This is a genomic window from Pseudomonas sp. P106(2024), from assembly GCF_057480815.1.
Window position 1 is genome coordinate 1 of sequence record NZ_JBLIYU010000007.1, and the last position, 115343, is coordinate 115343.

Annotated in this window: 104 protein-coding genes (1 of these 104 running past the window's edge); 50 read left to right on the forward strand and 54 right to left on the reverse strand. The window is 64.2% G+C overall.

Annotation, left to right across the window (positions count from 1 at the left end):
• Window positions 1-222 precede the first annotated feature (222 nt).
• From AC25M7_RS13295 to colR, 5 genes are all read right to left on the reverse strand, one after another.
• Window positions 223-453 carry a hypothetical protein gene (locus AC25M7_RS13295; RefSeq protein WP_028689699.1) on the reverse strand — a complete coding sequence of 77 codons (231 nt, stop codon included), beginning with the start codon at window positions 451-453 and terminating at the stop codon, window positions 223-225.
• Entirely contained in the window at window positions 450-1151 is a 702-nt protein-coding gene (locus AC25M7_RS13300) for a lipopolysaccharide kinase InaA family protein (protein WP_062364489.1), read from the reverse strand. Before AC25M7_RS13300 ends, AC25M7_RS13295 begins: the two co-directional genes overlap by 4 nt.
• Window positions 1152-1157: 6 nt before the next feature.
• Window positions 1158-1838, reverse strand: a complete 681-nt coding sequence (locus AC25M7_RS13305) for a class I SAM-dependent methyltransferase (RefSeq protein WP_028689697.1) — start codon at window positions 1836-1838, stop codon at window positions 1158-1160.
• A 107-nt stretch (window positions 1839-1945) separates the two neighbouring features.
• Window positions 1946-3274 carry a sensor histidine kinase gene (locus AC25M7_RS13310; protein ID WP_028689696.1) on the reverse strand — a complete coding sequence of 443 codons (1329 nt, stop codon included), beginning with the start codon at window positions 3272-3274 and terminating at the stop codon, window positions 1946-1948.
• Window positions 3264-3947, reverse strand: a complete 684-nt coding sequence (gene colR / locus AC25M7_RS13315; protein WP_028689695.1) for a two-component system response regulator ColR — start codon at window positions 3945-3947, stop codon at window positions 3264-3266. Before colR ends, AC25M7_RS13310 begins: the two co-directional genes overlap by 11 nt.
• Before the next feature lie 179 nt (window positions 3948-4126).
• Here colR and AC25M7_RS13320 point away from each other — a divergent pair, with 179 nt between their 5' ends.
• Complete coding sequence (locus AC25M7_RS13320) at window positions 4127-4858, forward strand: phosphatase PAP2 family protein (protein ID WP_028689694.1); 732 nt, start codon at window positions 4127-4129, stop codon at window positions 4856-4858.
• 99 nt (window positions 4859-4957) lie between these two features.
• Here the strand turns inward: AC25M7_RS13320 and groL are convergent, their stop codons facing one another.
• The 5 genes from groL to AC25M7_RS13345 form a co-directional block, all read right to left on the reverse strand.
• A complete protein-coding gene (gene groL, locus AC25M7_RS13325) occupies window positions 4958-6598 on the reverse strand; it encodes a chaperonin GroEL (RefSeq protein ID WP_028689693.1) in 1641 nt (546 codons plus the stop codon).
• Between the two features lie 48 nt (window positions 6599-6646).
• Window positions 6647-6940, reverse strand: coding sequence for a co-chaperone GroES (locus tag AC25M7_RS13330; RefSeq protein WP_028689692.1), 294 nt, complete (start codon window positions 6938-6940; stop codon window positions 6647-6649).
• 284 nt (window positions 6941-7224) lie between these two features.
• Complete coding sequence (locus AC25M7_RS13335) at window positions 7225-7686, reverse strand: FxsA family protein (protein ID WP_028689691.1); 462 nt, start codon at window positions 7684-7686, stop codon at window positions 7225-7227.
• 66 nt (window positions 7687-7752) lie between these two features.
• A complete protein-coding gene (locus AC25M7_RS13340; RefSeq protein ID WP_247283571.1) occupies window positions 7753-8484 on the reverse strand; it encodes a HugZ family pyridoxamine 5'-phosphate oxidase in 732 nt (243 codons plus the stop codon).
• A gap of 231 nt (window positions 8485-8715) precedes the next feature.
• A complete protein-coding gene (locus AC25M7_RS13345; RefSeq protein ID WP_062364493.1) occupies window positions 8716-9723 on the reverse strand; it encodes a DUF481 domain-containing protein in 1008 nt (335 codons plus the stop codon).
• A 200-nt stretch (window positions 9724-9923) separates the two neighbouring features.
• Here AC25M7_RS13345 and AC25M7_RS13350 point away from each other — a divergent pair, with 200 nt between their 5' ends.
• Both AC25M7_RS13350 and AC25M7_RS13355 read left to right on the forward strand, forming a co-directional pair.
• A complete protein-coding gene (locus AC25M7_RS13350; RefSeq protein ID WP_050703864.1) occupies window positions 9924-10229 on the forward strand; it encodes an MGMT family protein in 306 nt (101 codons plus the stop codon).
• A gap of 44 nt (window positions 10230-10273) precedes the next feature.
• A complete protein-coding gene (locus tag AC25M7_RS13355) occupies window positions 10274-11821 on the forward strand; it encodes an AmpG family muropeptide MFS transporter (protein ID WP_028689687.1) in 1548 nt (515 codons plus the stop codon).
• A 92-nt stretch (window positions 11822-11913) separates the two neighbouring features.
• Here the strand turns inward: AC25M7_RS13355 and AC25M7_RS13360 are convergent, their stop codons facing one another.
• The gene (locus AC25M7_RS13360; protein ID WP_241411738.1) at window positions 11914-13158 is read right to left on the reverse strand and encodes an MFS transporter; all 1245 of its coding nucleotides are present in this window, start codon (window positions 13156-13158) and stop codon (window positions 11914-11916) included.
• 332 nt (window positions 13159-13490) lie between these two features.
• Here AC25M7_RS13360 and AC25M7_RS13365 point away from each other — a divergent pair, with 332 nt between their 5' ends.
• The 8 genes from AC25M7_RS13365 to AC25M7_RS13400 all read left to right on the forward strand — a co-directional run bounded on the left by AC25M7_RS13365 (window position 13491) and on the right by AC25M7_RS13400 (window position 26176).
• Window positions 13491-14087 (forward strand): superoxide dismutase, encoded by a 597-nt coding sequence (locus tag AC25M7_RS13365; protein ID WP_028689685.1) that lies wholly within the window; start codon window positions 13491-13493, stop codon window positions 14085-14087.
• A 321-nt stretch (window positions 14088-14408) separates the two neighbouring features.
• On the forward strand, window positions 14409-16460 hold the full coding sequence (locus AC25M7_RS13370) for a putative bifunctional diguanylate cyclase/phosphodiesterase (RefSeq protein WP_062364497.1): 2052 nt from the start codon (window positions 14409-14411) through the stop codon (window positions 16458-16460).
• 148 nt (window positions 16461-16608) lie between these two features.
• On the forward strand, window positions 16609-17946 hold the full coding sequence (locus AC25M7_RS13375; RefSeq protein ID WP_028689675.1) for an imelysin family protein: 1338 nt from the start codon (window positions 16609-16611) through the stop codon (window positions 17944-17946).
• A gap of 200 nt (window positions 17947-18146) precedes the next feature.
• On the forward strand, window positions 18147-19568 hold the full coding sequence (locus AC25M7_RS13380; RefSeq protein ID WP_028689674.1) for a di-heme oxidoreductase family protein: 1422 nt from the start codon (window positions 18147-18149) through the stop codon (window positions 19566-19568).
• Window positions 19569-19587: 19 nt separating this feature from the next.
• A complete protein-coding gene (locus AC25M7_RS13385) occupies window positions 19588-20652 on the forward strand; it encodes an imelysin family protein (protein WP_028689673.1) in 1065 nt (354 codons plus the stop codon).
• A 2-nt stretch (window positions 20653-20654) separates the two neighbouring features.
• Entirely contained in the window at window positions 20655-21752 is a 1098-nt protein-coding gene (locus AC25M7_RS13390; RefSeq protein ID WP_486971135.1) for a DUF1513 domain-containing protein, read from the forward strand.
• 220 nt (window positions 21753-21972) lie between these two features.
• Window positions 21973-23115 (forward strand): efflux RND transporter periplasmic adaptor subunit, encoded by a 1143-nt coding sequence (locus tag AC25M7_RS13395; RefSeq protein ID WP_028689671.1) that lies wholly within the window; start codon window positions 21973-21975, stop codon window positions 23113-23115.
• Window positions 23116-23128: 13 nt separating this feature from the next.
• The gene (locus AC25M7_RS13400; RefSeq protein ID WP_486971136.1) at window positions 23129-26176 is read left to right on the forward strand and encodes a multidrug efflux RND transporter permease subunit; all 3048 of its coding nucleotides are present in this window, start codon (window positions 23129-23131) and stop codon (window positions 26174-26176) included.
• A 701-nt stretch (window positions 26177-26877) separates the two neighbouring features.
• On the opposite strand, the gene hisC is transcribed toward AC25M7_RS13400, so the two are convergent.
• The 10 genes from hisC to AC25M7_RS13450 all read right to left on the reverse strand — a co-directional run bounded on the left by hisC (window position 26878) and on the right by AC25M7_RS13450 (window position 34800).
• Window positions 26878-27927, reverse strand: coding sequence for a histidinol-phosphate transaminase (gene hisC, locus AC25M7_RS13405; protein ID WP_486971137.1), 1050 nt, complete (start codon window positions 27925-27927; stop codon window positions 26878-26880).
• Between the two features lie 2 nt (window positions 27928-27929).
• Complete coding sequence (gene hisD / locus AC25M7_RS13410) at window positions 27930-29252, reverse strand: histidinol dehydrogenase (protein ID WP_486971138.1); 1323 nt, start codon at window positions 29250-29252, stop codon at window positions 27930-27932.
• Window positions 29253-29378: 126 nt separating this feature from the next.
• Window positions 29379-30014, reverse strand: a complete 636-nt coding sequence (hisG, locus tag AC25M7_RS13415; RefSeq protein ID WP_011532429.1) for an ATP phosphoribosyltransferase — start codon at window positions 30012-30014, stop codon at window positions 29379-29381.
• Window positions 30015-30099: 85 nt separating this feature from the next.
• The gene (murA, locus tag AC25M7_RS13420; protein WP_028689667.1) at window positions 30100-31365 is read right to left on the reverse strand and encodes a UDP-N-acetylglucosamine 1-carboxyvinyltransferase; all 1266 of its coding nucleotides are present in this window, start codon (window positions 31363-31365) and stop codon (window positions 30100-30102) included.
• 23 nt (window positions 31366-31388) lie between these two features.
• Window positions 31389-31628, reverse strand: a complete 240-nt coding sequence (locus AC25M7_RS13425; RefSeq protein WP_028689666.1) for a BolA family protein — start codon at window positions 31626-31628, stop codon at window positions 31389-31391.
• Window positions 31629-31746: 118 nt separating this feature from the next.
• Window positions 31747-32049: an STAS domain-containing protein gene (locus AC25M7_RS13430; RefSeq protein ID WP_028689665.1), complete on the reverse strand. Its 303-nt coding sequence runs from the start codon at window positions 32047-32049 to the stop codon at window positions 31747-31749.
• Window positions 32046-32699 carry an MlaC/ttg2D family ABC transporter substrate-binding protein gene (locus AC25M7_RS13435; protein ID WP_028689664.1) on the reverse strand — a complete coding sequence of 218 codons (654 nt, stop codon included), beginning with the start codon at window positions 32697-32699 and terminating at the stop codon, window positions 32046-32048. The genes AC25M7_RS13430 and AC25M7_RS13435 overlap by 4 nt, the downstream gene beginning before the upstream one ends.
• A gap of 9 nt (window positions 32700-32708) precedes the next feature.
• A complete protein-coding gene (gene mlaD, locus AC25M7_RS13440) occupies window positions 32709-33194 on the reverse strand; it encodes an outer membrane lipid asymmetry maintenance protein MlaD (protein ID WP_486971139.1) in 486 nt (161 codons plus the stop codon).
• Window positions 33194-33991 (reverse strand): lipid asymmetry maintenance ABC transporter permease subunit MlaE, encoded by a 798-nt coding sequence (gene mlaE / locus AC25M7_RS13445; protein ID WP_028689662.1) that lies wholly within the window; start codon window positions 33989-33991, stop codon window positions 33194-33196. Before mlaE ends, mlaD begins: the two co-directional genes overlap by 1 nt.
• Entirely contained in the window at window positions 33991-34800 is an 810-nt protein-coding gene (locus AC25M7_RS13450; protein WP_028689661.1) for an ATP-binding cassette domain-containing protein, read from the reverse strand. Before AC25M7_RS13450 ends, mlaE begins: the two co-directional genes overlap by 1 nt.
• 244 nt (window positions 34801-35044) lie before the next feature.
• Between AC25M7_RS13450 and AC25M7_RS13455 the strand changes: the two genes are divergently transcribed.
• The 10 genes from AC25M7_RS13455 to AC25M7_RS13500 all read left to right on the forward strand — a co-directional run bounded on the left by AC25M7_RS13455 (window position 35045) and on the right by AC25M7_RS13500 (window position 42049).
• Window positions 35045-36019, forward strand: a complete 975-nt coding sequence (locus AC25M7_RS13455) for a KpsF/GutQ family sugar-phosphate isomerase (protein ID WP_028689660.1) — start codon at window positions 35045-35047, stop codon at window positions 36017-36019.
• Entirely contained in the window at window positions 36020-36544 is a 525-nt protein-coding gene (locus AC25M7_RS13460; protein ID WP_028689659.1) for a KdsC family phosphatase, read from the forward strand. It abuts the gene before it with no gap.
• A gap of 8 nt (window positions 36545-36552) precedes the next feature.
• Entirely contained in the window at window positions 36553-37125 is a 573-nt protein-coding gene (gene lptC / locus AC25M7_RS13465; protein WP_028689658.1) for an LPS export ABC transporter periplasmic protein LptC, read from the forward strand.
• Window positions 37112-37636 (forward strand): lipopolysaccharide transport periplasmic protein LptA, encoded by a 525-nt coding sequence (gene lptA / locus AC25M7_RS13470; protein ID WP_011532418.1) that lies wholly within the window; start codon window positions 37112-37114, stop codon window positions 37634-37636. Before lptC ends, lptA begins: the two co-directional genes overlap by 14 nt.
• Window positions 37637-38362: an LPS export ABC transporter ATP-binding protein gene (gene lptB / locus AC25M7_RS13475; RefSeq protein WP_011532417.1), complete on the forward strand. Its 726-nt coding sequence runs from the start codon at window positions 37637-37639 to the stop codon at window positions 38360-38362.
• A 173-nt stretch (window positions 38363-38535) separates the two neighbouring features.
• Complete coding sequence (locus AC25M7_RS13480; protein ID WP_028689657.1) at window positions 38536-40035, forward strand: RNA polymerase factor sigma-54; 1500 nt, start codon at window positions 38536-38538, stop codon at window positions 40033-40035.
• A 78-nt stretch (window positions 40036-40113) separates the two neighbouring features.
• Complete coding sequence (gene hpf, locus AC25M7_RS13485) at window positions 40114-40422, forward strand: ribosome hibernation-promoting factor, HPF/YfiA family (protein ID WP_011532415.1); 309 nt, start codon at window positions 40114-40116, stop codon at window positions 40420-40422.
• 12 nt (window positions 40423-40434) lie between these two features.
• Complete coding sequence (gene ptsN / locus AC25M7_RS13490; protein ID WP_028689656.1) at window positions 40435-40899, forward strand: PTS IIA-like nitrogen regulatory protein PtsN; 465 nt, start codon at window positions 40435-40437, stop codon at window positions 40897-40899.
• Between the two features lie 2 nt (window positions 40900-40901).
• Window positions 40902-41756: an RNase adapter RapZ gene (gene rapZ, locus AC25M7_RS13495; RefSeq protein WP_028689655.1), complete on the forward strand. Its 855-nt coding sequence runs from the start codon at window positions 40902-40904 to the stop codon at window positions 41754-41756.
• 20 nt (window positions 41757-41776) lie between these two features.
• Window positions 41777-42049 carry an HPr family phosphocarrier protein gene (locus tag AC25M7_RS13500; protein ID WP_028689654.1) on the forward strand — a complete coding sequence of 91 codons (273 nt, stop codon included), beginning with the start codon at window positions 41777-41779 and terminating at the stop codon, window positions 42047-42049.
• A 45-nt stretch (window positions 42050-42094) separates the two neighbouring features.
• Here AC25M7_RS13500 and AC25M7_RS13505 read toward each other — a convergent pair whose 3' ends face one another.
• The 6 genes from AC25M7_RS13505 to pmbA all read right to left on the reverse strand — a co-directional run bounded on the left by AC25M7_RS13505 (window position 42095) and on the right by pmbA (window position 47436).
• Window positions 42095-42988 carry a ZIP family metal transporter gene (locus AC25M7_RS13505; protein WP_088852393.1) on the reverse strand — a complete coding sequence of 298 codons (894 nt, stop codon included), beginning with the start codon at window positions 42986-42988 and terminating at the stop codon, window positions 42095-42097.
• A gap of 11 nt (window positions 42989-42999) precedes the next feature.
• Window positions 43000-43611, reverse strand: coding sequence for a superoxide dismutase (locus AC25M7_RS13510; protein ID WP_307942705.1), 612 nt, complete (start codon window positions 43609-43611; stop codon window positions 43000-43002).
• A gap of 1 nt (window position 43612) precedes the next feature.
• Window positions 43613-44074, reverse strand: a complete 462-nt coding sequence (locus AC25M7_RS13515) for a DUF2753 family protein (RefSeq protein WP_028689651.1) — start codon at window positions 44072-44074, stop codon at window positions 43613-43615.
• Window positions 44075-44099: 25 nt separating this feature from the next.
• Complete coding sequence (locus AC25M7_RS13520) at window positions 44100-45476, reverse strand: class II fumarate hydratase (protein ID WP_182322516.1); 1377 nt, start codon at window positions 45474-45476, stop codon at window positions 44100-44102.
• Window positions 45469-45870, reverse strand: a complete 402-nt coding sequence (locus AC25M7_RS13525; protein WP_028689649.1) for a hypothetical protein — start codon at window positions 45868-45870, stop codon at window positions 45469-45471. The genes AC25M7_RS13520 and AC25M7_RS13525 overlap by 8 nt, the downstream gene beginning before the upstream one ends.
• Before the next feature lie 219 nt (window positions 45871-46089).
• Window positions 46090-47436, reverse strand: coding sequence for a metalloprotease PmbA (pmbA, locus tag AC25M7_RS13530; protein ID WP_028689648.1), 1347 nt, complete (start codon window positions 47434-47436; stop codon window positions 46090-46092).
• Between the two features lie 109 nt (window positions 47437-47545).
• Here pmbA and yjgA point away from each other — a divergent pair, with 109 nt between their 5' ends.
• Complete coding sequence (gene yjgA / locus AC25M7_RS13535; protein WP_028689647.1) at window positions 47546-48067, forward strand: ribosome biogenesis factor YjgA; 522 nt, start codon at window positions 47546-47548, stop codon at window positions 48065-48067.
• A 77-nt stretch (window positions 48068-48144) separates the two neighbouring features.
• Here yjgA and tldD read toward each other — a convergent pair whose 3' ends face one another.
• The 8 genes from tldD to mreB form a co-directional block, all read right to left on the reverse strand.
• Window positions 48145-49584, reverse strand: a complete 1440-nt coding sequence (gene tldD, locus AC25M7_RS13540) for a metalloprotease TldD (protein ID WP_486971140.1) — start codon at window positions 49582-49584, stop codon at window positions 48145-48147.
• A 2-nt stretch (window positions 49585-49586) separates the two neighbouring features.
• On the reverse strand, window positions 49587-50438 hold the full coding sequence (locus AC25M7_RS13545; RefSeq protein ID WP_028689645.1) for a carbon-nitrogen hydrolase family protein: 852 nt from the start codon (window positions 50436-50438) through the stop codon (window positions 49587-49589).
• 12 nt (window positions 50439-50450) lie between these two features.
• Window positions 50451-54266 (reverse strand): YhdP family protein, encoded by a 3816-nt coding sequence (locus tag AC25M7_RS13550; protein WP_486971141.1) that lies wholly within the window; start codon window positions 54264-54266, stop codon window positions 50451-50453.
• 82 nt (window positions 54267-54348) lie between these two features.
• Window positions 54349-55806: a ribonuclease G gene (gene rng, locus AC25M7_RS13555; protein WP_028689643.1), complete on the reverse strand. Its 1458-nt coding sequence runs from the start codon at window positions 55804-55806 to the stop codon at window positions 54349-54351.
• Window positions 55807-55887: 81 nt separating this feature from the next.
• A complete protein-coding gene (locus AC25M7_RS13560) occupies window positions 55888-56487 on the reverse strand; it encodes a Maf family protein (protein ID WP_028689642.1) in 600 nt (199 codons plus the stop codon).
• A gap of 32 nt (window positions 56488-56519) precedes the next feature.
• A complete protein-coding gene (mreD, locus tag AC25M7_RS13565; RefSeq protein ID WP_028689641.1) occupies window positions 56520-57008 on the reverse strand; it encodes a rod shape-determining protein MreD in 489 nt (162 codons plus the stop codon).
• On the reverse strand, window positions 57008-57985 hold the full coding sequence (gene mreC, locus AC25M7_RS13570) for a rod shape-determining protein MreC (protein WP_028689640.1): 978 nt from the start codon (window positions 57983-57985) through the stop codon (window positions 57008-57010). Before mreC ends, mreD begins: the two co-directional genes overlap by 1 nt.
• Before the next feature lie 221 nt (window positions 57986-58206).
• Window positions 58207-59244 (reverse strand): rod shape-determining protein MreB, encoded by a 1038-nt coding sequence (mreB, locus tag AC25M7_RS13575; RefSeq protein ID WP_003255163.1) that lies wholly within the window; start codon window positions 59242-59244, stop codon window positions 58207-58209.
• Window positions 59245-59447: 203 nt separating this feature from the next.
• On the opposite strand from mreB, the gene gatC reads away from it, so the two are divergent.
• The 6 genes from gatC to AC25M7_RS13605 all read left to right on the forward strand — a co-directional run bounded on the left by gatC (window position 59448) and on the right by AC25M7_RS13605 (window position 64621).
• A complete protein-coding gene (gene gatC, locus AC25M7_RS13580; protein WP_028689639.1) occupies window positions 59448-59735 on the forward strand; it encodes an Asp-tRNA(Asn)/Glu-tRNA(Gln) amidotransferase subunit GatC in 288 nt (95 codons plus the stop codon).
• Window positions 59736-59750: 15 nt separating this feature from the next.
• Window positions 59751-61202 carry an Asp-tRNA(Asn)/Glu-tRNA(Gln) amidotransferase subunit GatA gene (gene gatA, locus AC25M7_RS13585; RefSeq protein ID WP_232853557.1) on the forward strand — a complete coding sequence of 484 codons (1452 nt, stop codon included), beginning with the start codon at window positions 59751-59753 and terminating at the stop codon, window positions 61200-61202.
• Between the two features lie 11 nt (window positions 61203-61213).
• The gene (gene gatB, locus AC25M7_RS13590; protein WP_028689637.1) at window positions 61214-62659 is read left to right on the forward strand and encodes an Asp-tRNA(Asn)/Glu-tRNA(Gln) amidotransferase subunit GatB; all 1446 of its coding nucleotides are present in this window, start codon (window positions 61214-61216) and stop codon (window positions 62657-62659) included.
• Between the two features lie 55 nt (window positions 62660-62714).
• Entirely contained in the window at window positions 62715-63119 is a 405-nt protein-coding gene (locus tag AC25M7_RS13595; RefSeq protein ID WP_428480923.1) for a septal ring lytic transglycosylase RlpA family protein, read from the forward strand.
• Window positions 63120-63180: 61 nt separating this feature from the next.
• Complete coding sequence (locus tag AC25M7_RS13600) at window positions 63181-64224, forward strand: calcium/sodium antiporter (RefSeq protein ID WP_062364517.1); 1044 nt, start codon at window positions 63181-63183, stop codon at window positions 64222-64224.
• Between the two features lie 10 nt (window positions 64225-64234).
• Window positions 64235-64621 (forward strand): carboxymuconolactone decarboxylase family protein, encoded by a 387-nt coding sequence (locus AC25M7_RS13605; RefSeq protein ID WP_486971142.1) that lies wholly within the window; start codon window positions 64235-64237, stop codon window positions 64619-64621.
• A gap of 393 nt (window positions 64622-65014) precedes the next feature.
• Here the strand turns inward: AC25M7_RS13605 and AC25M7_RS13610 are convergent, their stop codons facing one another.
• Both AC25M7_RS13610 and AC25M7_RS13615 read right to left on the reverse strand, forming a co-directional pair.
• A complete protein-coding gene (locus tag AC25M7_RS13610; RefSeq protein WP_028689633.1) occupies window positions 65015-66370 on the reverse strand; it encodes an amino acid permease in 1356 nt (451 codons plus the stop codon).
• Between the two features lie 48 nt (window positions 66371-66418).
• The gene (locus AC25M7_RS13615) at window positions 66419-67360 is read right to left on the reverse strand and encodes an AEC family transporter (protein ID WP_028689632.1); all 942 of its coding nucleotides are present in this window, start codon (window positions 67358-67360) and stop codon (window positions 66419-66421) included.
• Window positions 67361-67549: 189 nt separating this feature from the next.
• Between AC25M7_RS13615 and AC25M7_RS13620 the strand changes: the two genes are divergently transcribed.
• Window positions 67550-69184, forward strand: a complete 1635-nt coding sequence (locus AC25M7_RS13620; RefSeq protein WP_486971143.1) for a phospholipase — start codon at window positions 67550-67552, stop codon at window positions 69182-69184.
• Window positions 69185-69198: 14 nt separating this feature from the next.
• Window positions 69199-69387 (forward strand): hypothetical protein, encoded by a 189-nt coding sequence (locus AC25M7_RS13625; protein WP_062364522.1) that lies wholly within the window; start codon window positions 69199-69201, stop codon window positions 69385-69387.
• A gap of 119 nt (window positions 69388-69506) precedes the next feature.
• On the opposite strand, the gene AC25M7_RS13630 is transcribed toward AC25M7_RS13625, so the two are convergent.
• Complete coding sequence (locus tag AC25M7_RS13630) at window positions 69507-70067, reverse strand: response regulator transcription factor (protein ID WP_028689629.1); 561 nt, start codon at window positions 70065-70067, stop codon at window positions 69507-69509.
• The gene (locus AC25M7_RS13635; RefSeq protein WP_182322507.1) at window positions 70067-71323 is read right to left on the reverse strand and encodes an ATP-binding protein; all 1257 of its coding nucleotides are present in this window, start codon (window positions 71321-71323) and stop codon (window positions 70067-70069) included. The genes AC25M7_RS13630 and AC25M7_RS13635 overlap by 1 nt, the downstream gene beginning before the upstream one ends.
• Before the next feature lie 201 nt (window positions 71324-71524).
• Here AC25M7_RS13635 and AC25M7_RS13640 point away from each other — a divergent pair, with 201 nt between their 5' ends.
• The 9 genes from AC25M7_RS13640 (at window position 71525) to AC25M7_RS13680 (ending at window position 83165) form a co-directional block, all read left to right on the forward strand.
• Window positions 71525-72247: an SIMPL domain-containing protein gene (locus AC25M7_RS13640; protein ID WP_207851170.1), complete on the forward strand. Its 723-nt coding sequence runs from the start codon at window positions 71525-71527 to the stop codon at window positions 72245-72247.
• Between the two features lie 311 nt (window positions 72248-72558).
• Entirely contained in the window at window positions 72559-74184 is a 1626-nt protein-coding gene (locus AC25M7_RS13645; RefSeq protein ID WP_062364524.1) for an ABC transporter substrate-binding protein, read from the forward strand.
• Window positions 74185-74397: 213 nt separating this feature from the next.
• Entirely contained in the window at window positions 74398-75990 is a 1593-nt protein-coding gene (locus AC25M7_RS13650) for an ABC transporter substrate-binding protein (protein WP_486971144.1), read from the forward strand.
• Window positions 75991-76146: 156 nt separating this feature from the next.
• Window positions 76147-77526, forward strand: a complete 1380-nt coding sequence (locus AC25M7_RS13655; protein WP_036985906.1) for an OprD family porin — start codon at window positions 76147-76149, stop codon at window positions 77524-77526.
• A gap of 72 nt (window positions 77527-77598) precedes the next feature.
• Complete coding sequence (locus AC25M7_RS13660) at window positions 77599-79194, forward strand: ABC transporter substrate-binding protein (RefSeq protein WP_028689624.1); 1596 nt, start codon at window positions 77599-77601, stop codon at window positions 79192-79194.
• A 76-nt stretch (window positions 79195-79270) separates the two neighbouring features.
• Complete coding sequence (locus AC25M7_RS13665; RefSeq protein WP_028689623.1) at window positions 79271-80281, forward strand: ABC transporter permease subunit; 1011 nt, start codon at window positions 79271-79273, stop codon at window positions 80279-80281.
• Window positions 80282-80291: 10 nt separating this feature from the next.
• On the forward strand, window positions 80292-81218 hold the full coding sequence (locus AC25M7_RS13670) for an ABC transporter permease subunit (RefSeq protein WP_028689622.1): 927 nt from the start codon (window positions 80292-80294) through the stop codon (window positions 81216-81218).
• Between the two features lie 10 nt (window positions 81219-81228).
• Window positions 81229-82197: an ABC transporter ATP-binding protein gene (locus AC25M7_RS13675; RefSeq protein WP_028689621.1), complete on the forward strand. Its 969-nt coding sequence runs from the start codon at window positions 81229-81231 to the stop codon at window positions 82195-82197.
• Entirely contained in the window at window positions 82197-83165 is a 969-nt protein-coding gene (locus tag AC25M7_RS13680; RefSeq protein WP_288522311.1) for a peptide ABC transporter ATP-binding protein, read from the forward strand. The genes AC25M7_RS13675 and AC25M7_RS13680 overlap by 1 nt, the downstream gene beginning before the upstream one ends.
• A 145-nt stretch (window positions 83166-83310) precedes the next feature.
• Here AC25M7_RS13680 and AC25M7_RS13685 read toward each other — a convergent pair whose 3' ends face one another.
• The gene (locus AC25M7_RS13685) at window positions 83311-84222 is read right to left on the reverse strand and encodes a hypothetical protein (RefSeq protein WP_028689619.1); all 912 of its coding nucleotides are present in this window, start codon (window positions 84220-84222) and stop codon (window positions 83311-83313) included.
• 228 nt (window positions 84223-84450) lie between these two features.
• Here AC25M7_RS13685 and AC25M7_RS13690 point away from each other — a divergent pair, with 228 nt between their 5' ends.
• From AC25M7_RS13690 to AC25M7_RS13705, 4 genes are all read left to right on the forward strand, one after another.
• The gene (locus AC25M7_RS13690; protein ID WP_247283581.1) at window positions 84451-85260 is read left to right on the forward strand and encodes an AraC family transcriptional regulator; all 810 of its coding nucleotides are present in this window, start codon (window positions 84451-84453) and stop codon (window positions 85258-85260) included.
• Window positions 85261-85325: 65 nt separating this feature from the next.
• On the forward strand, window positions 85326-86732 hold the full coding sequence (locus AC25M7_RS13695) for an NAD(P)/FAD-dependent oxidoreductase (protein ID WP_062364533.1): 1407 nt from the start codon (window positions 85326-85328) through the stop codon (window positions 86730-86732).
• 33 nt (window positions 86733-86765) lie between these two features.
• Window positions 86766-87107 carry a cupin domain-containing protein gene (locus AC25M7_RS13700; protein ID WP_028689616.1) on the forward strand — a complete coding sequence of 114 codons (342 nt, stop codon included), beginning with the start codon at window positions 86766-86768 and terminating at the stop codon, window positions 87105-87107.
• Between the two features lie 52 nt (window positions 87108-87159).
• Window positions 87160-88239 carry a polyamine ABC transporter substrate-binding protein gene (locus AC25M7_RS13705; protein ID WP_062364535.1) on the forward strand — a complete coding sequence of 360 codons (1080 nt, stop codon included), beginning with the start codon at window positions 87160-87162 and terminating at the stop codon, window positions 88237-88239.
• 88 nt (window positions 88240-88327) lie between these two features.
• On the opposite strand, the gene AC25M7_RS13710 is transcribed toward AC25M7_RS13705, so the two are convergent.
• Complete coding sequence (locus tag AC25M7_RS13710; RefSeq protein WP_028689614.1) at window positions 88328-89911, reverse strand: peptide chain release factor 3; 1584 nt, start codon at window positions 89909-89911, stop codon at window positions 88328-88330.
• 494 nt (window positions 89912-90405) lie between these two features.
• Between AC25M7_RS13710 and AC25M7_RS13715 the strand changes: the two genes are divergently transcribed.
• The 4 genes from AC25M7_RS13715 to AC25M7_RS13730 are packed head-to-tail and all read left to right on the forward strand — an operon-like array spanning window position 90406 to window position 93848.
• The gene (locus AC25M7_RS13715; RefSeq protein ID WP_028689613.1) at window positions 90406-91119 is read left to right on the forward strand and encodes an ABC transporter permease; all 714 of its coding nucleotides are present in this window, start codon (window positions 90406-90408) and stop codon (window positions 91117-91119) included.
• Window positions 91120-91132: 13 nt separating this feature from the next.
• A complete protein-coding gene (locus tag AC25M7_RS13720; protein ID WP_088852381.1) occupies window positions 91133-92044 on the forward strand; it encodes a glycine betaine ABC transporter substrate-binding protein in 912 nt (303 codons plus the stop codon).
• The gene (locus tag AC25M7_RS13725) at window positions 92041-92694 is read left to right on the forward strand and encodes an ABC transporter permease (protein ID WP_011532365.1); all 654 of its coding nucleotides are present in this window, start codon (window positions 92041-92043) and stop codon (window positions 92692-92694) included. The genes AC25M7_RS13720 and AC25M7_RS13725 overlap by 4 nt, the downstream gene beginning before the upstream one ends.
• Window positions 92691-93848, forward strand: a complete 1158-nt coding sequence (locus AC25M7_RS13730) for an osmoprotectant ABC transporter ATP-binding protein OsmV (RefSeq protein ID WP_236247768.1) — start codon at window positions 92691-92693, stop codon at window positions 93846-93848. The genes AC25M7_RS13725 and AC25M7_RS13730 overlap by 4 nt, the downstream gene beginning before the upstream one ends.
• 141 nt (window positions 93849-93989) lie before the next feature.
• Here the strand turns inward: AC25M7_RS13730 and AC25M7_RS13735 are convergent, their stop codons facing one another.
• The 3 genes from AC25M7_RS13735 to AC25M7_RS13745 form a co-directional block, all read right to left on the reverse strand.
• Complete coding sequence (locus AC25M7_RS13735) at window positions 93990-96404, reverse strand: TonB-dependent siderophore receptor (RefSeq protein ID WP_197866781.1); 2415 nt, start codon at window positions 96402-96404, stop codon at window positions 93990-93992.
• A gap of 108 nt (window positions 96405-96512) precedes the next feature.
• Entirely contained in the window at window positions 96513-97496 is a 984-nt protein-coding gene (locus tag AC25M7_RS13740; protein ID WP_069015836.1) for a FecR family protein, read from the reverse strand.
• A complete protein-coding gene (locus AC25M7_RS13745; protein WP_332108688.1) occupies window positions 97444-97974 on the reverse strand; it encodes a sigma-70 family RNA polymerase sigma factor in 531 nt (176 codons plus the stop codon). Before AC25M7_RS13745 ends, AC25M7_RS13740 begins: the two co-directional genes overlap by 53 nt.
• A 656-nt stretch (window positions 97975-98630) precedes the next feature.
• On the opposite strand from AC25M7_RS13745, the gene AC25M7_RS13750 reads away from it, so the two are divergent.
• On the forward strand, window positions 98631-99794 hold the full coding sequence (locus tag AC25M7_RS13750) for a type III PLP-dependent enzyme (protein WP_028689608.1): 1164 nt from the start codon (window positions 98631-98633) through the stop codon (window positions 99792-99794).
• Window positions 99795-99914: 120 nt separating this feature from the next.
• On the opposite strand, the gene AC25M7_RS13755 is transcribed toward AC25M7_RS13750, so the two are convergent.
• Window positions 99915-100664 (reverse strand): tetratricopeptide repeat protein, encoded by a 750-nt coding sequence (locus AC25M7_RS13755; protein ID WP_486971145.1) that lies wholly within the window; start codon window positions 100662-100664, stop codon window positions 99915-99917.
• Between the two features lie 3 nt (window positions 100665-100667).
• Window positions 100668-101348: a Fe2+-dependent dioxygenase gene (locus AC25M7_RS13760; protein ID WP_028689606.1), complete on the reverse strand. Its 681-nt coding sequence runs from the start codon at window positions 101346-101348 to the stop codon at window positions 100668-100670.
• Window positions 101349-101571: 223 nt separating this feature from the next.
• Between AC25M7_RS13760 and AC25M7_RS13765 the strand changes: the two genes are divergently transcribed.
• Window positions 101572-103809 (forward strand): TonB-dependent receptor, encoded by a 2238-nt coding sequence (locus AC25M7_RS13765; protein WP_028689605.1) that lies wholly within the window; start codon window positions 101572-101574, stop codon window positions 103807-103809.
• Window positions 103810-103911: 102 nt separating this feature from the next.
• Window positions 103912-106467, forward strand: coding sequence for a PepSY domain-containing protein (locus AC25M7_RS13770; protein WP_486971146.1), 2556 nt, complete (start codon window positions 103912-103914; stop codon window positions 106465-106467).
• A gap of 71 nt (window positions 106468-106538) precedes the next feature.
• Here the strand turns inward: AC25M7_RS13770 and AC25M7_RS13775 are convergent, their stop codons facing one another.
• The 8 genes from AC25M7_RS13775 to AC25M7_RS13810 all read right to left on the reverse strand — a co-directional run.
• Entirely contained in the window at window positions 106539-107330 is a 792-nt protein-coding gene (locus AC25M7_RS13775) for an amidohydrolase (RefSeq protein ID WP_182322494.1), read from the reverse strand.
• Window positions 107318-108466, reverse strand: coding sequence for a pyridoxal phosphate-dependent aminotransferase (locus AC25M7_RS13780; RefSeq protein WP_486971147.1), 1149 nt, complete (start codon window positions 108464-108466; stop codon window positions 107318-107320). Before AC25M7_RS13780 ends, AC25M7_RS13775 begins: the two co-directional genes overlap by 13 nt.
• Before the next feature lie 253 nt (window positions 108467-108719).
• A complete protein-coding gene (gene der / locus AC25M7_RS13785; protein ID WP_028689601.1) occupies window positions 108720-110183 on the reverse strand; it encodes a ribosome biogenesis GTPase Der in 1464 nt (487 codons plus the stop codon).
• 117 nt (window positions 110184-110300) lie between these two features.
• Window positions 110301-111470 carry an outer membrane protein assembly factor BamB gene (gene bamB / locus AC25M7_RS13790; RefSeq protein WP_088852385.1) on the reverse strand — a complete coding sequence of 390 codons (1170 nt, stop codon included), beginning with the start codon at window positions 111468-111470 and terminating at the stop codon, window positions 110301-110303.
• A complete protein-coding gene (locus AC25M7_RS13795) occupies window positions 111445-112086 on the reverse strand; it encodes a tetratricopeptide repeat protein (protein ID WP_069015832.1) in 642 nt (213 codons plus the stop codon). Before AC25M7_RS13795 ends, bamB begins: the two co-directional genes overlap by 26 nt.
• Window positions 112087-112124: 38 nt before the next feature.
• Entirely contained in the window at window positions 112125-113414 is a 1290-nt protein-coding gene (gene hisS / locus AC25M7_RS13800) for a histidine--tRNA ligase (protein WP_028689598.1), read from the reverse strand.
• Window positions 113415-113438: 24 nt separating this feature from the next.
• A complete protein-coding gene (gene ispG / locus AC25M7_RS13805) occupies window positions 113439-114548 on the reverse strand; it encodes a flavodoxin-dependent (E)-4-hydroxy-3-methylbut-2-enyl-diphosphate synthase (protein ID WP_028689597.1) in 1110 nt (369 codons plus the stop codon).
• Between the two features lie 3 nt (window positions 114549-114551).
• A protein-coding gene (locus AC25M7_RS13810) for a RodZ domain-containing protein (RefSeq protein WP_028689596.1) crosses the window boundary here: on the reverse strand, window positions 114552-115343 show its 3' portion. It continues 216 nt past the right edge of the window; the window shows 792 of its 1008 coding nt (coding positions 217-1008); the start codon falls outside the window, past its right edge; the stop codon is at window positions 114552-114554.

Here is a 115343-nt window from a genome sequence, read left to right on the forward strand (position 1 = left end):
GAAGTAAAAGCACCCTGCGAAAGCGTACGCCTCGCAGGGTGCCGGGGTGACCATCTCATTAAGTAACCCGCCGTAAGGGCGGAAAGGTGAATAAGCGTCGACATCGCAAATGAATGCGCATAAAACTTCAAAAACAAACACCAACCAAACAACTATAAACCCCAAATAAACAAACGCCAGAGATTCATAAAGAAACCCTTGGCACCCAACACATAACCCACGTCAACCAAACGGCCGCAACCCCTGCCTCATCCCAAACAGGAACAACAGCAGATCATGATCCGGCTCAGCCCGCCCCTGCTCTACCTTGGCCACCCGTGGCAACGGACACACCCCACCGACCTCAGCCTTGCTGAAGACCGTGGGCCGCGGCTGCTCCCAGGCCGCCGCCGCCGCCGTGGTCACTGCCAACGCCGCGACCAAGAATAAAGCTCGAGCGATTTCTAGTTTCATTGCTCTAAACCTTTGACCGCGCTGCCAAACGCCATTTGGTAAAAGTAGAGCAAGGTCTGCCATTCCGCCTCGTTGAACGACGAGTGGCGTCGCAACTGCCGCAGGTCGTTATAGGCCGCCCGCTGGCAACTGATCCGCCGCCGGCACTTCTCCAGGTCCAGCAAGGCCACTTCCACCCGTGCCTGCTCGCTCTCGCCCAGCACCTTGACGAACACGTGCTTGCCGTACAGGCAGCCATGCTGCCAATGCCCCAGGTGCATGCGCGCCAGGTTGTCCGCGAGGTCCTTGAGCATGCGCTCATGCACGGCCTGCGGGTAATGCTCACGGGCCCCGGAGGCATGCCAGGCATCGAGGTCGACGAAACCCTCAAGCGCCTCGCTGACCAGCAAGGCCCGCCACTGATGATCAGCGTCCCGCTCGGCCCCGGCATAGACGATCCGCGGTACCCTGACGCCCAGTTGCTCGAAACTGTTCAGTGCATCGAGTTCGCGCAACACCGTGGGGCGCCCGAACGGATGCAGCAGGCTGCGGTAGATGTGCCCGACCTGGCGTTTGGCATACAGCAGATGCCCCTCGCCGTCGCTCAGGCGCTGCACGCCACTCTCGCCGCCACGCCGCTGGTTGGGTTCCTCGACCCACTCTCCCTGCTGCTGCCAGTAAAAATCAAACTGCCTGGACTGATTCTGCGCTACCGCCATCACTCGTTACCCCTTGCGCAATACGTAAACTCGCCACATGGCATAGAACGGCAGAAAGTCGAGTCGTTCCTGAATTCTGAATCCTGCTGACACAAATTCTTCTTCAACTGTAGCCGCCGGTAACACGAAGCGGTTCTGATAGCCGTCCTGCGTCGTCCGCGCACTGCGCCTGGCTTCGAGCTTGCGGCGGCGCCAGGCCTTGAAATTGCCATCCACCCACAGCGAAAGGATCACGCTGTCTCGGCTAACCCTTTGAAATTCCGAAAGAATTTTCTTCCGATGGAGCGGATCGCCAATATGGTGGAACAAGCGCATGCAAAAAATGCTGTCGACCGCGTTATCCGGAAGGTCGATGGCGAACGCGGAAGTCTGCAAGGGGCGTACCCGCGCAACCACCTCTGGCGGTTGTGACGCACAGGCTGTCTCGATCATCGCCGCTGAATTGTCCGCACCGATGATCACGCGGTTGGCCTTTTCCGCCAGCAGCGGCCAGAACCTTCCGGCGCCGCAGGGCAGGTCGAGCACCAGGCCAGGCTCACCGGCCAGCGCCAGGGCACGGCGGGCCAACTGCTCGTCACGCTGGTGGGACAAGCGCCGAGCCAGGCCATCCTGGTGCTTGAGGAAGTACTCCCGGGCGTGATTGCGGTCGTACTTGTCCGAGAATTCGAGTTTGATGGGGCTACGCATTGGACATCTCCTGACTCCAGTGCGCTCACCATAGGTACGCAAGCGTTGGAATCAGGTCATGTCGATGTGAAAAATCTGTCAGCACCAAATGCAGGTGTTACAGGAGGTTAATCGGGATCCAATAGCCCATCCTGGCTTTCACCGTCCTGCACCACTTTCGTACCCTGGCTCAGGTCGACCTGGAAGCGGCAACCATGGGGCAAGGTCGCGGTCAAGGTGACGCGCCAACCCTGATCGTCACAGATGCGCTGCACCAGCGACAGGCCCAGGCCCAGGCCCTCGCCGCGGCGCTCGTCGCCACGCACGAACGGCCGGAACATCGCCTCGCGCTGCTCCTCCGGAATCCCCACGCCACTGTCCTCGACACAGAAGCCATTGGCCTCGAGACTCAGGCGAATGTAGCCACTGTCAGTGTAGTGCGCCGCGTTGCGCAGCAAGTTACCCATCACCGATTGCAGGAAGGTGGCGTTGTACAGCACCGGGCTGGCACTGACCCGCCCCTCGTAGTAAAGCGCCAAGCCCTTCTGTTCGATGGTGTCGCGCCATACACCGATCAGGTCGTCGCCCACCTCACGCAAGGTTGCCCGCGATGCGATGGCGCCTTCATCGCGCTGTGCACGGGCCAACATCAGGAACGTCTTCACCAGTTCGCGCATTTCCTCGGTCGCCCGGGCGATGCGTTCAACCTGGCTGCGCGCGCGCCCATCAAGGCCGGGGTTCTCCATCAGCAACTCGCACGAGGTCGCCAGGACCATCAGCGGCGTGCGCAGCTCATGGCTGACGTCGCTGGTGAACAGCCGCTCACGGGTCAAGGCATCGCGCAGGCGCCCCAGGGTATCGTCGAAGGCGACTGCCAGCTGGCCGACCTCGTCCGCCGCGTAGTCCGGCGCCAACGGCGGCGCAAGGCCCAGCAACTGGTCACGGTGGCGGACCTGGCGCGCCAAGCGGATCACCGGCGCCATCACGCGCCGCGCCAGCAACCAACCAAGGATCACCGCAAGGGCCAGGCTGAGCACGAAGCCGACCACGACCACGGCGAACAACACCCGCTCGCGCTCCTCGAAATCGCTCTGGTCCTGCAGCAGCACATAACGCCGACCGTCGACGATCTCGACCATGGCATGATACGAGAGCTGGTCGCGAAACACCTCGTGGAAGCCGGCATCCAGGTGGCGCAGGTCCTTGGGCAACTCGAAGTCATCGCGCCCGCCGCTGAAATAGAACAACTGGTCGGGGCGTGGCCGATGGCTCCAGTCGCTGACGCTGTCCATGCGCAGCAGGCGTTGCAGATCACCGCCAAGCACCGACGAGATCAGGCGTTCCTCGACCAGGTGCACCGTGGCGACGATGCCGAAGGCGAAGGCCCCGGCCACCAGCGCGCTCATCAGCGCGAAAGCGATGATGATGCGCTGGGCAAGGCTCTGTTTAAACTCCATCGCGGCCCTCGGCGAGGCGATAGCCGACGCCATGGACGGTATGCAGCAGGGGTTTGTCGAACGGTTTGTCGATCACCTGGCGCAACTGGTGGACGTGACTGCGCAGGCTGTCGCTGTCCGGACAGTCGTCGCCCCACAAGGCTTCCTCCAGCACCTCGCGGCGCAATACATGGGGGCTCTTCTGCATCAACACGGCCAGCAGTTTCAGGCCGACCGGGTTGAGCTTGAGCAGGCGCCCCTGACGAGTCACCTCCAGGGTATCGAGGTCGTAGCTCAGGTCGGCGACCTGCAGGGTACGCCGACCACCACCCTGGGCGCGACGCAGCACCGCCTCGATGCGCGCCGCCAGCTCGGACAGCGCGAACGGCTTGAGCAGGTAGTCGTCCGCGCCCGAGCGGAAGCCTTGCAGGCGGTCGTCCAGCTGGTCGCGGGCGGTGAGCATGATCACCGGCGTGTCGCGCCGGGCATCCTCGCGCAGGCGCTTGCACAGCGTATAGCCATCGATGCCCGGCAACATGATGTCGAGCACGATCAGGTCGTAGTGTTCGGTCGCGGCCAGGTGCAACCCGGACAGGCCATCCTGGGCACAGTCGACGGTGTAGCCCTTCATGCCAAGGTAGTCGGCCAGGTTGGCCAGAATATCGCGGTTGTCTTCAACCAAAAGAATGCGCATCGAGGTCTCCTGTGCGGCGCTTCGCCGGGCGCGGCAGGCGCAGCTTACGTCCAATGCCCGCATGGTGCCATGCCCTGGCTAGAAATCACCGAACTTGACAGTTTTTTCACCGATCATTCACGCACACAGGATAGCGGGCAGCCGACAATGCACGGTCTTTTCCACCCTCTGGAGTCATCATGCAGTCATCCGTGCGCCCTCGCCCGATCAACCCGTGGCTGTACCTGGGCATCCCTTTCGTTACCGCCATGGCCTTGATCCTGCTCGAATGGACGCCGCTGGACATGGATGTGGCCAACCTGTTCTACGACCCGGCTGCCGGCCAGTTCATCGGTCGCCACAGCTACCTGCTGGAAAACATCCTGCATGACCGGGTCAAGCAAGGCGTAATCGTCTTCGGACTGCTGGCCGTGGTCGGTTTCGCCCTGAGCTTCGTCTGGCAACGACTGGCGGGCTGGCGCCGTGAACTCGGCTGCCTGGTATTGGCGTTGGGGCTGTCGACGGCCTTCGTCACGCCGCTGAAGAAAGTTACCCAAGTGCAATGCCCGTGGAGCCTGACCCAATTCGGCGGCAAGGAGACCTACAGCAAGCTGCTGGAGCCACGCCCTGCGACCGACAAGCCCGGACTGTGCTGGCCAGGCGGGCATGCCGCGACCGGATTCTGCCTGTTCGGCCTGTTCTTCATGCTGCGCGATCGCCGTCCGCGCCTGGCACGGGTGGCGCTCGCGGTAGCCCTCGTGGCTGGCGCGGGACTGTCGGTCGGACGGATGATGCAGGGCGCGCACTTCCTGTCACACAACGTATGGACGGCGGTGTTCTGCTGGTTGATCGGGCTGGGGTCGTATTACCTGGTGCTGTATCGCAGCGGGGCCGCCAGGGCCCCCGTGGCAGAACACAGCGCCGTTCGATGAACAATCGCGGGGCAAACCCATCCTTGCGATGACGCCAGAACAAACGAAAAAGCCCCGCACTAGGCGGGGCTTTTTCTGGGTACAGGGGGTAAGGCTGGCTTACATCATGCCGCCCATGCCACCCATGCCGCCCATGTCAGGCATGCCAGCAGCTGGCTTGTCTTCCGGCAGGTCGGCAACCATGGCTTCGGTGGTGATCATCAGACCGCCGATCGAAGCTGCGGCTTGCAGGGCCGAACGGGTGACCTTGGCTGGGTCCAGGATGCCCATCTCGATCATGTCGCCGTATTCACCGGTAGCGGCGTTGTAGCCGAAGTTGCCCGAACCTTGCTTGACCTTGTCAGCGACAACGCTTGGCTCGTCGCCGGCGTTGGCAGTGATCTGGCGCAGCGGGGCTTCGACGGCGCGACGCAGCAGGGCGATACCGACGTTCTGGTCTTCGTTGTCGCCTTTGAGGTTGGCAATGGCAGCCAGGGCGCGAACCAGGGCAACACCACCGCCAGGCACCACGCCTTCTTCGACGGCTGCACGGGTAGCGTGCAGGGCGTCTTCGACGCGGGCTTTCTTCTCTTTCATTTCGACTTCGGTGCCGGCACCGACCTTGATCACGGCAACACCGCCAGCCAGCTTGGCCAGACGCTCTTGCAGCTTCTCACGGTCGTAGTCCGAAGTGGTGTCGGCAACCTGGGCACGGATCTGGGTGACGCGGGCCTGGATGTCGGCTTCTTCGCCAGCACCGTCGATGATGGTGGTGTTTTCCTTGGACAGGATCACGCGCTTGGCGTTACCCAGGTGCTCCAGGGTGGCGGTTTCCAGGGACAGACCAATCTCTTCGGAGATCACGGTACCGCCGGTCAGGACGGCGATGTCCTGCAGCATGGCCTTGCGGCGGTCGCCGAAGCCCGGGGCCTTGACCGCGGCAACCTTGACGATGCCACGCATGTTGTTGACCACCAGGGTGGCCAGGGCCTCGCCCTCGACGTCCTCGGCAACGATCAGCAGCGGACGACCGGCCTTGGCAACGGCTTCCAGTACTGGCAGCAGCTCACGGATGTTGGAGATCTTCTTGTCGACCAGCAGCAGCAGCGCGCCTTCCAGCTCGGCAACCATGGTGTCCGGCTTGTTGACGAAGTACGGCGACAGGTAGCCACGGTCGAACTGCATGCCTTCTACGACAGACAGTTCGTTTTCCAGGCCCGAACCTTCTTCGACGGTGATCACGCCTTCTTTACCGACTTTTTCCATGGCTTCGGCGATGATTTCACCGATGGAGTTGTCGGAGTTGGCGGAGATGGTGCCGACCTGGGCGATGGCCTTGGAATCGGCGCATGGCTTGGACAGGTTCTTCAGCTCGGCGACGACGGCGGCGGTGGCCTTGTCGATACCGCGCTTGAGGTCCATCGGGTTCATGCCGGCGGCAACGGCCTTCAGGCCTTCGTTGACGATGGCCTGGGCCAGGACGGTGGCGGTGGTGGTGCCGTCACCGGCGGCGTCGTTGGCCTTGGAAGCGACTTCCTTGACCAGCTGGGCGCCCATGTTCTCGAAGGCGTCCTTGAGCTCGATCTCTTTGGCGACGGAAACGCCGTCCTTGGTGATGGTCGGCGCGCCGAAGCTCTTGGCCAGGACCACGTTGCGGCCTTTCGGGCCCAGGGTCGCTTTTACCGCGTCAGCCAGAACGTTGACACCAACCAGCATTTTCTTACGGGCGGAATCGCCGAATTTTACGTCTTTAGCAGCCATGATCGTTTAATCCTTGAAATTCTTTGGAGTAACGGGAAGTCGGGGAAATCAGGCTTCGATAACGGCCAGGATTTCGTTCTCGGCCATGACCAGCAGGTCTTCGCCGTCGACTTTCACGGTGTTGCTGCCCGAGTAAGGGCCGAAAACCACTTTGTCACCCACTTTCACGGCCAGCGCGCGTACTTCGCCGTTGTCCAGGATACGACCGGTGCCGACGGCAACGACTTCGCCGCGGTTTGGTTTTTCAGCGGCCGAACCCGGCAGGACGATACCGCCAGCGGTTTTCGATTCTTCTTCGCTGCGACGGATGACGACGCGGTCATGCAGAGGACGAAGCTTCATTGTCGATCTCTCCCAAATTGTGGTTTTCATCGGCCGGTGTCGACACCGGCGGGTTGGTTCGATCCGGCGTTGCCGGGGGTGGTCCGCACAGGGCGAACCACCTATGTCATGTCTGGTGTCGCCACCAGAAACCTTGCGGTGACACATACATGAGGCCGCTAAAAACAATTACAAGGCTTGCGCGGAAAATTTTTCAAAACGTCATCGTGGAAGCGGGCCTGTCCCGCGATGAGCCCAACCCAGAGGCCATCGCGGGACAAGCCCGCGCCCACGAAAAATCGGTGTTATTTGTCGCGACGCTCGTACTCGCCCTCGATCACGTTCGGACGATGGCCGCCATCGCGGGGCTGCGCCTGGAACGGATCATCCTGGAACGCGCGCTGGCGCAGAGCCTGTTCCTCGGCGCGGCGACGCAGCCGACCGGCCACCAGGCGACGGGTGAACGGCAGCAGGCAGAGCAGGCCCAGCACATCGCTGATGAAGCCCGGCAGCAGCAACAGGCCGCCACCAACGGTGAGCATCAGGCCCTGGAACATGTCCTCAGCCGGCAACTCGCCGCGCTGCAGGCTTTCCCGGGCACGCAGGGCAGTGGCCAGGCCGGCAACGCGCATCACCAACACACCCAGGGCGGAACCGGCGATGATCAGCAGCAGCGCCGGGAAGAAACCGATGGCCGCGCTGACCTTGACGAAGACGAACAGCTCCAGCACGGGGAAAAGCAGTAACAGCAGTAGAAAAGCACGCATCAAGGGTTCCTCGACGGAAGAGAATCTTCCTGTAAGACCATCAAATGGATGCCTCGACGCCTGTTTTCAACCCTCGACGCTTTCCGCAACCGGCCACTGGTCAGCGCGGGCCAGAAAAACCAAGGCTTCACGGACATGTGTCGGCGTGTTGCAGGTGCTCGGGAACGCCAGCCAGTATACCGCCTGGCCGATACGCAGATGCATGCCTTCGCTGTCGATACCAACCATTTCGGCCGGCGCCGTGCGCGGCAGGTCGGTCAGTTCGACGTAATGGGCGATGGCATTGGCGTGGTCGCTGTTCATGTGCTCGATCATGCTGGCCTCGGCCTTGCCCGCAAAGGGATTGCTCAGGGTCACCTGGTCGAGCCAGTGGATCGCGCCGAAGCCACCGATGTAGCGGTGGCGTACCGGCTCGAGCACCCAGAAATCGAAGTCGTGGGCCTTGTGGTAGTTGGCCGATTCAGGGAAGTACCGGTAGTAGCGGGCCGCGGCAGCCTCAATGGCCGCTTCGTCGGTCAGCTTGCGCGCCTCGGCCATCACCGTCAGGCGCCCGACCGCCTGCACGTCCTCGGCGTCGCGCTCGCCCACCAGCAGTGAACACTTTGGATCTTTCTGCAGGTTATGGGTGTGCTGGGCGATACGGCTGATGAGGATCAGCGGATGGCCCTCGGCGTCCAGGCAGTAAGGCACCACCGAACCGAAGGGATAGCCGGGCATGGACTTGGAGTGAGTCGAGAGGACGCCGCGGTACTCCTTGAGCAGCAGTTCCCGGGCGGGGCGAAGGGCGTTGATACTCACTGGAAAGGCTCCTGACGACGGACTGGATGGGTGACAAGATAAGCATTATCACCCGCCGCTGCCACTGGGCCTGCTGCCGTGTAGATCTACGCATATCCCTGAGCGGCCTTGTGTCGCGATAGGGCCGCAACGCGGCCCCGGCAATGTCTGCCTAGTCGCTGAGATCCTGGGGCCGCTGCGCAGCCCTATCGCGACACAAGGCCGCTCCTACACCAAAAGCACGCTGCCGACTTACCAGGTAACGCCGAACCCTGCGGTATAGCGAGTCTTGTCCAGGTCGCTGTCGCTCGTGCCCTTGATCAGGTCCTTCTCCGCCTTGAGGTTGAGCGAAGCCCACTCGGTCACCTTGTAGCGCAGCCCCATCTCGGCATCCAGCGAGTAGTCGGCCACGCCGCCCAGCGGCTTGCCGAATTCGCCATTGGTGAAGAACTCCACTTTCTTGCCGATCAGGTAGCGGTTGTAGTCCCACTTCACGGCGGCGGAATAGAAGTTGTCCTTGCCACCGTCGCGGTACTCGAAATCGGTGCGGTTGATCAGCGAACCCAGCGAGAACGCACCCAGTTCGTCATCCCAGAACTGATAGCCCGGGCCGGTACCGATGGTGCGCTGGCGCGCCAGGTCCTCGATATGATCGCGCTTGTACTCCAGGCGCCCCTGCCAGAACCACTTCTCGGTAATGAAGCGGTCCAGGGCGTACTCGGCGCTCCAGTTGTTGGTGGTGGTGACGTCGTCCTTGGTCTCGCGGTTGTACTCGCCCTCGGCGTTGTGCCGCCAACGGCCATGGCGGGCGGTGGTCTTGAAGCTGACGTCGTAGTCGTCGCTGTCGGTCTCGGCACGCTTGTAGTCCATCGCCACATCGACATTACCCTTCCACAGGAAGTCCTCGACCAGCGGTCGCGGCTTCATGATCTGCTCGATGCTGGCCAGCTCGACGGTCTTCGGCGCATCGCCGTTGGCCAGAGTCACCTTGCCCGGCTCGGCGGCCTTGAGCGACTTGGCCTTCTCGCCGGAGTAGGCGTCCTGCTTGACCAGCAGTTCCCGGTCGCTCTCCAGTGTCTGCACCTGTTTCCAGTCCAGAGCGATCGAGCCGCCATAGGGCGTCTCCAGCAACAGCTTGCCGCCGTCGAAGACCTTAATCTTGCCGCTCAGGCGGTCACCGTTCTTCATCCACACGGTGTCGGCGAGCACAGGGGTACAGAGCGACGCGGCGATGAGGCAAAGCAGGGTTCTAGAAGACATAAGCGCAATTTGGGTTCGATTCGACGAAAAAGCCGGGCATTATCCAGATACCGACAACCTGAGCAAGGACAGACCCAGACCATGCCGATGAGTTCCACTCGCATTTGCCCGGACCGCCTGTCCGGTTTCATTCACAGGCCAAATACCCCGTGACCTCGACGCCACCGCCCGCTGTGCCGGAGGATGCCGAGGCCCGACGAATGGCACTGTACTCGGTGCTGGGCCAGGTCCCCGCCGGCAAGGTGGTCAGCTATGGGCAATTGGCCGAACTGGCCGGCCTCGGCCGCGCGGCGCGCTGGGTCGGACGCACCCTAGGGCAGCTGCCGGCGGACACCCGCCTGCCCTGGCACCGGGTGCTGGGTGCCGGTGGCCGACTGAGCCTTGCCCTGGGCACGCCATCGGGCGACGAACAACGCGCCCGCTTGCGCGCAGAAGGCGTGAATGTGGCCAATAATCGTGTGGATATGGCACGCCATGGCTGGCGTCCAATGGAGCACAGCGGTTAGAGTGCGCGCTTTGTTTTCGCAAACCTTGAGGCAGATGTTGGCCCATGCCCCGTAAAACCTGGCGCGCTGCGCTCGCTGCCTATGCCAGCCCGTCAACTTTGGTGCTTTTGCTGCTCGGATTCGCCGCCGGCCTGCCGTATATGCTGGTGTTCTCGACGCTTTCGGTCTGGCTGCGCGAGGCGGGTGTGGCGCGTGAGACCATCGGCTATGCCAGCCTGATCGGCCTGGCCTACGCCTTCAAGTGGGTCTGGTCGCCGCTGCTCGACCAATGGCGCCTGCCGCTGCTCGGTGGCATGGGCCGTCGTCGTTCGTGGCTGCTGCTGTCCCAGGTGCTGGTGGTGCTCGGGCTGGTCGGCATGGGCTTCTGCGACCCGCAGAAACACCTTTCGTGGCTGATCGCCCTGGCGGTGCTGGTGGCCTTCGCCTCGGCCACTCAGGACATCGCCGTCGACGCCTACCGCCTGGAGATCGCCGACGACCAGCGCCAGGCCGCCCTGGCCGCCAGCTACATGGCCGGCTACCGGGTCGCCGCCCTGCTCGCCACCGCCGGTGCACTGTTCTTCGCCGAGTGGTTCGGTTCCACCGGGTTCAGCTACCTGCACGAGGCCTGGACCGGTACCTACGTGCTGTTCGGCGTGCTGATGCTGCCCGCGCTGTTCACCACCTTGGTGATGCGCGAACCGCCGGTGCCCCTGCGCACCCAGCTGTCGGCGGCCCGCTACGGGTTGATGCACCAACTGGCCTCGGTGTTCGTGCTGATCATCCTGCTGGTCTCGGTGCCGGCCAGCTTCACCCAGCTGTTCAACACCGACTGGGCCAGCGTGGTGTTCGGCGACTCGTCCATGCTCGACCTGTTGCTCGAAGACCGTGCTTTCCTGCGCCTGATCCTCTATGTGCTGCTGACCTGGGCATGCCTGTCGTCCCTGGGCCGCCGCGGCCTGGCGCCGGTGCTCACGCCGGTCAACGACTTCATCACGCGCTACCGCTGGCAGGCCCTGCTGCTACTCGGGCTGATTGCCACCTACCGCATGTCCGATACGGTGATGGGCGTGATGGCCAACGTGTTCTACATCGACATGGGTTTCACCAAGGACCAGATCGCCAGCGTCAGCAAAATCTTCGGCCTGATCATGACCCTGGTGGGCGCCGGTGCCGGTGGCCTGCTGATCGTGCGCTTCGGCATCCTGCCGATCCTGTTCATCGGCGGCGCGGCCTCGGCGGCGACCAACATCCTGTTCCTGATGCTGGCCGACATGGGCCCGAACCTGGAAATGCTGGTGGTGACCATTTCGCTGGACAACTTCAGTTCGGGGCTGGCCACATCGGCCTTCGTCGCCTACCTGTCAAGCCTCACCAACCTGAAGTTCTCGGCCACCCAGTACGCACTGCTGAGCTCGATCATGCTGTTGCTGCCGCGTTTGATCGGTGGCTATTCCGGGGTGATGGTGGAGAAGTTTGGCTACCACGACTTCTTCTTGATCACCGCGCTGCTTGGCGTGCCGACGCTTGTGCTGATCGCTCTGCACTGGCGGCAGGAGGTGGGTCGGGGAAAGCCGGTGCCGGTGGAGAGTCCGGCGGCTGAACAAAACTAGGCCTTCACCGGCCTTATCGCGGGGCAAACTCGCTCCCACATATTCAGCCTGAATGACTGACTGCGTGGGAGCGGACTTGCCCCGAGATGTTTCTACTGGGTCACAGCCCCTTTCCCCGAACGTCCGCCTACCACGAACCACAGCGGCCACAGCGCCAGCGCGCCCGCCACGCCTGCGGCCAGGGCGAAGTGCATCAGGCTCGCACCCGCGCCGAGCATCGCCAACACCGCGCCGCCCAGCCCCAGCAAGGCGATGGTGATCATCCCCAGCATCGCCGATACCAGCCCCTTGCTCTGTTCGCTGGAGAACAGCGTCATGCGGTACAGCACGGCGTTGGCCACGCCCAATCCCAGCGCATACAGCGACATGCCGGCCACCACGCTGGGCACCGTCGGCCGATACCAGGTCGCCGCAACCATCAGCGACAGCCCTGCCAGGTATGGCCACAGGGCCCCGCGCACCAGTGACGGCAGCGGATAGCGATCAGCGATTCGATTGATGATCAGGTTGCCCAGGATCAGCCCGCCGAACACCGGCAGCTGCCATAGCGCGTATTCCAGGGTGCTCAGGCCCTCGTCATGGATCAGCAGCACCGGAGACAGGCCGATCCAGCCGATCAGCGGCAGCCCCACCAACCCCAGCGCCGCACTGCCGGCCACAAAGCGCCGATTGCCCAGCAACTGACCATAGCCTGCCAGCAATGGCAGCAGGTGGATGGGCGTGAACGGCAGGCGCGAACCGTCGCGACGCTCCACCCCCAGGGTTTCGGGCATCAGCCGGTAGAGCAGCAGCCAGCACAGCACCGCGCCCGCGGCAAACGCCACGAACAGCCAGCGCCAGTCCAGCCACTGCAGCATCAGGGTGCCCACCAGCGGGCCGAGCAGTGGCGACAACAGGGCGATATTGGCCAGCAGGGCCATCATGCGCACCGCGTCGGCCTCGCTGAAAGCCTCGTTGAGCGCCGGGTAACTGACTGTGACCACAAAACCCAGGCCGATGCCCTGCAACAGGCGCAACAGGTTGAACAAGCCGATGTCCTGCACCCAGAAGGTCGCCAGGCACGCCAGGCCGAAGAAGATGCAGCCGCCCAGCAGCAACGGGCGCCGGCCGTAGCGATCCGCCAGCGGGCCGATCAGCCATTGCAGCAGCACTCCGCCCAGCAGATAGAGGTTAAGGGCGTGGGGAATGTACTCGGTGCTGGCCTGAAGGTCGCCGACCACCACCGGCATGGCGGGCATGACCGCGTCGCTGGCGAGGTAGGTCAGCAATTCGAACAGCGCCAGGGTCAGACCGAACAGCAAGGCGCGCAAGGGGGAGATATACAGCAAAGGTTTCATGGCGGACATCGGGGTTTAAGGCAGGATCAGGGTGTATGCCAGATATGGCAGCGCCTGGCTGTGAACAAGTGTAAAAGAACGGGGCCGCTTCGCGCCCATCGCCGGCAAGCCGGCTCCCACAGGGATTGCACATCACCTGAAAGGGTCCGCCTGTCGGCCCCCGCCAACCGCTCTGGAACCTCTATTCCCCACAGATGTTGCGTGGTTAAGCGCCCGGGCCGGTGCTATGATCCTGCCCTCGCGTCGCAAAGAGTACAAACTCGCCGACGCTCATCAGGCCACCCGTGAGGCCTGGCGCAAACCGCAAACAGACCTGAATCAGGAGATCCACCATGGCTTTTGAATTGCCGCCGCTGCCGTACGCCCACGATGCCCTGCAGCCGCACATCTCCAAGGAAACCCTGGAGTTTCACCACGACAAGCACCACAACACCTATGTCGTGAACCTGAACAACCTGGTCCCAGGCACCGAATTCGAAGGCAAGACCCTGGAAGAGATCGTCAAGAGCTCTTCGGGCGGCATCTTCAACAACGCAGCCCAGGTCTGGAACCACACCTTCTACTGGAACTGCCTGTCGCCAAACGGCGGCGGCCAGCCAACCGGCGCCCTGGCTGACGCCATCACCGCCGCGTTCGGTTCGTTCGACAAGTTCAAGGAAGAGTTCACCAAGACTTCGGTCGGCACCTTCGGCTCCGGCTGGGGCTGGCTGGTGAAGAAGGCCGACGGTTCCCTGGCCCTGGCCAGCACCATCGGCGCCGGCTGCCCGCTGACCAGCGGCGACACCCCGCTGCTGACCTGCGACGTCTGGGAACATGCCTACTACATCGACTACCGCAACCTGCGTCCGAAGTACGTCGAGGCCTTCTGGAATCTGGTCAACTGGGCCTTCGTTGCCGAGCAGTTCGAAGGCAAGACCTTCAAGGCCTGATTGTTCGCCTTGAATGCAAAAGACCCGGCCTGAGTGCCGGGTTTTTTGTTGCCCGGCAGGATGCCGTCGAATTCGGCAACGACATACCTGACAGAAATATTTGCAACCGATCCGCGCGCTCTTGCTCAGACCGCATAGCGCGCTAACATCAACCATCTGGAAAGTTGACGCAGCGCACTCAAGTCGCATGACCGCTCGACCGATACAGAGCCAAGGGCATTTCCATCAACGGACGGATTGCCTGACGGGGTCTCGGGCCGATAGTCTCTCGCCATGATTGATGGCAAAATAATGGCATGCGCATGGATTAAGGAAACCCCATTGAAGCTGGAATTTCGAAACAGCTTATCGGTCAAGCTGCTGAGGGTCGTACTGCTCTCGGCGCTGGCTGTCGGCGTCGTACTCAGCTGTGCGCAAATCGTCTATGACGCCTACAAGACCCGCCAGGCGGTGAACAACGATGCCCAGCGCATCCTCGACATGTTCCGCGACCCATCGACCCAGGCGGTGTACAGCCTCGACCGGGAAATGGGCATGCAGGTGATGGAAGGCCTGTTCCAGGACGAGTCGGTGCGCATGGCCTCCATCGGCCACCCCAACGAAACCATGCTGGCGGAAAAGTCACGGCCGCTGCAGGACATGTCCATGCGCTGGCTGACCGACCTGATCCTCGGCCAGGAGCGCACCTACACCACGCAACTGGTCGGCCGTGGCCCTTACAGCGAGTATTATGGCGACCTGAGCATCACCCTCGACACCTCCTCCTACGGCGAGGACTTCCTGATCAATGCCGTGATCATCTTCATCTCCGGCGTGCTGCGCGCCCTGGCCATGGGCCTGGTGTTGTACCTGGTGTACCACTGGCTGCTGACCAAGCCGCTGTCGAAGATCATCGACCACCTGACCCAGATAAACCCCGACCGCCCCAGCCAGCACCAGATTCCGCAACTCAAGGGCCACGAGCGCAATGAGCTGGGCCTGTGGGTCAACACCGCCAACCAACTGCTGGCCTCCATCGAGCGCAACACCCACCTGCGCCACGAGGCCGAGAACAGCCTGCAGCGCATGGCCCAATACGACTTCCTCACCGGCCTGCCCAACCGCCAGCAGTTACAGCAGCAGCTGGACAAGATCCTGGTGGACGGCGGCCGCCTGCAGCGCCGTGTCGCCGTGCTGTGCGTGGGCCTGGACGACTTCAAGGGCATCAACGAGCAGTTCAGCTACCAGGTCGGCGACCAGTTGCTGCTGGCCCTGGCCGACCGCCTGCGCGCCCACAGCGGGCGGCTCGGCGCCCTGGCTCGCCTGGGCGGCGACCAGTTCGCCCTGGTCCAGGCCAACATCGAGCAACCCTATGAAGCCGCCGAGCTGGCCCAGAGCATCCTCGACGACCTCGAAGCGCCCTTCGACCTCGACCAACAGCAGATCCGCCTGCGCGCCACCATCGGTATCACCCTGTTCCCCGAGGACGGCGACAGCACCGAGAAGCTCCTGCAGAAGGCCGAGCAGACCATGACCCTGGCCAAGGCCCGCTCGCGCAACCGCTATCAGTTCTACATTGCCAGCGTCGACAGCGAGATGCGCCGCCGTCGCGAATTGGAAAAAGACCTGCGCGAGGCCCTGTCACGCAACCAGCTGTACCTGGTGTACCAGCCGCAGATCAGCTACCGAGACCACCGTGTGGTCGGCGTAGAAGCGCTGCTACGCTGGCAGCATCCGGAGCTGGGCATGGTCCCGCCCGACCAGTTCATCCCGCTGGCCGAGCAGAACGGCAGCATCATCGGCATCGGTGAATGGGTGCTCGACCAGGCCTGCCGGCAGCTGCGCGAATGGCACGACCAGGGCTTCAGCGAGCTGCGCATGGCGGTCAACCTGTCCACGGTGCAACTGCACCACAACGAACTGCCGCGGGTGGTCAACAACCTGCTGCAGGCCTACCGTCTGCCACCGCGCAGCCTGGAGCTGGAAGTCACCGAGACCGGCCTGATGGAAGACATCAGCACCGCCGCCCAGCACCTGCTGAGCCTGCGCCGTTCGGGCGCCTTGATCGCCATTGACGACTTCGGCACCGGCTATTCCTCGCTCAGCTACCTGAAGTCGCTGCCGCTGGACAAGATCAAGATCGACAAGAGCTTCGTTCAGGACCTGCTTGACGATGACGACGACGCCACCATCGTTCGCGCCATCATCCAACTGGGCAAGAGCCTGGGCATGCAGGTGATCGCCGAAGGCGTGGAAACCGTCGAACAGGAGAGCTACATCATCGCCCAGGGCTGCCACGAGGGTCAGGGCTACCATTACAGCAAGCCGTTGTCGGCACGCGAACTGACCAGCTTCCTCAAACAGGCACAACGCAACCAGGTTTCCGCCCTTTAAGCCCTGCCAGCCTTGGCGGTGCACCTTGAACGGGCGTTTGCATGAAATGCACGCCCGCCCCTTTACAGCAAATGCAAATCTTTCGCATGATGTATTGGTTTCGCGTGCCACGGCGCACGGTCCAACCACACCACGCAGGAAACCAACAATGATTCGAATGCCTCTGGCCTCCGCCAGTCTGCTGGCCATCGCCATCGCTCTCGCCGGTTGCGGCGAAGGCAAGGACGACAAGGCCGCCGCACCGCAAGCCCAGGCACCTGCCGCCGCCAGCACCACCGCCGCGGCGCCGGGGGCTGTCGATGAGGCGGCCGCCAAGGCTGTGGTCAAGCACTATGCCGAAATGGTCCATGCCGTGTACAGCGACTCGCTGAGCACCGCCAAACAACTGCAGACCGCCGTCGACGCGTTCCTGGCCAAGCCCGACGAGCAGACCCTGAAAGCCGCCCGTGATGCCTGGGTCGCCTCGCGCGTGCCGTACCTGCAGAGCGAAGTGTTTCGCTTCGGCAACACCATCATCGACGACTGGGAAGGCCAGGTGAACGCCTGGCCCCTGGACGAAGGCCTGATCGACTACGTCGACAAGAGCTACGAGCACGCCCTGGGCAACCCGGCGGCCAACGCCAACATCATCGCCAACACCGAGATCCAGGTCGGCGAAGACAAGATCGATGTCAAGGACATCACCCCCGAGAAACTCGCCACCCTCAACGAACTGGGCGGCTCCGAAGCCAACGTCGCCACCGGCTACCACGCCATCGAGTTCCTGCTCTGGGGCCAGGACCTCAATGGCACCGGCCCTGGCGCGGGCAACCGTCCGGCGTCCGACTACCTGGAAGGCAAGGGCGCCACGGGCGGTCACAACGACCGTCGCCGCGCCTACCTGAAAGCGGTCACCGACCTGCTGGTCAAGGACCTCGAAGAGATGGTCGGCAACTGGGCGCCGAACGTCGCCGACAATTACCGCGCCACCCTCGAAGGCGAGCCGGCCAACGACGGCCTGCGCAAGATGCTGTTCGGCATGGGCAGCCTGTCGCTGGGCGAACTGGCCGGCGAGCGCATGAAGGTCTCGCTGGAAGCCAACTCGCCGGAAGACGAGCACGATTGCTTCAGCGACAACACCCACTACTCGCACTTCTACGACGCCAAGGGCATCCGCAACGTCTACCTGGGCGAGTACACCCGTGTCGACGGCACCAAGCTGAGCGGCCCGAGTCTGTCGTCACTGGTGGCCAAGGCCGACCCGGCCACCGACGCCACCCTCAAGGCCGACTTGGAAGCCACCGAGGCCAAGATCCAGGTGATCGTCGACCACGCCCTCAAGGGCGAGCACTACGACCAGCTGATCGCCGCCGACAACGCCGCCGGCAACCAGATTGTGCGTGATGCCATCGCCTCGCTGGTCAAACAGACCGGCGCGATCGAACAGGCCGCTGGCAAGCTGGGCATCGACAACCTGAACCCGGATACCGCCGATCACGAGTTCTGATCAGCGTCGCGGTTCAGCAGAGGCGGCCTTCGGGCCGCCTTTTTGTTTTCCAGCAGCACCACTGCTCCTACAGGTACGGAACTCGCCGATAACGGCCAACTGACAGTGATTTCATCCAGCAATTGCAAATTGCTCTTATTCAAACACCCCCAGCCTGATAAGCTTGCACGCCGGTTTTTCGCCCATGCCCAGGATCTTCGATGTCCTTGCTCCGCCTAAGCCCCCTGCTCTTGGCCTTCGCCCTCGCCGCCTGTGACGACGCCCCGCGCTTCACCCAGGCCGAGCCCGGCGAAGCCCTCTCCGGCGGCAAGGCCACGGTGCAACGCAGCGACCGCAACGCCTATTCGCTGCCCTCGGCCAACCTGACGCCCGAGCGGCGCCTGGATTTCGCCGTGGGCAACAGCTTTTTCCGCAATCCCTGGGTAATCGCCCCCTCCACCACCACCGCCCGCGATGGCCTCGGCCCATTGTTCAACACCAACGCCTGCCAGAACTGCCACGTGCGCGACGGTCGAGGCCATCCGCCGGAGCCGGGCGACAGCAACGCGGTGTCGATGCTGGTGCGCCTGTCGATCCCCGACCAGCCCTACTACGCCCGCGAAATCGAACGCCTGGGTGTGGTTCCCGAGCCGGTCTACGGCACCCAGCTGCAGGACATGGCCATCCCCGGCGTGGCCCCGGAAGGCAAGGTGCGGGTGAGCTACGACAAGCACAGCGTCACCTTCAAGGATGGCCACCAGGTCGAACTGCGCCGCCCGACGCTGCAGATCACCCAGCTCGGCTATGGCCCGCTGCACCCGGACACTCGCTTTTCGGCCCGGGTCGCCCCGCCGATGATCGGCCTGGGGCTGCTCGAGGCCATCCCCGAAGCCGACCTGCTGGCCAACGAAGATCCGGACGACCTCAACCGCGATGGCATCCGCGGCCGCGCCAACCGGGTATGGGACGACGCCCAGGGCAAGACCGTGGTCGGCCGCTTCGGCTGGAAGGCCGGGCAGCCCAACGTCAACCAGCAGAACGTGCACGCATTTGCCGGCGACATGGGCCTGACCACCACCCTGATGCCGAAGGACGATTGCACCGCCGCGCAGGTCGATTGCCTGGCCGCGCCGAACGGTGACGGTCAGGACGGCGAGAAGGAAGTCAGCGACAACATCCTGCGCCTGGTCACCTTCTACACCCGCAACCTCGCCGTGCCGGCCCGACGCAAAGTGGATACGCCCGAAGTGCTGGCGGGCAAGAACCTGTTCTATCAGGCCGGCTGCCAGGGCTGCCACACCCCGCAGTTCACCACCGCCGCCGATGCGTCCGAACCGGAACTGGCCGGCCAGGTGATCCGTCCCTACAGCGACCTGCTGCTTCACGACATGGGCCCGGGCCTGAGCGATGAACGCACCGAGTTCGCCGCCAATGGCCAGGACTGGCGCACCCCGCCACTGTGGGGCATCGGCCTGAGCGAGACCGTCAGCGGCCACAGCCAGTTCCTCCACGACGGCCGCGCCCGCAACCTGCTTGAAGCCGTGCTCTGGCACGGTGGCGAGGCCCAGGCGGCGCGCGATCACGTGTTGACCTTCAATGCCGAGCAGCGCGCCGCGCTGCTGGCGTTCCTGAATTCCCTTTAAACCGCACAAGGAGCCGGGCATGTTCCGACCCAAACTGTTGTTCACCAGCCTCGCCGCACTTGCCCTCGGCGCCTGCTCGCCGCAAGATCCGCAGGCGGTGACCTCCGCTGCCATCGCCAAGCAAGTGATCCTGCCGACCTACAGCCGCTGGGTCGAGGCCGACCGGCAGTTGGCCGCCAGCGCCTTGGCCTACTGCGAAGGCAAACAGTCCCTGGAGACCGCCCGCACCGACTTCCTCCACGCCCAGAAGGCCTGGGCCGAACTGCAGCCATTGCTGGTCGGCCCGCTGGCCGAGGGCAACCGCCCGTGGCAGGTGCAGTTCTGGCCGGACAAGAAGAACCTGGTCGGCCGCCAGGTCGAGCAGTTGGTCAACGGCGAACAGGCGGTCACCGCCGAGTCGCTGGGCAAGGCCAGCGTGGTGGTGCGTGGCCTGTCGGCCTACGAATACATCTTGTTCGACAGCAAGCCGGACATCGCCAGCGCCGAGCAGAAAGCCCGCTACTGCCCGCTGCTGGTGGCCATCGGCGAACACCAGAAGGCCCTGGCCGAGGAAATCCTCAAGGGCTGGAACAGCACCGACGGCATGCTGTCGCAGATGACCAAGTTCCCCAACCAGCGCTACGCCGACTCCCACGAGGCGATCGCCGACCTGCTGCGGGCCCAGGTCACCGCCCTGGACACCCTGAAGAAGAAACTCGGCGCGCCGATGGGCCGCCAGAGCAAGGGGATCGCGCAGCCGCTGCAGGCCGAGGCCTGGCGCAGCCACTCGTCGATCAAGAGCCTGGAAGCCTCGCTAAAGGCCGCCCAGACGGTCTGGGTCGGGGTCGACAACCAGGGCCTGCGCGGCCTGCTGGGCAAGGATCAGGCGGCACTGGCGCAAAAGATCGACGACGCCTACGCTGCGGCGATCAAGCTGCTGGCCGACAACCAGAAGACCTTGGGCGAACTGCTGGCCGACGACGCCGGCAAGCAGACCCTCAACCAGATCTACGACGCACTCAACGTCGTCCACCGCCTGCACGAAGGCGAGCTGGCCAAGGCGTTGAACATCCAGCTGGGCTTCAATGCCAACGACGGTGACTGATCATGCTGCGACGCCAGGCCCTGAAACTCGGTAGCGTGTTGCTCAGCGCCCTGACCCTGGGCGGCTGGAGCCTGTTCCGCGGCAAAGGCAGCGAACCGTTGCTGCTGTCGGCGCGCGACGACGGCGACGGCAAGCACTACGCCGTGGGCTTTCGCCTGGACGGCACCCAGGTGTTCAGCACCCAGGTGGCCCAGCGTTGCCATGCGATCATCAACCACCCGACGCTGCCGATCGCCTTGTTCGTCGCGCGCCGCCCCGGTACCGAGAGCTACCTGGTCGACCTGCGCGACGGCCGGCTGCTGCAGACCCTCGCCTCGCAACCGCAGCGGCACTTCTACGGCCATGCGGTGATCCACAAGGACGGCGAGTGGCTGTACACCACCGAGAACGACACCACCGACCCCGGTCGCGGCGTGCTGGGCGTCTATCGGTTCGAAGGCGAACGTCTGGTGCACAGCGGCGAGGTTTCCACCCACGGCATCGGCCCCCATGAGGTGGCCTGGCTGCCCGATGGCGAAACCCTGGTGGTGGCCAATGGCGGTATCCGCACCGAGGCCGAAAGCCGGGTGGAGATGAACCTCGACGCCATGGAGCCGAGCCTGGTGCTGATGCAGCGCGACGGCACCCTGTTGAGCAAGGAGACCCTGGCCCAGCAGATGAACAGCGTGCGCCACCTGGCGGTGGGCGACGATGGCACCATCGCCGCCTGCCAGCAGTTCATGGGCGGCTCCGAGGAGACCGCCGAGCTACTGGCGATCAAGCGTCCGGGCGAGCCGTTCAAGGCCTTCCCGGTGCCGGAGCGCCAGCTGCAGTCGATGGCCCAATACACCGCCAGCGTCGCCATCCACAGCGACCTGCGCCTGGTGGCCTTGACCGCGCCACGGGCCAATCGCCTGTTCATCTGGGATCTGGACAGCGGCGCGGTGAAGCTCGATGCACCGATGCCCGATTGCGCCGGGGTCGGGGCGGTGAAGGATGGCTTCGTCGTTACCTCCGGGCAGGGGCGTTGCCGGTTCTACGATTGCCGCAAGGCAGAGCTGATCGGCCAGCCGATGAACCTGCCTTCAGGCTTCTGGGATAACCACCTGCATCTGGTCTGATTTGTCGTAAAAGCTATCGCGGTACAAGTCGCACCGCCGCTCCCACGTCCTGACGCGTGAGCGGCGGTGCGCCGATGCGACTTGCACCGCGATTTGGCCGGCACACGTTTGTCCCTCCTCTTTTCCAGAAAACCGACAATACTTTCCCTCACCGCACGTGGGCCGGATCGCCCGAGGTCGTGCCCGATAAATAACAAACCCACCTCCAGGGAACCGGACCATGTTGCGCCGCCGCATGCTGATCATGTTGGCCGTCGTCCTGCTGATCGTATTGATCCTGGGGGGCATCAAGGCCTTTTCCATCTACAAGCAGGTGCAGATGTTCTCGCAGCCCCGGCCGCCGGTCAGCGTGGCCGCGGCCCAAGCCGAGCGGCGCCAATGGCAGGAGCGCCTGCCAGCGGTTGGCAGCCTCAAGGCCTATCAGGGCGTGGAACTGAGTCTGGAAGTTGCCGGTACCGTGAAGTCGCTGCACTTCGAATCCGGGCAACAAGTGAAAGCCGGCCAGTTGCTGCTGCAACTGGACAGCGACCAGGAAACCGCCCTGCTCGGCACTGCGCAGGCCGACCTGGGGCTGGCCAAGGTCGACTTCGGCCGAGGTAGCCAGCTGGTCGGCGATTCGGCCATCTCCCGCGGCGAGTTCGACCGCCTGACCGCCCAGTACCGGCGTAACCAGGCAGTGGTCGAACAGCTCAAGGCCTCGCTGGCGAAAAAGAGCATCAGCGCCCCGTTCAGCGGCACCATCGGCATTCGTCAGGTGGACGTCGGCGCCTACCTGGCCAGCGGTACGGTGATCGCCACCCTGCAGGACCTGTCCAGCCTCTATGTCGACTTCAATGTGCCCGAGCAGGCGCTGCCGCACCTGAGCCTGGGCCAGCGAGTACTGGCACAAGTGGCCGCCTACCCCGACCAGACCTTCTCCGCCAGCCTCAGTGCAATCAACCCCAAGGTCGAGGAAAGCACCCGCAACCTGCTGGTCCGCGCCACCCTGGCCAACCCCGAAGGCAAGCTCCTGCCGGGCATGTTCGCGAGCCTTCAAGTGCTGTTGCCCGACCCGCAGCCGCTGGTGGTGGTGCCGGAGAACGCCATCACCTATACCCTCTACGGTAATTCGGTGTACCGGGTCAGCGAGAAAAAGGGCGAGGACGGCCAGCCCCAGCGTGACGCCAACGGCCAGCCAAAGCTGATTGCCGAACAGCTCACCGTGCAGACGGGCGAGCGCCGTGAAGGCTGGGTCGTGGTGCTCAAGGGGCTGCAGGCCGGCGATCAGGTGGTCACTGCCGGCCAGCTCAAACTGAGCCCCGGCGCGGCGATCCGCATCAGCGCCGACAACGCCCTCAAGCCCGCCGCGCCCGGCGCGAAGTGAACGGGAGGCGGCCATGGCGTTCACCGACCCGTTCATCCGCCGCCCGGTGCTGGCCTGCGTGGTCAGCCTGCTGATCCTGCTGCTCGGCCTGCAGGCTTGGAACAAGCTGCAGATCCGCCAGTACCCGCAGATGGAAAACGCACTGATTACCGTCACCACCGCCTACCCCGGGGCCAATGCCGAAACCATCCAGGGCTATATCACCCAACCCTTGCAGCAGAGCCTGGCCAGCGCCGACGGCATCGACTACATGACCTCGGTGAGCCGGCAGAACTTTTCGGTGATCTCGGTCTATGCGCGAATCGGCGCCGACACCGACCGTCTGTTCACCCAGTTGCTGGCCAAGGCCAACGAGGTGCGCAACAAGCTGCCCCAGGACTCCGAGGACCCGGTGCTGAGCAAGGAGGCCGCCGATGCCTCAGCGCTGATGTACATCAGCTTCTACAGCGACGAAATGAGCAACCCGCAGATCACCGACTACCTGTCCCGGGTCATCCAGCCCAAGCTGGCCACGCTGCCCGGCATGGCCGAGGCCGAGATCCTTGGCAACCAGGTGTTCGCCATGCGCATCTGGATCGACCCGGTGAAGCTGGCCGGCTTCGGCCTGTCGGCGGTGGACGTGACCAACGCCGTGCGCCGCTACAACTTCCTCTCCGCCGCCGGTGAGGTGAAGGGCCAGTACGTGGCCACCAGCATCAACGCCACCACCGAGCTGAAATCCGCCGAGGCCTTTGCCGCCCTGCCGGTCAAGACCAGTGGCGACAGCCGGGTGTTGCTGGGCGATGTGGCGCGGGTGGAAATGGGCGCGGAAAACTACGACACGGTTAGTTCGTTCGACGGCACGCCGTCGGTGTACATCGGCATCAAGGCCACGCCGGCAGCCAACCCGCTGGAGGTGATCAAGGAGGTGCGGCGGATCATGCCGCAGCTCGAAGAGGCGCTGCCCGCCAGCCTCAAGGTGTCCATCGCCTACGACGCCACCCTGTTCATCCAGGCGTCCATCGACGAAGTGATCAAGACCCTCGGTGAAGCGGTGCTGATCGTCATCGTCGTGGTGTTCCTGTTCCTCGGCGCCCTGCGTTCGGTGGTGATCCCGGTGGTGACCATCCCGCTATCGATGATCGGCGTGCTGTTTTTCATGCAGATGATGGGCTACTCGCTGAACCTGCTGACGCTGCTGGCCATGGTGTTGGCCATCGGCCTGGTGGTGGACGACGCGATCGTCGTGGTGGAGAACATCCACCGTCATATCGAGGAGGGCAAGTCGCCCTTCGACGCAGCCCTGGAAGGTGCCCGCGAGATCGCCCTGCCGGTGGTGTCGATGACCATCACCTTGGCCGCGGTGTACGCGCCCATCGGTTTTCTCACCGGGTTGACCGGTGCCCTGTTCAAGGAGTTTGCCCTGACCCTGGCCGGGGCGGTGGTCATTTCCGGCATCGTCGCCCTCACACTGTCACCGATGATGTGCGCCCTGCTGCTGCGCCACGAGCAGAACCCCAGCGGCCTGGCCCATCGCCTGGACCTGATCTTCGACGCGCTCAAGGTGCGCTACCAGCGCCTGCTGCACGGCACCCTGAACAGCCGCCCGGTGGTGCTGGTGTTCGCCGTGCTGATTCTGTGCCTGATCCCGGCCTTGCTGATGTTCACCCGCACCGAACTGGCGCCGGAGGAAGACCAGGGGGTGATCTTCATGATAAGCAGCTCGCCGCAGACCGCCAACCTGGACTACCTCAACGCCTACACCGACCAGTTCACGCCGATCTTCAAGCGCTTCCCCGAGTACTACTCGTCGTTCCAGATCAACGGTTTCAACGGTGTGCAGAGCGGGATCGGTGGCTTCCTGCTCAAGCCCTGGAACGAGCGCGAGCGCACGCAGATGCAGTTGTTGCCGCTGGTGCAGGCCGAGCTTGAGCAGATTGGCGGGCTGCAGATCTTCGGCTTCAACCTGCCGTCGCTGCCCGGCACCGGCGAGGGCCTGCCGTTCCAACTGGTGATCAACACCGCCGGTGACTACCCAGCCCTGCTGGAGGTGGCCCAGCGGGTCAAGGAACGCGCCCAGGCGTCGGGCAAGTTCGCTTTCCTCGACATCGACCTGGCCTTCGATAAACCCGAGGTGGTGATCGACATCGACCGCGCCAAGGCGGCGCAGATGGGGGTGGCGATGGACACCCTGGGCAGCACCCTGGCGACCCTGCTGGGCGAGGCCGAGATCAACCGCTTCACCTTGGAGGGGCGCAGCTACAAGGTCATCGCCCAGGTCGAGCGCCCTTACCGGGCCAATCCTGGCTGGCTGAACAACTACTACGTGAAGAACGAGCAGGGCCAGCTGCTGCCGCTCGCGACCCTGATCACCCTCAGCGACCGTGCCCGGCCGCGCCAGCTCAACCAGTTCCAGCAGTTGAACTCGGCGATCATCCAAGGGGTGCCGCTGGTGAGCATGGGCGAGGCCCTGGAAACCGTGCGCGCCATCGCTCGCGAGGAGGCGCCCGAGGGCTTCTCGCTGGACTATGCCGGGACGGCGCGGCAGTTCGTCCAGGAGGGCAGTGCGTTGTGGGTGACCTTCGGCCTGGCGCTGGCGATCATCTTCCTGGTGCTGGCGGCGCAGTTCGAGAGTTTCCGGGATCCGCTGGTGATTCTGGTAACGGTGCCGTTGTCGATCTGCGGGGCGTTGTTGCCGTTGTTCCTGGGGGTTTCGAGCATGAACATCTATACCCAGGTGGGGTTGGTGACCCTGATCGGGCTGATCACCAAGCACGGGATTCTTATTGTCGAGTTTGCCAATCAGCTACGGGACGAGCGAGGGCTTGGGGTGCGGGAGGCGATCGAGAAGGCCGCCGCGATTCGCCTGCGGCCTGTGCTGATGACCACGGCGGCCATGGTGTTTGGCATGGTGCCCCTGATTTTGGCCTCCGGGGCCGGGGCGGTCAGCCGGTTTGATATCGGGATGGTGATTGCTACCGGGATGTCGGTTGGGACGCTGTTTACGCTGTTTGTTTTGCCTTGCATTTATAGTGTTTTGGCGCATAAGGGGGGGCACGGTATTGTTGATGTTCGCGGGTGATTTGCTTTGGTTTTTTATGCGCATTCGTAGAATATACCGACATTTAGTCACCTTTTCGCCTTTACGGCGACCTACTTTTCTCTAGGGAAAAGTAGGCAAAACCGTTCCGCTCCGTTCATCCGGCCCTGCGCTTCGCTCCGGGGTTCCCTCGCTCCTGAAGTCGCAATTGGCGGTGCCTGAACTGTCGCGCGCTTAGAAGCAAGAGCAAGAACAGGAAAATGCGAAGTTTACTGTTTGAAAATTAGTTATATATTGGCTGTTCCGGCCTATCGCGGGCTTGCCCCGCGAAACAATCGAGAGATTAATTCCGCTTCAACTAGCGACAGCTGCGCCAGTCCAGTCGCCGCCCGTAACTTCGCGACTTCAGGAGGCCGAACGCAGGTCTTGCGAAGGGAGGTGACGGGCATGGATGCCCGTCAAGCGCTGCGCCCCAGGATGGGGCGTTCAGCGCGGTCCTCCCGGGAGCAAGGCCGGAGTGAGGGAACCCGGAGCGAAGCGCAGGGCCGGATGAATGGAGCGAGGATTTTTTGGTTCCTTTTTGATCCTTCAAAAAGGGACCCGCCGTAAGGGCGGAAAGGTAAATAAGCGTCGACATCAAAAATGAATGCGCATACAACTTCCAAAACCACCAAACAACAACAAGGGGCGAATCAGAAGTCAAAATAACCAACCCCAATCCGCCCCCAGTCAAACCCCTGAAATCAATTCAAAGCATCAAGCAAAGCCTGGTTCATCTCCGGCGTCCCAACGGTAATCCGCAGGAACTGCGCAATCCGCTCATGTTTGAAGTGCCGAACAATCACCCCCTGCTCACGAAGGCGCGCCGCGATCCCGGCAGCATCCTGCCCGGGATGGCGGGCAAAGATGAAGTTCGCCGCCGAAGGCAACACCTCGAACCCACGCGCCACCAACTCGGCAACCAGCACGTCCCGGCTTTCGATAACCTTGCGGCAGGTCTCATCGAAATACTCACGGTCGTCGAACGCAGCCGCCGCCCCGACAATCGCCATGCGATCCAACGGATAGGAGTTGAAGCTGTTCTTGATCCGCTCCAACGCCTCGATCAGGTCAGGATGTCCCACCGCCAGGCCAACCCTGAGCCCCGCCAGCGACCGTGACTTGGACAAGGTCTGGGTCACCAGCAGGTTGTCGTAGCGATCGACCAGGCTGATAGCCGTCTCGCCACCGAAATCGATATAGGCCTCATCGACCACCACCACCGAATCCCGGTTGGCCTGCAGCAGTTGCTCGACCGCCTCAAGCGGCAACAGGCAACCGGTCGGCGCATTGGGGTTGGGGAAGATGACCCCGGCATTGGGCTTGCTGTAATCAGAAACCCGAATCTGGAACTGCTCATCCAGCGCCACCTGCTCGAACGCGATACCGTACAGGCCGCAATACACCGGGTAGAAGCTGTAGCTCACGTCCGGGAACAGCAGCGGCCCACGGTCATGCTGGAACAGGCCGTGGAAGATGTGCGCCAGCACCTCGTCCGATCCATTGCCAACGAACACCTGCGCCGGCGTCACGCCGTAATACTCGGCCACCGCCTGCTTGAGGCGGTCACCGTTCGGGTCCGGATACAGCCGCAGGTTGTCGTTAAGCTCGCCGCGCATGGCCTCCAGCGCCTTGGGCGACGGTCCATAAGGGTTCTCGTTGGTGTTCAGCTTGACCAGCCGCGCAAGCTTGGGCTGCTCGCCCGGCACGTAAGGCACCAAGTCCTTGACGAAGGGACTCCAGAAACGACTCATGCTCAGTTCCCCTTCTCGTTGAGGATGCGGTATTCGGCGCTGCGCGCATGAGCGGTCAGCGATTCGCCCCGGGCCAGCACCGAAGCGGTGTGACCCAGCTCGGACGCGCCCTGCTCGGAGCAGAAGATGATCGACGAACGCTTCTGGAAGTCATACACGCCCAGTGGCGAAGAGAAGCGCGCAGTGCCGGAAGTCGGCAGCACGTGGTTGGGGCCGGCGCAGTAGTCGCCTAGCGCCTCGCTGGTGTGGCGGCCCATGAAGATCGCGCCGGCGTGGCGGATCTGCGGCAACCAGGCCTGTGGATCAGCCACCGACAGCTCCAGGTGCTCGGGGGCGATGCGGTTTGCCACCTCGATGGCCTGCTGCATGTCACGCACCTGGATCAGCGCGCCTCGGCCGTTGATCGACTTCTCGATGATCTCGGCGCGCTCCATGGTCGGCAGCAGCTTGTCGATGCTGGCGGCCACCCGATCGAGGAACTCGGCATCCGGGCTAACCAGGATGGCCTGGGCGTCCTCGTCGTGCTCGGCCTGGGAGAACAGGTCCATGGCGATCCAGTCCGGATCGGTCTGGCCGTCGCACACCACCAGGATCTCCGAAGGGCCGGCGATCATGTCGATGCCGACCTGGCCGAACACATGGCGCTTGGCGGTGGCCACGTAGATATTGCCCGGACCGACGATCTTGTCGACTTGCGGCACGCTTTCGGTGCCGTAGGCCAAGGCCGCGACCGCCTGGGCGCCACCGAGGGTGAACACCCGGTCGACCCCGGCGATGCAGGCCGCGGCCAGCACCAGCTCGTTGACCTCGCCACGCGGGGTCGGCACGACCATCACCACCTCGGCCACACCGGCGACCTTGGCCGGAATCGCGTTCATCAGCACCGACGACGGGTACGATGCTTTTCCGCCCGGCACGTACAGGCCGGCGCGGTCAAGCGGGGTAACTTTCTGGCCGAGCACAGTGCCGTCGGCCTCGGTGTACTGCCAGGAATCCTGCTTTTGCCGTTCGTGGTAGCTACGCACACGGTTGGCGGCTTTTTCCAGGGCTTCGCGCTGCACCGGGGTAATGCGGGTCAGGGCCAGCTCCAGGCGTGCGCGGTCCAGGATCAGATCATTGATCGATGTGGCATCGACACCGTCGAAACGCTGGGTGAACTCCACCAACGCCGCGTCGCCGCGCTCGCGCACGGCCTTGATGATGTCGAGCACGCGCTGGTTGACCGCGTCATCGGACACGCTTTCCCAGCTCAGCAGATGATCCAGATGTCGGGCGAAATCCTGGTCAGCGGCGTTGAGACGGGCAATTGCAGTGGACACGGTCATGGCGAGGGCCTCGTTATTAGCGGATGTTCAGGCGCCCTAAAGCTACCACTCCATCCGCGCGGGCACCTGAGAAAATTGGCTATGACGCGGATAGACGGGCGCGACAGCGGAGGTCGCGCGCAGAGGTCAGCCGCGGTGTCGCGATTCGACGGCGTTGCGCAGGGTGTCGATCAGGCTCTGGATACGGGCGTGCTGCATTTTCATGGAAGCCTTGTTGACCACCAGGCGCGAGCTGATCGTGGCGATCAGTTCCTGGGGCTCGAGGCCGTTGGCGCGCAGGGTGTTGCCGGTGTCGACCACGTCGATGATCTTATCGGCGAGGTTGATCAGCGGGGCCAGCTCCATGGAGCCGTACAGCTTGATGATGTCGACCTGGCGGCCCTGCTCGGCGTAGTAGCGCTTGGCTACGTTGACGAACTTGGTGGCCACGCGCAGGCGGCCCTTGGGCTCGGGCGCGCCGGTCACGCCGGCGGTCATCAGCTTGCACTGGGCGATCTGCAGGTCCAGGGGCTCGTACAGGCCCTGGCCGCCGTATTCCATCAGCACATCCTTGCCGGCCACACCGAGGTCGGCGGCGCCATGCTCGACATAGGTCGGCACGTCGGTGGCACGCACGATGAGCAGGCGGACATCATCCTGGGTGGTCGGGATGATCAGCTTGCGGCTCTTGTCCGGATTCTCGGTCGGTACAATACCGGCTTCGGCCAGCAGTGGCAGGGTATCGTCGAGAATCCGGCCTTTGGATAGCGCGATGGTCAACATTGGAACGTCGGTCCTTAAGCAGCTATAGCCAGCCGGGCACTGCCCGGCCGCATAAAATTCGGGGCGCGTCCCTGCGCCATGCAGACTAGCCCGGTACGCGACGGATCTTCGCGCCCAGCATCTGCAGTTTTTCCTCAATGCACTCGTAGCCACGGTCAATGTGGTAGATGCGGTCGATCAGGGTGTCGCCTTCAGCGACCAGCGCCGACAGTACCAGGCTGGCGGAAGCGCGCAAGTCGGTGGCCATCACCGGAGCACCTTTGAGCGCCTTGACGCCAGTGACGATGGCGGTGTTGCCCTCGACCTGGATCTGCGCGCCCATGCGGTGCATCTCGTAGACGTGCATGAAGCGGTTTTCGAAGATGGTCTCGATCACCGCGCCGGTGCCTTCGGCGATGGCATTGAGCGAGATGAACTGCGCCTGCATGTCGGTCGGGAACGCTGGGTACGGGGCGGTACGCAGGTTCACGGCCTTCGGACGCTTGCCGTGCATGTCCAGCTCGATCCAATCTTCACCGGTGGTGATATCGGCGCCGGCTTCCTTGAGTTTCTCGAGGACGGCTTCGAGGATGGTCGGATCGGTGTCCTTGACCTTGACGCGGCCGCCGGTCACGGCAGCGGCGACCAGGTAGGTGCCGGTTTCGATACGGTCAGGCATGACCCGGTAGTTGGCCGAGTGCAGGCGCTCGACGCCATCGATGGTGATGGTGTCGGTGCCAGCGCCCTGAATCTTCGCACCCATGGCGATCAGGAAGTTGGCCAGGTCGACCACCTCCGGCTCGCGGGCGGCGTTCTGCAGCACGCTGCGGCCCTTGGCCAGGGCGGCGGCCATCATGATGTTCTCGGTACCGGTGACGCTGACGGTGTCGAAGAAGAAGTGTGCGCCGCGCAGGCCGCCCTCGGGTGCCTTGGCTTTGATGTAGCCGCCTTCAACATCGATTTTCGCACCCATGGCCTCCAGGCCACGGATGTGCAGGTCCACCGGACGCGAACCGATGGCGCAACCGCCCGGCAGCGCCACTTCGGCCTCACCGAAGCGGGCGACCATCGGACCGAGCACCAGGATCGAGGCGCGCATGGTCTTGACCAGCTCATAGGGCGCGACGAGGGTCTTGATGGTGCGCGGATCGATTTCCACCGAGAGCTTCTCGTCGATCACAGGCTCGATGCCCATGCGACCGAACAGCTCGATCATGGTGGTGATGTCGTGCAGGTGCGGCAGGTTGCCGACCGTAACCGGACCATCGGCCAGCAGGGTGGCCGAGAGAATCGGCAGGGCAGCGTTCTTCGCGCCGGAAATGCGGATCTCGCCGTCGAGGCGCGGGCCGCCAGTGATAATCAGTTTGTCCATACGTATCTCGCCGCCAAGTTGGCTCAGGTGCGCTCAGCCCAGGCTGCGCTGCTGAAGAATTTCATGGTTACCGCGTGAATGCTGCCGTTGGCGATCCACGGATTGAGGTGAGCATAGATCGCCTGCTGGCGCTTGACCGGGCTCTGGCCGGCCAGCTCATCGCTGATCACGTTCAACTGGAAGTTGCAGCCTTCGCCTTCAACTTCGACCCGGGTTCCCGGCAATTTCTCTTCCAGAAAGCTTTTGACTTCTACGGCCTGCATGCTCAACCTCGATCGGCGCCCAACGCGCGCGGGTCGGCCATCATACAAAAAAGCCCCTCGCCTGCGAAGCCCATGAGTGGGCGCGCTGACCGAGGGGCCTTTCGCGAACGGCAGGGCATCAGCCTGCCAGCACTTCATCAAGGTCATAGACCCCGGCGATTTCCCGCATATCCTCGGGGATACCGCGCAGTTCCCAGGTCTTGCCGGCCGCCTGCGCATCGCGCATGAAGCCCAGCAGCAACGACAGGCCGACGCTGCTGGACTTCTCCACCGCGGAGCAGTCGAGCACCAGGCGTGGTTCGCGGCACGCCGTGACCAGCGCCTTGCCCTGCTTGCGCAGGGCCGGACCGCTGCGATAGTCCAGCACGCCTGCCAGGGAGAGGACGCCCGGCTCGGCCATGCTCACGGCGGCGTCACTCATTTGACTTCCTTATCCGGCGAGCTGTCCGCCGCTTCCTTGGCCTTGGCCACTTCGCCGGCCCAGCCGTCGATGGTCTTGTCCAGGTTGTTGCCGTTGCGCTGCATGGCGTCCTGGAACTGGTCGCGGAACAGCTTGCCGATGTTGATGCCGTTGACGATGACGTTACGCACCTTCCACTCGCCGTCCAGCTTGACCATGGTGTATTGCACCGGATAGACCGCGCCGTTGGTGCCGGTGATCTTCATGCCGACGCTGGTGCGATCATCACCCTCGGCCTTGGCCGGATCGACGGTGATGCCCTGGTTGTTGTACTCCAGCAAGGCGTTGCCGTAGAACTGCATCAGGCTGCGCTTGAAGTTCTCCTGGAAGCGCTGCATCTGCGCAGGGGTCGCCTTGCGCGAGTACTTGACGGTCATGATGCTCTTGGAAATACCGTCGGCATCGACCACCGGGCCAAGGTTGCTGTTAAGCGCGCTGTAAAAGGCCTCGGGGTTGGCCTTGTACTGCTCCTTGTTGGCCTTCAGGTCGCTGAGCAACTGCGTGGTGGTGCCCTGGATCACATCACGGGCGGATTGCCCCGGCGCCGCCAGGGCCAGCAGGGGGAAGGCCGCCAGCAGAACCAGCAAGCCACGTCGCAGGATCGAAATCATGGAAACTCCTTAATTAGCCGGTTGCGCTTCTTTCGGTTCCTTGCCCACCGAGTTGAGCAGGAACTTGCCGATCAGGTCTTCCAGCACCAGTGCCGACTGGGTGTCGTGGATGGTGCTGCCATCCTTGAGTACCGCGTCCTCGCCGCCCACGCTGATACCGATGTACTTCTCGCCCAGCAGGCCTGCGGTCAGGACCGAGGCAGTGGAGTCGGTCGGCAGGTTGTCGACATGCTTGTCCAGCTGCAGCGTAACCCGGCCAGTGTAGGAATCGCGGTCCAGATCGATGGCCGTGACCTTGCCGATGGTCACACCGGCCATGGTCACCTTAGCTCTGACCGTCAAACCGGCGATATTGTCAAAATAAGCATAAACTTTATACGTGTCGCTGCTCGGGCTGGCCGACAGCCCGCTGACACGCAGGGCCAGCAGCAGCAGCGCCAGGATCCCGGCCAGGAGGAACAGGCCGACACCGATTTCCAGGGTGCGGTTTTGCATCAGAAATCTCCAAACATCAAGGCGGTCAGAATAAAGTCCAGACCCAGGACTGCCAGCGAGGCATAGACCACGGTCTTGGTGGTGGCACGGCTGATCCCTTCTGAGGTGGGCTCACAGTCGTACCCCTGGAATACGGCGATCCAGGTGACGACGAAAGCGAACACCAGGCTCTTGATCAGCCCGTTGATCACGTCGTCGCTGAACGAAACGCTGTTCTGCATGTTGGCCCAGAACGAACCTTCATAGACGCCCAGCCAGTCCACGGCGACCCACGAGCCACCCCAGATGCCGACCACGCTGAAGATAAGCGCCAGCAGCGGCAGCGAGATGAAACCGGCCCACAGCCTGGGGGCGACGATGTACTTGAGCGGGTCGACGCCGATCATCTCCAGGCTCGACAGTTGCTCGGTGGACTTCATGTTGCCGATCTCGGCGGTCAGCGCGGAGCCCGCGCGGCCGGCGAACAGCAAGGCGGTGACCACCGGCCCCAGCTCGCGCAGCAGGGTCAGGGCGACCATTTGCCCCACAGCCTGCTCCGAGCCGTACTTGGTGAGGATGCTGTAGCCCTGCAGGGCCAGTACCATGCCGATGAACACGCCGGACACGACGATGATTGCCAACGACAATACGCCCACCGAGTACAGTTGCTTGACCAGCAGCTGGAAACCGCCGCCGATGCCGCTGCGTCCACCCAGCGAATGGCCGAGGAACAGGCACGAGCGTCCCAGCACGGCCAGTACATCGATGGCCGAACGGCCGAACAGACGGATACGTTCGAGTAAGGATTTTCTGCGCATCAACGCGTCCCCAACAGATCGGCGCGGTAGTCAGGCGCAGGGAAGTGGAAAGGTACCGGGCCGTCCGGGTCGCCTTTCATGAACTGGCGGATGCGCGGGTTGTCCGAGCCCATCAGTTCGTCCGGCGTGCCCTGCCCCAGCACCTGGCCGTCGCCAACCACATAGATGTAGTCGGCGATGCTCGCGGTTTCCGCGAGATCGTGGGAAACCACGATACTAGTGATGCCCAGGGCGTCGTTGAGCAGGCGGATAAGGCGCACCAACACGCCCATGGCGATGGGGTCCTGCCCGACGAACGGCTCGTCGTACATGAGGATCTGCGGATCGAGGGCGATCGCCCGTGCCAGCGCCACGCGGCGCTTCATGCCGCCGGACAACTCGTCGGGCATCAGGTCGATGGCGCCGCGCAAGCCCACGGCCTGCAACTTCATCAACACGATGTCACGGATCATCTCGTCCGACAGCTGCGTATGAACCCGCAGCGGGAAGGCCACGTTCTCGAACACATCCAGGTCGGTGAACAGCGCACCACTCTGAAAGAGCACGCCCATCTGCTTACGCGCGTCGAACAGGTCGCTGCGCGACAGCGCGGGAAGGTTCTGCCCGTTGACCCAGACCTCGCCACCGGACGGGCGCAACTGCGCGCCCATCAGGCGCAGCAAGGTGGTCTTGCCGCATCCCGAAGGCCCCATGATGCCGGTGACCTTGCCGCGGGGAATGCGTATGTCCACGTTGCTGAAAATGCTGCGCGAACCGCGCTTGAAGGTGACACCCTTCAACTCGACCGCGTAGGCGCTATCCACACTCATCTAGACTCCTTGCTAGTGCAGCCTCGTCATGTGGACGCCTGCCTTCATCTTGAAGGCACACAGGTCCCCTGCGGGCCGAATAGCGGCGAACTATAGCACCGCTGATAGGCCCGCCCCAAGGGCGTCCCCCCACTCGTTCAGGCCGCAGACAGGCTGGTGTGGCATCCATATGACATTCGAAGGATGAGCCTTTCACACATTACGGCTATAATCGCCGCCTTTTCATCAGGCATTGCGTTTCAACATGACCCAATCCAGCGAGCTGATCCAATCCGCCCAGCGCACCCTGCGCCTCGAACTCGAGGCCGTGGAGGCCCTGCTGGCCCGCATCGACGGTGACTTCGTCAAGGCCTGCGAGCTGATCCTGGCCAGCAAGGGACGGGTCGTGGTGGTGGGCATGGGCAAGTCGGGGCATATCGGCAACAAGATCGCCGCCACCCTGGCCAGCACGGGCACCCCGGCGTTCTTCGTGCACCCGGCCGAGGCCAGCCACGGCGACATGGGCATGATCACCCGGGACGATGTCATTCTTGCCCTGTCCAACTCCGGCAGCACCGCCGAGATCGTCACCCTGCTGCCGCTGATCAAGCGCCTGGGCATCCAGATGATCAGCCTGACCGGCAACCCGGGCTCGCCCCTGGCCCAGGCCGCCGAGGTCAATCTCGACGCCAGCGTCGCCCAGGAAGCCTGCCCGCTCAACCTGGCGCCGACCTCCTCAACCACCGCCGCGCTGGCGCTGGGCGACGCCCTGGCCATTGCCCTGCTCGAGGCCCGCGGCTTCACCGCCGAGGATTTCGCCTTCTCCCACCCCGGTGGCGCGTTGGGTCGTCGCCTGCTGCTGAAGGTCGAGAACGTCATGCATGCCGGCGAGGAGCTGCCCCTGGTGAAGCGCGGCACCCTGCTCAAGGACGCGCTGCTTGAAATGTCTCGTAAGGGTCTGGGCATGACCGTGGTCCTGGGTGACGACGGCAAGCTCGCCGGCGTGTTCACCGACGGTGACCTGCGCCGCAGCCTGGACCGCAACATCGACGTGCACAAGACCCTCATCGACGAGGTCATGACCGTGCACGGCAAGACCGCCCGCGCCGAGATGCTCGCCGCCGAGGCGCTGAAGATCATGGAAGACCACAAGATCAGCGCGCTGGTGGTCGTCGATCAGGAAGACCGCCCGACCGGCGCCCTGAACATGCACGACCTGCTGCGCGCCGGAGTGATGTAAATGAACCAGGACCTGATGCAACGCGCCAAGGCCATCAAGCTGGCGGTGTTCGACGTCGACGGCGTGCTCACCGACGGCCGCCTGTACTTCCTCGAGGACGGCAGCGAGTTCAAGACCTTCAACACCCTCGACGGCCACGGCATCAAGATGCTCATGGCCGCGGGCGTGACCACCGCGATCATCAGCGGGCGCAAGACCCCGGTGGTCGAGCGCCGGGCGAAGAACCTCGGCATCCCGCACCTGTTCCAGGGCCGCGAGGACAAACTGGTGGTGCTCGACGGCCTGCTCGCCGAACTCAATCTAAGCTATGAACAGGTCGCCTACCTCGGCGACGACCTGCCCGACCTGCCGGTTATCCGCCGCGTCGGCCTGGGCATGGCGGTGCACAACGCCGCGGCATTCGTTCGCCAGCACGCCCATGGCGTTACCCAGGCTCGCGGCGGCGAAGGCGCCGCCCGCGAGTTCTGCGAACTGATCATGCAGGCCCAGGGCACCCTGGACGCTGCCAACGCCCATTACCTGTAAGGCTGCCCATGCTCAGCAAGAAGATCAGAAATGTCGCGCTGCTAGGCGGGATCGCCGCCGTGCTCGTTGCAGTAGGCTATTGGAATATCAGCCCGGAGAGCTTCCTCGACCAGCCGCAGGCCCAGGTCGACCAGAGCGCCATCGACTACTATGCGATCAACGCCCACAGCCTGCAGTTCCTGCCCGACGGCAAGCTGCAGTACGAGATGACCGCCGCCAAGGTCGAGCATTTGAAGGCCAGCGAGGTCACCCTAGTGACCACGCCCGACCTTCACATGTACCGTGGCACCGAGTATCCCTGGCACGTGCAGAGCAAGCGCGCCGAGGTCAATCCGGACGGCACCGAGGTCGAGCTGATCGACGATGTGCGCGTGGCGCGCACCGACGAGAAGCAACGTGAAACCATCATCACCAGCACACGCATGACCGTGTTCCCGCAGAAGCAATATGCGCAGACCGAGCAAGCCGTTAGAATCGACGGCGCCGGTGGCACGACTACGGGCAAAGGAATGAAAGCGTATTTGAAAGAAGGCAGGATGGACCTGCTCTCTAACGTAAGAGGACAGTATGAGGCTCGTTAAAACCATCCCCCTTCTGCTCAGCCTGGGCGTAGCACTGGGAAGCGCGAGCGCCTTCGCCCTGCCGAACGACCGTGACCAGCCGATCCGCATCCAGGCGGACAACGCCCACCTGGACGACAAGCAGGGCGTTGCCACCTATACCGGCGACGTGATCATCACCCAGGGTTCGATGATGATCAAAGGCAACACCGTGACCATGACCCGCGCCGCCTCCGGCGACATCGACGTGGTCACCTCGGTGGGCAACCTGGCCTACTTCGAGCAACAGCAGAGCGCCGCCAAGCCCGACAAGATGAAAGGCTGGGCCGTGACCATCCAGTACCAGGCGCAGAAAGACATGGTGATCCTCACCGATCGCGCCAAGGTCGAGAACGAAGGCAACACCACCGAAGGCGAGAAGATCGTCTACAACACCAAGACCCAGGTGGCTACCGCCGGTCGCGGTGGCAACGTGACTGCACCACGTCAGCGCATCGACATGGTCATTCAACCGAAGAAAAAGGCCGAGTAAATGGCAACCCTCAAAGCCCAGCACCTGGCCAAGAGCTACAAGGGCCGGCAGGTCGTTCGCGACGTCAGCCTGTCCATCGACAGCGGCCAGATCGTCGGCCTGCTAGGCCCCAACGGCGCCGGCAAGACCACCTGTTTCTACATGATCGTCGGCCTGGTCCAGGCCGACCAAGGTCGCGTGCTGATCGACAGCCTCGACGTCAGCCACCAACCCATGCACGGGCGCGCCCAGGCCGGTATCGGCTACCTGCCGCAGGAAGCCTCGATCTTCCGCAAGCTGTCGGTGGCCGACAACATCATGGCCATCCTCGAGACACGCAAGGACCTCGACCGTGACGGTCGGCGCAAGGAGCTGGAAAGCCTGCTGCAGGAGTTCCACATCAGCCATATCCGGGACAACCTCGGCATGAGCCTCTCCGGCGGCGAACGCCGCCGCGTCGAGATCGCCCGTGCCCTGGCCACCGCGCCCAAGTTCATCCTGCTGGACGAACCCTTTGCCGGTGTCGACCCGATCTCTGTCGGCGACATCAAGCAGATTATCCACCACCTCAAGAACAAGGGTATCGGCGTACTGATCACCGACCACAACGTTCGCGAGACCCTGGACATCTGCGAGACCGCCTACATCGTCAACGATGGCCAGCTGATCGCCGAAGGCGACGCCGAGACCATCCTGGCCAACCAGCTGGTCAAGGAAGTATACCTGGGGCACGAGTTCCGACTCTGACCCTGGCCTGCCCGGAGCACTGGCGCAGGCGCCTGTTCGAGGCTTAAGTTGTTACAGTGCTCTAGGCAAACGCTGCAATTTCAGGCATATAACTTGCTTAAAATCGGCGCCCAGGCGCCCTCCGTGTAGTGGATGGCGCATGCGCGCCGGCAACAAGGTATCAAGCCCCAGCCATGAAACCATCGCTCGTCCTAAAAATGGGCCAGCAACTGACGATGACCCCGCAGTTGCAACAGGCCATCCGTCTGCTTCAGCTCTCCACCCTGGACCTCCAGCAGGAAATCCAGGAAGCGCTGGAGTCCAATCCGATGCTCGAACGTCAGGAAGACGGCGAGGACTTCGACAACAGCGACCCGATGGCGGACAACGCCGAGAACAAGCCGGCCGCCGAAGTCCAGGACAACAGCTTCCAGGAAACCAGTACCAGCAGCACCGCGGAAAACCTCGAAGACGGCGAATGGGCCGAGCGCATTCCCAACGAACTGCCGGTCGACACCGCCTGGGAGGACATCTACCAGACCAGCGCCAGTAGCCTGCCGAGCAATGATGACGACGAGTGGGACTTCACCACCCGCACCTCGGTCGGCGAGAGCCTGCAGAGTCACCTGCTGTGGCAGCTCAACCTGGCGCCGATGTCCGACACCGACCGCCTGATCGCCGTCACCCTGATCGACAGCATCAACGGCCAGGGCTACCTGGAGGACTCCCTCGAGGAAATCTGCGCAGGCTTCGACCCGGAACTCGACATCGAGTTGGACGAGGTCGAGGCGGTGCTGCACCGCATCCAGCAGTTCGAACCCGCCGGCATCGGCGCCCGCTCCCTGGGCGAATGCCTGCTGCTGCAACTGCGCCAACTGCCGGCCTCGACGCCTTGGATGGGTGAGGCCCAGCGCCTGGTCACCGACTTCATCGACCTGCTCGGCAGCCGCGACTACAGCCAGCTGATGCGCCGCATGAAGCTCAAGGAAGACGAGCTGCGCCAGGTCATCGAACTGGTGCAGACCCTCAACCCGCGCCCCGGCTCGCAGATCGAGTCCAGCGAGCCCGAGTACGTCGTGCCCGACGTCATCGTGCGCAAGGACAGCGAGCGCTGGCTGGTCGAGCTCAACCAGGAAGCGGTACCGCGCCTGCGGGTCAACCCGCAGTACGCCGGCTTCGTTCGCCGCGCCGACACCAGCGCCGACAACACCTTCATGCGCAACCAGCTGCAGGAAGCGCGCTGGTTCATCAAGAGCCTGCAGAGCCGCAACGAGACGCTGATGAAGGTGGCGACACAGATCGTCGAGCACCAGCGCGGCTTCCTCGACCATGGCGACGAGGCCATGAAGCCGCTGGTGCTGCACGATATCGCCGAGGCGGTGGGCATGCACGAGTCGACCATTTCCCGGGTGACCACACAGAAATACATGCACACCCCGCGCGGCATCTACGAACTGAAATACTTTTTCTCCAGCCACGTGAGCACCGCCGAAGGCGGCGAATGCTCGTCCACGGCGATTCGCGCAATCATCAAGAAACTGGTGGCGGCGGAAAATCAGAAAAAGCCATTGAGTGACAGCAAGATCGCTGGTTTACTGGAGGCACAAGGCATCCAGGTAGCCCGTCGCACCGTCGCCAAGTACCGCGAATCGTTGGGCATCGCCCCATCAAGCGAGCGCAAGCGACTGATGTAGCCCCAGGATGTGCCACAGCGTTTCAGTGGCAGGTGCAAGACCTGCCTCTTTATGCACGGGCAACAAAGGAGAAGCTGTATGCAAGTCAACATCAGTGGACAGCATGTAGAAGTCACCCAACCACTGCGCGATTACGTGCTCGAGAAGCTCGCCCGCGTGGAGGGTCATTTCGACAAGATCACCAATGCGACGGTGATCATGAAGGTCGAGAAGCTGCAGCAGAAGGTGGAAGCCACACTCCAGATTCCCGGTGGCGAAGTCGTCGCCAACGCCGAACACCAAGACATGTACGCGGCGATCGACGCCCTGGCCGACAAACTCGATCGCCAACTGAAAAAACACAAGGAAAAACAGCAAAGCCTGCTGCAAGGCGCAGCCGCCCGCTGATCCCCCTCATCCATGATCCGACTTGAAACCATCCTGACCCCCGGCCGTTCACTCGTGAACGTGCCGGGCGGCAGCAAGAAGCGCGCCCTGGAAAAGGTCGCCACCCTGATCGCCGAGCAAGTACCCGAGCTGGAGATGCAAGATGTCTTCGACAAGCTCATCGCTCGGGAAAAACTCGGCTCCACCGGTTTTGGCAATGGCATCGCCATTCCGCACTGCCGGCTTGTGGGTTGCAGCGCGCCAGTAAGCGCCCTGCTGCACCTGGATGCCCCCATTGATTATGACGCCATCGATGGTGCCCCGGTCGACCTGCTGTTCGTCCTGCTGGTCCCGGAAGCTGCCACCGATGCCCACCTTGAACTGCTGCGCCAGATCGCCAGCATGCTAGATCGCAAGGAGGTCCGCGATCGCCTGCGTGCCGCCGACAGCAGCGAGACCCTTTACCAGGTCGTCCTGGACGTACAGAACGAGCACTGAACATGCGCCTGATCATCGTCAGCGGCCGCTCCGGCTCCGGTAAGAGTACCGCCCTCGACGTGCTGGAAGACAACGGCTACTACTGCATCGACAACCTGCCCGCCGGGCTGCTGCCGCAGCTGGCGGAAAACGCGCTGCTCAACACCGAGCTGCTGCAACCGAAGGTCGCTGTGTCCATTGATGCGCGCAACCTGCCCAGCCACCTGTCACGCTTCCCCGAACTGCTGACAGATGCACGTTCGCGCCATATCCAGTGCGACGTGCTGTACCTGGACGCCGACGAAGACACCCTGCTCAAGCGCTTCTCGGAAACCCGCCGCCGCCACCCGCTGACCAACGACAGCCGTTCGCTGGCCGAGGCGATCCGCGTGGAAAGCGAGCTGCTCGGCCCGATCGCCGACCTCGCCGACCTGAAGATCGACACCACCAGCCTGAACCTCTATCAACTGCGCGATTCGATCAAGCTGCGCCTGCTCAACCAGCCCGAGCCAGGCACCGCGTTCCTGGTCGAGTCATTCGGTTTCAAGCGTGGCATGCCGGTGGACGCCGACCTGGTGTTCGACGTGCGCTGCCTACCCAATCCGTACTGGAAGCCGGAACTTCGTGAGCATTCCGGCCTCGAACAGCCGGTAATTGATTACCTGGCCGCCCAGCCGGACGTCGAGGAAATGTTCCAGGACATCTCCGGCTACCTGCTCAAGTGGCTGCCGCGCTTCGCCGCCAGCAACCGCGCTTACGTCACCATCGCCATCGGCTGTACCGGCGGCCACCACCGCTCGGTGTACATCACCGAACGGCTTGGCCAACTGCTCCAGCAATCCCTGAAAAACGTCCAGGTCCGCCACCGCGACCTCTAGCCCACAGGATCCGCCCCACGATGCCCGCCCGCGAAATCACCATCATCAACAAGCTGGGCCTGCATGCGCGGGCGGCCGCCAAGTTCGTCGGCGTGGCCGGTCGCTTTCCCTGCCAGGTACGGGTCGGCCGCGCACCGGACAAGCTGGTGGACGGCAAGAGCATCATGGCGGTGATGATGCTCGCCGCCGGCAAGGGCACGCCGGTGCACCTGCACACCGAGGGCGAACAGGACGGTGAGGCCATGGATGCACTGGTCGCGTTGATCGAGAACTTCTTCGACGAAGGCGAGTAAGCGCCGTTAACGACTGCGCACGCTCCTACAGGGAATGTGCCGGGCTCAAGACAGCGCCGTGTCCATCACCATCATCAGGCAGAACCCGGCACACAGCCCCAGGCTCGCCAGGCGGTGATGCCCGTTGCTGCGCGATTCGGGAATGATCTCCTGGGTCACCACCAGCAGCATCGCCCCCGCCGCACAGGCCAAGCCCAGCGGTAGCAACAGTTCGGCGATGTTCACCAGCCAGGCGCAGATCACCGCGGCCAGCGGTTCGACCAACCCGGACGCCGCGCCGATCAGGAACGCCTTGAACCGCGACATGCCGGCCCCGGCCAGCACCAGCGCGATTACCAGACCCTCCGGCACATCCTGAAGCGCGATGCCCATGGCCAGGCTGTCGGCATCGGGCATGCCACCGCCAGCAGACACGCCAATGGCCATGCCTTCGGGGATGTTATGGGCAATGATGGCGATGACGAACAACCAGATTCGCGCCGCGATCACCGGTTGCTGATCGCTGCCGACCAAGGCCTCTGGCGAAGCACCAGAGACCTTGAGGTCGACCAGGAACAGGCACAGCGCGCCGAACAGCAGGCCGCCGCTGATCAGGCCACCGGCGCCCCACGGGCTGAAACCAATGGATTGGGCCGCATCCAGCCCGGGCATGATCAGCGAGAACGCGGTGGCCGCCAGCATCACGCCGGCACCGAAGCCAAGCAAGGTATCGGCCACGGCCACCGGCATGTTGCGGATCACCAGCACCGGTACCGCGCCCAACGCCGTCCCCAGTGCGCACAATGCGCCGCCCTCAAGGGCACGCAACATGCGCGGTTCCAGGTCCAGCCAGGCGATGCCGCGTGCCACCAACAATGCGGTGCCAACCAGCAACAGCATGGTCCCAAGCGCCAGGCGGAACAGGCGCACACTGCTGACAGACATCACCTCGGCACGCATACCGGTCAGGCTCACTTCAGGGCTTCAAGGTAGCGACGTTCCACTTCGGCCCAGTCGACCACGTTGTAGAAAGCGCCAATGTATTCCGGACGACGGTTCTGATACTTCAGGTAGTAGGCGTGCTCCCACACGTCCAGGCCAAGGATCGGCGTGTTGCCGTGCATCAGCGGGCTGTCCTGGTTGCCGCTGCTCTCAACTACCAGCGTGTTCTGCGGGGTCACGCTCAACCAGGCCCAGCCGCTGCCGAAACGGGTCAGCGCGGCCTTGGTGAAGGCCTCCTTGAACGCCTCGAAGCCGCCGAGCTGCGCATCGATGGCCTTGGCCACCTGCACTGCCGGCTGGCCGCCGCCCTTGGGCGACATGACGGTCCAGAACAGGGTGTGGTTGGCATGCCCACCGCCCTGGTTGATCACCGCGCCCTGGAGCTTCTCGGGCAGTTGCCTGACCGCGCCCACCAACTGCTCCACGGGCCACTCGGCCCACTCGGTGCCCTCGATGGCGGCGTTGAGATTGTTGATATAGGTCTGGTGATGCTTGCTGTGGTGAATCTCCATGGTCTGGGTGTCGATGTGCGGCTCCAGCGCATCGTAGGCATAGGGCAACGCAGGCAAGGTATGCGGCATGTCAGTGGATTCCGTAGGCAGGTGTGCGATCAGTGATATCCGTATATACGACCAGCTCGCTGGTCACCGGAGCCTGCCGATTGAGCAGGCGCTCGGTACGCGGGTATTGGCCGTATTCGGCGATGAAGCTCAGCAACTCGGTGTAGGTGCGCCCGCTATGGCGTAACGCGGCGTCGCGCAGGGCCTGGGGCAGGCGCGGGTCCTGACTGGCCTGGAGCAGCCGCTGGTGCGCCGCGCACAGGTAGTCGGCGCTTTCCTGCGGCTGGTTCAGGCGCAGGTGCAGGTCGGCCAGGTTGTGATGGGCGATGACCAGTGCGGCCACCGCCTCGTCGACGTCATGCCAGCGCTCGAACAGCACCTGGGCCAGGGCCAGGGCTTGCAGGTAGTGTTCTCGGGCATCGACCAGCTCGCCCTGCTCGAACAGGCGGTTGGCGTCTTGCGTGGTGTGTTTCCAGTGCTGCATGACGTGTCTCCTGGGCGGCCCGGGCTCAGATGCCGCCGGCAGTGAGTTTTTCCGGATCCAGCAGCGCCTCGAGCTGGTCACGCGACAAGTCGGTGTGCTCCAGCGCCACGTCGATGATCGGGCGCCCCTGCTTGTAGGCGGTCTTGGCGATCTCGGCGGCCTTGAGGTAGCCGATGATCGGGTTCAACGCAGTGACCAGGATCGGGTTGCGCGACAGCGCCTCCTTGAGCTTGGTTTCGTTGACCTTGAAGCTGGCGATGGCCTTGTCGGCCAGCAGGCGGCTGACGTTGGCCATCAGCTCGATGCTTTCCAGCAGGTTGCGGGCGATCACCGGCAGCATCACGTTGAGCTCGAAGTTGCCCGACTGCCCGGCCACGGCGATGGTGGCATCGTTGCCGATCACCTGGGCCGCGACCATGGCGGTGGCCTCCGGGATCACCGGGTTGACCTTGCCCGGCATGATCGACGAGCCCGGCTGCAGACCCTGCAACTCGATTTCACCCAGGCCGGCGAGCGGGCCGGAGTTCATCCAGCGCAGGTCGTTGGCGATCTTCATCAGCGCCACGGCGGCGGTCTTGAGCTGGCCGGACAGGGCCACGGCGGTGTCCTGGGAGCCGATCAGGGCGAACAGGTTCTCGCCGGGGGTGAACTTGACTTGGGTCAGGCCACTTAACTGGCGGGCAAAGCCTGCGGCGAACTGCGGGTGGGCGTTGATGCCGGTGCCCACGGCAGTACCGCCCTGAGCCAAGGCCTGCAGGCTCGGCAGGGTGGCTTCGATATGCGCCTGGGCGCCCTTGACCTGCGCGGCCCAGCCTTCGAGCACCTGGCTCATGCGCACCGGCATGGCATCCATCAGGTGGGTGCGGCCGGTCTTCACGTGCTTGTGCACTTCGACCGCCTTGGCCTCGATCACCTGGGTGAGGTGGCGCAGGGCCGGTAACAATTGCTCGTGCAGGGCCAGGGCGGCGCTGACGTGGATGGTGGTGGGGATGATGTCGTTGCTGCTCTGGCCACAGTTGACGTGGTCGTTGGCATTGACCGGCTCGCCCAGCACGCGGCTGGCCAGGGTGGCGATGACCTCGTTGGCGTTCATGTTCGAACTGGTGCCGGAACCGGTCTGGAACACATCCACCGGGAAGTGCTGGATGAAGTCGCCGGCCAGCAGTTGCTCCACCGCCCTGACGATGGCCTCGCCCTGCCCCGCGCTCAGCTGGGACAGCTCGACGTTGGCCTTGGCCGCAGCCGCCTTGGCCAGCAGCAAGGCACGGATGAACTGGGCCGGCATCGGCTTGCCGCTGACCGGGAAGTTGTCGACCGCGCGCTGGGTCTGGGCACCGTACAGGGCCTGGGCCGGCACCTGCAGTTCGCCCATGCTGTCACGCTCGATACGGGTATCACTCATCTTCAAGTCCTTGCATCAGTTCTTCGGGAGAAATCGACGGCAGCAGCACGCTGTTGGCGAGCTGCATCGCGTAGGGCTGCCAGCGCAGGTTTTGTTCGCGGCGATCGAGGTTGCGCAGGTCGAGCAAGGGCCGCCAGGCCTGGTCCAGGCACAGGCAGCGCCAATGCCACGGCAGCATGCGATCGTTGGCGGTATCCAACAGCAGGCGGAAGGCGGTCAGCGCCACGGTCCAGGGCGAGGTTTCGGTGCAGCACACCAGGTAGCGGCCTTCGGCCAGGTAATGCTCGATCAGACGCGGCTCGTCGGGTTCGAGCGCGCAGCGGATGCGCCGGCTGAGCCAGCGCCAGTTTTCCAGGTAAGGCAGTTCGTGGAGGACGGATTTCATGAACATCATCGCCGGGTTACTGGATAATGATATTCATTATTATGTGATAACTAGAATCAGTTCAAGTCGAGCAATGGGCAAAAGAAACCCGGCGCGATGGCCGGGTCTTTTACAAGGTATGAGCAGGGCAGCGTGGGAGCGAGCTTGCCTCGCGATTGCAGGTAAGATTACCGCGGGACAAGCCCGCTCGCACGCACCGCTAATTCCCTGCTGATGACAGAGCGCCGATCAGCTGCCTGCCACCGTCATCCGTTCGATCAGCACCGAGCCACTGTGGATATTGCTGCGGGTCTCGATATCGCTGCCGATCGCCACGATCTGCTGGAACATATCCTTCATATTGCCGGCGATGGTCACTTCCTGGACCGGGAACTGGATCTCGCCGTTTTCGACCCAGAAGCCCGCCGCACCACGAGAATAGTCACCGGTCACCATGTTCAGGCCATGCCCCATCAGCTCGGTCACCAGCAGGCCGCGACCCATGCGGCGAATCAATGCCGCCTGGTCTTCCACACCGTGGGTGACGAACAGGTTATGCACGCCCCCGGCGTTGGCGGTGCTCGGCAGGCTCAGCTTGCGCCCGGAATAGGTGCCCAGGATGTAGGACACCAGCTCGCCCTTGTCGACGAACGGCTTGGCGTAGGTGGCCAGGCCATCGCCGTCGAACGCCGCGCTGCCCAGCGCACGCGGGATGTGTGGACGCTCATCAAGGGTCAGCCAGGTGGGGAACAGGCGCTGGCCGAGGGTGCCTTCGAGGAACGACGACTTGCGGTACAGGTTGCCGCCGGAAATCGCCGACAGGAAGCTGCCGAACAGGCCGCCGGCAAGCTCCGCCGAGAACAGCACCGGCACCTCGCAGGTCGGCACCGGACGCGCGCCCAGACGGCTGGCGGCGCGTTGCGCGGCGCGCTGGCCGATGCTGCGCGGGTCGGCCAGCAGGTTGCCCTGGCGATTGACGTCGTACCAGTAGTCGCGCTGCATCTGCCCTTCGGCCTCGGCGATCATCACGCAGCTCAGGCTGTGCCGGGTGGACGCGTAGCCGCCGATGAAGCCGTGGCTGTTGCCATAGACCCGCACGCCCTGATGGGTATTGAGGGTGGTGCCATCAGCGTTGAGGATGCGCTTGTCGGCGTCGAACGCCGCCGCCTCGCAGGCCAGCGCCATCTCGATGGCCTTCTCCGGCTCGATGTCCCAGTCGTGGTACAGGTCCAGATCAGGGATCTCGCGGGCCATCAAGGCGGCATCGGCCAGCCCCGAACACGCGTCCTCGGAGGTATGCTTGGCGATTGCCAGGGCCGCCGCGACGGTCTCGCGGATCGCCTCAGGGCCGCTGGCCGAGGTGCTGGCCGAACCCTTGCGCTGGCCAACGTAGAGGGTGATGCCGAAGCCCTGGTCGCGGTTGAACTCGACCGTCTCGACTTCGCGCTGGCGCACCGTGGTGGACAGGCCCTGCTCCAGCGACACCGCCACTTCGCACGCGCTGGCGCCCTGGCGGCGCGCCTCGGCGACGATCGCCTCGACCTGTTCCTGCAACGCCGGCAGGTCCTTGGGGCCTACGCTCTGGACTGCACTCATGGTTCTCTCCACTGAAAATTCTGCGTACGGCGTGGGTCATTCTACGACCGGGCCGGACAAGCGGCCCCCGACTGGTTATCATGGCGGCGATTTCCTGCGGACTGCCCCCATGGTTGATTCTTACGACGACGCCTTCGACGGCGAAAAAAGCAAAACCCAGATCAAGCGCGAGCTGCATGCGCTGGTCGAGCTCGGTGAGCGCCTCACCACCCTCAAGGCCGACACCCTGGCCCGCCTGCCGTTGACCGACGAGCTGCGCAAGGCGCTGGAAGAGGCCAGCAAGCACACCGCCCACGGCGCCCGCAAACGCCACATGTCGTTCGTCGGCAAGCTGATGCGCGTGCAGGACCTTGACGCCATCCATGCCGTGCTCGAGCAGGTCGACAGCTCGACCCGCCAGTACAACGAGCGCTTTCACGGCCTCGAGCGCTGGCGCGATCGCCTGATCGACGGCAACGACGAGGACCTCGAACGCTTCGTCAACGAGTTCCCCGACACCGATCGCCAGCACCTGCGCTCGCTGATCCGTCATGCCCAGCACGAGAAGGCGCGGAACAAGCCGCCTGCGGCTGCGCGTAAAGTGTTCAAGTACATCCGCGACCTCGACGAGGTCCAGCGCGGTCTGCGTTGAGGCCATCGCGGGGCAAGCCCGCTCCCACGCTGCCTTTGCAGGCATCTGTGGGAGCGGGCTTGCCCCGCGATTGATCATCAAGCCCCTGTACCACCGACAGTGATCGCATCCAGCTTCAGGGTCGGCTGGCCAACGCCTACCGGCACCGACTGCCCATCCTTGCCGCACGTACCCACGCCGCTGTCCAGCGCCAGGTCGTTGCCGACCATCGACACACCCCTCATCGCCTCCGGACCATTGCCGATCAGCGTCGCGCCCTTCACCGGCGCGGTAATCTTGCCGTCCTCGATCAGGTAGGCCTCGCTGGTGGAGAACACGAACTTGCCGCTGGTGATGTCCACCTGGCCACCGCCAAGGTTGGCGCAATAGATGCCCTTCTTCACCGAGCGGATGATTTCCTCCGGGTCGCTGTCGCCAGCACGCATGTAGGTGTTGGTCATGCGCGGCATCGGCAGGTGGGCGTAGGATTCACGCCGGCCGTTGCCCGTCACCGCCATGCCCATCAGGCGGGCGTTGAGCTTGTCCTGCATGTAGCCCTTGAGGATGCCGTTCTCGATCAGCGTGGTGCATTCGGTCGGGGTGCCTTCGTCGTCGATGCTGAGCGAGCCGCGGCGGCCCTCCAGGGTACCGTCGTCGACAATGGTGCACAGCTTCGAGGCCACTTGCTCGCCGATACGCCCACTGAACGCCGAACTGCCCTTGCGGTTGAAGTCGCCTTCCAAACCGTGACCGACCGCCTCGTGCAGCAGCACCCCGGACCAGCCCGGGCCAAGCACCACCGGCAGCGTGCCGGCCGGCGCCGGAATGGCCTCGAGGTTGACCAGCGCCTGGCGCAACGCCTCGCGGGCATAGCCCATCACCCGCTCCTCGGTGAAGTGGCGGTAGTCGGTACGCCCGCCACCGCCCTGCCCGCCGCGCTCGCGACGACCGTTCTGCTCGACGATCACGCTGACGTTGAAACGCACCAGCGGACGTACATCGGCGGCCAGGCTGCCATCGGCGGCGGCGACCAGGATCCGCTCCCAGACCCCGGCCATGCTCACGCTGACCTGCTGGATGCGCGGATCGAGGGCGCGGGTGGCGGCATCGACGCGCTTGAGCAGGTCGACCTTCTCGGCGCGGCTCAGCACATCCAGGGGATTGTCAGACGCATACAGGGCAGTCACATCCTGGCTGCGGAACGCCTGCACCTTGCCATCCTGCCCGGCACGGGAGATCGAACGGGCGGCGCGGGCCGCCGAGGTCAGGGCTTCGAGGTTGATCGCGTTGCTGTAGGCGAAGCCGGTCTTCTCGCCGGACTGGGCGCGCACGCCCACGCCCTGGTCGAGGTTGAAGCTGCCCTCTTTGACGATGCCGTCCTCCAGCGCCCAGGTTTCCGAGATCTGGCCCTGGAAATACAAGTCGGCGGCATCGATGCCGGGGCCGGCCAGCTCGCCCAGCACCGTCTGCAGGCTGTCGAGGGTCAGGCCGCCCGGGACCAGGAGCTGCTCGCTGACGGTGGATAAAATCTCGCTCATAGTCACTCCGAGGTGTGCGCAGGCCGCAAGGCGTCCTGCGAGAAAAAGCGCCGGTGCGTGACCACCGGCATGCGCGCCCGGATGGACGCCTGTTCTTCACTGTCGCGCGTGGCGAGCAATACCGCTTCGCCCCGCGCCTGTTGCGCGACGATCCGCCCCCAGGGGTCGACGATCGCCGCCTGGCCGTGGGTTTCCCGCGGCCCCGGATGCAGGCCGCCCTGGGCGGCCGCCAATACATAGCACTGGGTCTCGATGGCCCGTGCGCGAATCAGTACTTCCCAATGCGCCGCTCCGGTCACCGCGGTGAACGCCGCCGGCGCGCTGATCAGTTCGGCCCCGGCGGCACGCAAGGCGCTGTACAGCTCAGGGAAGCGCAGGTCGTAGCACACCGACAGGCCCAGCCGGCCCACGGGCGTGTCGGCCACCACCACCTGGCTGCCGTGGGCGTAGTCGTCCGACTCGCGGTAACGACCGCGGTTGTCGGCCACATCCACATCGAACAGGTGCAGCTTGTCGTAGCGGGCGGCGATCTCGCCGTGCTCATCGACCAGCAGCGAACAGGCGTGGGCCTTGGCTTGCGGCTGGCCGACCGGGGGCAGCGGCAAGGTACCGGCGACTATCCATAACCTGAGGTCGCGGGCGGTGCGTTTCAACCAGGGCAGGATCGGCCCCTCGCCCAGCGCTTCGGCCCGACCGATGGCCGCCGCGTCGCGACGGCCCATGGCGGCGAAGTTCTCCGGCAGCACCGCCAGGCGCGCGCCACCTGCGGCGGCCTGCTCGAGCAGTGCCGTGGCACGTTGCAGGTTGGCCAGCACATCGTCCTGGCTGACCATCTGGATCACAGCTGACGTCATGACCACCCCAGGTTAATTGTCGAAAGGTTTCACAAAGGTGATTTTAGGCTCTTTGACCGGACCTTCGACGCGATAGTGCACACTGGCGAAACGCGCCACCCGGTCACCGATCAGGCGGTCGACCAGGAACAACGCGCCACCGATCGCCGGCGCGCCGACGATCAGCGCGGCCAGCGGCAAGTTGTTGGTCACCGGCAGCGTCACCAACAGCTTGGCATCGATCCGATCACGGACAAAATCCATGGTGCCGTCGAGCTCGAAGTTGCTCGACGGCCCGGTGACGGTGATCGGCTCACGGGTCACGTAGACCCCTTCGCTGGCCACCAGCAACCCCTTGACCCGGTCATAGGCCAGGCCCTTGCTGAACAGGTCGGAGAAGTCCAGGCGCAGGCGCCGGCCGATGGAGTTGAAGTTGAGCAGCCCGAACACCCGCAAGGCCTGGGCGCTGCCCTCGACCTCGACGAACTGGCCACTGCGCAACGCCGCGTCGAGGCTGCCGGAGTAACGGTTGAGGCTGACCCAGGCCGGCGAGCCCGGCCAGCGGCCGTCCACGTCCATGCGGAAGTCGCGGCTGGTGACGGTAGGCGCGAAGCCCCAGGCCTTGAGCACATCCCCCAGGTTCTTGCCATCCAGCCGGCCCTTGTACCAGCTCGAACTGCTGCCCGGCTCCCCTTCCCAGCCACCGCTGCCATCGATGTGCAGGCCCTTGAGGTCCAGGTCGATATCGTTCATGGCCATGCCTTTGGGCGTCTGGCGCAGCTTCAGGTTGGCGCTGCCGAACAGGTCGTCACCGCGGTACAGCTTGTCGATGGTCAGGTCCAGCGGCGGCACCTTGCGCGGGTCGACCCCGGCCAACGGATCCGGCGCATGTTCGTCCTGGGCTTCGTTCGGGTCGGCGGGCGGCAGACGCAGGCTCTGCAGGCGGATGGTCATGGGCGTGACCTTGGCATCGGGAATGCGCGCGTTGCCGATGACTTCCTTGCTGTCCAGGCGCAGGTCCCAGGCCGGACCGCCGCGCATCAGGCGGATCACCGCCTGGTTGAGGTCCATGCCGAAGGCCTTGAGCTGGCCGATGCTCAGGTCCACGCTCTGCAGGTTCTGCCGGGCGCTGCCGCCCGGGTCCTTGCCGGCCAGGCGCTCCATCTGTTGCTGCCAGGGCGCCAGGTCCAGGGTTTCGAGCCGGCCACGCACACGCAGGCCCTGGCCACTTGGGAGGCTGGCGTCGCCCGTACCCAGCAACAGTTCGCCACGCCCCTGGGCCAGCTTGTCGGCGGGCGCGGCGTAGGCGAAGCGGGCAAGGTCGGCGTAGCTGGCGTCGATGCGCCGCTCGGGGCCTTGCAGGGTCAGGCCGAAGCGGCTGTCACGGGTTTCCCCGGCGGCCTTGCCAAAGAGGGCCGGCAAGTCGATGGCCAGGCCCTTGAGCGAGGAGCTGACACTCAAGCGGTTGTCTCGGCCGCCGAATGTCACCTGCAACTGATAGGGCAACTCGCCCGAGGCCGGCAGCGGCTGCTGGTACTGCAACCAGTCAGTCAGGACCTTGAGGCCGACCTGGCCATTGGCGTTGATGCGGGTCTGGATCTGCCCGCCCTGTCCTTCGGCGGTGATCTGCGCGGTCACCGGCTTGCCGAAGGCATGCAGGCTAATGCCGTTGCCGCTAAGGCCCTTGTCGAAATCGAACGTGAAATCGCCTTTGAGCTGGGTCAGTTCCAGGCTTGGCGGCGCCACTTTCAGGGTTGCGTCGCTGGTCGAGAAGTCCACCAGCACCTTGGGCCGTTGCCCATGGGCCAGGGGGATATCGAGCTTGACCTTGCCTTTGAGCGGGCCTTCACCCTCCCAACCTGCAAAGATCTCTCCCGTGCCGATGGGCGCCTCCTTGAGGATCTTCAGGCCATCGCCAAGGCTGCCGTCGAAGTCTCCGTCGAGGAACAGGTGGCTGTGCTGGTCGCCCTCGACATGGGGAATGTCGACACTGACATCGCTGACCCGAGTGTCCAGCAGCAGCCCTTTGCGGGCGTGGATGCGCACGCCGGTGTCTTCGATGTAGACATTGCCGTCGACCTGCTGCACCTGCGGCCAACCCGGCTGGAAATCCAGCGCGGCGTCGTGGACCTTGAAGAACAGGCTGATATCGCGGGCATGGGGCGGCGCATTGTGGTGCAGCGAGCCCTGGTACTGGAAGTAGCCCTCGTCGACATTGCCCTTGACGATGGCGCTGCGCAGCCATTCGTCCAGGGCCGGGCTGAGCACCTCGGGCAGGTACTTGGCGGTGTAGCGACCGTCGCCCTCGGTGAGGCCGACGCGCAGGTCCATGTAGTCTTCATGGCCCGGTTGCAGATGGATGCGAATCAGGAAGTCCGCGGCGATCTTGCCCTCGTCACCCAGCACCTTGATGTAGGGGGCGACCAGGGTGAAGGCTTCCTTGTCCAGGGTCCAGGTCAGCCGCGCGTTGGCTTTCGGGTAATGCCAGGGTTTGCCGAAGATCGGATACAGATGCAGCATGAAGGCCTGGGTATCCAGGCGCAGTTCGCCGTGCCCGAGATCACCGCTGATGGCGCCGCTGACGTTGCCGGCGGCCGGCGCGCCGTGATAGGCGTCGAAGCCGACTTTCTCCAGGTTGGCGGCGAACTGCAACCGCTGGTCGCCCTCGGCCTTGGGGCGGATGTCCAAGCGCACGTTGCGCAGGGCGCCGGTCACCTTGAGCGCGTCGACCACCGTCATCAGCTTGTCCGGCAACGGCGCCAGGGCGTCGATCACCGGGGTCAGCGGGGTCAGGTCGAGGCGATCGGCCTGCACCTGCCAGCTTTCCTCAGCCGGGCTCTGGCCAGGACGCTGCGCCAGTTGCAGGTGCGACTCCCAGCGGGTCTTGCCCAGGCTCATGGCCAGGGAGTCGACGACGACGTCAAAGCCCTGGTCCTGGCGCTGGAACCAGGCCGACAAGGCCAGGTTGTCCAGGGTAATGGCCTTGCGCCCGGTGTAGGCGCCCTTGAGCTGCGGGGCGTTGAGGCGAACCATCGCCTGCTGCAACTGCCCCTTGCTCCAGTCGATCCAGAACTCGCCACCGGCACGCAGGGTGTCGGCCTGCCACTGGCCCAGCAGCTGCGGCGGCAGCCAGCGCGCCCAATCGCTTTGTGGCAGGCTCAGGTAGGCCTGCACGCGGCCGTCGCGCCAGGTCCTGGCGGTGGCGCGGCTGTTCAGGCTAAGGGCCAGGGGCTGGCCATCGGGCAGCGTGGCGCGCAGGTCGACGCTCTGGCGCGACGCTCCGGCCTGCAATCCCAGGCTGACATAGGTGAGGGTCAGAGGATCGCGCTGCCACGGATGCAGGGTGACCTGGCTGTCGAATACATCGATCCGCCCCAGTTGGCGCAGGCGCTTGAGCACATCGGCCGGGTCGAGCGGCGCATCATCCTGCTGCGGCAGGCCTTCGAGGGTCCAGGCGCCCTGCTCGCGTTCGCGCAGGATCAGTTGCAGCCCACTGAGCTGGATGCGCGCCAGGCGCACTTCGCGGGCCTTGAGGCTGGCCCACAGGTCGGGCACCAGCTTGACGTCGTCCAGGCGCAAGGCCGACTTGCCTTCGCCCAGCTGCAGGTCGCGCACGCGCAACACCGGCGCCAGGCCACTCCAGCGCCCTTCCAGGGCACCGACGTGCACGGGCATGCCCAAGGCCTGTTCGGCCTTGAGTTCGGCGTCGGCACGGTATTCGGCGACCAGGGGTACCAGTTGCCGACCGAGGCTGACATACAGCGCCACCAGCACCGCCAGCAGGGCGCAGATCCCCAGCCCCCAGCGGGTCAAGGCGCCCAGAACGCGGGTCAGACGTTCCATGGCCATGGCCCTCCAAGTCGTCCCTTAACTATGGCCGGTGAATAGCGATTTGCCAGCCCGTCCATGGGGCGACCGCCTTTAGCGAAGGTCAGAGCAGCACCACATCATATTGTTCCTGGGAATACATGGACTCCACCTGGAAGCGGATGGTTCGCCCGATGAACGCTTCCAGCTCGGCGACGTTGCCCGACTCTTCATCGAGCAGGCGGTCCACCACTTTCTGGTTGGCCAATACCCGATAGCCCTCGGCCTGATAGGCGCGGGCCTCGCGCAGGATCTCGCGGAAAATTTCGTAACAGATCGTCTCGGGGGTTTTCAGCTTGCCGCGCCCCTGGCACGCCGCGCAGGGCTCGCACAGCACCTGCTCGAGGCTTTCGCGGGTGCGCTTGCGGGTCATCTGCACCAGGCCCAACTCGGTGATGCCGATGATGTTGGTCTTGGCATGGTCGCGTTCGAGCTGCTTTTCCAGGGTGCGCAGGACCTGACGCTGGTGCTCCTCGTCCTCCATGTCGATGAAGTCGATGATGATGATCCCGCCGATGTTGCGCAGGCGCAGTTGTCGGGCAATGGCGGTAGCAGCCTCGAGGTTGGTCTTGAAGATGGTCTCTTCGAGGTTGCGATGGCCGACGAACGCCCCGGTATTGACGTCGATGGTGGTCATCGCCTCGGCCGGGTCGACCACCAGGTAGCCGCCGGACTTGAGCGGCACCTTGCGCTCGAGGGCGCGCTGGATCTCGTCTTCCACGCCATACAGGTCGAAAATCGGCCGCTCGCCGGGGTAATGCTCCAGGCGATCGGCGATCTCCGGCATCAGCTCGGCGACGAACTGCGTGGTCTTCTGGAAGGTTTCCCGCGAGTCGATGCGGATCTTCTCGATCTTGGGGTTGACCAGGTCACGCAGGGTGCGCAGGGCCAGGCCAAGGTCCTCGTAGATGACCACGGGTGCCCCGCAGGTCTTGATCTGCGAACCGATCTGCTCCCACAGGCGGCGCAGGTAGCGGATGTCCTGGAGGATGTCCTCGGCGCGGGCGCCCTCGGCGGCGGTGCGCAGGATGAAACCACCGGCGTCCTTCATGTCTTCCTGGGCCATGCAGTCGGTGACCACCTGCTTGAGGCGCTCGCGCTCGGCTTCTTCCTCGATCTTCAGGGAAATGCCGACATGGCTGCTGCGTGGCATGTACACCAGGTAGCGCGACGGAATCGACAGCTGGGTGGTCAGGCGCGCGCCCTTGCTGCCGATGGGGTCCTTGGTGACTTGTACCACCAGCGCCTGGCCTTCGTGCACCAGCGCGGTGATGTTCTCCACCGCCGAGCCTTCGCGCTGGGAGATCTCCGAGGCATGGATGAACGCCGCCCGCTCCAGGCCGATGTCGACGAATGCCGCCTGCATGCCCGGCAGGACCCGCACCACCTTGCCCTTGTAGATGTTGCCGACGATGCCACGGCGTTGGGTGCGCTCAACGTGCACCTCCTGCAGGACGCCGTTCTCCACCACCGCCACGCGTGACTCCATCGGGGTGATGTTGATCAGGATCTCTTCACTCATGGCAGGCTCTCGTCAAAGGTCTTGGGTAATGATGGATCGCTGCGGGATGGCTGGCTAGGCTCGGTACGAAATGTAAAGGCCCTAGCGCGGTGTCGTGTCCTCTTGCTGCTGCCAACAGGGGATGGCGAACTGTTCGAGCAGCTCGGCAGTCTCGCTCAGGGGCAGGCCGACCACGGCCGAGTAGCTGCCTTCGATAGCGCTGACGAACACCGCGCCCAGGCCCTGGATGGCATAGCCGCCGGCCTTGTCGACCGGTTCGCCGCTGTCCCAGTAGCGCAGTGCTTCCTCGAAGGAGATGGTGCGAAAACGCACGGTGGTGCTGACGCAGCGGCTGATGCTGCGCTGGCCGTCAGTCAGCGCCACGGCGGTGAGCACCTGGTGCTCGCGCTTGGACAGGTCGCCAAGCATGGCCAGCGCCTGCTCGCGGTTCTCCGGCTTGCCGAGGATCTGGCCATCGAGCACCACGGTAGTGTCGGCGCCCAATACCACCCCGGCGCCGTCGGTGTGGGCGAAGCCCGCCACGGCCTTGGCCTGGGCCAGGCGCTCGACATAGGCCGCCGGGGCTTCGCCCGGCAGCGGGGTTTCATCGATGGGCGCGCTGACGACGGTGAACGGCACGCCGATCTGGGTCAGCAGTTCACGCCGACGCGGCGAACCGGAGGCCAGGTACAGCTGAGTCATATGGACATCTCCCTGTCAGTGGCGGCGGGTCGTCAGTGAATGTGCAGGCGAACGCGCAAGCCGCGCAGGGCGAAACTCACCCAGGGCCAGAGCAGGGCACTGATCACCGCCGACCAGACCAGGGCCAGGGTCGGCAGGCGATTGCCGGTGAGCGCGCTCAGCCAGAGCTGGATCAGCTGGGCGATGCCGAAGATCACCAGGATCACCAGGCTCTGCTGCCACATGGGGAACATGCGCAGGCGCTGCTGCAACGACAGCACCAGGAAGGTGATCAGGGTGAGAATCAGGGCATTCTGGCCAAGCAGGGTGCCGTACAGCACGTCCTCGGCCAGGCCGAGCAGGAATGCCGTGGTCATGCCGACCTTGCCGGGCACGGCGAGGGTCCAGAAGGCCAGCAGCAGGGCCAGCCACATGGGCCGGAATACTTCCATGAACTGCGGCATGGGCGAGACGCTGAGCAACAGGCCGATGGCGAAGGTCAGCCAGATGGCCCAGCCGTTTCTGCTACGGGTGCTGGCCATTATTGTCTCCGGGGTTGAGCCGGCGCGGCGGCCGGTTGGGCCGACGCCGGGCTGGCCGTCGTTGGCGCAGCCGCAGGCGCCGTACCTGGCGCGGGCTGCGCGGCATGGGCCGGCGCGGGTGTCGCGGGCGTGGCCGCTGGCGGAGTGTGGCCGGCGCCTTGGCGGTCGGCCTCTTCCTGGGCAATCGCCGCCTCGGTAGCGCGCTCTTCCGGGGTGCGTCGGTCGCTGAACACCAACAGCATGTAGCGGCTGCGGTTGAGCGCGGCGGTCGGAATGGCACGGACGATGGCGAACGGCTGGCCGGAGTCGTGGATCACTTCGTTGACCGTAGCCACCGGGTAACCGGCCGGGAAACGCTGGCCCATGCCGGAGCTGACCAGCAGGTCGCCTTCCTTGATGTCGGCGGTGTCGGCCACATGGCGCAGCTCGAGGCGCTCCGGGTTGCCGGTGCCGCTGGCGATAGCGCGCAGACCGTTGCGGTTGACCTGTACCGGAATGCTGTGGGTAGTGTCGGTGAGCAGCAGCACCCGCGAGGTGTACGGCATCAGCTCTACCACCTGGCCCATCAGGCCGCGGGCATCGAGCACCGGCTGGCCGAGGAACACGCCGTCGCGCTCGCCCTTGTTGATCAGGATGCGGTGGGTGAAGGGATTGGGGTCTACACCGATCAGCTCGGCGACCTCGACCTTCTCGTTGACCAGCGCCGATGAGTTGAGCAACTCGCGCAGGCGCACGTTCTGCTCGGTCAGGGCCGCCAGCTTCTGCAGGCGCCCCTGCAACAGCAGGGCCTCGGTCTTGAGTTTCTCGTTCTCGGCGATCAGCTCGGTGCGGCTGCCGAACTGGCCGGCCACGCCTTGCCACATGCGCTGCGGCAGATCGGTGATCCAGTAGGATTCCATCAGCACCAGGCCCATCTGGCTGCGCACCGGCTTGAGCAGGTCGAAACGCGAATCGACCACCATCAGCGCGACCGACATCACCACCAGCACGAGCAGGCGAACGCCCAGCGAGGGGCCCTTGGAGAAAAGCGGTTTAATGGGCCGTTCCTCGTGGACGACTCAGAAGGTCATGGGACATGGAGCAATGCACCGGCCTGCTGCGGGTTGACGGAAACGGCGCCCGGGCGGGCGCCAGCACAGCGCATACAGGTAGCACTGTGCGTGCCACCTGTAAACCTGAGGATGCTACTGCGCAGCGATCACTCGCTGGAGAGCAGGTCCATGGCGTGCTTGTCCATCATCTCCAGGGCACGACCACCGCCGCGGGCGACACAGGTCAGCGGGTCTTCGGCGACGATCACCGGCAGGCCGGTTTCCTGAGCCAGCAGCTTGTCGAGGTCGCGCAGCAGCGCGCCACCACCGGTCAGCACCAGGCCACGCTCGGCGATGTCCGAGGCCAGCTCGGGCGGCGATTGCTCCAGGGCGCTCTTGACCGCCTGGACGATGGTCGCCAGGGACTCCTGCAGCGCTTCGAGCACTTCGTTGGAGTTCAGGGTGAAGGCACGCGGTACGCCTTCGGCCAGGTTGCGGCCACGGACGTCGACTTCGCGCACTTCGCCGCCTGGGTAGGCAGTACCGATTTCCTGCTTGATGCGCTCGGCGGTGGATTCGCCGATCAGGCTGCCGTAGTTGCGGCGCACGTAGGTGACGATGGCTTCGTCGAAGCGGTCGCCGCCGACGCGCACGGATTCGGCGTAGACCACGCCGTTGAGCGAGATCAGGGCGATCTCGGTGGTACCGCCACCGATATCGACGACCATCGAGCCGCGGGCCTCTTCGACCGGCAGGCCGGCACCAATGGCAGCGGCCATCGGCTCTTCGATCAGGAACACTTCGCGGGCACCGGCACCGAGAGCCGATTCACGGATAGCGCGACGCTCGACCTGGGTCGACTTGCACGGCACGCAGATCAGCACGCGAGGGCTAGGCTGCAGGAAGCTGTTTTCGTGCACTTTGTTGATGAAGTACTGCAACATTTTTTCACAAACGCTGAAGTCGGCGATCACGCCATCTTTCATCGGGCGGATGGCCGCGATGTTGCCAGGCGTACGGCCCAGCATGCGCTTGGCTTCGGTCCCGACTGCGACGACGCTTTTCTGGTTGCCGTGGGTACGGATGGCAACCACCGAGGGCTCATTCAGGACGATACCGCGCTCACGCACGTAAATAAGGGTGTTGGCAGTACCCAGGTCGATGGACAGATCGCTGGAAAACATGCCACGCAGTTTCTTGAACATGGGAAAGTGACCCTGGGGAAAGCGTGGGTAAAAAAGTGCGGCAAACTCTAACAATGGCAGGGATTTTGGGCAAGGAGCCAATATGTTAAATTGGCTGTTTTTCCGAGCATGCCTGCCGATGATCGCGGCCCTTTGACCGCCAGAATCCCAGCATGTTCCTCATTTGCGGACTCATTCCGTCTGTCGTTTTCCTGGAGATCCCCATGGCGCTTCAACGCTCCGACGTGGAAAAGATCGCCCATCTGGCCCGCCTGGGCCTGAATGAAGGCGAATTGCCACGCACCACCGATGCCTTGAACAGTATTCTCGGGCTGGTCGACCAGATGCAAGCCGTCGACACCACCGGCGTGGAACCCCTCGCCCACCCGCTGGAGACCACCCAGCGCCTGCGTCCCGACCAGGTCACCGAAAGCAACCAGCGCGACCGCTACCAGGCCGTCGCTCCGTCGACCGAGAACGGTCTGTACCTGGTTCCGAAAGTCATCGATTAAGGGATAGCGCCTGCCATGCATCAACTCACTCTGGCCGAGATCGCCCGTGGCCTCGCCGACAAGTCGTTCTCCTCGCAAGAACTGACCGGCGCCCTGCTGTCGCGTATCAAGCAGCTCGACCCGCAGCTCAACAGCTTCATCACCGTCACCGAGACCCACGCCCTGGAGCAGGCGCGCGCCGCCGACGCCCGTCGCGCCGCCGGTGAAACCGGTGCGCTGCTCGGCGCGCCGATCGCCCACAAAGACCTGTTCTGCACCAACGGCGTGCGTACCAGTTGCGGCTCGAAGATGCTCGACAACTTCACCGCCCCGTATGACGCCACCGTGGTCGCCAAGCTGGCCGAGGCTGGCATGGTCACCCTGGGCAAGACCAACATGGACGAATTCGCCATGGGCTCGGCCAACGAGTCCAGCCACTACGGCGCGGTGAAGAACCCGTGGAACCTCGAGCACGTGCCGGGCGGCTCGTCCGGCGGCTCGGCCGCCGCCGTGGCCGCGCGCCTGCTGCCGGCCACCACTGGCACCGACACCGGCGGCTCGATCCGCCAGCCGGCGGCGCTGACCAACCTCACCGGCCTGAAGCCGACCTACGGCCGCGTGTCGCGCTGGGGCATGATCGCCTACGCCTCGAGCCTCGACCAGGGCGGCCCGCTGGCCCGCACCGCCGAGGACTGCGCCCTGCTGCTGCAAGGCATGGCCGGCTTCGACGCCAAGGACTCGACCTCGGTCGACGAGCCGGTGCCGGACTTCAGCGCCAACCTGAACGCCTCGCTGCAAGGCCTGCGCATCGGCCTGCCGAAGGAATACTTCGGCGCCGGCCTCGACCCGCGCATCGCCGACCTGGTCCAGGCCAGCGTCAAGGAGCTGGAGAAGCTCGGCGCGGTGGTCAAGGAAATCAGCCTGCCGAACATGCAGCACGCCATCCCGGCGTACTACGTGATCGCCCCGGCGGAAGCCTCCTCCAACCTGTCGCGTTTCGACGGCGTGCGCTTCGGCTACCGCTGCGAGGCCCCCAAGGACCTCACCGACCTGTACAAGCGATCCCGTGGCGAAGGCTTCGGCGCCGAAGTGCAGCGGCGCATCATGGTCGGTACCTACGCCCTGTCGGCCGGCTACTACGACGCCTACTACGTCAAGGCGCAGCAGGTCCGCCGCCTGATCAAGAACGACTTCATGAGCGCCTTCGAAGAAGTCGACGTGATCATCGGCCCGACCACGCCGAACCCGGCGTGGAAGATCGGCGCCAAGGCCGGCGACCCGGTCGCCGAGTACCTTGAAGACCTCTACACCATCACCGCCAACCTGGCGGGCCTGCCGGGCCTGTCGATGCCGGCCGGCTTCGTCGACGGCCTGCCGGTGGGCGTGCAACTGCTGGCCCCGTACTTCCAGGAAGGCCGCCTGCTCAATATCGCGCACCGTTACCAGCAAGTCACCGACTGGCACACCCGCGCCCCCAACGGCTTCTGAGGAGTTCACACATGCAATGGGAAGTTGTGATCGGGCTGGAGATTCATACCCAGCTCGCCACCCAGTCGAAGATCTTCTCCGGCAGCGCCACCACCTTCGGCTCCGAGCCGAACACCCAGGCCAGCCTGGTCGACCTGGGCATGCCCGGCGTGCTGCCGGTGCTCAACCAGGAAGCCGTGCGCATGGCGTGCATGTTCGGCCTGGCGATCAATGCCGAGATCGGCCCGCGCAACGTGTTCGCGCGCAAGAACTACTTCTACCCCGACCTGCCCAAGGGCTACCAGATCAGCCAGATGGACCTGCCGATCGTCGGCAAGGGCCACCTGGACATCGCCCTGGAAGACGGCACCATCAAGCGCATCGGCGTGACCCGCGCGCACCTTGAAGAAGACGCCGGCAAGAGCCTGCACGAAGACTTCAACGGCGCCACCGGCATTGACCTGAACCGCGCCGGCACCCCGCTGCTGGAAATCGTCTCCGAGCCGGACATGCGCAGCGCCAAAGAGGCGGTGGCCTACGTCAAGGCCATCCACGCCCTGGTGCGCTACTTGGGCATCTGCGACGGCAACATGGCCGAAGGCTCGCTGCGCTGCGACTGCAACGTCTCGATCCGCCCGAAAGGCCAGACCGAGTTCGGCACCCGCTGCGAGATCAAGAACGTCAACTCGTTCCGCTTCATCGAGCGGGCGATCAACAGCGAGATCCAGCGCCAGATCGACCTGATCGAGGACGGCGGCAAGGTGGTGCAGGAAACCCGCCTGTACGACCCGAACAAGGACGAGACCCGTTCCATGCGCAGCAAGGAGGAAGCCAACGACTACCGTTACTTCCCCGACCCGGACCTGCTGCCGGTGGTCATCGAGCCGAGCTTCCTCGACAGCGTGCGCGCCGCCCTGCCGGAGCTGCCGCCGCAGAAGGTCGAGCGCTTCCAGAGCCAGTACGGTCTGTCGGCCTACGACGCCAACGTGCTGGCCTCCAGCCGCGAGCAGGCCGACTACTTCGAGCAAGTGGTGAAGATTGGCGGCGACGCCAAGCTGGCCGCCAACTGGGTCATGGTCGAACTGGGCAGCCTGCTGAACAAGCTGGGCGTCGAGATCGACCAGTCGCCGGTCAGCGCCGAGCACCTCGGCGGTATGCTGCTGCGCATTCGCGACAACACCATCAGCGGCAAGATCGCCAAGACCGTGTTCGAGGCCATGGCCGCCGGTGAAGGCGATGCCGACGGCATCATCGCAAGCAAAGGTCTCAAGCAGGTCACCGACACCGGCGCGATCGACAAGATGCTCGACGAGATGCTCGCCGCCAATGCCGAACAGGTCGAACAGTACCGCGCCGCCGACGAGGCCAAGCGCGGCAAGATGTTCGGTTTCTTCGTCGGCCAGGCGATGAAAGCCTCGAAAGGCAAGGCCAACCCGGGGCAAGTGAACCAATTGCTCAAGGCCAAGCTCGAAGGGTGATCCCGATCGCGGGGCAAGCCCGCTCCCACGCCAGTGGGAGCGGGCTTGCCCCGCGATGATCAGCGGCAACAGCGGAGCATCCGACTTGCTAAGACGCGCCATCACCTCCCTCACCCTCTTCTCGCTCCTGGCCGGCTGCGCCAGCCATGACATCGACCCTCGCGGTTACGACCAGACCGGCACCGCCTCCTACTACGGCGCCCGCCACCACGGCAAACGCACCGCCAGCGGCGAACCCTTCAACCAGCACGGTCTCACCGCCGCCCACCGCAGCCTGCCCTTCGGCAGCCAGGTGCTGGTCACCAACCTGTCCAACCAGCGCAGCGTCGTGGTGCGCATCAACGACCGCGGCCCGCATACCCGAGGCCGGCTGATCGACCTGTCACGCGCCGCCGCAGAAAAAATCGGCATGCTCCGTAGCGGAACCGCGCGAGTCCGGGTACAAGGTCTGAGCGATTGACCTGACTGGAGCCCTCGCCATTTTCGACCTGGCCACCCTTCCCGCCTTCAGCCTGCTGCAACTGGGCCTGGGCCTCGTGCTGCTGATCATCGGCGCCGAACTGCTGGTGCGCGCCGCCCTGCGCCTGGCCGGTCGCCTGCATGTGCGCCCGCTGATCATCGGCCTGAGCCTGGTGGCCTTCGGCAGCACCGCGCCACAGCTGACCGTGAGCCTGCAGGCCGCCTACCAGGGCGCACCGGACGTGGCGGTGGGCAGTGTCGTGGGCAGCAACATCTTCAACGTGCTAGTGATTCTCGGCCTGGCGGCGTTGATCATTCCGCTGCGCGTGTCGCGCCAACTGGTGCGCCTGGACATCCCGCTGATGATCCTGGCCAGCGCCCTGGTGTACCTGCTCGCGCTCAACGGCCAGCTGGGGCGCCTGGAAGGTGGCCTGCTGCTGCTCGGCCTGCTGGCTTACCTGGCCATGCTCTGGCATCAGTCGCGCCACTACGCCCGCACCTACCCCGCGCCGAGCACCCTGCATGCCAGCCCGCTGCGCTTCTGGAGCGCTGCGGTGTTGCAGATCGTCGTGGGCCTGGTCCTTCTGAGCCTGGCTGGCCACCTGTTGCTCGAGGCGGTGGTGGAGGTGGCCACCGACCTGGGCCTGTCCGAACGCATCATCGGCCTGACCGTGGTGGCCGTATGCACCTCGCTGCCGGAGCTGGCCGCCGCGCTGATCGCGGCCCTGCGTGGCGAACGGGAGATCGCCGTGGGCACGGTGATCGGCAGCAACCTGTTCAACCTGCTGGCGGTGCTGGGGCTCACGGCGGTGATCACCCCCGAGCCCTTGTCGATCTCACCCAACGCCCTGGACTTCGACCTGCCGGTAATGCTCGGCGTCGCCGCCCTGTCCCTGCCGGTGTTCTATTCCGGCTACCGGGTCACCCGCGCCGAAGGCCTGGTGTTCCTTTGCCTGTACCTGGTCTACGGCCTGCATGTGGTGGCCTTCACCACTGGCATGCCGCTGGCCGGACGCCTTGAACGACTGATGCTGTTCTATGTGATGCCCGTGCTCGGGGTCGTGCTGCTGTACACCACGGCCCGCGCCTGGCGCCGCCAACACTAAGGAAAACAACATGGCTGACACGAAACAGACCGGCGAAGGCATTCGCCGCCAGGTGATGGGCGATGCCTTCGTCGATCGCGCCCTGGGCAACGCGACTGCGTTCACTCAACCGCTGCAGGACTTCGTCAACGAGCATGCCTGGGGGGGTGTCTGGGCCCGTGACGGGTTGCCGCTGAAGACCCGCAGCCTGATCACCCTGGCGGCCCTGACCGCGCTCAAGTGCCCGCAGGAGCTCAAGGGGCACGTACGCGGGGCGCTTAACAACGGTTGCACCGTTGAGGAGATCCGCGAGGCGCTGCTGCATTGCGCGGTGTATGCCGGGGTGCCGGCGGCGATTGATGCGTTTCGGGCGGCGCAGGAAGTAATTGATAGCTATCAGGCGAGTTCTAGCGATTAAGGGCGGGCGCCCTGGCCTCGTGACTGTTACCTATGTGGGTGAACTACTGTGTAACCCATGTGGGTGATCCATACAGCTTGGCGATCAGAAGATTAACCACCCCGTCCACTAGCGACAGCTGCGCCAGTCCAGGCGCCGCCCGTACCTTCGCGACTTCAGGAGGCCTGCGTTCGGCCTCCTGAAGTCGCAATTGGCGTCGCCTGAACTATCGCGCATTTAGAAGCAAGATCAAGATCAAATGATGCGAATTTGGAGATTAGACAGTTGGCAATATTTTGACTGCCTGTGATGGCAACCGAAAGATTGAAAACAGACTTGAATGACGATTTTACGTCATCCAAGCCTGCTCGGTTTCAGGACACCATAAGCATCCCGAAACCGAACTAGATAAAATCAGGCCTGCCGCGCCTTCTTGATCCGGAACGCTACCCACAACACAGCAATCCACGCCGGAATCAACATCACCGAAATACGAATCGGCGGCGTCAGGTACATCACCACCAGGATCAGCACGATGAACGCCAGGCACAGGTAGTTGGTCAGCGGATGCCCCAGGCTACGGTAGAACGGCTGGATACCTGCCGCCAGCTTGGCCTTGCGGAATTTCAAGTGGGTGATACTGATGCTCGCCCAGTTGATCACCAACGCCGACACCGCCAAAGCCATGAGCAGGCCGAAGGCCTCACCCGGCATCAGGTAGTTGATTACCACGCACAGGCCGGTGGCGAAGGCCGACACGCCCAGCGCGGTGAGCGGCACGCCACGACGGCTGACCTTGAGCAGTTGGCGCGGCGCGTCACCCTGCGTGGCCAGGCCGAACAGCATGCGACTGTTGGCGTACACGCAGCTGTTGTAGACCGACAGCGCGGCGGTCAGCACCACGACGTTGAGGATCGTCGCCACCAGGTCGCTGTCCAGCTCGTGGAAGATCATCACGAACGGACTGCCGCCCTGCACCACCTTCTGCCACGGATACAGCGACAGCAGCACGGCCAGCGCGCCGATGTAGAAGATCAGGATGCGATAGACCACCTGGTTGGTGGCCTTCGGAATGCTCTCACGCGGGTTGGCCGCCTCGGCGGCGGTGATACCCACCAGCTCCAGGCCACCGAACGAGAACATGATCACCGCCAGCGCCATGATCAGCCCGGTGACGCCATTGGGGAAGAAGCCACCGTACTGCCACAGATTGGCGACGCTGGCATCCGGTCCGCCGTGGCCACTGGTCAGCAGCCAGGCACCGAAACCGATCATGCTGACGATCGCCACCACCTTGACCAGGGCGAACCAGAACTCCATTTCGCCGTATACCTTCACCTGAGTCAGGTTGATGGCGTTGATCACCACGAAGAAGATCGCCGCCGTAGCCCAGGTGGGGAAGTCCGGCCACCAGTACTGCACGTAGATGCCCACCGCGGTGAGTTCGGCCATGCCGACCAACACGTAGACCACCCAGTAGTTCCAGCCCGAGACGAAACCGGCGAACTCGCTCCAGTACTGGTGGGCAAAGTGGCTGAAGCTGCCGGCGACCGGCTCCTCGACCACCATCTCGCCCAGCTGGCGCATGATCAGGAAGGCCATCAGGCCGGCAATGGCGTAGCCCAGCAACACCGACGGGCCGGCCAGCTGGATGGTCTGGGCGATGCCCAGGAACAGCCCGGTGCCGATGGCCCCGCCCAGCGCGATCAGCTGGATATGGCGATTCTTCAGCCCGCGCTGCAAGCGCTCGGGCGTGCTCTGGTCTTGCATGAAGTGTCCTTTAGGTGAGGCAGTGTTATTGGTTTTGCTTGCAATGGACTAGATCCATCCACCCCATTGCAAGAAGAAAATCCCGATGTTCGTGGTGACGGCGGCCATCAGCGTGGTGATCACGATGATCGACGCCGCCAGCTCATGGTTGCCGTTGGCTTCCCGCGCCATCACATAACTGGCCGCCGCGGTGGGGCTGCCGATGTAGAGGAACAGGATGCCAAGCTCGGCACCGCGAAAACCGCACAACCAGGCGCCAAGCGTTCCCAGCACCGGCAGCCAGACCATCTTCACCAGGCTGACATCGATGGCCAACCGGCCACTGTCGCGCAGCGCCGTCAGTGACAGGGTGCCGCCGATGCAGATCAACGCCAGCGGCAAGGTCATCTGTGCCAGGTAGTCCCCCGAGGTCAGCAGCCAGTTGGGCAGCGGCACCTGACCATAGGCCATGGGCGTGGCCAGCAGCACGCTGATGATCAACGGGTTGCTGAGGATGCTCTTGCAGATGCTCCACGGGTCGGACTTCAGGTCCGGGCTGTACACCGCCAGGACCACCGTCGACAGCGAGTTGTACAGCAGGATCACCAGCCCGGCCAGCAGCGCGCCGAGGGATATACCGTAGTCGCCATACAGGCTGGCCGCCAGTGCCAGGCCGATCACGCCGTTGTTGCCGCGAAATGCGCCCTGCGTGTAGACGCCCCGGTCCGCCCGCGGACAGCGCCAGATCGCCAAGCCCCAGGCCAGGCCGAAACACGCCAGCGTCGCAACCACGAAGTAGAGGATCACCCCAGGCTTCACCGCAGACGCCAGGTCGGCATGGTAGATGCCGAGGAACAGCAACGCCGGCATGCACACGTTGAACACCAGCTTCGAGGCGACCCGGTTGAAGTTGTCGTCGATCAAGCGGATGCGCTTGAGCAGCACGCCCATGAACAGCATGGCGAACACAGGGGCCGTGATGTTCAGTGTCTGGATAAGAAGGGCAAGCATGCAACGTGTTCCCGGGAATTACCGTCAGGGGCGCAATCATACGTGAGTGCCGGGGAGTTGCGCCCGCCACAGTAGCCAGATGCCCGCACAAAGAGATCTTGACGTAGGAATTTTCCTGAATATAGTAAGAATTACTGTATATGTATACAGTATAAAAATGGACGATCCAGACATTGCAAGGAGCAAATCATGTCAGGAATGCACACTCTGCCTGTCGCCGCGAAGGCCCAGGCAACGCTGGTGGTCGCCGACCTCGAGCAGTTGTTCGAGGAACAGGGCGTCGCCCTGCCCGGCCCCGACAGCCATCTGATGTTGGTCATGCATGGCCACCACACCGTCAAGTATCACCGCCTTGCGCCGCCACCGGCACGCGGCCCATCCGCACGGCGCGGGCCGGAGCTGTTCTTCGAAGGCGGCGAACACACCGCCATCGGCGACAACACCCTGCTGCGCTTTGAAGCGGGTCAACCGGGTATCCCCGCCCATCAGTCGCCGCTGCCGTTGCCCAACGGCCTGAGCCTGACCTATGGCCAGGTGATTGCCTTGGGCGGCGACTTCTACGGTTTGCCCGAGCGCCCGATCGCCGATGGCGTCAACGACGCCGAACGGGTCGAGCGCTTCACCCAGGCCTTCGACTCCCTGGCGCGCCTGCCAGCGGCCAAGGCGGAAGCCGAACAGATCCTTGCGGTCATGCAGGAAGAAATCGGTGCCGCCAACCAGGCTATCAAGGACGGCCGTCAGCCCCACGAGGCCTATGACGCGCTGGGTGACAGCCTGTCGGCGCGCTGGAACCGCATCACCGGGGGCGGCAGCTTCGCCTCCGACCTGTTCCCCCTGGGCCGCTACCTGAAACTGGCCGCCAGCAACTGGGACCACTTCGGCCCCTGGGCGCTGGCGGCCTACCAGGCCGGCCACGCCGCCGCCCTGCAGCAGGCGCTCAAAGCCCGCGCCAGCGGCGAGGAGCGCGACCTGCAACTGGCCTATGCGATGAACGCCTTCGCCGACCACTTCCTCACCGACCTGTTCTCCGCCGGCCACCTGCGGGTGCCGCGCAAGGCCCTGGCCAATACCGTCACGCCGAGTGACGTCGGCTCGCTGATCTCGCGCTTCATGCATGACGAGGACAGCAAGTACGGCCTGGCCGTGCGCAATGCCGAAAACGAGCAATGGCGCGCCTACGGCGACAAGCGCTACTTCGACAGCGTCGATGTGGCCAACCGTCGCCAGGTGGGCCGCGCCGTGCAACGGTCGGCCGACGAGGTGTTCCAGGCCTTCGCCGAAGGCCGCGCGCCGGCGGCGAAGGACTTCGCGGCGCTGCGCCTGGCGCCCGACCTGCGGGCCGCCGAGCAGGACCTGGTGCCCGGCAACTTCGCCCCGCTGTACTTCCAAGACGGCAAGACCGTACTGCGGCGCAAGGATGTCAACGACCTCAACGATCGCACCCGCATCGGCGACTGGTGGGGCTGGAGCACCTACCTGCTGCTTAAGGACTACAAGCCGAACAAGCCCACCGGCTTCATCGATGCCCCGGGCACCTCGCCAGCGATCACCGGCTGGGAGCGCCGCGAGCCCGATGGCCTGAACTGGCAACGGGGCAACGCGGTGCGCTACGCCTTCAGCGTCACCGACCAGCTCAATGAGTCGTACATCGGCCCGTGGAGTACCTATGTCGAGTTGACCGACCAGTTCCACCCGAGCGTGCAAGTGCCGGCGGACGGCAAGCAACGCGGGCGCAACCTGTTCCGCCAGTTCCGCGGCGGTTCACCGGAACTGATTGCCAGCCTGGACGGCAAGACCACGCTCTATATCGATCGCAACGCGTGACAAGGAGGTCACCGATGAATATCAAGGTCAAACTGGAACTGGCTTCGGGCCAGTCGATGGAGGGCATGCCGCTGGAGTTGCTGCGTGCCGGCAAGGTGATTGGCCGGGCGAAAGTGCCGGCGGGGGGACAGGTGGCGTTCGAGGCGCCATCGGGGGCTGGGCAGCTGGCGGTGCGGGTTGACCGCTCGGGAGGGAAAGCCTGACAAAACGCTGGGGGCCACTACGTGGCCCTTTCGCCGGCAAGCCGACTTCCACAGGGCATCGGTGATCCTTGTGGGAGCCGGCTTGCCGGCGATGGGGCGCGCAGCGTCCCCAGTGGACTTCAGCGCCGTACCGGGCGCTTCTGCAACTTGCGCTGCAGCGTGCGCCGGTGCATCCCCAGCGCCCGCGCCGTGGCGGAGATGTTGCCTTCGTGTTCGCTCAGCACCCGCTGGATATGCTCCCACTGCAGGCGATCCACCGACATCGGGTTTTCCGGCACTAGGGTGTCCAGGTCGGTGTGCTCCGAGAGCAGCGCCGCCAGTACATCGTCGGCGTCCGCCGGCTTGCACAGGTAGTTGCAGGCCCCGCGCTTGACCGCCTCGACCGCCGTGGCGATGCTCGAGTAGCCGGTCAGGATCACCACGCGCATCTCCGGGTCCAGCTCCAGCAGCTTGGGCAGCAGCACCAGGCCCGAGTCGCCTTCCATCTTCAGGTCCAGCGTGGCGTAGTCCGGCAGGTCCTGCTCAGCCAGCTTCAAGCCCTCTTCAGCAGAACCCGCGGTGCTCACGCGGAACCCGCGACGGGCCATGGCTCGCGCCATCACTCGGGTAAAGGTGGCGTCGTCGTCCACCAGCAGCAGGTGCGGCAGCTCTTCGCCTTCAACCTGGTTTTCTTCGCTCATCATGCATCTCCTCGCTTGCCATGGGGCAGGCGCAATTCGGTCAGGGTGCCACCCTGCTCATGACTATAGAGTTTCACCGAACCGCCCGCACGCGTCACGCTGGCCTTGCTCAAGAACAGGCCCAGGCCAAAGCCTTTGCCCTTGGTGGTAATGAAGGGTTTGCCGATGGCTTCGGCGATGGCCGGCGGTACGCCCGGGCCATGGTCGCGGATGCTGATGACGATGTCCTGGGCGTTCCAGTCCAGGCGCACTTCCAGGTCATCCGGGCAGGCATCGGCGGCGTTGTTCAACAGGTTCAGCAGCGCCTGGGTCAGGTCCGGCGGCGGTGTCAGCCGCGGCACCACGCCATCGCGCAGGCGCTGGAAGCGGTAGCTGGCCTCCGGGCGCATCAGGTGCCAGCGGTTGAGTGCCTCGTCGAGCCAGGCGGTGACATCCTGCTCGACGATCGCCAGGCGCCGGTTGGCCTCGGCGGCGCGCACCAGTTGCTGCAGGGTCTCCTTGCACAGCTTGACCTGGTCCTGGAGGATCTGCAGGTCCTCCTGCAGCAGAGGATCGGCATGATCCTGGCGCATCTCGTTGAGCAGCACGCTCATGGTCGCCAGCGGCGTGCCCAGCTCATGGGCGGCGCCGGCGGCCTGGGTGGCCACGGCCAGCAGTTGCTCGTCGCGCAGGCTTTCTTCACGGCGTTCGGCGCGCAGGTTCTCCTGGCGGCGCAGCTCCTCGGCCATGCGCGCGGCGAAGAAGGTGATCACCCCGGCGGCCAGGGCGATGCTCAGCCACATGCCATAGACCTGCATGGTGTCCCTGGCCAGCGGCAGCGTTTCCAGCGGGTAGTACTGCACCAGCAGCAGGCTGTAGGCCACCAGGGCGATGCCCGAAAGCACCAACGAGTAGAGCCACGGCAGCGTGACCGCGGCGATCGCCAGCGGTACCAGATAATAGGAGACGAAGGGGTTGGTCGAACCGCCCGAGTAGTAAAGCAGCGCACTGTGGATCAGCAGGTCGCAGGCCAGCTGCAGCGCGTATTCGAGCTCGGTGACCGGCAGCGACAGGCGCAGGCGCAGGGCGGTGAACGCACAGAGCAGCGATGACAGGGCCAGCGTCACCGCCAGCGAGAACCACGGCAACGGCAGCAGCTCGGTCCAGTAGGCAACGCCCACGGAGCCGGCCTGGGCCGCCAGCACGAGAATGCGAATAAAGGTCAGGCGCCAGAGGTTCTGGCGTGTAGCGGACAACGGTTGTGCGACGGCGAGCATGAGCTCTCCCAATGAGTGCTCCAGGAAAATCGGCTGGAGTATACCGAAGCCGGGCGCCTCGCTGCAGCGATGCGGCAAAGCGCCACACTTTGTCACAGACTCATGATGGCATTTTTGAACCCACTACACTGTTGCCGGTCTGATCGGCCATGCGTGGAACGGATGTCCTCATCCACGCCTTACCTTGCCAAGGAGCTCCACATGCACATTTCCCGTCGCGGCGCCGCCGCTGTTGCCCTGTCCTGCGGCATGCTCGCCAACCTGCCGGCCCTGGCGGCCGACGAGCCGCGCTACAACCAGGTGTCGCTGCGCGCCGAAGTCAGCAAGGAAGTGGCGCGCGACCTGATGGTCGTGACGCTGTACAGCGAAGCCCAGAACACCGACCCGGGCAAGCTCGCCAAGGAGATCACCGAGACCATGAACAAGGCCGTGCAGCAGGCCCGCCAGGTCAAGGATGTGAAGATCAGCCAGGGCAGCCGCAACAGCTACCCGATCTACGACACCAAGGGCCAGAAGATCACCGGCTGGCGCGAGCGCGCCGAGCTGCGCCTGGAGGGAGCCGACTTCCCGGCCCTGTCCAAGCTCACTGGCGAGCTGCTGCAGGACCTGAAAATGGGCGGCATGGACTTCTCCATCGCCCCGGCCACGCGTAAGAGCAACGAGGACGAGCTGCTCAAGGATGCCGTCGCCGCCTTCAAGGCACGCGCTCAGTTGGCCACCGAGGCCTTGGGCGGCAAAGGCTACAAGGTGGTCAGCCTGAACCTCAACAGCAGCGGCTACCCGCGTCCGTACCTGCGCAGCGCGCCGATGGCGATGATGGCCAAGGGCGCCGCCGACGAGGCTGCGCCGGCACCGGATATCGAAGCCGGCACCAGCGAAGTCAGCATGAGCGCCGATGGCCTGATCGAAGTTCAGGTCCCTTGACCCACCCAACCGGATGTTCGAGGCGTGCAGAACGTCTCGGACAACGGTTTCAGACCTTTCCTACGCACCAAACGGGTGCATCTGCTTGTCGCATAAAGTGCGAAACATCCTGAAATTTTCGCCCTTTTCACCCACGCAAACGATCAACATTCGCCAAAGTTATATGGATGCGACATCCATGTACGTCCGTACCACAATTTTGGCGCCAACCATCCTGCTGAGTGTTGCATTGGGAACACCCCCTGCATAAGTATCCGCAGGTCGGCTCACGAGGCCGCCTCAATTCGAAAAATGACAACAATGAGGCCACCATGCTCAAACACGCAGTCATTCCGTTCCTGTTAGGCGCAGGCTTGCTAGCCGGCGCTCCTTCTGCCCTCGCCGCATCCAACCTGGTGTTCTGCTCCGAAGGCAGCCCAGCCGGTTTCGACCCCGGGCAGTACACCACCGGAACTGACTTTGACGCCTCCGCCGAAACCATCTTCAACCGCCTGACTCAATTCGAGCGAGGCGGCACCGCGGTGATTCCGGGCCTGGCCACCAAGTGGGAGGTTTCCGACGATGGCAAGACCTACACCTTCCACCTGCGCGAAGGCGTGAAGTTCCATACCACCGAATATTTCAAGCCCACCCGCGAATTCAACGCCGATGACGTGCTGTTCACCTTCGAACGCATGCTCGACAAGAACCAGCCGTTCCGCAAGGCCTACCCCACCGAGTTCCCTTACTTCACCGACATGGGCATGGACAAGAACATTGCCAAGGTGGAGAAGATCGACGATCACACGGTGAAGTTCACCCTCGCCCAGGTCGACGCCGCGTTCATCCAGAACATGGCCATGCACTTCGCCTCGATCCAGTCAGCCGAGTACGCTGACCAGTTGCTCAAGCAGGGCAAACCCGCCGACATCAACCAGAAGCCCATCGGCACCGGCCCGTTCGTGTTCAGCAAATACCAGAAGGACGCGCAGATCCGCTTCAAGGGCAACAAGGACTACTGGAATCCCGAGGAAGTGAAGATCGACAACCTGATCTTCGCCATCAGCACTGACGCCTCGGTGCGCATGCAAAAACTGAAGAAGAACGAGTGCCAGGTGACGCTGTTCCCACGGCCGGCCGACATCGAGCCGCTGAAGGCGGACAAGAACCTGCAGATGCCCCACCAGGCTGGCTTCAACCTCGGCTACATCGCCTACAACGTGATGGACAAGGTCAAGGGCAGCAACGAAGCGAACCCCCTGTCCCAACTCAAGGTCCGCCAGGCGCTGGACATGGCGGTCAACAAGCAGCAGATCATCGAGTCGGTGTATCAGGGTGCCGGCCAGCTGGCGGTCAACGCCATGCCGCCGACCCAGTGGTCCTATGACGACACCATCAAGGACGCCGCATACGACCCAGAGAAGGCCAAGCAACTGCTCAAGGAAGCCGGCATCAAGGAAGGTACCGAGATCACCCTGTGGGCCATGCCGGTGCAACGCCCCTACAACCCCAACGCCAAGCTGATGGCCGAAATGCTCCAGTCCGACTGGAAGAAGATCGGTATCAACGCCAAGATCGTCAGCTACGAGTGGGGTGAGTACATCAAACGCTCCAAGGCTGGCGAGCAGGGCGCCATGCTGATCGGCTGGAGCGGCGACAATGGTGACCCGGACAACTGGCTGGGCACCCTGTTCGGCTGCGACGCCATGGACGGCAACAACTTCTCCAAGTGGTGCTACAAGCCCTACGACGACCTGATCAAGCAAGCCAAGGCGACCTCCGATCAGGCCAAGCGCACCGAGCTCTACAAGCAGGCGCAACACATCCTCAAGGAGCAGGTGCCGATGACCCCCATCGCCCACTCCACCGTGTATCAGCCCATGAGCGCGAAAGTGAAGGACTTCAAGATCAGCCCCTTCGGCCTGAATTCCTTCTACGGGGTCAGCGTAGACAAGTAACGGCCGTGATCGTCCTGCCGGTTTTTCCGGCGGGACGATGACACGACCGGGCGATACGTAGGGCAATTCCCTCACGCTCGCCGGAACGCTCCCACTCCCAAATCAGTAGCGAAGCCCTGGCTCCCACATTCTGGCGCACCTATCGTCAGGACCGGGATGTTGCAGCCGCGTTTTGCCTGTCGCGGCCCGAAAAAGACGGACAAAGGATCTGCCATGCGCCTGACCACACTGTGTTCCACCCTGCTTGCCCTCGGCCTGCTGAGCCAGGCCCCGCTGAGCTTCGCCAACAACCTGGTGTTCTGCTCAGAGGGCAGCCCGGCGGGCTTCGACACCGCCCAGTACACCGCGGCCACCGACAACGACGCCGCCGAACCGATCTACAACCGCCTGGTCGAGTTCGAGCGTGGCGGCACCGCCGTGCAGCCGGGCCTGGCGACTGACTGGCAAGTGTCCGACTACGGCCTGAAGTACACCTTTCACCTGCGCCCCGGGGTGAAGTTCCATGCCAACAAGGACTTCAAGCCCTCCCGCGACTTCAACGCCGACGACGTGCTGTTCACCTTCAACCGCATGCTCGACAAGAGCCACCCCTTCCGCCAGGCCTACCCCACCGAGTTCCCGTACTTCATCAGCATGGGCCTGGACAAGAACATCGCCAAGGTCGAGAAGACCGACCCGCTGACCGTGGTCTTCACCCTCAACAAGGTCGATGCCGCCTTCCTGCAGAACATCGCCATGGCCTTCGCCTCGATCCTCTCCGCCGAGTACGCCGAGCACCTGCTGGCCGGCGGCAAGGCCAGCGACATCAACCAGAAGCCGATCGGCACCGGCCCGTTCGTGTTCCAGCGCTACCAGAAGGATTCGCAGATCCGCTTCAAGGGCAACAAGGACTATTGGGCACCGGACCGGGTGAAGCTCGACAACCTGGTGTTCTCGATCAACGTCGACCCTTCGGTGCGCATCCAGAAGCTGCGCCGCAACGAGTGCCAGATCACCCTGCACCCACGTCCGGCCGACCTGCCAGCGCTCAAGCAGGACGGCCAGTTGCAGGTGATGACCCAGCCCGGCTTCAACCTCGGCTACATCGCCTACAACACCCAGCACCCGCCGTTCGACCGGCTGGAGGTGCGCCAAGCCATGGACATGGCGGTGAACAAGAAAGCCATCATCGAGGCGGTCTACCAGGACGCCGGCCAGGCCGCGTCGAACGCCATGCCGCCGACCCAGTGGTCCTACGACAAATCGATCAAGGACGCGCCCTTCGATCCGGACAAAGCCAAGCAGTTGCTCAAGCAGGCCGGGGTCAAGGAAGGTACCGAGATCACCCTGTGGGCCATGCCGGTGCAGCGCCCCTACAACCCCAATGCCAAGCTGATGGCCGAAATGCTCCAGGCCGACTGGAGCAAGCTCGGCTTCAAGGTGCGCATCGTCAGCTACGAGTGGGGTGAATACCTCAAGCGCATGAAGAACGGCGAACACGACATCGCCCTGATCGGCTGGACCGGCGACAACGGCGACCCGGACAACTGGCTGGGCACGCTGTTCAGTTGCGACGCCATCGGCAGCAACAACTACTCGCTGTGGTGCGACCCGCAGTACGACGCCCTGGTCAAGAAAGCCAAGCAGGTCACCGACCGCGACCAGCGCACCAGCCTCTACGAACAAGCCCAGCAACGCCTCAAGCAACAAGTGCCGATCACTCCGGTCGCGCACTCCACGGTCAACCAGCCGCTGAGCATCAGCGTGAAAGACTTCAAGGTCAGCCCCTTCGGACGCAACGTTTTCTCCGGCGTCAGCATCGATTGACCCTTCACGCGGGCGTGGGAGTGCAACCCACTCCCACGCCCGCGTGCAGCCCGGATTTGCCTGGCAACCCCAAGGCAGACACTGCAGTACCGCGTCACCGTGACAAGCCCGGCTCACAAGGTCGGGTGATAACTAAAAAAATATCAGGGAGCTTTCATGTTGATTCGTACCACAACCACCGCACTGGCCTTGTCCGTCGGCGCCTTCTGCGCCCTCGCCCAGGCCGAACCCGTGAGCCAGGACTTCGTGCCGTTCGCGCTCAAGTCCAGCAGTGAGCAGGCCGAAGCCAAAGGCTTCATCGATGGCCAGAGCCTGTCCGGCAGCACCCGCAACTGGTATGCCCGCGAACGCGCCACCCGTGCGCCGCTGTGGAAGTACACCAAGGGTGACGGCACCCGCCACGACACCCACAGCCGTGACAACTGGGTGCAGGGCACCATCCTCAACTACAGCTCGGGCTTCACCGAAGGCACCGTGGGCTTCGCCGTCGAGGCCGCGGCCTACAACGCCATCGCCCTCGAGCAGGGCCGCGCCGCCGTGGCCGGCCCGAACAACCGTACGCTGACCCACAGCGACGGCGACCCGATCGGCCAGTGGAGCAAGATGGGCCTGGGCAATGTCAAGGCCCGCATCTCCAACACCACGCTGACCGTGGGCCGCCAGTCGGTCGACACGCCGATGATCGCCTATATCGGCAACCGCGCATTGCCGTCGAGCTTCCAGGGTGCGTTCCTGCATAGCGCCGAGTTCGAGAACCTGTCGTTCGACGTGGGTACCTTCGACCGCGTCTCGCCGCGTACCGAGCAGAGCCTGAGCAAGTTCCGCAGCGAATACGGCAACGGCAGGGAAACCGACCGCGCCAGCACCGTCGGCCTCAACTACCAGCCGCTCAAGAGCCTGACCACCAGCCTCTACGCCACCAAGGTCGAGGACTTCTGGAACCAGTACTACTTCGGCGCCAACCACGTGCTGGGCGACAGCGCGGTGCTGAGCCTGACCACCGGTCTGAACTACTACAAGACCGTGGACGAAGGCAGCAAGAAGATGGGCGAGATCGACAACGACACCTACAGCCTGTCGTTTGGCCTGACCCACCAGGCCCATACCCTCAGCGCCTCCTGGCAGCAGGTCAACGGCAACGAATACTTCGACTACCTGCACGAAACCAACGGCATCTACCTGGCCAACTCCCTGCTGTCGGACTTCAACGGTCCGAACGAAAAGTCCCTGCAGATCAGCTATGTGCTGAACATGGCGCCGTATGGCGTGCCGGGCCTGAAGTTCAACGTCTACAACGCCCGCGGCTGGGGCATCGACGGCACCCACTACAAGGGCACCGCCTATGACGTCCGTGGCCAGGACGGCGAAAACCACTACGAGTGGGGCATCGGCACCAGCTACGCGGTGCAAAGCGGCATGCTGAAGGACACCACCATCCGCGCCACCTATACCGCCCACCGTGCCAGCAAGGCCCAGGCCGACGGCAGCCTCGACGAGCTCCGCGTCGTGACCACCATTCCGTTCAACATCCTCTGACCGTTGGCGCCACGGCCCGACTCCCCACGGGCCGTGGCGGCTACGCTGGAACTAGCACTGCAGGGAGGTTCCATGAAAATGCTACCGCTACGTGCTGCCTTGGCAGCCGTCATCCTGGGCGCCGCATCGAATCTGGCGGCCAAGCCGCTGGTGGTGTGCACCGAAGCCAGCCCGGAAGGCTTCGACATCGTCCAGTACACCACCGCCGTGACCGCCGACGCCACGGCCGAGGCCATCTTCAACCGCCTGGTCGACTTCAAGCCCGGCACCACCGAGATCCAGCCGGCCCTGGCCACCAGCTGGGACGTCAGCCCCGACGGGCTGGTCTATACCTTCCACCTGCGCGAAGGCGTCAAGTTCCACACCACCGACTACTTCACCCCCACCCGCGACTTCAACGCCGATGACGTGCTGTGGAGCCTGAACCGCCAGTTGAAGAAAGACCACCCATGGCACGACAAGACCAGCGTCGGCTACCCCTATTTCGAGAGCATGGCCTTCAAGGACCTGCTCAAGTCGGTCGAAAAGACCGACGACCACACCGTGGTGATTACCCTGACCCGCCCGGAAGCACCCTTCCTGCGCGACCTGGCCATGGCCTTCACCTCGATCTACTCCGCCGAGTACGGCGACCAGTTGCTCAAGGCCGGCAAGACCGGCGATCTCAACAGCAAGCCGATCGGCACCGGCCCGTTCGTGTTCCAGCGCTACAGCAAGGACGCCCAGGTTCGCTACAAGGCCAACCCGGACTACTTCCGCGGCAAGCCGCCAGCCGACGGGCTGATCTTCGCCATCGCCACCGACAGTAACGTGCGCCTGCAAAAGTTGCGTGCCAACGAGTGCCAGATCGCCCTGTACCCCAAGCCTGACGACGTGCCGGGGATCAAGACCGATCCAAAACTCAAGGTTGCCGAGATCGAGGCGCTGGTCACCGGCTACATCTCGATGAACACCCAGCACAAGTACCTGAGCGACGTGCGCGTGCGCAAGGCGATCAACATGGCCTTCGACCGCCAGACCCACGTCGACCAGCTGTTCGGCAAGGGCAACGCGCTACCGGGGGTCAACCCGTACCCGCCGACCATGATCGGCTACAACACCGACAACAAGAACCCGCCCCACGACCTCGACAAGGCCCGTGCCCTGCTCAAGGAGGCTGGTGTGCCGGAAGGCACGGTGATCACCCTGTTCACCCGCAACGGCGGCGGCCCGACCAACCCCAACCCGCGTCTGTCGGCCGAAATGCTTCAATCCGACCTGGCCAAGATCGGCATCAAGCTCGACATCCGCGTGATGGAATGGGCCGAAATGCTGCGTCGCGCCAAGAAGGGCGAGGCCGACCTGGTGTCGGCGGGCTGGGCCGGCGACAACGGCGACCCGGACAACTTCCTCACGCCGATGCTCAGCTGCGATGCGGCCAAGAGTGGCGAGAACTACGCGCGCTGGTGCAACCAGAAATTCCAGGACCTGATCACCCGCGCCCGCGAAGTGATCGACAACGACGAGCGCGCCAAGCTCTATAACGAGGCTTTGGCGGTGTACGATGAAGACCAGCCGTGGATCAGCATGGCCCACCCGAAAATGTTCACCGCCATGCGCGCGAACGTCGAAGGCTATGTGATCAACCCACTGACCAACAACAACTTCGCCACCACCCGGGTGAAGTAGAACAACAACAGCCGCCGGACCTTGTGCAAGAGGCCCCGGCGGCGCGCCGTTACCGGCTGATGAGGTACCCCTGACAATGTTGAGTTTTATTGCCCGACGCCTGGGTCTGCTGATCCCGACCTTCTTCGGTATCACCCTGCTGACCTTCGCGCTCATACGCCTGATCCCCGGCGACCCGGTCGAAGTGATGATGGGCGAACGCCGGGTCGACCCCGAAATGCACGCCCAGGCCATGGAGCGCCTGGGCCTGAACAAACCGCTGCCGGCCCAGTACCTGGACTATGTCGGCAAGCTCGCCCAGGGCGACCTCGGCGAATCCCTGCGCACCCGTGAAAGCGTATGGAACGAGTTCCTCACCTTATTCCCGGCAACCCTGGAGCTGGCCATGGCCGCCCTGCTGTTCGCCGGGGTCATCGGCCTGCTGGCCGGGGTGATTGCCGCGCTCAAGCGCGGCTCGCTGTTCGACCACGGGGTGATGGGGATCTCCCTGGCCGGCTACTCGATGCCGATCTTCTGGTGGGGCCTGATCCTGATCATGTTCTTCTCGGTAAGCCTGGGCTGGACGCCGGTCTCCGGACGCATCGACCTGCTCTACGACATCGAACCGAAAACCGGCTTCATGCTCATCGACACGCTGCTCAGCGACGAGGAAGGCGCGTTCAAGGATGCAGTGATGCACCTGATCCTGCCGGCCATCGTGCTGGGCACCATCCCGCTGGCGGTGATCGCCCGCATGACCCGTTCGTCGATGCTCGAGGTGCTGCGCGAGGACTACATCCGTACCGCCCGCGCCAAGGGCCTTTCGCCGTCGCGCGTGGTGTTCATCCACGGCCTGCGCAACGCGCTGATCCCGGTGCTGACCGTGTTCGGCCTGCAGGTCGGCACGCTGCTCGCGGGCGCCGTGCTCACCGAAACCATCTTCTCCTGGCCGGGCATCGGCAAATGGCTGATCGAGGCCATCGGTGCCCGTGACTACCCCGTGGTCCAGAACGGCATCCTGTTGATCGCCTGCCTGGTGATCCTGGTCAACTTCGTCGTGGACATCCTCTACGGCCTGGCCAACCCACGCATCCGTCATCAGCGCTGAGGACTCCGCCATGACCAGCCCGATTCCAAAATCCGTCACCCCGCCCAGCGTGGTCGACCAAAGCTTGCTCTACCCCTCGCCATACAAAGAGTTCTGGCAGGCCTTCTCGCGCAACAAGGGCGCGGTGGCCGGCCTGGCCTTCATGACCCTGGTGGTGTTCTGCGCCCTGTTTGCCCCCTGGGTCGCGCCGCACAACCCCAGCGAGCAGTACCGCGACTTCCTGCTCACCCCACCGGTGTGGCTCGAAGGCGGCACCTGGCAGTTCATCCTCGGCACCGACGAACTGGGCCGCGACCTGCTCTCGCGCCTGATCCAGGGCGCCCGCCTGTCGCTGCTGATCGGCCTGTCATCGGTGGTGATGTCGCTGATCCCGGGCATCCTGCTGGGCCTGCTGGCCGGCTTCTTCCCGCAGATCCTCGGCCCCTCGATCATGCGCCTGATGGACGTGATGCTGGCCCTGCCATCGCTGCTGCTGGCCGTGGCCATCGTCGCCATCCTCGGCCCAGGCTTGATCAACACGGTGATCGCCATCGCCATCGTCTCGCTGCCCTCCTACGTGCGCCTGACCCGCGCCGCGGTGATGGGCGAGCTGAACCGCGACTATGTCACCGCCGCGCGCCTGGCCGGCGCCGGCCTGCCACGCCTGATGTTCGTCACCGTGCTGCCCAACTGCATGGCGCCGCTGATCGTCCAGGCAACGCTGAGCTTCTCCTCGGCCATTCTGGATGCCGCCGCCCTGGGCTTCCTCGGCCTCGGCGTCCAGCCGCCGACCCCCGAGTGGGGCACCATGCTGGCCTCGGCCCGCGACTACATCGAGCGCGCCTGGTGGGTGGTGAGCCTGCCCGGCCTGACCATCTTGCTCAGTGTGCTGGCAATCAACCTGATGGGCGACGGCCTGCGCGATGCGCTGGACCCGAAACTCAAGAACGCCGCCTGAGGAGAACGCCATGTCACTGTTGCAGATCAACAACCTGAACGTGCGCTTCGGCGACGCCAATGCCGTGCCCGTGGTGGATGGCCTCGAACTGAGCGTGGACGCCGGCGAGATCCTCGCCATCGTTGGCGAGTCCGGCTCCGGCAAGTCCGTCACCATGATGGCCCTGATGGGCCTGATCGACGCCCCTGGGCGCATCACCGCCGACGTGCTCAACTTCGACGGCATCGACATGCTCAAGCTCAGCGGCCGCCAGCGCCGCAAAGTGGTGGGCAAGGACATCGCCATGGTCTTCCAGGACCCGATGACCGCGCTCAACCCCAGCTACACCGTGGGCTACCAGATCGAGGAAGTGCTGCGCCAGCACCTCGGCCTGAAAGGCAAGGCCGCGCGCCAGCGTGCCCTTGAGCTGCTGAAGAAGGTCGAGATCCCGGCCGCCGAAAGCCGCCTGGACGCCTACCCGCACCAGCTGTCCGGCGGCATGAGTCAACGGGTGGCGATCGCCATGGCCATCGCCGGCGAGCCGAAGCTGCTGATCGCCGACGAACCGACCACTGCCCTGGATGTGACCATCCAGGCGCAGATCATGGAGCTGTTGGTCAACCTGCAGAAGGAGCGCAACATGGCGCTCATTCTCATCACCCACGACCTGGCGGTGGTCGCCGAGACCGCCAAGCGCGTATGCGTGATGTACGCGGGCCAGGCCGTCGAAGTCGGCCAGGTGCCGGAGCTGTTCGACATCCCCGCCCACCCGTACAGCGAAGCGCTGCTGGCGGCCATCCCCGAGCACAGCATCGGCGCCGAGCGCCTGGCCACCCTGCCCGGCATCGTCCCCGGCCGCTATGACCGCCCGCAAGGCTGCCTGCTGTCGCCGCGCTGCCCCTATGTCCAGGAAAACTGCCGCCGGCAGCGCCCGGCCCTCGATCCCCAGGCCCACAGCCTGGTGCGTTGCTTCTATCCGCTGAACCAGGAGGTGGCGTGATGGCCGTCGTTCTTTCCGCTCGTGAGCTGACCCGCCACTACGAAGTCTCCCGCGGCATGTTCAGGGGGCATGCGCTGGTCCGCGCGCTCAACGGCGTGTCGTTCGAACTGGAGGCCGGCAAGACCCTGGCCGTGGTCGGTGAGTCCGGCTGTGGCAAATCGACCCTGGCCCGGGCCCTGACCCTGATCGAGGAACCCTCCTCCGGCTCGCTGCAAATCGCCGGCCACGAGGTCAAGGGCGCCAGCAAGGACCAGCGCAAGCAACTGCGTCGCGACGTGCAGATGGTGTTCCAGAGCCCCTACGCCTCGCTCAACCCACGGCAGAAGATCGGCGACCAGCTCGCCGAGCCACTGCTGATCAACACCTCGCTGAGCAAGACCGAGCGTCGCGAGAAAGTGCAGAAGATGATGGAGCAGGTGGGCCTGCGCCCCGAGCACTACCAGCGTTATCCGCACATGTTCTCCGGCGGACAGCGCCAGCGCATCGCCCTGGCCCGGGCAATGATGCTGCAGCCCAAGGTGCTGGTGGCCGACGAGCCGACCTCGGCCCTCGACGTGTCGATCCAGGCCCAGGTGCTGAACCTGTTCATGGACCTGCAAAAGGAGTTCAACACCGCCTACGTGTTCATCTCCCACAACCTGGCGGTGGTACGTCATGTGGCCGACCAGGTGCTGGTGATGTACCTGGGGCGGCCGGCGGAAATGGGACCGAAGGAAGATATCTACGAGAAGCCGTTGCACCCGTACACGCAGGCGCTGCTGTCTGCGACCCCGGCGATCCACCCGGATCCGCTCAAGCCGAAGATCCGCATCGCCGGTGAACTGCCCAACCCACTGAATCCGCCGGATGGTTGCGCGTTCCACAAGCGTTGCCCTTATGCCACCGACCGTTGCGCCAAGGAAGTACCGGCGTTGCGGCAGGTGAGTACACGGCAGGTGGCTTGCCATTATGCCGAGCAGTTCCTGTAGCGGGATGCCCCAATGAGAACGCCGCCCTTCGGGGCGGCGTTTTCATTTCTCAGTGCATGAACAATGCAATCAGGATGATCACGGGAATAGGTACTCCGAGCATCCACAGCAATAATGAGCGCATGACAGATCTCCTTGTTCCAAGTTATCGGATCGGTGCAGCGGTGTGGCGCACGTTGTAGTCGGCCGGACTGCCTTGCAGCCACTGCACCCGGTCACGCTGCCGGCCGCCGAACAATGCCGCCAGGCTGGCGAAGAAGGCGCCGCAAAGCAGGGCGACGAAGGTCCACAACGCCGTCCAGGCCGCCGCCTTGGTCGCAACGTCTGCAGCTTGTTTGGCCTCGAGCTTGGCTTGCTGCAGCTGCGCATAGACCTGATCGACCCGGGCTTCAGCCTCGGGTTGTGTCAGGCGTGTGCGCTGGGCGACAACCTGGGCCAGGTAGGTCCGGTCCTCCGGCGAAAGTGCGCCCCCCTGGACTAGCGAGCGTGTCAGAATGCGCGCCGCCACACCATTTGCCGCGTCGTCACTGACCGCCACCGGGCCTTGGCCGCGGAACAAGCCATCGACGAAGTAGCCCATCGAGTCTCGACCTTGACGATCGCTGCCAGCCACGCCTGCAGCCGCAGTGGCGCCAGCCACCCCGGACGCTGCAGTAACACCGGCTCCCAGCAGGTTGCCCGCAGTACCCAGCACCAACAGGGCGGCCACGAGCGTGGCAACCGCCCAGGCCAGGAAGCCATGGGCAGTGTCGCGGAAATACACTTCGTCGCCGTGCAGGTTGGCCCATTTCACGCGAAGACGTCCCGCGATGTAACCACCTAGACCCGAGGCCAGTATCTGGGTGATCAATAGCCAGATGATGGTTGAAATGCCAAGGACCTTGGCGCTGGCGCCTTCGTCGGCCCAAGGCGAGGTGGCGGCCAGCCCCAACCCTGATCCCAATATCACCAGGATCAGGGACAATGCGGCCGCTGCTGCTGCGCCAGCGAAGATCGCGGCCCAGGAAACACCGGAGCGATTGGGGTCGTTGGTGGGGTAATCGGCAGGTGTGATCATGATTTCGACGCCTTATCTGAGGGGAGGTCCGTTCTCGGGTAAGGCGGTGCAGGTGCTGTGCCACTTTGTGTCAAAACATGACTTCTCTATAAATCAGGTAGTTGGCTTGTAGGAAATCGCTGAACATCATGCAAAATGCCAGATCGTGCCGAAAAAGACAGGGCCTTCTGCAATCCTGAATGCAAGCGTTCTTGTCAGACCGGGACATGACGAGGCACCATCAGCGGCATGTCTATCACCACCGTCCCCGACGGCCCTGGGCAGACCCCGCTCACCGCCGACACCGTCATGCGCTACCACCTGTGCTGGAAGCATCGCGACCTGGACGGGGTGATGGCGCTGTACCACCCAGACATCCAGTACCACGACTTCTTCCAGAACCGCGTGCTCGGCTTCGACGAACTGCGCGACTACGTGCGCGCCTGCCTGCCCCATGAAGCCGGCGAGGACATCGTCCACAGCGACCGCATCCGCGTCGACGGCTGCACAGCGTTCATCCAGTACCAGGTCACGGTCCAGGGCGGCCAGGGATTGGTGGCGTTCCAGTCCAGCGAAGCGATCACGGTCCGGGACGGGCTGATCTGGCGGGTCAACGAATACGCCACCCTGGTGCGCCAGGGCAGCAATGCCAGCCTGCCGCACGGCCCGCGCCCGGCGACCAGCCGCCTGGGCCTGTCACCACGCCAGCTGTCGACCATGGCCCAGGACCTGGAGCATTACTTCCAGGCCCAACGTCCCTACCTCGACCCGGACCTCGACCTGCAGCAGGTTGCCGACGAAAGCGGCTACAGCCGCAACCAGATCTCCTACCTGCTCAACCAGGTGCTCGGTCAGAGCTTCTACCGCTACGTCAACCAGGCGCGCCTGCAACACCTGATAGCCAGCCTCGATGCTGGCAGCGCGCGTACAGCTATCGACGAACTGGCGTTCAATGCCGGCTTCAACTCGCTGTCAGCCTTCTACAAGTGCTTTCGCGAGCACACGGGACTGTCGCCCAAGGCCTACCTCAAGCAAATTTCCCTGCGTGCACGCACGTAAGACAGCCCGCCTTGCGCTTCACTAGGATCGCCCACAGACCTCGACCGGATGTGGAGCCCGACCCGATGCAACCCCTGCGCACGATCAGCCTGTGGATGGACCAGCTCGACGAGCCCCTGTGCGCGCGCCCGGCCCTGCGCCAGGACCTTGATGTCGATGTGTGCATCATCGGCGCCGGTTACACCGGCCTGTGGACCGCTTACTACCTCAAGCGCCAGGCGCCGCAGTTGAACATCGCCGTGATCGAGGCCAATATCGCCGGCTTCGGCGCCTCCGGACGCAACGGCGGCTGGCTGATGGGCAACCTGCTGGGCGAGGATCGCCTGCTGGCCACGCTCTCGCCGCAGCAGCGGCGTGAAAGCATCGACCTGCTGCACGGCATTCCCGACGAAGTCCACGATGTGCTCCTGCGCGAAGGCATCGCCTGCGACTACCGCAAAGGCGGGGTGCTGTACTGCGCCGCCCGTTACCCGGAACAGGAACGCAGCCTGCGCGCCTGGCTCGATGACCTCTACCGCCAGGGCATGAACGAGGACGACTACCGCTGGCTGCGCCCCGAACAGCTGGATGCCCAGTTGAAGGTGAGCAACCCCTACGGCGCCCTCTACAGCCCGCATGTGGCCACGATCCAACCGGCCAGATTGGTGCGCGGCCTGGCACGGACGGTCGAGGCCATGGGCGTGCCGATCTACGAAAACACCCCGGCCATCGACTGGCAGACCGGCGAAGTGCGCACCCCACTGGCACGCATCCGCAGCCATTGGATGGTGCCGGCCGTCGAAGGCTACGCCGCCAGCTTGCCCCCGCTCGGGCGGCACCAGTTGCCGGTGCAGAGCCTGCTGGTGGCCACCGAGCCGTTGCCCGAGTCGACCTGGGAACAGATCGGCCTGAGCCAGGGCCAGGCCTTCAGCGAAAACAGCCGCCAGGTCACCTACGGCCAGCGCAGCGCCGACAACCGCCTGGTGTTCGGTGCCCGCGGCGGCTACCGCTTCGGCGGTCGCCTGCGCGAGAACTTCACCCTCACCGACAACGAGATCGAGCTACGCCGCTACCTGTTCGGCGAGCTGTTCCCGCAGCTCAAGCATGTGCGCATCACCCATTCCTGGGGCGGCAACCTGGGCATGGCCCGGCGCTTCCGCCCGCACATGCTGTGCGATCGCCAGCGCGGCATCGCCCTGTCCGGCGGCTACGGCGGCGAAGGCGTCGGCGCCACCAACCTGGGCGGACGCACCCTGGCGGCCCTGATCCTCGGCCAGCACAACGCGCTCACCGCCCAGCCCTGGGTGCATGACAACCGCCCGCTGGCGAGCCTGGCCAGCTGGCCACCTGAGCCCTGCCGCTGGCTGGGCTACAACGCGATCATCCAGAGTTTCGTCCACGAGGACCGGACCCTCGCCAACCCGGCCAGTGCCCCCTGGCGGCGGCGCCTGGCCAGCGGGTTGGCCGACTTCATGGAAGGTTTCATGCACTGACTTCCCTTCATCACCACACAGGATCCACCGGTCATGAGCATCACCCAGTTCAAGCACACCGACAGCGTTATCCTGGACAGCGCCACCCCGGTTGCCGTGCCCCTCGGCGAGCCGGTTGCGGTCACCTCGGTCACCTGCATCGAACGCAATGACGGCGTCGAGACCGGGATATGGGAGTGCACCCCGGGGCGCTGGCGGCGGCAGATCGTGCAACAGGAGTTCTGCCACTTCATCAAGGGCCGCTGCACCTTCACCCCAGATGGCGGCGAGCCGCTAGTCATAGAAGCCGGAGACGCCCTGATGCTACCGGCCAACAGCGTCGGCACCTGGGATATCCAGGAGACCGTGCGCAAGACCTACGTACTGATTTTCTGATCCGCTGATCGCCTGCCTTCGATAACAACAGACAAAGCAAGGTAACCCCGACATGCGCACGCTCCTTATCGCTCCCCTGATGCTGGCCGCAAGCGTTGCCGGCGCCGCCGACTCGGTGAAGATCTACAACTGGTCGAGCTACATCGCCCCGGACACCCTGAAGAGCTTCCAGCAAACCACCGGCATCGTGCCCACCTACGATGTGTTCGACAGCAACGAGACACTCGACGGCAAGCTGATGACCGGCAACTCCGGCTACGACGTGGTGTTCCCGTCCAACCACTTCATGGCCCGGCAGATCCAGGGCAAGGCCCTGAAAAAACTGGACAAGTCGCAGCTGCCGAACTGGAAGAACCTCAACCCGGTGCTGCTCAAGGCGCTGGAGGTGAACGACCCGGGCAACCAGTACGGCTTCCCCTACCTGTGGGGCAGCACTGGCATCGGCTACAACATCGACAAGGTCAAGGCGGTGCTCGGCGACAACGCGCCCATCGACTCGTGGGACCTGTTCTTCAAGCCCGAGTACCTCTCCAAGCTCAAGCGCTGCGGCGTGGCCGTACTGGACAATGGCCCCGAGCTGCTGCCGATCGCCCTGCACTACCTCGGCCTGCCGCACCACAGCCAGAACCCGGCGGACTACGACAAGGCCAAGGCGTTGCTGATGACAGTGCGCCCGTACATCAGCTACTTCCACTCCTCGAAGTACACCGGCGACCTGGCCAATGGCGATGTGTGCCTGGTGGTGGGCTTCTCGGGTGACGTGCTGCAGGCAAAGAACCGCGCCGAGGAGGCGAAGAACGGGGTGAAGGTGGGCTACTCGATTCCGAAGGAAGGCGCGCCGATGTGGTTCGACATGGTCGCCATGCCGGCCGATGCGCCCAACGAGAAAGCCGGGTACGCCTACATGAACTATCTGTTGCAGCCGGAAGTGATGGCGAACATCAGCAACTTCGTGCAATACGCCAATGGCAACCAGCAGGCCGACGGGCTGGTGGACCCGGCGATGAAGGGCAACACGATGATCTACCCGAGCGCGGATGTGATGGGCAAGCTGTATGCCCTGGAGGCGATGCCGGCGAAGATCGACCGGATCAGGACGCGGATCTGGACCAGCATAAAAGCAGGGAATTGATTGCGGGTATTACGCAGCCCCTGCAGGAGCAGCCTTGCCGAGGCGTCGGCAAGGCCGCTGCTACAGGATCAGATGTAGGCCTGTACGATCAGTGATGCTCGCGAGTAGCGCGGAACTTGATGTCCGGCCAGCGCTCTTCCATCAGCGACAGGTTGACCCGGGTCGGGGCCAGGTAGGTCAGGTGACCGCCGCCGTCGATGGCCAGGTTCTCCATGGCCTTGTTCTGGAATTCCTCGAGCTTCTTCTTGTCGTCGCAGCTGATCCAGCGCGCCGACCAGACGGTGATCGGCTCGTAGGCGCACTCGACCTTGTACTCTTCCTTCAGACGGCTGGCGACCACGTCGAACTGCAGCACACCGACCGCGCCAAGGATGATGTCGTTGCTGCGTTCGGGGAAGAACACCTGCGTCGCGCCCTCTTCGGCCAGTTGCTGCAGGCCCTGGCGCAGCTGCTTGGATTTCAGCGGGTCCTTCAGGCGCACGCGGCGGAACAGCTCCGGGGCGAAGTGCGGGATACCGGTGAAGCCCAGGGCCTCGCCTTCGGTGAAGGTGTCGCCGATCTGGATGGTGCCGTGATTGTGCAGGCCGATGATGTCGCCGGCATAGGCCTCTTCCAGCTGCTCACGCTCGGAGGAGAAGAAGGTCAGCGCATCGCCGATGCGCAGGTCCTTGTTGATCCGCACATGGCGCATCTTCATGCCCTTCTCGTACTTGCCCGAGCAGATACGCATGAACGCGATGCGGTCGCGATGTTTCGGGTCCATGTTCGCCTGGATCTTGAACACGAAACCGGTGAACTTCTCTTCCACGGGCTCAACGGTACGCTCGTGGGCCACCCGGCCCAGCGGGCGTGGCGCCCAGTCGACGACCGCGTCGAGCACATGGTCGACACCGAAGTTGCCCAGGGCGGTACCGAAGAACACCGGGGTCAGCTGGCCGTTGATGAACTCGTCCTGGTTGAACTCGTGGCAGGCACCCTGCACCAGTTCCAGTTGCTCGACGAACGAATCGTACTGGTCACCGAGGTGCGCGCGGGCCTCGTCGGAGTCCAGGTTCTGGATGATCTTGGCTTCGGTGCGCTCGTGGCCGTGGCCCGGGGTGTAGACGACGATGTAGTCGCCGGTGAGGTGGTACACGCCCTTGAAGTCGCGGTAGCAACCGATCGGCCAGGTAATTGGCGCGGCCTTGATCTTCAGGACTGCCTCGATCTCGTCGAGCAGTTCAATCGGATCACGGATGTCACGGTCGAGTTTGTTGATGAAGCTGACGATCGGCGTGTCGCGCAGGCGGCAGACGTCCATCAGGGCGATGGTACGCGGCTCTACACCCTTACCACCGTCGAGCACCATGAGCGCCGAGTCCACCGCGGTCAGGGTGCGGTAGGTATCTTCCGAGAAGTCCTCGTGGCCGGGGGTGTCGAGCAGGTTGATCATGTGCTCGCGGTAAGGGAACTGCATCACCGAGGTGGTGATGGAGATGCCGCGCTGCTTCTCCATTTCCATCCAGTCGGAGGTGGCGTGGCGGTCGGACTTGCGCGACTTCACGGTACCCGCGACGGAGATCGCCTTGCCCATCAGCAGGAGCTTCTCGGTGATGGTGGTCTTACCGGCGTCGGGGTGGGAAATGATTGCGAAAGTGCGGCGCTTCGCGACTTCGGCGGCCTGGTTGGTCATGGGAAATCGCCTGACTGGGGATTCAAAAAGGGGCGATATCATACCTGAAGTCGGGGCGCGGGCCAAAACCGAAGATACGAAAGGCGCCTCCCGAACGGGCACGCGTGGGACCGGGCTTGCCCGCGAAAGGACCGGAACAACCACAACCAATCTACCGGACAATCGCTTTATCACGACAAATGGCCACAGGACAGTTACTTCAACGCCTTCAGCACTTAAATACGCCGTTTTTTCTCGTCATGTTCACAAGCAACCAGTTATTAACACTGGCCAAATGCCGCCCAAGATGGGAACCTTTCCCTCCACGGAGACGTCCACTCCCCTGCAACCCGCTTTGGTTCAGGGCTGGTTTCACCTGCTTCACGAGCCCGACGGGGTTCGGCTCATGGCCTGATGCCGCGCATCGGGCTGCTGCTCGCGACCACGCTGCCCGCCGCCAGGAATGGCCGGCCGCACGGGGGTGTGATCGCCGACTATAAAAAAGGAGTCCGCCTGTGGCTGCACGCTACGGAAAAGGGCTGTTGGGATGGGCCGCCGTGCTCGTCATCCTGGCCCTGCTGGTCCACTGGATCGGCATCGACACGATCGCCCGCTACCGCGACGATCTTGGGTTCTACCTGCAAGCGCACCTGGTCCTGGTGCTGGCTTCGATGGCGGCGGCGCTGGCCGTGGGCATCCCCGCCGGCATTGCCTTGAGTCGACCGCACCGGGTCGACAAGGCCGAGCGCTTCATGCAGTTTTTCAACGTTGGCAACACCATTCCTCCCCTGGCCGTCCTGGCCATCGCCCTGAGCATCCTGGGCATCGGCGCAGGTCCCGCGATCTTCGCGCTGTTCCTCGCCTCCCTGCTGCCCATCGTGCGCAATACCTACGAGGGCCTGAAAAACGTCCCCGCCTCGCTCAAGGAAGCCGCCACCGGTATCGGCATGACCCCGCGCCAGCAGCTGTGGCAGGTGGAACTGCCCAATGCCGTGCCGATCATCGTCGGCGGGGTGCGCGTGGCCCTGGCGCTGAACGTGGGTACCGCGCCGCTGGCATTCCTGATCGGCGCCAACAGCCTGGGCAGCCTGATCTTCCCCGGCATCGCCCTGAACAACCAGCCGCAGCTGTTGCTGGGTGCCGCGTGCACCGCGCTGCTGGCCCTGGCGCTCGACGCGCTGGTGAGTTTCTCCAGCAAGCGCTGGCTGGAACGTGGCCTGGCCCGTTAACGAGAGGGAAACCATGAAGAAGACAATCGCCCTGTTGCTGGGCGCGGCCCTGCTATGCGCAGGCTTTGCCCAGGCGGCGGAAAAACCGCTGATCCGCATCGGCGCGCGGGTGTTCACCGAACAGACCGTGCTCGCCGAAATCACCGCCCAGTACCTGCGTGCCAACGGCTTCGATGTACGGGTGACCGCCGGCCTTGGCAGCAACATCGCCCGACAGGCCCAGGAAACCGGCCAGCTCGACCTGATGTGGGAATACACCGGCGTCTCGCTGGTGTCCTACAACCATATCGACGAGCGCATGCCCAGCGCCGCAGCCACCTACGCCCGGGTCAAGGCACTCGATGCGAAGAAAGGACTGGTCTGGCTGACTCCGTCGAAATTCAGCAACACCTATGCCCTGGGACTGCCCAGGGAGGTCGCCGCGGCCTACCCGCAGGTCAACACCATCAGCGATCTCAACCACGTGTTGCGTGACGAGCCCGACCGTCACCACCTGGTGGCCCTGGACACCGAGTTCGCCAACCGCCCCGATGGCCTGGTTGGCCTGCGCGAGATGTACGGGCTGCCCCTGGACCGGCGCAACATCCGCCAGATGGATGGCGGCCTGGTCTACACCGCGATGCGCAACAACCAAGTGTTCGCCGGCCTGGTCTACACCACCGACGGGCGCCTGGACGCATTCGATCTCAAATTGCTGGAAGACGACAAGCACTACTTCCCCGACTACACCGCGGCGCCCGTGCTGCGCAAGGCAGTACTCGACGCCCACCCGCAGCTGGCCACCCTGCTCGAGCCGCTGGCCAGTCAGCTCGACGACCAGACCATGCGCAAGCTCAACGCCCAGGTCGATGTCGAGCACCAGAGCCCGACCGTGGTCGCCGCGGCGTTCCTGCGTGAGCACTCACTCGGCGAGGTACAACCATGAACCTGCTCGACACCTTTGCCCATCTCGACTGGGCGCAAGTCCTGCAACTGACCGGGCAGCACATCACCCTGGTTGGCATCGCCGTGGGCCTGGCCATCGTCGTCGGCGTGCCGCTGGGCATCCTGATGACCCGCTTCCCGGTGTTCGCCGGCCCCCTGCAGGCCAGCGCCACGGTGCTGCTGACCATCCCCTCGATCGCCCTGTTCGGTCTGCTGCTGCCGTTCTACTCGAAGTTCGGCCAGGGCCTGGGGCCGTTGCCGGCGATCACCGCCGTGTTCCTTTATTCACTGCTGCCGATCCTGCGCAACACCTACCTGGCCCTGACCAACGTCGAACCGGGCATCCGCGAGGCGGCCCGCGGCATCGGCATGACCTTCGGCCAGCGCCTGCGCATGGTCGAGCTGCCCATCGCCGTGCCGGTGATCCTGGCCGGCGTGCGCACCGCCGTGGTGATGAACATCGGCGTGATGACCATCGCCGCGACCATCGGCGCCGGTGGCCTGGGCGTGCTCATCCTCACCGCCATCAGCCGCAGCGACATGTCGATGCTGCTGGTCGGCGCCGTGCTGGTCAGCCTGCTGGCGATCATCGCCGACCTGCTCCTGCAAACCCTGCAACGTGCCCTGACTCCGGAAGGACTGCGCCCATGATCGAACTGAAGAACCTCAGCAAGACCTTCAACGTCAACGGCAAGGACGTCAAAGCCGTCGACGCGGTAAGCCTCACCGTCAACGAGGGCGAAATCTGCGTGTTCCTCGGCCCCTCGGGCTGCGGCAAGAGCACCACGCTGAAGATGATCAACCGCCTGATCACCCCGACCTCGGGCCAGGTGTTCATCAACGGCGAAGACACCAGCGCGCTGGACGAGGTAACCCTGCGTCGTCATATCGGCTATGTGATCCAGCAGATCGGACTGTTCCCCAACATGACCATCGAGGAGAACATCACCGTGGTCCCGCGCCTGCTCGGCTGGGACAAGCAGAAATGCCACGACCGCGCTCGCGAGCTGATGCACATGATCAAGCTCGAGCCCAAGCAGTACCTGCAGCGCTACCCGCGCGAGCTCTCCGGCGGCCAGCAGCAGCGCATCGGCGTGATCCGCGCCCTGGCCGCCGAGGCGCCGGTGCTGCTGATGGACGAGCCGTTCGGCGCGGTCGACCCGATCAACCGCGAGATGATCCAGAACGAGTTCTTCGAGATGCAGCGGGCACTGAACAAGACGGTGATCATGGTCAGCCATGACATCGACGAGGCCATCAAGCTGGGCGACAAGATCGCTATCTTCCGCGCCGGCAAGTTGCTGCAGTTGGATCACCCGGACACCTTGCTGGCCCATCCGGTGGACGATTTCGTCAGTAACTTCGTCGGCCAGGACAGCACCCTGAAACGCCTGCTGCTGGTGCGCGCCGAGGATGCGGCGGACAACGCGCCAGCGTTGAGCCCGGAAACGTCGGTGAGCGAGGCGCTGGAACTGCTGGATGAGCACGATCGCCGTTATGCAGTGGTGACAGATGCCGCGAACAAGGCGCTGGGCTATGTGCGCCGGCGCGACATGCACCGACAGCACGGGACGTGTGGGGATTTCCTGCGACCGTTCAACGCCACGGCGGCGCATGACGAGCACCTGCGCATCCTGCTGTCGCGGATGTACGAGTTCAATCGGGCGTGGTTGCCGGTGCTGGATAGCGAAGGCGTGTTCCTGGGGGAGGTGACGCAGGAGTCGATTGCGGCGTACCTGAGCTCGGGCAGGTCGCGGGGCGGCAAGACCAGTATCGTGTCGCCGGCGGAGGCAGTAGTCTCCTGATGGATAGCCGGGGGCGCTTTGCGCCCCATCGCGACACAAGGCCGCTCCCACAGGTATAGCATCAGCCTCCAGGCCGGCGCAGTACCTGTGGGAGCGGCCTTGTGTCGCGATGGGGCGCGCAGCGGCCCCGGCAATCTCGAATCAGAACCCTACACTGGCCTGCACATAGAACGTGCGCGGCTCCCCCACATAGATCCCGGCATTGTTGTCGCTGGAACGCGTGAAGTACTGCTTGTCGAAGAGGTTCTTCACCCCCGCCGCCAGCTTCAGGTTCGACAGCTGCGGCCCGAAGTCATAGCCGCCACGGGCATGCCAGGTCACGTACCCCGGAATATCGCCATACTGCCCGTCGGCACTCGGCTCGGTGATGTAGTTGCCGTTGAAGCTGCCGTTGGCATTCATCCCGGTTCCCGGCGCGCGCTGCTTGGATTGGGCGTACGCGTCCAGGTTCCAGGTCCAGCGGTTGACGGCGTAACGCAGCCCGGCGGTGGCCACCTGGCGCGAGTAGAACGGCAGGTCGCGGCCCTTGAAGCCGGGGATATCACCTTCATAGGTGGCGCGAGTGTAGGTGTAGCCACCATTGACCGACAGGCCTTCCAGCCGCGGGTCGAGACCGGCCAGGTCGTAGCGCACCGAGGCCTCGATGCCCTGGTGCTTGGTCGCCCCCAGGTTGGTCCAGCCGATGTCGTTGCTGATGTACTGCAGCTCGTCGTCGAAGTCGATGTAGAACGCGGTCAACTCACCGGCAAAACCGCCGTTGTCATAGCGCGTACCCACTTCGTAGGTCTTGGCCTTCTCCGGCTCCAGGCCGTTGGCCGTGTTGTTGCCGGTACCGCCCTGGCCCAGCTGGAAGTACTGCAGGCTGCCAAACGATGTCTCGTAGTTGGCGAACAGCTTCCAGGCGTCGGACAGGTGGTACATCACGCTCAACGCCGGCAGCGGTTCGTTGCTGGTGATGCTGCGGTTCTTCTCCGGCACCGGGCGGTAGTTGGCGTCCAGCACCGGGCGATCGCGCCAGTCGGTGTTGATGTGCTCGAAGCGGATGCCCGGGGTGATGGTCCAGTTGCCGACGTCGATCTTGTCATCGATGTAATAGGCGCTGGCCTCGGTGCCGCCGCTGCGGTCCTGGAACACATGACCGTCGGAGGTCGGGGTGACAGTGGGCACGTTGTCGACCAGGGCCAGGCGCGTGGACTGCTCGCGCATGGCTTCCTTCAAGTAGCGATACCCGACGCTGACTTCCTGGGTGGTCGGGCCGACGAAGAAGATCCGCGACAGGCGTGGCTCGATGGCGAAGGTGTGGTAGTTGCGCGGGTACGACGACAGGGTCTTCATGTCGCGCGCGGCGATGGCGCTGCCCCGGAAGCTGTCGGTGTAGTAGGTCAGCACCTCGAACTGGGTGGCGTCGTCGATCTGCCGCAGCCACTTGAACGACACGTCCTTGCGCCGGCCACTGAAATAGTCGTAGTCGCGCACCGACTGGAAGGGATCGTGGTCGTACTGGGCCTGGGCCAGGCCACCGGGCATGTCGGCACGGCCGTCGTAGTAGTGGAAGTTGAGCCAGAACTCGTCGACATCGGTCGGCGCCCAGTGAGTCTTGAGCATCACGTCGTCGATATCGTTGTCGTTGTTGCTGCTGCGGTAGCCGTCGCCGTTCACACCGGTATACAGCAACGCCACGCCCATGCCGTTGTCGGCGGTGCCGCCGACGAAGGCCGACTCGGTGTGCTTCCAGCCGCCATGGCGGGAAGTCTCCAGGGTGGTGGACAACTCGCCGGAGGCCTTCTCGGGAATCGCCCGGGTCACGAAGTTGATCACCCCGCCGACGTTCTGCGGGCCATAGCGCACGGAACCGGCGCCGCGCACCACGTCGATGCTGTCGAGGTTGCCCGAGGAGATCGGCGCCATCGACAGCTGCGGCTGGCCGTAAGGGGCGAAGGCCGCCGGGATGCCGTCGATCAGCACGGTCGAGCGCGGCGACAGGCGCGAGGTAAGACCACGCACGCCGACGTTCAGCGACAGGTCGCTGCCGCCGGTGCCGTTGGAGTCCTGCACCTGCACGCCGGGGATGCCGCGCAGGGCATCGCGCACGTTCATCGTGCCCTTCTCCACCATCGCTTCGCGACGCACCACGGTACGAGCACCGGGATGATTCTGCACCACGCTCTGCTGGGCGTCGCCCAGCCAGTCACCAACCACTTTCACATCGGTGGGCGCCAGCTCCAGGCTGCCGGTGGTCAGGGTGCCGGCGGCCTGGACCGGCTTGACCACCACGGTGTCCGCGGACTGCTCGAAGGTCAGCCCGCTGCCTTGCAGCAGTTGCTGCAGGGCCTGCTCCGGCGCCAGGTTGCCGGACACCGCCGGGGCCTGCTTGCCGTCCACCAGTTCGGGGCTGAAGAACAGCTGCAGGTGGGTCTGCTGACCCAGTTGCTTGAGTGCGCCCGCCAATGGCTGGGCCTGGATCTGGATGCTGTCGGCGTAGCTGGTGCCGGCGGCGCTGACCGCCAGGGCCAGCGCCAGGCGGCGCAGCTGGAGAAGGGGCTTATTGTTGTTCACGTCTTCGAGGGGTCCTGAGAGTCGGGATAAACGCCAACCGCATGCAAATGGAAATGCTTGGCAGTTGCAGCTGGCGGGGAAGACGAACGAACGGAAAAAAACCTGAATTTATTTCAAAATAATTTCGCTGGAGCCATCCGGACGGGTCTTCACCTGCACCGGCAGGATGCTCGGCAGTGCGCGCAACAGTGCGTCCGGATCGTCGGTGCTAAAGGTGCTCGACAGCCGCAGCGCGGCGGCCTTGCCGGGTGCCACATGCAGCGGCTGGGCGCGGTAACGGGAGACTTCCACCACCACCTCGCTCAGCGGCGCGTTGTCGAACACCAGCTTGCCCTGGCGCCAGGCGGTCACGGCATTGGCGTCGACGGCATAGGGCGCGGCGACCTTGCCCTGGGCGTCGATGTGCGAACCCTGGCCGGCGCCGAGCAGCGCCAGCGACTCGGCCGCGCCCTGCACCTTCACCGAACCCTGTTCCACCGCCACGCGGGTGCTGCTCAAGTCCTGGCGCACATCGAAGCGGGTGCCGGTGACGGTGACTTCACCCTGAGCGGTGCTCACCACGAATGGCCGGCCACTGTCGTGGGCGACGATGAACATCGCCTCGCCCGCCTCCAGGCGCACATGGCGACGCCCCGCAGAGAACATCACCTGCACCTGGGTGGCACTGTTGAGTTCCAGCTTTGATCCGTCCGGCAGTTCAACCTGACGCCGCTCGCCATGGGCCGTGCTCAACGTGTCCTGATGGTTGAGCTGCTGGTACTGCCAACCTGTCCAGCCCAGCCCCAGCGCGGCCACTGCTACACCGGCCGCCAAGGCCTGGCGCAGCAGGTGGCGGCGCGCAAGCGGGCGCGCCGGCTCGGGCTGGCACAGCGCTTCGAGGCGTTGTCGGGGGATGAAATCGGCGGCGCGCCACAGCTGTACCAGGCGCTGATACTCCTCGCGATGACGTGGGTGCTCCGCCAGCCAGGCCTGCAAGGCCTGCTGCACGGCGCTGTCATGCGGCGCCTCCTGGGCCCGGGCGAACCAGCTGGCCGCCTGCTCACCCACGGGGTCGGGCGCGTGCTGTCTGAACAATGGGGTCTCCTGACTCATCTGGCCGACAGTGCTCACGCAGGTGTCGGAGCGTGCGGATCATATACTTTTCGACCATGTTCTTGGTCAAACCCATGCGCTCGGCGATCTCGGCCTGGGTCAGGCCCTCGAGTTTCTGCCAGATGAACACCCGGCGGCAGTTGAGCGGCAACTCGGCCAACGCCCGCTCGACGCTGTCGGCCAGTTCCAGGGCTTGCACGTAGGCCTCCGGGTCGCTGCCATTGGCGGCGCCGTCGGCGAACGCCTCAAGTTCCAGTGCCTGGCGAAGGTCCTCGCGGCGAAAGCCATCGACGGCAATGTTGCGGGCGGTCTGGTGCAGGTAGGCACGCGGCTGCTCGACCTGCTCGCTCGGGTTTTCCAGAACCCGGACAAAGGCGTCGTGGGTGAGGTCCTCGGCCTGCTGACGACTGCGCAACTTGCGCGTCCAGGTGCCGATCAGCTCATGGTAGTGGTCGAGAAAGCCTTTGTGTCCGGACACGTTCGGGGTCGTCAGGGAGGCAGATGAGGTCGCGAATAGTAATGCTTCTCATAAATGACGGCAATTGGCCCTGCCTTGAGCCGACCAAGGGTGGTTTCCAGTGTCGGTAACAAAAAATTTATGACGAATTCAAAAAAAATGACGGGCGTCACACCGTGGCCATAAATATGAACACTCTCCGGAAAAAGCCCGTTCACCACACAACTCCGACAAACGGTCTTCTGCCGATTCTTCGGCTCTTTCTCGGCGAAAGCCAGCCAACATGCAAAGAACCCAGCTTTCAGCCGTTCGCGACCAGATCGCCACCTATTCCACAATTTTTAACGCTTACGGCCTTTTCCGGAACATCCATGCCACGCACCGGTCGGTAATTGCAGCGGTGGAGCGTCGATACACGACGAACACCCCGGACCTGCCTGTTGATCTTGCGGTTTTCACATCCTAAAGTGCGCGCCGAACGTCCATGCTGGAAACGATCCATCCGGCTCAAGTACTGACGACGAGACAGCAAGGTCACCCGCCGCCCTTTCCCGGCACGGTTGACCTTTTTGCTTTCGGCGACATGCCTTGGGAAGTAGGCGAACCAAAGTGGGGATACGGAGGACGTTCAGTGTGCTGCCACTTATCTTTTCAGTTTGCCCATGGAGCCCTTGAGCATGTCGATCCAGGTCGAAGACTACTTTGCGCGTGACACCTTCCAGAAGATGAAGGCGTTCGCCGACAAGCAGGAAACCCCGTTCGTACTCATCGATACCCAGATGATCAGCCAGGCCTATGACGACCTGCGCGCCGGTTTCGAATTCGCCAAGGTCTACTACGCGGTCAAGGCCAACCCGGCGGTCGAGATCATCGACCTGCTCAAGGAGAAAGGCTCGAGCTTCGACATCGCCTCGATCTACGAGCTGGACAAGGTGCTGGGCCGTGGCGTCAGCCCCGACCGTATCAGCTACGGCAACACCATCAAGAAGTCCAAGGACATCCGCTACTTCTTCGAGAAAGGCGTGCGCCTGTACGCCACCGACTCCGAAGCCGACCTGCGCAACATTGCCAAGGCCGCGCCGGGCTCGAAGGTCTATGTGCGCATCCTCACCGAAGGTTCCACCACCGCCGACTGGCCGCTGTCGCGCAAGTTCGGCTGCCAGACCGACATGGCCATGGACCTGCTGATCCTCGCCCGCGACCTGGGCCTGGTGCCTTACGGCATCTCCTTCCACGTCGGCTCCCAGCAGCGCGACATCAGCGTGTGGGACGCGGCCATCGCCAAGGTCAAGGTGATCTTCGAGCGCCTGAAGGAAGAAGACGGCATCGAACTGAAGCTGATCAACATGGGCGGTGGCTTCCCGGCCAACTACATCACCCGTACCAACAGCCTCGAGACCTACGCCGAGGAAATCATCCGCTTCCTCAAGGAAGACTTCGGCGACGACCTGCCGGAAATCATCCTCGAGCCTGGCCGCTCGCTGATCGCCAACGCCGGCATCCTGGTCAGTGAAGTGGTGCTGGTGGCGCGCAAGTCGCGCACCGCGGTCGAGCGCTGGATCTACACCGACGTGGGCAAGTTCTCCGGCCTGATCGAAACCATGGACGAGGCGATCAAGTTCCCGATCTGGACCGAGAAGAAAGGCGAGACCGAGGAAGTGGTGATCGCCGGACCGACCTGCGACAGCGCCGACATCATGTACGAGAACTACAAGTACGGCCTGCCGCTGAACCTAGCGATCGGCGATCGCCTGTACTGGCTGTCCACCGGTGCCTACACCACCAGCTACAGCGCGGTGGAGTTCAACGGCTTCCCGCCGCTGAAAGCCTACTACCTGTAATGCACAACGGGGCCGCAAGGCCCCGTTTTCAATTCCATCGCGGGGCAAGCCCGCTCCCACGCCTGTGGTGAAGACCCGTGGGAGCGGGCTTGCCCCGCGATATGACCGGAACGGACATACTCAAGTACCGCGCAGTTCGATCTCTTCGGCATAGCGCGCCGCATGGGCCATCAGCGCCGGCCCCGCCCCCTGCAACGTCACCAGCGCACTGCGCAGGAAATTCAGGTTGCCCTCGACCCTGGCCCGTTCCAGCCATGGCCCGGCCTCCCCGATCTCCCCCCGCTCGGCCAGCACCAGCGCCAGGCTGAACATCCCGCGAAAATCCCCGGCCTCGGCCGAACGCCGACACCAGCGCACGGCCCGGGCAGGGCTTGGCGCGGTGGCAATGCCCTGCTCCAGGTAGCGCCCATACAGGTTCATCGACTTGGCATGCCCCAGCTGTGCGGCTTTCTCGTAGCACATCAACGCCTGGGCCTGGTCGGCCGGCACCCCGCGCCCGGTGGCCAGCAGGTTGGCCAGGTTGTACATCCCCCAGTCCAGGCCGGCGTCGGCCGCACGGGCATAGTGAATGGCCGACTGCGCCAGATCCACCTCGCCACCCCAACCGTGCTCCAGGCACCGGCCGAGCATGTTGTGCGCCATGGCGCTGCCGCCCTGGGCGGCGATGGCGAACCAACGGCGGGCCACACCGGCATCTTCTTCGATACCGCGCCCATCGAGCAGGATCTGCCCGAGCAGCAACTGCGCCTCGACCACCCCCTGCCCCGCCGCCGCGAGGATCGCCTGGGCGGCCTGACCCGGGCTGTGTTCGAGCATCGCCTGCAACCCGGCCACATCCACCACATCCTCACGACGCAACTGATAGGACACGGCTCAGACCTCGGCCCAGCGGCGCAGCAGGTTGTGATAGGTGCCGGTCAGTTGCAGCAGCGACGGATGCTCGGGCACATCGGCAGTGAGCTGGCGGACCGCGTTGTCCATCTCGAACAGCAAGGTGCGCTGGCTGTCTTCGCGCACCAGGCTCTGGGTCCAGAAGAACGCCGCATAGCGCGCACCGCGGGTGACCGGGTTGACCTTGTGCAGGCTGGTGCCGGGGTACAGCACCATGTCGCCGGCGGCCAGCTTGACCTCGCGCACGCCATAGGTGTCCTGGATCACCAGTTCGCCGCCGTCGTAGCTGTCCGGATCGCTGAGGAACAGCGTCGAGGACAGGTCGGTGCGCACCCGCTCCGGGCTGCCCTTGGGCTGGCGCAGGGCGTTGTCGATGTGGAAATCGAAATTGCCCCCTTCGCGGTAGCAGTTGATCAGCGGCGGGAACACCTTGTGCGGCAGCGCCGCCGACATGAACAACGGGTTGCGCCACAGCCGCTCGATCAGCGCACTGCCAATCTCCTTGGCCAGCGCATGGCCCTCGGGCAACTGCAGGTTGTGTTTGGCCTTGGCCGACTGGTACCCCGCGGTGATCTTGCCGTCGGCCCAGTCGGCCTGCTCCAGGGCCTCGCGGATGCGCGAGATCTCATCGGCGTCGAACAGCCCGGGAATGTGAAGCAGCATGGCGGCGGCACCAGATATGACCATAGGAGCGTCAATGATATTGATTCACTTTTACCTACCACAAGCCCCTTTATTCATGGCACGACGGATGAGACCGCAAAAACCGTAAGGCAAAATTGTAAAGAATGTAAATTTCTGGCGAATGGTAACGCTTCTCAATTGTTCCTTACATTCGCTTACATTAACATCCGCGGCCTTCATACCTTGGGGAAGGTCTACAACAATGCGTCACGTGCCATCTGCTGTGAGTTCACCACGTCTGCTCGCCTCCGCCATCGGCGTTGCCGTCACCGCCGCCGCTTCACAAGGGGCGCTGGCTGCCGAGCAGAGCACGGATGCCGTCATCTCGCTGGACGCCACCAGCGTGAATGCGACGCAGGATGCCACCACCTACAAGTCGGACACGGCCAGCTCGAAGAAGTACACGGCTCCCCTGCGTGAAACGCCGAAGAGTGTCACTGTCATCCCGCAGCAGGTCATCCGTGACACCGGGGCTACCACCCTGGTGGACGCATTGCGCACGACCCCAGGCATCACCTTCGGTGCGGGCGAGGGCGGCAACCCCGCAGGTGATCGACCGATCATCCGCGGCTTCAATGCCGAAAGCGATGTGTTCGTCGACGGCATGCGTGATGTCGCCTCGCAAAGCCGCGAAATTTTCAACGTCGAGTCGGTCGAAGTGAGCAAAGGCCCCGGTTCGGCCTTTACCGGCGCCGGCTCCACTGGCGGCAGTCTGAACCTGGTCACCAAGACTGCAAAATTGGGTGATGCTTACAATGGCGGCTTCACCTGGGGCAGCGACCAGACCAAGCGCACGACCCTGGACCTGAACAAGCAGTTGACCGACAGCTCGGCCTTTCGCCTGAACCTGATGAAGCACGAGGCCAATGTCGCCGGTCGTGACGATGTGGATGTCAGTCGCTGGGGCGTTGCCCCCTCCTTTGCCTTCGGCCTGGGCACCGATACCCGGGTCACGGTGGGTTACTACCATCTCAAGACCGACGATATGCCGGACTACGGCATCCCGCTGAACCGCAGTGCCACGCGCAGCAAGTACAACGTGGACGGGCCGGCACATGTCGATCGCGACAACTTCTATGGCCTGAACGGTCGCGACTATCGCAAGACCAGCAACGACAGTGGCACCTTGCGCATCGAACATGACCTGAACGACAACCTGACACTGTCCAACAGCTTGCGCATGTCGCGCTCGACGCTCGACTACATCGTCACCAACCCTGATGACAGCAAGGGCAACGTTGCCAACGGCACAGTCTATCGCTCCACCAAGAACCGCAACTCCACCTCCAAGGGTTGGGTCAACCAGACCGACCTGAGTGCCAAGTTCAACACAGGCTTCATCGAACACAGCCTGGTCACTGGCCTGGAGTTCACCTACAGCGACACCCACAACCGTGGCTATGTGATCACCTCCGCCGCGGGAACCGGCACGACCTGCAACCCCGCGCTGCTCGCCTCCGGCGATTGCACCAGCCTGTACGATCCCTCCCCGGACGATAGCTGGTCGGGCACCATCACCGACAGTCCGGCCTACACCGACACCGACACCAAGACCAGCGCCGCCTATGTCTTCGACACCCTCACGTTCAATGAACAGTGGTCGCTGAACCTCGGCCTGCGCTACGACGACTACCAGACCAAGTCCAGCGGCTACAGCACCGGCGGTCGAGGCTCGGTGGCCGGCGACTTCTCCCGTGAAAACAATGCGCACCTGTGGAACTACCAAGTGGGTGTGGTCTACAAGCCCCTGCCAAACGGCAGCGTCTACGCGGCCTGGTCGACGTCCAGCAACCCGTCGGGTGAATCCAGCGGCAACGGTGGCCTGGAACTGGCCGCCAACAACAGCAATCTTGATCCGGAACGCAATCGCAACTACGAAATAGGCACCAAGTGGGACTTCTTCGACGAGAACCTCTCGCTCACTGCCGCACTGTTCCGTACCGACAAGACCAACGCACGGGTCACCGACCCTGACAATGCGACGTACCAGGTGCTCGATGGTGAGCAGCGAGTCCAGGGGCTGGAGCTGACCTACGCCGGTAACCTGACCAGCAAGTGGAAGGTCTACGGCGGTTACACCTACATGGAGAGCGAGATCGTCAAGACCACCACGGCAGCGAACCAAGGCAACCATATGCCGAGTACGCCGCGGAACAACTTCACCTTCTGGTCGACCTACGACATCGTGCCGCAGCTGACCCTCGGTGCTGGCGCGACCTTCGTCGACGCCCGCTTCGGTGACGAGGCGAACTCCGTCGAAGTACCGTCCTACTGGCGCTACGATGCCATGGCGACCTATCGCCTGACCAAGAATGTGGACCTGCAGCTGAACCTGCAGAACCTGACGGACAAACGCTACTTCGACCAGGTGTTCTCGACCCACTACGCCCATGTGGCCGCTGGCCGCACTGCCTTGATGAGCGCCAACTTCCACTTCTGATGCAGCAGCACCAGGCCCCGTTCATTCGCTTGAACGGGGCTTTTGCGTATCAAGGCATAATGCACGCCGCGCAGTCCCTGGCGGCAATACAAGGTAATCGATGTGGTGAAGAAGACGCTGTTCCAATTGCACTGGTTCCTTGGCATCACCGCCGGCCTGGTGCTGGCGCTGATGGGCATGACCGGCGCGATCTGGTCCTTCCAGGAAGAACTGCTGCGGGCATTCAACGCCGAGGTACTGAAGGTCGAGATCCGCCAGGAAGGCGTGCTGGCGCCGGCCGAACTGGTGCGCCGGGTCGAGGCCGCGCAAGGCGACAAGGTCTCCATGCTCTGGGTCGATACCCGCGAGGGCAACGCCGCGCGAATCTTCTTTACCCCCGCCCCCGGCGAGCGCCGTGGCGCGCTGCGCTACGCCGACCCGTACACCGGCGAGCTCAAGGGTGACGTGGCTGGCCTGGGCTTCTTCAACCTCATGCTCAACCTGCACCGGTTCCTGGCCATGGGCGACACAGGCCGGCAGATCACCGGCGCCTGCACCTTGATGCTGATTTTCTTCTGCCTCTCGGGGCTGTACCTGCGCTGGCCGCGCAAGGCACTGGACTGGCGGGCCTGGCTGACGCTGGACTGGGCGAAGAAAGGCCGCGCCTTCAACTGGGACCTGCACGCGGTATTCGGCACCTGGTGCCTGCTGTTCTACCTGCTGTTCGCCCTGACCGGGCTGTTCTGGTCCTACCAATGGTACCGCGAAGGCCTCAATCGCCTGCTGGCCGACCAACCCGCGGCCGGCGAGCAGAAGCGTGGCGAAGGTCGCGGCGGTCGCCATGGCCCGACCAGGGTGGACAAGAACGCCCCGCCTCTTGTTGTCGATTACGATGCCATCTGGACCAATCTCAAGGCCGCCGCAGGCCCCGGCCTGTCCACCTACAACCTGCGCCTGCCGCCGGCCGGCGGGCAACCGGCGACCCTGTTCTACCTGCTGCAAGGCGCCGACCACGAGCGCGCCCTGAACACCCTCACCCTCGACCCGGCCACCGGCCAGGTCAAACGTCACGAGCGTTACACCGACAAGTCGTTCAAGGCCCAGTTGCTGCAGAGCGTCTACGCTCTGCACGTGGGCAGCTACTTCGGCCTGCCGGGGCGAATCATCGTCACCCTCGCCAGCCTGACCATGCCGCTGTTCTTCGTCACCGGCTGGCTGCTGTACCTCGACCGTCGACGCAAGAAGCGTCAGGTTCGCGCCGCACGTGGCGCGGTGGCCCCTCAGGCCAATGACGGAGATAGCTGGTTGATCGGCTTCGCCAGCCAGAGCGGCTTCGCCGAACAGCTGGCCTGGCAGAGCGCCGGCCAACTTCAATCCGCCGGCTTGTCGGTGCAGGTACGCCCGCTGGCCGAATTGGGCGAAACCGAATTGCGCCAGGCCAACCGAGCACTGTTCGTGGTCAGCACCTTCGGCGACGGGGAAGCTCCGGACAGCGCCCGTGGCTTCGAGCGCAAGGTCCTCGGCCAAGCCTGGCCGCTGGATCACCTGGACTACGCCCTGCTGGCCCTGGGCGACCGCCAGTACCCGCACTTCTGCGGCTTCGCCCGCCGACTCCAGGCCTGGCTCGGCGAACGTGGCGCCACCTGCGCCTTCAGCCCGGTTGAGGTGGACAACGCCGACCCCGCCGCCCTGCGGTTGTGGCAACAGGCGCTGACGCACCTGACCGGCGCCCGCCCGGTCGCCGCCTGGCAGCCGCCAAGCTTCGGCAACTGGCGCCTGTCGCGCCGCGATCAGCTCAACCCCGGCAGCCAGGGGGCGCCGGTGTACCTGTTGGGCCTGCAGGCAGAAGCGCCCGCAACCTGGGAGGCCGGTGACCTGATCGAAATCCTGCCACGCAACGGCCAGCCCCGTGTCGATGCCTTCCTTGCCGGCCTGGGCCTTGACCCAGGCAGCCCGGTGCAGCTCGACGGCCTGCAGGAAACCCTGGCGCAGGCCCTGGCCAGCCGCCAGTTGCCGGTCAGCCGCGAACACCTGATCGGCCTGCATGCCCAGGCACTGGTCGACGCACTGATACCGCTCACCGCCCGTGAATACTCGATTGCCTCCATCGCCAGCGATGGCGTGCTGGAGCTGATCGTGCGCCAGGAGCGCCACGCCGATGGCAACCTGGGCCTGGGCTCCGGCTGGCTGACCGAATACCTGCCGCTGGAAGGCAGCGTCAGCGCGCGCCTGCGTCGCAACAGCGGTTTCCACCTGCCCGTCGAATCGGCGCCCTTGGTGCTGATCGGCAATGGTACCGGCCTGGCCGGTCTGCGCAGCCTGCTAAAGGCCCGCATTGCTGGAGGCGAGCAACGCAACTGGCTGCTGTTCGGCGAACGCAACCGGGCGCACGATCTGCTGTGCGGCGAGGAGCTGCAGGGCTGGGTGGAAAGCGGCGACCTGCAACGGCTGGACCTGGCGTTTTCGCGGGACCAGGCGCAGAAGATCTATGTGCAGGACGTGCTGTTGCAGCAGGCCGCCGAGTTCAAGCGCTGGATCGAGGATGGCGCTTGCGTGTATGTCTGCGGCAGCCTGCAAGGCATGGCGGCCGGGGTGGATGCGGCGTTGCAGGGGATGCTGGGCGAGGCTGTCGTACAGCAGTTGATCGAGGACGGGCGATACCGGCGAGATGTGTACTGAAGCCTGAAAGCATCGCGGGGCCAGCCCGCTCCCACGATACCGTGGGAGCGGGCTGGCCCCGCGATTGGCCCTTAATGCAGATCGAAGGTATCGGCATCCAGGTTCGCCGGGAACCGCGCCCGATACGCCGCCAGCTCCGCCGCCCGCAACACCACGGTGAACACCCCGTCGGCCTCGCCCGCGCTGAGCAGGTTCTCGCCCTGGAAGTCCAGCACCTGGCTGTCGCCGGAGTAGGCGAAGCCCTTGCCATCGGTGCCGACCCGGTTCACCGCCGCGACGAAGCACAGGTTCTCGATGCCGCGCGCCGGCAGCAGGCGGTTCCAGTGCAGGCGCCGCGCCGCCGGCCAGTTGGCGGTGTACAGCAGCAGGTCGGTGTCCTGGGCGTCACGGCTCCACACCGGGAAGCGCAGGTCGTAGCAGATCAACGGGCGGATCCGCCAACCTTTGAGCTCGAACTGCACCTGGCGCTCGCCAGGAGTGTAGTGCTTGTGCTCGCCGGCCATGCGGAACAGGTGACGCTTGTCGTAGTGCAGGATCTCGCCGTCGGGCCGTGCCCACAGCAGGCGGTTGCGGTGGCTGCCGTCAGCGGCCTGGATGATCACGCTGCCGGTGATCACCGCGTTGGCTTTCTTCGCCTGGGCCTTGAGCCACTTGTAGGTCGGGCCGTTTTCCGGCTCCGCCAGGCTTTCGGACTCCATCGAAAAACCGGTGGTGAACATTTCCGGCAGGACCACCAGGTCCACCTCGCCGGCCTGGCCGATCAGCTCCTCGAAGTGCGCGTAGTTGGCCTCGCGGTCGTGCCAGGCCAGGGTGGTCTGCACCAGGGCGATTTTCAGGTTCGGCAGTTGGCTCAGATCGCGCATAGTTTCTCCGCTGCCTGGCGCAGCGTCTCCTCGCGTTTGGCAAAGCACAGGCGCACCAGGCGTTGCTCGGGGATGGGTTGCTGGTAGAACACCGACACCGGGATGCTGGCCACGCCATGCTCACGGGTCAGCCACAGGGCCATGTCGACATCGTTCAGGTCGGGGCGGATCTGCGAATAGTCCACCAGCTGGAAGTAAGTGCCCGGGGTGCGGGTGAAAGTGAAGCGCGAGGCCTGCAGCAAATCGCAGAACAGGTCGCGCTTGGCCTGGTAGAAGGCCGGTAGCTCGTCGATGTGCTCGGGGTGCTCGGCCATGAAGTCGGCCAGGGCGCACTGCAAGGGAGTCACGCCACAGAAGTTGACGTACTGGTGCACCTTGCGCAATTCGGCGCTGAGCGCCGGTGGCGCAACCACGTAACCGGTTTTCCAGCCGGTGACGTGATAGGTCTTGCCAAACGAGCTGATGACGAAGGCTCTGCTGTACAGCTGCGCGTGGGCCAGCACGCTGGCGTGGCGCACGCCATCGTAGATCAGGTGCTCATAGACTTCGTCGCTGATCAGATAGATATCGCGGTTGCCGATCAACGCGGCCAACTGGTCCAGGTCTTCGCGTCTGATCAAGGCGCCGCTGGGGTTGTGCGGCGAATTGAGGATGACCATGCGCGTGCGCGGACTCAGGGCGTCGCTGAACCTCTGCCAGTCGATGCTGAAGCTGCCGTCGCGCAGCGGCACATGCACGCAGCGGCCACCGGCCAGCTCCACCGATGGCTCATAGCTGTCGTAGCTGGGGTCGAAGACGATCACCTCGTCACCGGGGTGGATCACCGCCTGGATGGCGCAGAAGATCGCCTCGGTGGCGCCCGGGGTAATGGTCACCTCGTGATCGGCATCCACTGCCACGCCATACAGCCGGGCGATCTTGGCTGCAACCTGCTGGCGCAGGGCTGGCAGGCCGGTCATCGGCGAATACTGGTTGTGCCCGGCGGCCACATGCCGGCCAACGGCATCGAGCAGGGCCTGGGGTCCATTGAAGTCAGGGAAGCCCTGGGACAGGTTGAGCGCACCGGTCTGCATGGCCAGTTGCGACATGGTGGTAAAGATGGTCGTGCCGACGTTCGGCAGTTTGCTGCGGATCATGGAGCCCTCTTTCCTGGGGTTTGTCCGGCACGGGGTTGGGTCCGAGCATAGCGGATCAAGCAGTCAGGAAAAAGGTTGAAACAATAGGGGGATTGCGGTGGGTCAATCGTTGCAACCCAACAGCAGAATGAAGCGTGGGAGCGGCGGTGCGCCGATGCGACTTGCCCCGCGATGAGATCAGATCAGGCAGTCAACTGACCTGAACACTCTCATCGCGGGGCCCCTCCCAACGAGGGTTCTGCAAGCGTTGTTACTAACGCTTGTCGCGGCGCTTCTTCTCGGCCTTCTTGTGGTGCGACATCAAGCGGCGCTTTTTGTTGACCTGGCGATCGGTGAGGGTGTTCTTCTTGCCCTCGAACGGGTTGTCACCGCCCTTGTACTCGATGCGGATCGGCGTGCCGACCAGCTTGAGCACCCGGCGGTAGGTGTTCTCCAGGTAGCGCGAGTACGAGTTGGGGATCTTGTCGGTCTGGTTGCCGTGGATCACGATCAGCGGCGGGTTGGCGCCACCAAGGTGGGCATAGCGCAGCTTGATGCGGCGACCGTTGACCAACGGCGGCTGGTGCACGCTGATGGCGTCTTCGAGGATCTGCGTCAGGCGGCTGGTCGGCCAGCGGGTGACCGCCGACTTGAACGCGGCCTGCACCGACTTGTACAGGTGGCCCACGCCGGTGCCGTGCAGCGCCGAGATGAAGTGGATGTCGGCGAAGTCGACGAAGAACAGCCGGCGTTCCAGCTCGGTCTTCACGTAGTCGCGCTCGCCCGGCTCCATGCCGTCCCACTTGTTCAGGGCGATGACCACGGCGCGGCCGGCGTCCAGGGCGAAGCCCAGCAGGTTGAGGTCGTGGTCGACCACGCCTTCGCGGGCGTCCATGACGAAGATCACCACGTTGGCGTCCTTGATCGCCTGCAGGGTCTTCACCACCGAGAACTTCTCGACTTCCTCGTGGATCTTGCCGCGCTTGCGCACGCCAGCGGTGTCGATGAAGGTGTACTTCTCGCCATCACGCTCGAACGGGATGTAGATACTGTCGCGGGTGGTGCCCGGCTGGTCGTACACCACCACGCGCTCCTCGCCGAGCATGCGGTTGACCAGGGTCGACTTGCCGACGTTGGGGCGGCCGATGATGGCGATCTTGATGCCGTCTTTCTCGCTCGGGCCGGGAATGCGCGTGGCTTCCTCGCCTTCGGCGACATCCTCTTCGAGGGCTTCTTCCTCGGGGTCACGGGGAATATGGCCGAGCAGCGATTCCATCAGGGCGTTGATGCCGCGGCCCTGGGAGCCCGCCACCGGGATGGCGTTGCCCATGCCCAGCGGCGAGAACTCGGCGCGGGCGATATCGGGATCGATGTTGTCGATCTTGTTGGCGACCAGGATCGCTTCCTTGTTCCGCTTGCGCAGGTGATCGGCGATCATCTGGTCGGCGGCGGTCATGCCGGCGCGGGCATCGACCAGGAACAGCACGTAGTCGGCTTCCTCGATGGCCATCAGCGACTGCTCGGCCATCTTCTCGTCCATGCCGACTTCGTCACCGGTGATACCACCGGTGTCGATCAGGATGTAGGAACGACCTTGCCAGCTGGCATCGCCGTACTGGCGGTCACGGGTCAGGCCCGACAGGTCGCCGACGATGGCGTCGCGGGTCTTGGTCAGGCGGTTGAACATGGTGGATTTACCGACGTTCGGCCGGCCCACCAGGGCGATTACGGGAACCATGCGGCTCTCCACTCTTGAATTCTTGAAAATGCAAAGGCCGCTGCAAGGCAGCGGCCGGAGTTCGGGCGGCGCTTCATGCGCCGCGGCCTGAGCCCGCGAGCGAGCTCAAGCATAGCTTCAGCGGATGGTCAGTGCCTCGAGCTTGCCGCTGTTGCCGAAGACGTAGATGGTGTCGCCGACCACCAGGGGTCGGGCGCGCAGGCCATCGCTGTCGATACGCTCACGGCCGACGAAGCGGCCATCGACCTGGCTGAGCAGGTGCAGGTAACCCTCGAAGTCGCCCACCGCCACGTAGCTGGAGAACACTTCCGGCGCCGACAGCTGACGGCGGGCCATCGAATCGTTGCTCCACAGCGAGCTGGAAGAACGCTCGTCGACGCTCTGCACGGTACCCGACGCTTCGCTCACGTAGACGTTGCCGAAGCCTTGAGCGACACCCACATAGCTGGAAGCATCGCGCTGCCACAGCACGCGGCCGCTTTCCAGGTCCAGGCCGGCGACGCGGCCCTGGTAGGTGCTGACGTAGAGGGTGCCACCGGACAGCAGCAGGCCGCCGTCGATGTCCACCACACGGTCCAGCTCGGAACGGCCCTGCGGAATCGCCACGCGGCTCTCCCACACCGGCACGCCGTTGCTGATATCGACCGCCACCACCTTGCCGGTGGACAGGCCGGCCACGGCCAGGCGGTTGGTCACCACCGGCGCGCCGGTGCCGCGCAGGGTCAGCACGGCAGGGCTGTTCTCGTAGATCCAGCGACGGTCGCCGGTGGCGGCGTCGAAGCCGACCAGACGGTCGTCCTGGGTCTGTACCACCACCACGTCACCGTTGTTGGCGGGCGGCGCCAGCACTTCGCTGCTGACGCGCGAGCGCCAGCGCTCCTCGCCGGTGCTGGAATCCAGGGCGATGACCTCGCCCTTGAGGGTCCCCAGCATGACCAGGCCGTAGCCCACGCCCACCGCGCCGGATACCGGCAGCTCGAGGTCCTTCTTCCACACCACGTCGCCGGTGATGCGGTTCAGCGCGAAGACCTCGCCGTTGACGTCGGAGGCGTAGATGCGGTCGTTCTCGATGGCCGGCACCAGGGTGTTGTAGGTCTCGCCCTGGCCGTCACCGATCGAACGGCTCCACTGCTTCTTCAGCACCACTTCCTCGGTGAACTTGGTCAGCTCGGCCGGGGGCAGTTCCTTCTTGCTGTTGCTGCTGCAACCCGCCGCCAGCACGGCGAGGGTGAGCACTGCTGCTTGTTTCCAACCCTTCACTTCAGGCGTCCCCTTTGGCCAGGTCATCCAGCTTCAGTTGCAGGCCACCGATCGCGGCGTCGTCGGACAGCGCGGCCTTGGCTTTTTCGTAGGCGCTGTGCGCGTCGTCGGCGCGGCCCAGCTGTACCAGCAGGTCGCCCTTGAGTTCTTCGCGGCTGGCCAGGAAGGCCTTGTCGGTATCGCCCTCGAGCAGCTTGAGCGCGTCCTCGGCCTTGTCCTGGGCCGCGAGCACGCGGGCCAGACGCTGGCGCGAGATCTCGCCGAGGGTGGCGTCGGCCGGCTTGTCCAGCACGCCCTTGAGCTCGCTGGCCGCATCGTCCAGCTTGCCGCTTTCGACCGCGACCTTGGCCACGAACAGGCTGCCGTACTGGGCGTAGGCGGTGCCGCCGAACTCGCTCTTGAGCTTGCCGGACAGCTCGGCGACCTTGCTCGCGTCGGGCTTGCCGTCAGGCGTCAACGAGGTTTCCAGCAGCGCCTGGTACAGCGCCGAGGCGCCCTGGGACTGGTTGGCCTGATACTTGTGCCAGGTCTGCCAGCCCAACACCACCACGCCAGCCAGCAGGGCGCCGGTCAGCAGCGGCTTGCCGTTGCGGTTCCACCAGTCCTTGGCTGCAGCCAGGCTCTCATCATCGGTACTCGACACCCCAATACTCCTATTCGCCTATTCGTTGTCAGACCGCGTCACGCCTGGGCGATCGCGGTTTCCAGGTGCGCGGCAAGCGCATCCCAGGCAATGTTCTGTTGTTCGCCCTGGCCACGCAGGGGCTTCAGACCGATCTGCTGCTTCTCGAGCTCGTCGTCACCCAGAATCAGCGCGAACAACGCGCCGCTCTTGTCGGCCTTCTTGAACTGGCTCTTGAAGCTGCCGCCACCGGCATTGACCGCCAGGCGCAGGCCCGGCAGGCGATCGCGCAGGCTTTCGCTCAGGCGCAGGCCGGCCAACTCAGCCGGCTCGCCGAAGGCGCACAGGTAGACGTCGATGGTGCGGCTGATCGACTCGGGCACCTTGCCCAGGGTCTCCAGCAGCAGGATCAGGCGCTCGATGCCCATGGCGAAACCGACGCCCGGGGTCGGCTTGCCGCCCATCTGCTCGACCAGGCCGTCATAACGACCACCGGCGCAGACGGTACCCTGGGCGCCGAGCTTGTCGGTGACCCACTCGAACACGGTCTTGCTGTAGTAGTCCAGGCCACGCACCAGCTTGGTATTGATCACGAACGGAATGCCGGCGGCGTCGAGGCGGGCCTTCAGGCCCTCGAAGTGCACGCGGGACTCTTCGTCCAGGTAGTCTTCCAACTTCGGCGCGCCGACCAGCACCGCCTGGGTGTTCGCATCCTTGCTGTCGAGGATGCGCAGCGGGTTGCTTTTCAGGCGGCGCTGGCTGTCCTCGTCCAGTTGCTCGAGGCGGGCCGAGAGGAACTCGACCAGCGCGTCGCGATAGCGGGCGCGGGCTTCGCTGGTGCCCAGGCTGTTGAGCTGCAGCTCGACCGCGTCCTGGATGCCCAGCAGGCCCCACAGGCGCCAGGTCAGCATGATCAGTTCGGCGTCGACGTCCGGGCCATCGAGGTTGAACACCTCAACACCGATCTGGTGGAACTGGCGGTAGCGGCCCTTCTGCGGACGCTCGTGACGGAACATCTGGCCGATGTACCAGAGTTTCTGCACCTGGCCGTTGCCGGTGATGCCGTGCTCGAGCACGGCACGCACGCAGGCTGCGGTGCCTTCGGGGCGCAGGGTGAGCGAGTCGCCGTTGCGGTCCTCGAAGGTGTACATTTCCTTCTCGACGATATCGGTGACTTCACCGATCGAGCGCTTGAACAGCTCGGTGAACTCGACGATCGGCGTGCGGATCTGGCTGTAGCCGTAGCTGTCCAGCAAGCCGGCCACGGTGCCCTCGAAATAGCGCCACAGCGGCGACTGGTCGGGCAGGATGTCGTTCATGCCACGGATGGCTTGCAGCGATTTGCTCACGAGTAGTCCTTACGAATCTGTGTCTCAGCCGCGGGCGATCAGCGCCGCGTCGGCCTCGGCCTTCTCGGCCGCTTTCTGGCGGATGAGCTTTTCCAGCTCGTCGACCAGGTTGTCGTTGTTCAGCTTCTGCGATGGCTTGCCATCGATGTAGACCAGGTTCGGCGTGCCGCCGGTCAGGCCCACGTGCGATTCCTTGGCCTCGCCCGGACCGTTGACCACGCAACCGATCACCGCCACGTCCAGCGGTACCAGCAGGTCCTCCAGGCGCCCTTCCAGTTCGTTCATGGTCTTGACCACATCGAAGTTCTGCCGCGAGCAGCTCGGGCAGGCGATGAAGTTGATGCCACGGGAACGCAGGTGCAGCGACTTGAGGATGTCGTAGCCGACCTTCACTTCCTCGACCGGATCGGCGGCCAGGGAGATGCGGATGGTGTCACCGATGCCTTCGGCCAGCAGCATACCTAGGCCGACGGCGGATTTCACCGTCCCCGAGCGCAGGCCGCCGGCTTCGGTGATCCCCAGGTGCAGCGGCTGGATGATCTGCTTGGCCAGCAGGCGGTAGGCCTCGACGGCCATGAACACGTCGGAGGCCTTGACGCTGACCTTGAAGTCCTGGAAATCCAGGCGGTCGAGGTGCTCGACATGGCGCAGCGCCGACTCGACCAACGCCGCCGGGGTGGGCTCGCCGTACTTCTTCTGCAGGTCCTTTTCCAGGGAACCGGCGTTGACGCCGATACGGATCGGGATGCCGCGGTCGCGGGCCGCGTCGACCACGGCGCGCACACGGTCCTCACGGCCGATGTTGCCCGGGTTGATGCGCAGGCAGTCGACGCCAAGCTCAGCCACGCGCAGGGCGATCTTGTAGTCGAAGTGGATGTCGGCGACCAGCGGCACACTGACCAGTTTCTTGATGCGGCCGAACGCCTCGGCGGCGTCCATGTCTGGCACCGAGACACGCACGATGTCCACGCCGGCATCGACCAGGCGCTGGATCTGCGCCACGGTGGCGGCGACATCGTTGGTGTCGGTGTTGGTCATGCTCTGCACCGCGATGGGCGCATCACCACCCACCGGCACATTGCCGACCCAGATTTTGCGGGATTCGCGACGTTTGATCGGAGATTCGCCGTGCATGACTTACTGTCCCAACTTCAGGCGAGCGGTTTCGCCACTGGTGAACGGGGCGACATCGACCGCCTGGCCGTTGTAGCTCACCTGGGCGCCGCGGGCGAAGCCCAGGCGCACCGCGAACGGTGGCTTGCCGGTCAGTTCCAGGCTGTCGCCCTTGCGCTTGATGGCGCTGAACAGCACCTTGCCGTTGCCGTCGGTGACCTGGGTCCAGCAATCGGCGGTGAATTGGATATGGACCTTGGCACTGCCGGCCGGGGCCGGTGCGGCATCAACGGGCGCAGCTGCTGCGGTCGGCGCGACAGGAGCGGCTGGCGCTGCCGCAACAGGCGCGGCAACCGGTGCCACGGGAGCGACGGCGGTCGGCGCGGCGCTGGTGGCTGGCGCGGCGGGTGTCACGGCCGCAACTGGCGCCTGGGCCTCGGCGACCGGCGCCTGCTCGGTAGCGTTAGGTTCCAGTGGCAGAGCCTGGCCCTCGGGCTGCTGGCCCTCGCTCACGGCCTGGTCTTCCGGCTCGTCCAGCGGATGAATCTGCGTGGTGCCGTCGGCGCTCTCGACTTCGACATGCTCCAGGGCGATCTTGGCCAAGTCCTTGCCGCGCAGGCTGCTCTGGTCCTGCCACCAGAAGAAGCCACCGCCGACCACCGCGACCAGCAGCAACAGGCTGACCACCCGCAGGATATTGTGCGACAGCCGCACCGGCTCTTCGATGCGACCGAGGGCGTGCACTTCGCTGCCCTGGGCGTGGGTGCCGGTGATCTGGTCGAAGGCCTCGACCAGGGGCGCCTGGTCCATGTCCAT

Bases quoted from the DNA above. Each gene is read 5' to 3' on its own strand.
- AC25M7_RS13295 (WP_028689699.1), bottom strand. From the start codon at position 453: ATGAAACTAGAAATCGCTCGAGCTTTATTCTTGGTCGCGGCGTTGGCA.
- AC25M7_RS13300 (WP_062364489.1), bottom strand. From the start codon at position 1,151: ATGGCGGTAGCGCAGAATCAGTCCAGGCAGTTTGATTTTTACTGGCAG.
- AC25M7_RS13305 (WP_028689697.1), bottom strand. From the start codon at position 1,838: ATGCGTAGCCCCATCAAACTCGAATTCTCGGACAAGTACGACCGCAAT.
- AC25M7_RS13310 (WP_028689696.1), bottom strand. From the start codon at position 3,274: ATGGAGTTTAAACAGAGCCTTGCCCAGCGCATCATCATCGCTTTCGCG.
- colR (WP_028689695.1), bottom strand. From the start codon at position 3,947: ATGCGCATTCTTTTGGTTGAAGACAACCGCGATATTCTGGCCAACCTG.
- AC25M7_RS13320 (WP_028689694.1), top strand. From the start codon at position 4,127: ATGCAGTCATCCGTGCGCCCTCGCCCGATCAACCCGTGGCTGTACCTG.
- groL (WP_028689693.1), bottom strand. From the start codon at position 6,598: ATGGCTGCTAAAGACGTAAAATTCGGCGATTCCGCCCGTAAGAAAATG.
- AC25M7_RS13330 (WP_028689692.1), bottom strand. From the start codon at position 6,940: ATGAAGCTTCGTCCTCTGCATGACCGCGTCGTCATCCGTCGCAGCGAA.
- AC25M7_RS13335 (WP_028689691.1), bottom strand. From the start codon at position 7,686: ATGCGTGCTTTTCTACTGCTGTTACTGCTTTTCCCCGTGCTGGAGCTG.
- AC25M7_RS13345 (WP_062364493.1), bottom strand. From the start codon at position 9,723: ATGTCTTCTAGAACCCTGCTTTGCCTCATCGCCGCGTCGCTCTGTACC.
- AC25M7_RS13350 (WP_050703864.1), top strand. From the start codon at position 9,924: ATGGCACTGTACTCGGTGCTGGGCCAGGTCCCCGCCGGCAAGGTGGTC.
- AC25M7_RS13355 (WP_028689687.1), top strand. From the start codon at position 10,274: ATGCCCCGTAAAACCTGGCGCGCTGCGCTCGCTGCCTATGCCAGCCCG.
- AC25M7_RS13360 (WP_241411738.1), bottom strand. From the start codon at position 13,158: ATGAAACCTTTGCTGTATATCTCCCCCTTGCGCGCCTTGCTGTTCGGT.
- AC25M7_RS13365 (WP_028689685.1), top strand. From the start codon at position 13,491: ATGGCTTTTGAATTGCCGCCGCTGCCGTACGCCCACGATGCCCTGCAG.
- AC25M7_RS13375 (WP_028689675.1), top strand. From the start codon at position 16,609: ATGATTCGAATGCCTCTGGCCTCCGCCAGTCTGCTGGCCATCGCCATC.
- AC25M7_RS13380 (WP_028689674.1), top strand. From the start codon at position 18,147: ATGTCCTTGCTCCGCCTAAGCCCCCTGCTCTTGGCCTTCGCCCTCGCC.
- AC25M7_RS13385 (WP_028689673.1), top strand. From the start codon at position 19,588: ATGTTCCGACCCAAACTGTTGTTCACCAGCCTCGCCGCACTTGCCCTC.
- AC25M7_RS13390 (WP_486971135.1), top strand. From the start codon at position 20,655: ATGCTGCGACGCCAGGCCCTGAAACTCGGTAGCGTGTTGCTCAGCGCC.
- AC25M7_RS13395 (WP_028689671.1), top strand. From the start codon at position 21,973: ATGTTGCGCCGCCGCATGCTGATCATGTTGGCCGTCGTCCTGCTGATC.
- AC25M7_RS13400 (WP_486971136.1), top strand. From the start codon at position 23,129: ATGGCGTTCACCGACCCGTTCATCCGCCGCCCGGTGCTGGCCTGCGTG.
- hisC (WP_486971137.1), bottom strand. From the start codon at position 27,927: ATGAGTCGTTTCTGGAGTCCCTTCGTCAAGGACTTGGTGCCTTACGTG.
- hisD (WP_486971138.1), bottom strand. From the start codon at position 29,252: ATGACCGTGTCCACTGCAATTGCCCGTCTCAACGCCGCTGACCAGGAT.
- hisG (WP_011532429.1), bottom strand. From the start codon at position 30,014: ATGTTGACCATCGCGCTATCCAAAGGCCGGATTCTCGACGATACCCTG.
- murA (WP_028689667.1), bottom strand. From the start codon at position 31,365: ATGGACAAACTGATTATCACTGGCGGCCCGCGCCTCGACGGCGAGATC.
- AC25M7_RS13425 (WP_028689666.1), bottom strand. From the start codon at position 31,628: ATGCAGGCCGTAGAAGTCAAAAGCTTTCTGGAAGAGAAATTGCCGGGA.
- AC25M7_RS13430 (WP_028689665.1), bottom strand. From the start codon at position 32,049: ATGAGTGACGCCGCCGTGAGCATGGCCGAGCCGGGCGTCCTCTCCCTG.
- AC25M7_RS13435 (WP_028689664.1), bottom strand. From the start codon at position 32,699: ATGATTTCGATCCTGCGACGTGGCTTGCTGGTTCTGCTGGCGGCCTTC.
- mlaD (WP_486971139.1), bottom strand. From the start codon at position 33,194: ATGCAAAACCGCACCCTGGAAATCGGTGTCGGCCTGTTCCTCCTGGCC.
- mlaE (WP_028689662.1), bottom strand. From the start codon at position 33,991: ATGCGCAGAAAATCCTTACTCGAACGTATCCGTCTGTTCGGCCGTTCG.
- AC25M7_RS13450 (WP_028689661.1), bottom strand. From the start codon at position 34,800: ATGAGTGTGGATAGCGCCTACGCGGTCGAGTTGAAGGGTGTCACCTTC.
- AC25M7_RS13455 (WP_028689660.1), top strand. From the start codon at position 35,045: ATGACCCAATCCAGCGAGCTGATCCAATCCGCCCAGCGCACCCTGCGC.
- AC25M7_RS13460 (WP_028689659.1), top strand. From the start codon at position 36,020: ATGAACCAGGACCTGATGCAACGCGCCAAGGCCATCAAGCTGGCGGTG.
- lptC (WP_028689658.1), top strand. From the start codon at position 36,553: ATGCTCAGCAAGAAGATCAGAAATGTCGCGCTGCTAGGCGGGATCGCC.
- lptA (WP_011532418.1), top strand. From the start codon at position 37,112: ATGAGGCTCGTTAAAACCATCCCCCTTCTGCTCAGCCTGGGCGTAGCA.
- lptB (WP_011532417.1), top strand. From the start codon at position 37,637: ATGGCAACCCTCAAAGCCCAGCACCTGGCCAAGAGCTACAAGGGCCGG.
- AC25M7_RS13480 (WP_028689657.1), top strand. From the start codon at position 38,536: ATGAAACCATCGCTCGTCCTAAAAATGGGCCAGCAACTGACGATGACC.
- hpf (WP_011532415.1), top strand. From the start codon at position 40,114: ATGCAAGTCAACATCAGTGGACAGCATGTAGAAGTCACCCAACCACTG.
- ptsN (WP_028689656.1), top strand. From the start codon at position 40,435: ATGATCCGACTTGAAACCATCCTGACCCCCGGCCGTTCACTCGTGAAC.
- rapZ (WP_028689655.1), top strand. From the start codon at position 40,902: ATGCGCCTGATCATCGTCAGCGGCCGCTCCGGCTCCGGTAAGAGTACC.
- AC25M7_RS13500 (WP_028689654.1), top strand. From the start codon at position 41,777: ATGCCCGCCCGCGAAATCACCATCATCAACAAGCTGGGCCTGCATGCG.
- AC25M7_RS13505 (WP_088852393.1), bottom strand. From the start codon at position 42,988: ATGCGTGCCGAGGTGATGTCTGTCAGCAGTGTGCGCCTGTTCCGCCTG.
- AC25M7_RS13510 (WP_307942705.1), bottom strand. From the start codon at position 43,611: ATGCCGCATACCTTGCCTGCGTTGCCCTATGCCTACGATGCGCTGGAG.
- AC25M7_RS13515 (WP_028689651.1), bottom strand. From the start codon at position 44,074: ATGCAGCACTGGAAACACACCACGCAAGACGCCAACCGCCTGTTCGAG.
- AC25M7_RS13520 (WP_182322516.1), bottom strand. From the start codon at position 45,476: ATGAGTGATACCCGTATCGAGCGTGACAGCATGGGCGAACTGCAGGTG.
- AC25M7_RS13525 (WP_028689649.1), bottom strand. From the start codon at position 45,870: ATGATGTTCATGAAATCCGTCCTCCACGAACTGCCTTACCTGGAAAAC.
- pmbA (WP_028689648.1), bottom strand. From the start codon at position 47,436: ATGAGTGCAGTCCAGAGCGTAGGCCCCAAGGACCTGCCGGCGTTGCAG.
- yjgA (WP_028689647.1), top strand. From the start codon at position 47,546: ATGGTTGATTCTTACGACGACGCCTTCGACGGCGAAAAAAGCAAAACC.
- tldD (WP_486971140.1), bottom strand. From the start codon at position 49,584: ATGAGCGAGATTTTATCCACCGTCAGCGAGCAGCTCCTGGTCCCGGGC.
- AC25M7_RS13545 (WP_028689645.1), bottom strand. From the start codon at position 50,438: ATGACGTCAGCTGTGATCCAGATGGTCAGCCAGGACGATGTGCTGGCC.
- AC25M7_RS13550 (WP_486971141.1), bottom strand. From the start codon at position 54,266: ATGGCCATGGAACGTCTGACCCGCGTTCTGGGCGCCTTGACCCGCTGG.
- rng (WP_028689643.1), bottom strand. From the start codon at position 55,806: ATGAGTGAAGAGATCCTGATCAACATCACCCCGATGGAGTCACGCGTG.
- AC25M7_RS13560 (WP_028689642.1), bottom strand. From the start codon at position 56,487: ATGACTCAGCTGTACCTGGCCTCCGGTTCGCCGCGTCGGCGTGAACTG.
- mreD (WP_028689641.1), bottom strand. From the start codon at position 57,008: ATGGCCAGCACCCGTAGCAGAAACGGCTGGGCCATCTGGCTGACCTTC.
- mreC (WP_028689640.1), bottom strand. From the start codon at position 57,985: ATGTCGGTCGCGCTGATGGTGGTCGATTCGCGTTTCGACCTGCTCAAG.
- mreB (WP_003255163.1), bottom strand. From the start codon at position 59,244: ATGTTCAAGAAACTGCGTGGCATGTTTTCCAGCGATCTGTCCATCGAC.
- gatC (WP_028689639.1), top strand. From the start codon at position 59,448: ATGGCGCTTCAACGCTCCGACGTGGAAAAGATCGCCCATCTGGCCCGC.
- gatA (WP_232853557.1), top strand. From the start codon at position 59,751: ATGCATCAACTCACTCTGGCCGAGATCGCCCGTGGCCTCGCCGACAAG.
- gatB (WP_028689637.1), top strand. From the start codon at position 61,214: ATGCAATGGGAAGTTGTGATCGGGCTGGAGATTCATACCCAGCTCGCC.
- AC25M7_RS13595 (WP_428480923.1), top strand. From the start codon at position 62,715: ATGATCAGCGGCAACAGCGGAGCATCCGACTTGCTAAGACGCGCCATC.
- AC25M7_RS13605 (WP_486971142.1), top strand. From the start codon at position 64,235: ATGGCTGACACGAAACAGACCGGCGAAGGCATTCGCCGCCAGGTGATG.
- AC25M7_RS13610 (WP_028689633.1), bottom strand. From the start codon at position 66,370: ATGCAAGACCAGAGCACGCCCGAGCGCTTGCAGCGCGGGCTGAAGAAT.
- AC25M7_RS13615 (WP_028689632.1), bottom strand. From the start codon at position 67,360: ATGCTTGCCCTTCTTATCCAGACACTGAACATCACGGCCCCTGTGTTC.
- AC25M7_RS13620 (WP_486971143.1), top strand. From the start codon at position 67,550: ATGTCAGGAATGCACACTCTGCCTGTCGCCGCGAAGGCCCAGGCAACG.
- AC25M7_RS13625 (WP_062364522.1), top strand. From the start codon at position 69,199: ATGAATATCAAGGTCAAACTGGAACTGGCTTCGGGCCAGTCGATGGAG.
- AC25M7_RS13630 (WP_028689629.1), bottom strand. From the start codon at position 70,067: ATGAGCGAAGAAAACCAGGTTGAAGGCGAAGAGCTGCCGCACCTGCTG.
- AC25M7_RS13635 (WP_182322507.1), bottom strand. From the start codon at position 71,323: ATGCTCGCCGTCGCACAACCGTTGTCCGCTACACGCCAGAACCTCTGG.
- AC25M7_RS13640 (WP_207851170.1), top strand. From the start codon at position 71,525: ATGCACATTTCCCGTCGCGGCGCCGCCGCTGTTGCCCTGTCCTGCGGC.
- AC25M7_RS13645 (WP_062364524.1), top strand. From the start codon at position 72,559: ATGCTCAAACACGCAGTCATTCCGTTCCTGTTAGGCGCAGGCTTGCTA.
- AC25M7_RS13650 (WP_486971144.1), top strand. From the start codon at position 74,398: ATGCGCCTGACCACACTGTGTTCCACCCTGCTTGCCCTCGGCCTGCTG.
- AC25M7_RS13655 (WP_036985906.1), top strand. From the start codon at position 76,147: ATGTTGATTCGTACCACAACCACCGCACTGGCCTTGTCCGTCGGCGCC.
- AC25M7_RS13660 (WP_028689624.1), top strand. From the start codon at position 77,599: ATGAAAATGCTACCGCTACGTGCTGCCTTGGCAGCCGTCATCCTGGGC.
- AC25M7_RS13665 (WP_028689623.1), top strand. From the start codon at position 79,271: ATGTTGAGTTTTATTGCCCGACGCCTGGGTCTGCTGATCCCGACCTTC.
- AC25M7_RS13670 (WP_028689622.1), top strand. From the start codon at position 80,292: ATGACCAGCCCGATTCCAAAATCCGTCACCCCGCCCAGCGTGGTCGAC.
- AC25M7_RS13675 (WP_028689621.1), top strand. From the start codon at position 81,229: ATGTCACTGTTGCAGATCAACAACCTGAACGTGCGCTTCGGCGACGCC.
- AC25M7_RS13680 (WP_288522311.1), top strand. From the start codon at position 82,197: ATGGCCGTCGTTCTTTCCGCTCGTGAGCTGACCCGCCACTACGAAGTC.
- AC25M7_RS13685 (WP_028689619.1), bottom strand. From the start codon at position 84,222: ATGATCACACCTGCCGATTACCCCACCAACGACCCCAATCGCTCCGGT.
- AC25M7_RS13690 (WP_247283581.1), top strand. From the start codon at position 84,451: ATGTCTATCACCACCGTCCCCGACGGCCCTGGGCAGACCCCGCTCACC.
- AC25M7_RS13695 (WP_062364533.1), top strand. From the start codon at position 85,326: ATGCAACCCCTGCGCACGATCAGCCTGTGGATGGACCAGCTCGACGAG.
- AC25M7_RS13700 (WP_028689616.1), top strand. From the start codon at position 86,766: ATGAGCATCACCCAGTTCAAGCACACCGACAGCGTTATCCTGGACAGC.
- AC25M7_RS13705 (WP_062364535.1), top strand. From the start codon at position 87,160: ATGCGCACGCTCCTTATCGCTCCCCTGATGCTGGCCGCAAGCGTTGCC.
- AC25M7_RS13710 (WP_028689614.1), bottom strand. From the start codon at position 89,911: ATGACCAACCAGGCCGCCGAAGTCGCGAAGCGCCGCACTTTCGCAATC.
- AC25M7_RS13720 (WP_088852381.1), top strand. From the start codon at position 91,133: ATGAAGAAGACAATCGCCCTGTTGCTGGGCGCGGCCCTGCTATGCGCA.
- AC25M7_RS13725 (WP_011532365.1), top strand. From the start codon at position 92,041: ATGAACCTGCTCGACACCTTTGCCCATCTCGACTGGGCGCAAGTCCTG.
- AC25M7_RS13730 (WP_236247768.1), top strand. From the start codon at position 92,691: ATGATCGAACTGAAGAACCTCAGCAAGACCTTCAACGTCAACGGCAAG.
- AC25M7_RS13740 (WP_069015836.1), bottom strand. From the start codon at position 97,496: ATGAGTCAGGAGACCCCATTGTTCAGACAGCACGCGCCCGACCCCGTG.
- AC25M7_RS13750 (WP_028689608.1), top strand. From the start codon at position 98,631: ATGTCGATCCAGGTCGAAGACTACTTTGCGCGTGACACCTTCCAGAAG.
- AC25M7_RS13760 (WP_028689606.1), bottom strand. From the start codon at position 101,348: ATGCTGCTTCACATTCCCGGGCTGTTCGACGCCGATGAGATCTCGCGC.
- AC25M7_RS13765 (WP_028689605.1), top strand. From the start codon at position 101,572: ATGCGTCACGTGCCATCTGCTGTGAGTTCACCACGTCTGCTCGCCTCC.
- AC25M7_RS13775 (WP_182322494.1), bottom strand. From the start codon at position 107,330: ATGCGCGATCTGAGCCAACTGCCGAACCTGAAAATCGCCCTGGTGCAG.
- AC25M7_RS13780 (WP_486971147.1), bottom strand. From the start codon at position 108,466: ATGATCCGCAGCAAACTGCCGAACGTCGGCACGACCATCTTTACCACC.
- der (WP_028689601.1), bottom strand. From the start codon at position 110,183: ATGGTTCCCGTAATCGCCCTGGTGGGCCGGCCGAACGTCGGTAAATCC.
- bamB (WP_088852385.1), bottom strand. From the start codon at position 111,470: ATGACCTGGCCAAAGGGGACGCCTGAAGTGAAGGGTTGGAAACAAGCA.
- ispG (WP_028689597.1), bottom strand. From the start codon at position 114,548: ATGCACGGCGAATCTCCGATCAAACGTCGCGAATCCCGCAAAATCTGG.